This is a genomic window from Paraburkholderia caffeinilytica, from assembly GCF_051027425.1.
GTDB classification, from domain to species: Bacteria; Pseudomonadota; Gammaproteobacteria; order Burkholderiales; family Burkholderiaceae; genus Paraburkholderia; species Paraburkholderia caffeinilytica_A.
Window position 1 is genome coordinate 2,463,299 of record NZ_CP186552.1, and the last position, 115,343, is coordinate 2,578,641.

Below are 115,343 nucleotides of genomic sequence, written 5' to 3' on the forward strand. Positions count from 1 at the left end.
ATCAGTTTGTCGACCGCGCTGGTGAGCAGATCGACCGTCAGCGCGCCTTCGCCTTTGCTGCGAGCCCGCTCTTCGGCTGTCAGTGGGATTCTCGACAGACCCGCCCGGTCGACGAGTTGCGTGTTGCTTTCGATCAGCAGTTCGGCGGCGCGAATTTTCGCAGCGGCCTCGCCGATCTCGCGCTGTGCCACTGACGAATCCCGTTGATGCGTGTATGACGTATAGATAATCGGCTTACCTGTGGCCGTCTTGACGCGTTCAAGAACCGCGTCGGCAATGCCGAGCAGAATGCCGTGACCCGTTGCACGCAGAAAAGGCATGAACGGCCAGAAGTCGGACGGTTCGCCGACATGCTTCTTGTCCGCGCCGTGCTTGCCGACACCCAGCTTTGCGACATGGAAAAAGCGCTCGGTCGGCACAAACACATCTTGCGCCACACAGGTCTCGGAGCCGGTTCCCTTCATGCCGGCAACGAACCACGTGTCTTCGATCGTGAGCTCGCTCATGCGCAAATACATGAAACCGCCCGGCTCGACCGTACCATCCGGCTTGTGCAGGTTGCAGCCGAATTGCCCCCAGTTGGCGTGCCGTGAACCGGATGAGTACGGCCACCGCCCGTTGACAATGTAACCACCGTCCGTTGCGATAGCGGTTCCCGGCGGATTGACCGCGCCGCAAATGCGCGGCGTGTCCGCGTTAGCGCCGAAGATCGCTTCCTGCAACGCATCCGGACCAAGGCTCGCCACCCACGTTGTGCCGTGAAGGATGTTGTAGACCCATGCAGTCGACGAGCAGCCCTTCGCGAGTTCCTTGCCGACACGCGCCATCGTGGTCGCCGAAGTGCCGGTGCCGCCCCAGCGACGCGGCGCGGCCATCGCCCAGAAGCCCGCCGCGCTCATCGCTTCGATCACTTCCGCCGACAGACGTCGCTCACGTTCGTGCAACGGCGCATTGCGCAGCAGCAACGGACGCATCTCGCGGGCGCGCTCGAGCAGTTCGCCCTCAACGGCGTCGTTATATCCCGCGTCGGGATTTACTTTCGTCAACATTGGCTACCTCGTTCGGGAAGAATCGGTTTCGAGCGTCTTCGCAGGCAGTGGAGGAATCCACGCGGCTGACTAAGCCTTGCCTCGAAAAGCACACATTAGTCAAATAGCGGTTAATTTGTTCAATGTGTGCAGTTTAGTCCTGGGCGATCGAATGCGTTGGAGAAAAAAAGACCAGGATTTTCCCGAACGGGTTAACTACCGACGGACCACGTTCGAAGCGTTCAGACAACCGCGTGCGAACGAGTGCCGCTGAGGCCAGTGAGCAGTTCGTGGATCAGACGGCGTAGAAGCACGGATGAGCGATCGCTCGACTTCAGGGTGATGGGAGAGCCGCTGGAAATAGAAAAAACCCCGCTACGCAGCGGGGTTCATTGACAGGAATGTGGCGGCGTCAGCGGCCGGACGAACGCTTTATCTGGCGTTCGACCGTCGCGTTCCAAGCGGCCCGCAAACGGGTGCCGAAGAGATTATCCTGCGGTGGCATCAGGATTAGCGAAAGGCGGACACGCAGCAGGACTTCCGACATCAGAAGCCTGTCGATCTTCATGTCGAACTGGCGCTCGACCTGATCGAAAAAAGGTTCCAGCGTCGCCGCCACGAGTTCCGAATAGTACGGCAACAGGCGCCCGAAAAAATCCAGCACAAAGAGCGGTTCAATCTGCAGCATGCGGTCGCCCGCCGCCTCTTCCTCCTGCTCGATCAAAATACGGAGCACCCCTTCGAGACGCTCGTCGGGCGTGTCGGTGCTCGCCCTCAGATCACGCAAAGCGCTCTCGAAACGCTCTCGCGTGCGAGCGCCGAGACCGTCGAGCAAATCCTCTTTAGTCGGAAAGTACCGGTACAGCGTGCCACGTGCGACGCCCGCGGCGCGGCACACATCGCTTAGCGACAGACGCAGCAGGCCGTGCCGCGAAATTGCATCGAACGTCGCAGCCAGAATGCGCTCGACGCTCTGCTCGGGTCCCGAGGAACGCATGCGCGGACCATTGCGGCGCAACCGGCCGGAGCTTCCGGCGACGACGGCCTCGCTGTTTTCGACGGGAAGGACTTTCTCGCGTGCGGCGACCGGGCGTTTTTGCGCGACAGGTGGCGTTGCAGCTGCTCCTTTTCTGGCCGGCGCCACCTTCTTTGCCGGGACGGCCTTCTTTGCTGGCGAAGTCTTCTTTGTGGTCGTAGACGTCTTCGCAGCGGGCGGCCGCCTTCTCGGGGTCTTCGTCGTGTCGAGGCTCATTCAGTGATGCCCAGCATAGGGTTAAGACAGCAATGGGTTGGCAGCGACGGACCCCCCACGTCCTGCAGCCCGGGTCCGACAATCACCACGCATTGTACCGCCTGAGGCAACGCGGTGGCGGCAGCGCCGCGTTGCTCCGACCTGCCCGGTCACCCCCTGCACCATAACCGTCAGAGAAACACAGCCAGGTTGGACATCCCCAATACCGACATATCGACAATGATTTCGCGCCGGGCGAGTTTGAAACGGCCATCGACCCGGCGCAGTCGATCATGACGCTCGCCGCTGAGCTGCCCCATCGACGTTTCCTCGAAACGGTTACGCAGCAGCAGGAAATAGCTGACAACGTCGTACTCGTCGGGCTGGTCAGTTTCACTGACAGCGACATTAGTGACGAAGCGGCGCGTTCGCGAAACCGGATCCTCGGCCCACGCACTCTTCGTGTTCAGCAGGCGGTACACGCGTCCTTGCAACGATCGATAACTATCGTCGAAATGCTGGACCGAGCGCACAGTAGTCTCGCCCGGGTCCCCCCTCATCCGCGTCACGCGCAACGGTGCGCTGTAACTGATATCTTCGGTCAGGCATTCGAGCCACTCGGCGAGACGGAAGTGGTCGAGTAGCGCAGCTTCGTCTATCAGGAAACCGGCTGCTTCGTTATGGATCGGCGAACCATGCGGCACGCGGCGCGTTTCAACAGGCTGGGTCAGGTCGTTCACAATCGGTCTCCGTTAGAGCATGCACAGTTAGTGGGACGATTAGCTGGACAGTCAAGCGCCAGCGTTCATCAGACGGCGATATGCAAGCCACCACTCCCATTGCGCATCGTCTTTCGAAAACCCGTCATAGACCTTACCCCCGCCCGGCCAGTTTTCCGGTTTTTTCTCGCCAAGCAACGCCTGATACTTCAGCGTGTTGTGCCGTCCCATCGCGCCACGCGCGTTGAGCGAAATCTGCGGCCAGGTATCGGCGTCGTCCTGTTCGATGGTGCCGGAGGTACCGGTCGCGCGAATCGATGTGGCCAGCATCTTGCGCTTGATTTCGGGCGATACATCCTTCTCGGCGAAGATCCAGTTGTAGTTCTCGAAACTGTCCGGTCCCTTCGGTACGAACGTGTGAAGCACCAGTGCGCTCCCCATCGTGCCGTCGTCGAGCGGCATGTACAGAAAGGCGATTGTCACGTTTGGGAACAGGCCACCGACTTGCGGCGGCGCTTTCGCGAGCAACTCGACCTGACTTACGCTGAGATGCGCCTTCACCTGCGGGAGAAGTTCCTGGGTGATACCTGGCGGTGGCAGAATCTTCAGCCGTTCTTCGACGCCCAGTCCTTCGACGGACATGCCCATCACCATCGAGAACGTCACTTCCGCCGGAATACAACGAAGCGAATGGCCATTGGCGCTCACATTGATGCCATACATCGCGGGTGCCTTGTCGTATATCGTGTCGCTGTCGCCGCCGATCTGCCCCATCTCGAGCAGCGAGCGATGCAGCGTCAGCGTATGGAAGCCGTCACATGCGGATTGTTCACCGGCGGTTTTCCAGTTGGCCCGCATTAGCATCCGCTGCGGCGGACCGAGAACTTCGAGCCCCGCGTCGGTCCGGCAGAACAGCATGTCGAGGTACCACTTGATGTCGCCGAGGTGCTCTTCCAGCGAGGGGCCGTCGATATTCCAAGTGGCGAACACCAGGCCGCCGTACACGGTGACGCGCGCCTGCTTGAGGCCAAGCTCCGCCTTACTGCATACGTCGCCGTGCATTTGCTCACGCTCGACCGGTGCGCCGATGAAATCGCCGTTCGGCTTGAATGCCCAGCCGTGGTAGATACAGCGGTGCGTCTGCGTGTTGCCGTACTCGCCGAGCGCGATTCGCATGCCACGGTGCGGGCAGACATTCAGCGACACATGGATCGCGTTTTCCCGGTCACGCGCGACGATGACCGCGTCTTCCCCGATCCATCGGACCATGTAGTCGCCGACGCTGGGAATCTCGCTCTCGTGCCCTAGCAGCACCCAAGTTCTGGCGAACACTCGCTCCATCTCGACGTCGTAGACCTCGCGATCCGACATCACGCGCAGCGCAACTTCCCTGCGCTCCACGTCAATGAGATCTTCGATGCGAACGCCGTCTGCCAGGACATCTTTGGCTTTAGTCAACACAGTCTGTCTCCTTGTTATTACGCAGCATGGGTCGCCATGACATTAGTACATAAAGTACAATATAGTCATATTTTGTTCAATATGCGCCATATTCTCGCCTACCCTAGCCAGGGTTTACGTCGATTCAGGCGACGTTTCAGGGCAGGCAGATCACCTGTCCGCCGTCGCACAGCACGGTTTCGCCCGTAGTGAAGCCGGCGTATTCGGAACAGAGAAACGTACACAGCTTCGCGACCTCAACCGGCCTGCCCACCCGGCGCAGAGGATTGTCCGCGGCGAAGCCGCGAATAACGTCGTCGTACGGAACTCCGCTTTCGTCGGCGCGTTTCTGCATCCAGGCTTTGAACTGCTCAGTCTCTATCGAACCGACGCCGATGGTGTTGAAAGTGATGCCGAAAGGGCCGTAGTCACCCATCAGCGTTTTGATCAGACCCACGGCCGACACGCGATGTGTATTGGCAAGAACGTACGAAAAATACGGCGTGCTACGCAGTGCCATTCTGGCCGTGCCGGAACCTATGGTGACGATCCGGCCCCAGCGCCTTTCCTTCATAGACGGCACGACGGCACGGACCAGGTTCATGTAGCACGTAACCACGAGGTGGTAAGCCCAGCGGAAATCGTCATCGTTGAGTTCTTCGAAGCTGCCTGGCTTCGGCGCCTGCAGATTGAACACTGCAATGTCTGGATCTGAGCCAAAAGCCGCTTTAGCCGCTGCGACGGCGAGGCGATAGTTCTCCACGTCCGTGAAGTCACCGGAGAAGCCTGCCGCGACACCGCCCACTCCCCGAATAACCGCAACCGTTTCGTCGATGGCTTCCTTGCCGCGCGCCGCGACCAGCACCTGGCAACCAGCGCGTGCCAACTCCAGACTGGTTTCGCGGCCTATCCCTTTACTGCCACCTGTGACCAGCGCTATTTTTCCGGCTATGCCAAGTTCCACACCGTCTCCTCGTCCAATTGAGCGGTTCCACTTTCCATGGATTCCGGCGACGAGAAAACTATCCGAAGATAGGCTGGAGAGCAGTCACTCGAACAACATGGCTAGCCGGTGAGTATCGGCCCTCGAAATCGGTAGCCTCTCTGGATCGGCACAGGTCGCGACAAATCAGGGTAGCGGATCGCCTTTCCTGCCTCTCGAGAGTCAGGAGACTATCTCCAATTGACAAGGAGAAGCGTCGCCCCAAGGAGTCAGCCATCGACCAATGATCGGGCTTTCGCCGCCAATAGTGACGTCGTAGTTAAATTGATCCAATGTATGAGGCAAAATATGAAAAAAGGCTCACGCACAGTCAGCACGTGAGCCTTTTGTACTGCCAGGAGTCGAACATCGACAGTAGTCAATGCTGCCAGCGCCTTCGATCTGTTCGAGCGGGAGATTTTCGGCGTGTTACCGTTGGAATGGCACTGTTTGTCCCTGCATTGGAGGTCGAATTTCAATGATGTTTTGTTCCAGCACTCCCTAAGTGCGAAATCTAGGCCTCCCGCCGCGACTGCTTCTTAAGTCAGCGTCGCCCCGAGGTCCGGCACGACTGTGAACAGATCGCCCACCAGACCGTAATCGGCGACGCTGAAGATCGGCGCTTCTTCGTCTTTATTGATCGCGACGATCACCTTCGAGTCTTTCATGCCGGCAAGATGCTGGATCGCACCCGAGATACCGACCGCCACGTACAATTGCGGCGCGACGATTTTGCCGGTCTGGCCCACCTGGTAGTCGTTCGGCACGAAGCCGGCATCGACTGCTGCGCGCGACGCGCCCAGCGCTGCGTTCAGCTTGTCCGCCAGCGGTTCGAGAACCTTGGTGTAGTTCTCGCCGTTGCCCAGACCGCGGCCACCCGAGACGATGATCTTTGCCGAGGTCAGTTCCGGACGGTCCAGCTTCGTCACTTCACGGCTCACGAACTGCGACAGGCCGCTGTCAGCTGCGGCTTCGATCTTCTCGACCGTTGCGCTGCCGCCTTCGGCCGCAACCGGGTCGAAGCCGGTCGTACGGACCGTGATGACCTTGATCGGGTCTTGGGATTGAACCGTTGCGATCGCGTTACCGGCGTAGATCGGACGCTCGAACGTATCGGCGCTGTCCACTGCGGTGATGTCGCTGATCTGCGCGACGTCGAGCTTCGCGGCGATACGCGGCGCGATGTTCTTGCCGTAAGCGGTCGCGGGAGCGAGGATGTGCGAATAGTCTTTCGCGAAATTCAGCACCGTCGCTTCGACGTTTTCTGCCAGACCCGCTGCGAGTTGCGGCGCGTCGGCCAGCAGCACCTTCGAAACACCTGCAATCTTCGCTGCGGCATCCGCTGCGGCCTGCGCGTTGTGGCCCGCCACCAGCACGTGAATATCACCACCAATCTTCTGCGCGGCTGCAATCGTGTTCAGCGTCGCGGCCTTGATCGACGCGTTGTCGTGTTCTGCAATTACCAGATTCGTCATTTCGTCCGTCTCCTTACAGCACCTTGGCTTCGGTCTTCAGCTTCTCGACCAGCGTCTTCACATCCGGCACCTTCACACCGGCGGAGCGCTTCGGCGGCTCGACAACCTTCAGCGTCTTCAGGCGCGGCGTCACATCGACACCCAGGTCTTCCGGCTTGACGACTTCCAGCGGCTTCTTCTTCGCCTTCATGATGTTCGGCAAAGTGACGTAGCGCGGCTCGTTCAGGCGCAGGTCGGTGGTGACCACGGCGGGCAGCGTCAGCGACAGCGTTTCCGCGCCGCCATCCACTTCACGCGACACCGTCGCCTTGCCGTCAGCGACGACAACCTTCGAGGCGAACGTGGCTTGCGGCAGGTTAGCCAGCGCAGCCAGCATCTGGCCGGTCTGGTTTGAATCGTCGTCGATCGCCTGCTTGCCGAGGATCACCAGTTGCGGCTGTTCCTTGTCGACCAGCGCCTTGAGCAGCTTGGCGACCGCCAGCGGCTGCAGGTCTTCACCCGACTCGATCAGGATCGCGCGGTCCGCGCCAATCGCCAGCGCCGTGCGCAGCGTCTCCTGCGCCTGCGTCACACCGGCCGACACAGCGATCACTTCGGTCGCCACGCCCGCTTCACGCAGACGAACAGCTTCTTCAACCGCGATTTCGTCGAACGGATTCATCGACATCTTCACGTTCGCGATGTCGACGCCTGTGCCGTCCGACTTCACCCGGACCTTCACGTTGTAATCGACCACTCTCTTGACTGGCACCAGGATTTTCAATTCAAGCTCCTATTTGCAACTGCCCTACACCGAACCAAGTGCGCGCGCGGGCGATTCATGCCGGCGTCAGTCTCACGAAATGAGGTGCCGGGTCGGGTATTGACCGCTCCGGCCTTCTTCGCATCGACATCGGGACGCACTATCCGGCCACTAACCTCTCGTCGGGCCGCGTACCAGGCTGTCGACGCAGCTCCGCGCGCGAGCGAATCCCTTCACGATCAGCCTTGCAGTCAGGTGGCGTATTTTTCATCTGAATACCCAAGTGCGTCCCGATTGCACCCCGGACAATTTACGCCGTGCCCGGAAACGATCGGGCGTTGATTCTGGACAATCGGATTTGGCCGCAATACAGACCCGGGGCGCGCTCCCGTTGAGGCCCCGTCCTGCCACACAACAACGCCATTGACGAACACCTGGTCGATGCCGGCCGCCGGTCGCTGTGGGTGCTCGAATGTTGCGCGGTCGAGTACCGTTTCCGGATCGAACACGACGATATCCGCAAAATTTCCGGGCATCAGGAGCCCGCGATCGAGGAACCCGAACTCCTGTGCTGGAAGACCAGTCATACGAAACACGGCTTCCTCAAGGCTGAACAGATTCTCATCGCGCGCGTAGTGGCCAAGCACACGAGGGAAAGTTCCCCACAAACGAGGATGTGGATGCTTGTCGTGCGGCAACCCATCAGAGCCGACCATGGTCCTTGGATGAGAAAGAATATGACGGACATCAGCCTCGTCCAGCTGAAAATAGACCGCGCCAGCAGGCAGGAGACGTTCGGCCGCGGCCCGTTCCGTGCACGCCCACTCGCGAGCGATGTCGCTCAATTCCCGGTTGGCCATTTCCGGATGAGGCTCCGACCATGTGATCAAAATGCGTAATCCCGTGTCGCAGCGCTCCAGTCGTAGAACGGTTGAACTGGCAGAGTAGGGATAAACATCGACACCAATATCAAGACTTTCCCGCGCCTCGTCAATACGCTCAAGCGTCGGTTTGCTCTTGCCGAAATTGGCGCGGCCGGTGACCTGGTGATGAGAAATGACGAGCTTCCCACCGGCATGCCCGGCAATATCAATGGCCTCTTCAATGGCCTCTTCCAGCTTCTCGAAATAATTCCGCGTGTGCGTGACATAAGGGCCACCCAACCGTGCCGCCGTATTTGCGAGCGCTTTGACCTCTTCTGTCGACGAAGCGATTGCAGGCGGGTAGTCGAGCCCGGTGCTCATGCCAAACGCGCCCTCGGTCATAGCGCGCTCCAACTCGGCCTGCATCTGCTGCACTTCTTCATCACTGGCGGCCCGGTTGGTCACAGGCATCGTTCGCTGCCGCAACGTCGTATGGCCGACCAGCAGCGCGGCATTGGTAACGGTACCTATTCGACGCAACTCGGCAACATAATCACCGAATCGTCCAAAGCGGAAATTTTCATTTCCCCCCAGCAGGGTGAACGGAGGCGGCGGGGATGCCCGGAATGTGACCGGCGCGAGGCTTATGCCGCAATTGCCAGTGATGACCGTGGTGACTCCCTGGCTGATCTTGGGGACCATGCCGTCTTCAGCAAGAAGCGCCGCGTCATCATGAGTATGGACATCGATAAATCCAGGCGCCACAACTTTGCCTTGAATGTCGATTTCGTGACTTGCCGTGGCCAGCGACAGATCACCGATTGCGGCAATCCTGTTTCCGTCGATCGCAAGGTCACCGGAAAAGCGCGGCGAGCCGTCGCCACGCATAAGGGTCGCGTTGCGAAGCAGGAAATCGTATTTCATAATCGATTCATCGGTTAGTATATCGAAGCAAGCTTTGGCAGCTCTACTATTGTCGCCAGATGACGAAGCCCTGAAAGAGCGACTTCCAGGAGTTCCGGACTGCGGCTCCGCGAGGGATAGACCAGGTAGATGGGGCGGCGGAATACAGGGGCCTCGGGGACTTCGCTCAGCCGTCCGTCGGCAAGAAGCGGCGCAACCAAACCCAAAGGAAGATAGGCGGCTCCCTTTAAAGCAAGCACGTACTGCAGGCCAAGTGCACCCAGTCCCACCGAAAGCGCTGGCGCAGGAGCACCCGGAAATGCCTGACTGTAGCTGGCCCGAAAATCGTGTCCCCAATCTACCGAAACAAACTGTTCATGCCATGACCCCGAAAGCTCCGGGTGCTGTACCGGCACCAGATTTTCTTGCAGCAGTTCTTCTATCACCAACCCCGACCGGCGCCGCGGCAAATACATGATCGCCGCATCTAGAATCCCCGAAGAAAGATTTTCGGTCAGAACGTCCGAGTAGCCCCCCTCTAGCTGAAGCGCGATTCCTGGGGCATGTTCTTTCATCCACAACACCCAGGCAACACTGAGCCGATCCTGGAGTGCAACGGGCCCCCCGAAACGGAAGATGCCCGAATACCCGGGCGGAAGTGCTACCTGCTGACGAGCCTGATCCCACGTCTGCACAATTTTTTCAGCGTAGGCGCGAAATTCCTGACCGGCCGGGGTGAGTTCGGCACCACTTCTGCCGCGATTAAACAGGAGACAGCCAAGTTCATCCTCGAGGGATTGGATACGGCCCGAGACAGTGGACTGCATGACGCTTACGCGCGCCGCCGCCAAGCTGAAACTGCCGGTTTCGGCTACGTCGAGAAAACTGCGAACAGCATCGAGGTTCATATCAATAAATCGCCTTTTTGCATATTAAAACTCGTTTAAATCGGAATGTCAAATGGAGCGATGGCGCGAATCACGGACGCTGCTGTACCTTCACTTCACTGAGCGTCACAGCGTACACGCACGATCCGGCCGAAGACTACGTCCCACCTCCGAGAACAAGAAACACCCCTGCTCGGCAAGCAACGTCCCAAAACCTGTCACGACGCGCCGGCCGAATACAGCAACTTTGCCCCTCGCCCCTAGAAACTTAGAATTTGTGGCGAATTGCTGCGCGCACGACGAGTTGGTTTCCAGTGGACGACACGCCGTCCGCGCCAGGCACGTAGGCGTAATCGAGCACAGCTCCTGTCCGGTCTCCGCCCGCGTGCTGATATGCGCCTTGCAGGTAGACGTCGGTACGCTTGGACAGGTTATAGTCCGCCATCAATCCGACGGACTGGTAGTTTGGACGAAGCTTTCCGCTTGAGGCATTAAAGCTGGTACGCGTATAGACATACTGCCCACCAACAAAGAATGCGGGCGTGAACTGGTACTTTGCGTTGACTTCGAAGTTATCAAACTTGAGCGCCGAGAGGGTCGTGCCTGCGAGTGGAGTGATCGCACCAACATAGCCCGAGCTAAGCGGCTGCGAGACGTTCGTGTTCGTGTATGCGAAGCCGAGTACTGCGCTACCGAACGTATAGTTGATACCCGCCCCGAATACCCGCAGCCGGGTCGACAGGAAATTCTCATCCCCACCGTTATTGATGGCACCGCCAGCATTCGACGACGGATTGTTCGCCTGCAGATAAGCTGCGGCCAGTAGCAGGCCGCCATTCGTATACTGGGCACCAAAGCTGTATTGACGATTGTTCGCGAAGTTGGTGTCGTTACTGAAGCTGTATGTGCCGCCGAACTGCAACCCGGAATAATCTGGACTCGCGTACTTGATCGTGTTGTTCACCCGGAACGTGTTGTCCGTATTGTCGTTGTCGTAAGGATGCGAAAACAGGTATCCTGCCCAGTTTCCGTTGGCCGTTGTCTGCGCGAGATAGTCGACAAGGGAATCATATTGACGGCCTAGAGTAACAGTACCGAATCTGCTGTCTGAAAAGCCAACATACGCTTGCCGACCGAATTCGAGACCGCCCTGCCCAAGCTTGCCGTTGCTGGCGTTAAAGCCATTTTCGAGCCGGAAGACTGCCTTCAGGTCGCCGCCAAGATCTTCCGAACCTCTCAAACCCCATCGGCTACCTTGAGCGTAGCCACTCTTCAACTCGTATACATTGTGGCCACCTACATTTCTTGTGTAGTTGAACCCCTCGTCAATCAGGCCATACAGCGTGACACTATTCTGCGCAAACACGGGACCCGAGATTATTGCGAAAAGTGAGACAGTTTTTGGGATATACTTTTTCATTTAGTTATCCAAATTAATTGAGGTGTGTTTTTTAAAAAAGTTTACTGATATTTACTACCATCGAACACCGAACCAAAAAGCTTATCGAGTCAGATCCCTCGTGAGGCTCGGCTGAAACCTCGGTTATGCGCAGTTGCCGGATCGCGGCAAAATCCATTCAATCCGTCAAACCTGGAGGTACACCCAGGACTCGGCAGGGAACTACACTGGCTGCCGGAAATACCATCTACTCTCCTGCTGAAACGACAGACTTTTGATTCTGTCGATTGAAACTTGCAACTACCATTCTGAAACAACCCCGAATCCTGAAGACACCTCAAACAGATCTCACAAGTCGCAGTAAAACCGGTTCAATGAGGAGAGCGTATAGGGAAACTCTATAGGCCTTGAACAGTGCCAGGAGCGATGAGGCTCGCCTCGTAAGGCTTTGACGGCCTCTTCACTTCGTAGCACGCCCCCCCCATAAAGCCGGTTGGCCATATCCAGAATGCCAGCACGGTGCATGGTCTCCGTGGCGCTACCGCATGCATCTTTTACCAACCAGACGCGGTACCCCTTGTAGATGGCATCGAAAACGGTTGCTCTCACGCAACTGTCTGTCCAGACGCCCAGCGCGACGATTTCCTTAATGCCAAGCGCGTTCAAATGAGCATGCAAGTCAGTGTCCTGAAACGCGCTCGGCCAGCGCTTGCGGACCACAGTCTCATCTCTTTCTGGACTAACCTCGGAGCAGATATCGGCACCGGAACTACCCGCCACCGCAGACCTCAAGTCGTCTGTCAGTGCCTCATTGAGAAGCGAATAGTGACTGCGCTCGCTTTCCTCGACCCAAGCCTGAACATAAATGATCGGTACGGTGCCATGGCGTGCAGCAGCGATGATCGCAGCAGCATGAGCAAGAATATCTTCGTAGCCCGAAACAGGATAAGCACCCTCGCTGCGATATTCGTTCTGAAGATCGATGACGAGAATTGCTGATGTTTTTATATCCATTGTGGTGTTCTCAACGTTCGTCAAAGGACGTGACAAAATTCACGAGCAGGTGGATGGCCTGATCCAGATCCTCGGGTCGCATGCTTTCGTGAGGGTTGTGACTGCCATGCTCGTTACGAACGAAAACCATCGCGCCCGGAACACCCGCAGCCGCAAAAGCGGCGGCGTCGTGGCCTGCACCACTTGGCATGCGATGGAGTTGCATCTGAAGCTGGGCAGCCGAGGCTTCGAGTCGCTGGATCAGTCCGGCATCCATGCGCGCAGGCGACCATATGGACTTCTGCCCCATCTCGAACCGAACGTTACGCTTTGCAGCAATGTCCGCTTGAAGCGTATGTATTCGCTGATGGAGATGATCAAGCACCGCCTGCTCTTCACTACGGACGTCGAGCGTAAAGCCCAACTCCCCCAAGACCCGGCTGCCCCCATGCTGGGTCCGATCCGATTCGACCCGTCCGAAAGTGATGGTCGCCTCCAGGCCGTCCCGCTCAAGCAAGTCCCACTCCGTCTCGAGGCCCTGAACCAGATCAGTGAAGCCCAGCACGCTATCGCGCCGCGAAAATCGGGGTTCGGCACCGGAATGCGCGTAGGCGCCAAAACAACGCGCATCGACGTAACGAAACCCGCCTGCAATCGCCGATACGATAGCGATTGGCGCGTCAAGGGCCAGCAAACGCGGCCCTTGTTCGATATGTACTTCGACGAAAGCGGCGATATCTCTGGCATTGATCAGGGTAGTGCCTCGACGCACCGCTTCAGGATCGAACCCCGCTAGCTCCATGTGTTCAGCCAACGTTTTCCCCGTGTCCGATCTTCGCGCTTGCAGCGCAGTCGGATGCAGCAAACCAAGTGCGGCCTGACTGCCCGGATAGGACAGCGGAAACCATGCGGCTTCCTCGGCTCTGATTGCCATGACGACAACGTCCCGCGAAGGCACTATCCCCTGCTCAACGAGATCGGCTATGACCGCGATGCCCGCGACAACGCCGGCGGCACCGTCGTAGTTTCCACCGTGCGGCACAGTATCCAGATGGGAGCCCATGACGATCCGTGGCAGGGACCGATTGCGGCCAGGCAACGTGAGATAGAGATTGCCCGCGGCATCGACCTGTGCAATCGCGCCCAGCGCCTCAGCTTCCTGGCGCACCAGATCGTGCGCGTAATGTTCGCCGGTGCCATATGAAGCACGCGTCACGCCAGGCGGTGTCAAGGTTCCCTGCCTGAGTTGCGACAAAACCCGCCGTGCGAGGACTCCTCCGCTGGTTGGCCGCGTTGGGTCACTACCTGATGCCGTCATAAGGTCACTCCAGGGGGCCGGCACGTTCGGATATCAGCGCATATTCGCCAGGGCGTCTATAGCGAGCGAAGTCGAAGTTAACGCGCTGACAGGTGGCGATCAGGTCCAGGTCAGCACGATGGGTGATTACCTCATCACCTACTGAGCTCGCCAGTGACGCAATCTCGCCGCTCGGCGCGATGATGCACGAGCCGCCAAGCAATGCCTGCCCTTCCTCGAGGCCCGCTTTGGCAGAGGCTGCAATCCACACGGTATTCTGGTAAGCCCCCGCCTGCATCGGCAAATGATTATGGAACATACGCAGATGAGCGAGCGCCGGCGCTTCGTCAAGCAGCACAGGTGTGTTGTAACCAACAAGGACCACCTGCGCCCCGTTAAGGCAGAGCATTCGCCAGGTTTCCGGCCACCTTCGGTCGTTGCAAAGTGCGAGTCCAACCCGAACCCCGCGATACGCAAAAACCGGAAAACCCAGGTTGCCCGGTTCGAAATAGCGCCTCTCCAGATGAACCGTTGTGCCTTCCTCCGGAGACTCAGAGCCGGGAATGTGCATCTTCCGATAACGGCCAATCAACTCGCCATCCTCGCCGACCAACGCCATCGTGTTGAAGCGCCGCACACGGCCGCCCTCCTCCACGCTCTCCGAGTAACCAAGCGCGAAACCAGTTTTCAGCTTGCGTGCGGCATCGCATAGCAATTGAGTCTGCGGCCCCGGAAATTGCGATTCATAGTAGCCCGCGATTTCCGCGTCATCGTTCAGATTCCAGCGCGGAAAGAACGTCGTCAGCGCCATCTCCGGAAAGACAGCCAGTTCGGCGCCGCGCGCCGCCGCCTGCTCCAGGAGGTGGATAAGTCGATCAACGGCTTCCACCCGGGATGTACTCCGTTGAACGGGGCCGGTCTGGCAGGCCGCCAGCGTCAGATATCGAGCCACGATGCGATCGTCTCCATCAGGTGTTCCGTTTGGCGCCGGTACGGCGCAGTAATGCATGTTGGCATGGCAGGTAAACTCCGCGGCTACAGGCGCGCTTAGTGACTCGGTTGTGGATCGGCAGCGTGTTCAGGCATGTTCAACAAGGCGCGATCGGGTGCGAGCGCCTCGTCGAAGGTGATGACGGGCTCCATCGCGAGCAACTGTTCGCGTGGCAGATGACAGGCAATCTGATGGCCGGATTCAAAAACCTGAATGGGCGGCTCGATCCGATCACAGGTCCCGGCAATCATGTGCGAACAGCGCGTCGAAAACGGACACCCCTGAGGCGGCTCGCTGGGCGACGGCATCTCGCCGTTTAGCGACACCTTGCGTTTTTTTGCGCGAAGGTCGGCGATCGGCACCGAGGCGAGAAGCGCTTCGGTGTACGGGTGATAGGGCGGCGAAAATACGTCATTGGTGCGCCCCTGTTCCATCACCTTCCCGAGATACATCACCACGACCCGATCAGCCAGATATCGCACCACGGAAAGATCGTGACTGATGAAGAGAATCGTGGTGCCCTGTTGCCGCTGGATATCCATTAGAAGTTCGGTCACCGCTGCCTGCACCGATACATCGAGGGCCGAGACTGGTTCGTCTGCGACGACCACGGATGGATTTCCCGCAAACGCACGGGCAATGCCGATACGCTGCTTCTGCCCGCCCGAAAGCTGACGTGGCAGCCGTTCGGCGAATTCCCGAGGCAGTTTGACGATATCCAACAGTTCGAGAACCCGTTGCCGAATCCTCGCTTCGTCCTTCTCGACGCCAAATTTCCGGATCACGCGGGCGATCTGAAATCCCACGGTGTGACTTGGGTTGAGAGTGTCAAACGGATTCTGGAAGATCATCTGCAGCTTTCTGACCGTATCGCTCTTGCGGCGAGTGACAGGCAGGTTGCCGAGTTCCATCTCCCCCAGCTTGACGGAGCCTGACGTTGCGCGTTCAAGTCCCATTGCGATGCGGGCAAAGGTTGATTTTCCGCAGCCCGACTCGCCGACTATGGCAACCGTCTCCCCATGGCGGGCATCGAAGCTCAGGCCCTGGTTTGCGCGAATATTTCCATATCGTTTGTTCAGATCATTGACCTGCAGGACAACCTCGCCGAGCGGCGCCCGGTTTCCCTCAGCATTCGTCTTCGCCGTATCGTTCCAGCCGATTTCGTTCACCCTGATACACCGGGAGGCATGATGATTGGCGATGGGAACCATGGGAACAGGCGCCGCATCGCACTGTCCGGAGACGAAGAAATCGCAGCGCGGTCCAAAATTGCAGCCGGGCGGCCGGTCATGAGGCGCGGGTAATTGCCCGCGTATCGGGACAAGCGGCCGGCTGTTCTTGTCCGCACCGGGAACCGGGATGGAGGAAAACAGGCCCTTTGTATAAGGATGCCGCATGCCGTCGAACACAGTTTGAACCGGACCGACCTCCACAGCCTCACCCGAATACATCACTGTCATACGTTCGCAGGTATCCAGTACCAGTCCCAGATTGTGCGAGATATACAGCATTGACATGCCGAACTGGGCCGAAAGATCCCGGATCAGGTCGACGATACCGGCTTCCACGGTCACATCCAGCGCCGTCGTGGGTTCGTCGAGCAGCAGCAGCTTTGGACTGGAAAGCAATGCCATCGCAATGACAATACGTTGCTGCTGGCCTCCTGAAAGCTGATGCGGGTACGAGCTCATGATGCGCGAGCAGTCCGCAAGACGCACCCGCTCGAGCATCGCATGCGCCCTTGACCACGCTTCGGCACGTCCGACACCGTCGTGAAATACGGGGACTTCTGCAAGCTGCTCCCCCACTACCATCGAAGGATTGAGAGAGGCCATCGGCTCCTGATAGATCATAGCGATCTGGGCGCCGCGAATCCGTCGCAATTCAGCCGCACTCATGGTCAGCAGGTCGCGCCCGTTGAACAGGATCTGACCTCCGACCACACGCCCGTTCTTGCCGAGATAGCGCATGATGGCAAGCGCTATGGTCGACTTGCCGCAACCGGATTCGCCCACGAGCCCATGCGCCTCGCCTGGCATCAAGCGAAGGTTGAAATCAATCACCGCGGGAACTTCGCCCGCCCTGGTCATGTAGGAGATTGATACGTTCCTGCATTCGAGAACGGGTACGGCGCCTGAGGCATATGTCGTGTCCATCGAAGTCTCCTGTCAGTCGCGCAAACTCATTTCGCGCAGGCCGTCGGCCATCAGGTTGAAACCCAGTATCAGACTGCTGACGGAAAGTGCCGGAACAACCAGCATGTAGGAGTATTTCCACAGAAGTGCTGCGGTCGAGGCTTCCTTGATCATCAGTCCCCAGTCAGGGTCCGGTGGCTGGAGGCCAAGGCCAAGGAAGGTAAGCGTGGTGATCGCGACGGTGGTGTAGCCAAGCCGCAGACACGCGTCGACAATGACTGGCCCCCGTACATTGGGAAGCAGTTCAATAATCATGATCCATACCGCGTGTTCGCCACGCGTTTGCGCGGCCTGGATGTAGTCACGTGTCCTCGCATCGAGCGCGAGACCTCTAACAATGCGCATGATCGCCGGCGCGGAGGAACAGGTGACCGCGATGATGATGTTAAAGCCGCTTTGGCCGAGGTAGTTCAATACCAGAATGAAAAGTACGATGACCGGAAAAGATAGCAACACGTTTCCGATGAATGAAACAATTTCATCCCACCAGCCGCCGACGTAACCTGCAACCAGGCCAAACGCAGCACCGACGACGTAAGCGACCGAAGTAGCTGTGATGCCCCAGACGATGACGCGCTGACACCCCCACAACGTCCTCGAGAGAACATCGCGGCCGCGCATGTCGGCACCAAGCAGGAAGGTGACGCCGTGCCTCATCGCTCCCGGTGGGGCATAAGGCGCAACAGGTTTGTTAGGATCGAGGAGTGGCAGATAGGGGACTGCTACTGCGATCAGTATCCAGAACAGAACGAGAGTGACGCCTATGATGGCAATAGTGGATTGCCGCCACGCCCGCACGGCCATGAAATAAAGCAGCAAAACGGCCGGGATCGCGGGCAGCAGGACATAGTTTTCGAGGGTGCCGAGCTGTCTTGGGAACATCACGTAAGCGCATAGCGCCACCCAGATCAGGACGACCAGCAGCGCAACGGTCCAGACGCTCGAAATCCGTAGAGAGCGGCGCACGGTGCGAAATACCGCAAGTTGAGTCACGGCGAGTCTCCTATTGGAACCGTACGCGCGGATTGAGAAGGACGTAGGCGACGTCGGAAAGCAGTTGCGACGTAACTGCAACCGCCACGGCGACCAGGGTTGCGGCCTGCAGCACGGCGATATCACCGAACACCGATGCGTCATAAAGCATCCGTCCGAAGCCGTCATACTGAAAGAAGACCTCCACGACGACGACTTGCGACAGAAGCCAGTTCAACTGGAGAAAAATGAGGGTGAAGGGAACAATCAGTGCGTTGCGCAGTGCGTGCTTGAAAATGACGCGCCGATAAGGCATACCTTTGAGTGTGGCGGTCCGGATATAGTGAGAACCCATGACGTCCGCCATGGAAGCCCGTGTCATGCGGACCACGTAACCGATGTCGTAAAGCAGCAGCGTGAGCAGCGGCAGCAGCAATTCACGAAATGACCAACCGTCAACCATGGCGGACTTTGTTGGAACCCATTTGAGTCCGAGACTGAGCACCACGGTCAGCAGCACGGCCGTGGCGATCTGCGGAATCGACGTGGTGAAGACCGCCAGCGTAGAAACGATGCGGTCAAGCATTCCCCCCTCGTTCATCCCGGCAAGCACGCCAAACGTGAGAGAAATCGGCACCATGAAAAGAAACACGAAGAAAGCAAGTGCAGCCGTATGTGACAACCGGCTGCCAAGCAGGACCGAGACGTCTTCGTTTTTTTCAATCGAGTGCCCAAGGTTTCCTTCGAAGACGTTACCGACCCACTGCGCGTACAGCTTGGGGAACGGCTCGTTCAGACCTTTCTTTTCCAGCCAGGCTTTATAGTCGCCGTCGGAAAGCGTGGCCACCCCGAATCCACCGAGCTCTGACACAGCCACCCTCTTCCTGAACTGATCCGTGCTGAAGATGGCAAACAGCAGTAAGGACACGGTTGCCATGATTAGAAGCATCTGCATCAGCCGGCGAAAAATGAGTTTTTGCATGTAACACCACCCTGTGCTCACAAAGGACCGACGCAACAATAGAAGTCACGGCAACCGGGCAGCTCGTTCTTCCGAGGAGCTGCGTCTTGCACTACGCTGCCGTTAGCCAATCCATACTTTCGTCAGCTGTAACTGGCGCGACGGATGAGGTTTATAGCCGCGCACTTTGGAGGACGCCAGGTTATAGACGGGCCGCCATACTGGCTGAACCATGACAGCTGCGTCCCGCAATATGCGTTCGACCTTTTCCATCTTCGCCTTGCGTTGCCGCACATCGAGCGTTGCTTCGGCATCCGAAAGCGCTTCATCAAAGTGCGGATCGGAGAAATGGGTTTCATTCCACGGCACGCCTGTGCGGTACGCCTGCGTCAATGCCATGGTGCCAAGTGGTCGGTGGGCCCAGGACGTAGCGCCGAAGGGCGTCTTGTTCCAGACGTCCCAGTATTTCGTCTTAGGCATCACATTGACCGAGAGCTTGATGCCAGCCTCGCTCAACTGGTCGCGTAACGCTTCGCAGACCGCCTGCTCCCATGACCCATCGGTGTTGCCTACGTCGATCGTGAGAGACAGACCGTTTGGATAGCCGGCTTCTTTCAGAAGCTGCCTCGCGCCTTTGACGTCTCTCGGCGCGCCAGCCAGCGGGAAGTAATCCGGGTGCACGGGTGCGACGTGATAGTTCTCGGCGACGCGCCCGCCCGCGGGAAACACCAAAGCCTGGGTGGCCGCATTGTCAGCTGCCATCACGATTGCCTTGCGCACGCGGATATCATTGAAAGGTTTGACGTCGACCTGCATCCGGCAGCACAGGGTCTGTGCTGACACTACTGAATTGATCTGCGCACCGTCGATCGAATGAGCCAGGTCGAGCTGATCTGCGGTTAGCTCATAAGTGGCGTCCACCGTTCCCGATGCGAGAGCTGCCGTCTGGTTCTCCTGGTCAAAGTTGTAGAAGTGAATCTCGTCAAGATAAACCTTTCCGCCCCAATATTGGAAATCCTTGCCATTGCTCATTTTCGTGACGCGCTTGAGAATGCACCGTTCGCCCACCTTCAACTCGACCAGGGTATAGGGTCCCGTACCAATCGGTGCGGCGGAGAATGGCGGCTTGAACGACGGGTGCACGATTAGAGTCGGATATTCGGCGCAATCCTCCGCAACCGACAGCACCGGCCTCGACAGGTTAAGCCGCAAAGTATGCGAATCGATGATCTGGACGCCATTTTGTGCAGGAACACGAACTGGCTTTCCCTTGACGTCCTTCTCCCCGGTATCTTGCGCCAGTGCGGCAAAGGTGGACAGTCCGAGATTGGACGAGCCTAACGACGAGTTGGTCCAGCGCCGGATATTCCAGGCGATATGGTCGGCGGTCAACTCTTCGCCGTTGTGCCACATCACACCCTTTCGCACATGCAGTGTCCACGTCTTGAGATCGACCGACGGCTCCCAGGATTCGATCAGCATGGGCCGCACAATGTTGTCTGGGCCGACAAGCATCATGTGCTCGATGATCGGACGCGACTGGTTGGACATTTCGTTCCAGCTATAGGTCGCGGGATCCGTCATGCTCGCAACGGACTGCGCAATGCGAAGCTTGCCGCCCGTCCTGGCCTGCGGATCGTCCGAGGGAAACGGCGTGGTGTCCTTCCCCACGGCAAATGCCGGCAGCCCCGCCATCTTGCAGGCGAGGCCGGCAGTGACACCCAGCAGGGCCGCGAGCCGGATGAACTCTCTGCGGTCCGTCTTCCCGTTTTTCCGTTGCTCCAGTAAATTCGATAACAACGGATGGTCTTTACGCTCAGTCATCTGGAACCTCTGTTTGTGTTGTTGCCTGCATGGTGCTGGTAACGAACTGTGGGCAGCCCAGGCAAATGCGATTTCGTTCTCACGGCCAACACGGTTGACGTGCCGTTCGGGACGCCCGCCGTGCGTCTGAAGCGTCAGACTCAGACCGCCGCGGTCACCATAATCTCCACCCGATAGCTGTCACCAGCCAGGCGGCCCTCGACCGTGGCGCGCACAGGCATGGCCGACAGATCGATCCAGTTGTCCCACACGCTGTTCATAAGTTCGAAGTCGGCGATATCTCGCAGCCAGATCACGGCGCTGAGCAGTTTGGACTTGTCCGATCCTGCCATTTCCAGGTAGTGGTCGATCTTTGCCAAGGTGAGTCGCGTCTGCTCCACGACATCCCCGGACGTATCGCCCGCCGTCATGCCGGACAAATAGACGGTTCCGTTGTGGCTGAGGGCACGGCAATAGCGTTGGCCATTTTCGAAGCGTTGAATAGTCATGGTGTTTCGTCCTGTTTGTTGATGCCAAAAATAACGAGAGGGGCTAACGCAGGCGCGCCGGCAGAAGATCAGCCTCGGTGATTCCAAGCTGCAACAGGTCCTCGGGAAGACCTTCCTGCCTCACGAGCGCAGCACAGATACGAGATAACGCAGGTGATGTCTTGATACCGTAGCCGCCTTGCCCGACCAGCCAGAAGAAGCCTTCAGCCGTAGCATCGGGTCCGACAACGGGCGACGAGTCTGGCGCGAAGGTCCTGAGGCCCGCCCACGAATGCGAAACCCGGTGCACCGTCAGCGTGGTCGCCTGCTCGAGGCGCTCGACTCCTACGGCGACATCCATATCGTCCGGGTAAGCATCCATTGGTACGGAAGGGGTTGCATCCGAAGGAGAGACAAAAAGCTGACCGGCGTCGGGTTTGAAATAAAATTCATCTCCGGCATCGTTGATCAACGGCCAGCCGGACATGTCGATGTCTTTGGGAACCGGGATGTTGAACGCGGTGCGGCGTTTCGGCATCAGACCAAGGGGAGCGACACCCGCCATCGCCGCTATCTCGTCACCCCATGCGCCCGCCGCGTTGACGATGACCGGCGCGCAGAAATCGCCCGCTCCAGTTTTGACCGACCACTGGCCATTCATGCGCTCAATAGAACTCACACGGGCATCGGTGACCACTTGAGCGCCACGTTGGCGCGCAGCCTTCAGGAAACCATGATGAAGGCCGTGCACGTCGACTTCCATGGAGTCGGGTTCAAAAAAAGCGCCTGCAACGTAATCGGCGCGCAAAATTGGCACGCGCGTAATGGCTTCAGACGGCGTCATCGCCCTGATCGCCGGGACCAGCGCACGCGCCCGCTCAAGTTCTCTTTCGAGCATGCCCAACTGGTCACCGCGTGCAACCGTGATCATGCCGCGCGGCATGAGGATCGGATGATCGCAAAACCTGGCGGGCGGATCGGACAGGAACGAACGGCTGCCGATGGCGAGTCGCCGAACGATCGCATTCCCATAGTTCTCGGTAAAACTGGCAGCCGAGCGCCCGGTCGAATGATATCCACACTGGCTCTCGCCCTCCAGGACGATCACCGACGCAAAGGCCGCGATTTCATAGGCGGCGCCTGCACCGGCAATTCCACCGCCGATGATGAGTACGTCGACATGAGTAGACTTTGACTGGTTCATGCTGAAAGCGCCTGGGAAAGATCGGCGATGAGATCCTTTACAGCCTCGGTACCGACCGATAAACGAAGAAGATCGGGTGGCGTTCGGCTTTCAGGCCCCTCCATTCCCCGGCGAATCTCTATGACTGTCTCAAGTCCTCCGAAGGAAATAGCCTGACGAATAACTTTTGTTGATGCTGCCAGTCGACGCGAGACCTCTTCTCCGCCTTTGACACGGAAGGACAACATTCCTCCAAACCCGCCCTGCATCTGTTTGCGGGACAGCACGTGGCCAGGATGCGAAGCGAGCCCGGGATAGACAACTTCGACGACCCTTTCGTGTTCCTGCAGAAAACACGCAATCTCCAATGCATTCCGGCAAATGGCGTTCATTCGCAGTTCGAGTGTGCGCATGCCACGCAGCAGAAGCCACGCTTCGAATGGCCCCAGAACAGCGCCGTAGTCATTGCGGATGTCGGCGAGTCGCTGCAGAAGCTCGGTTCTTCGTGGTCCAACGATCAGCGCTCCCGCCACCACATCGGCGTGGCCATTTAAGTACTTGCTGCCTGAATGAAGCACGACATCAACCCCGTGTTCGAGTGGCCTCGTCAGAATCGGCGTTGAGACGGTGTTGTCGGCGACCACCAACGCGCCGCACTCGTGAGCCAGTTCAGTGATGGCGCGGATATCGGAGACATGCCAAAGCGGATTGGCCGGGGTCTCTATCCAGACAATCTGTGCAGGACGCGCCTCAAGAATCGCCCTCAACCCATGGACGTCTTCATAGTCAGCCTCGGATATGTCGATGCCCCAGCGGCGCCCGTGAGAGAAAAGCCAATTCCGCAGACCCGAGTAAAGCCGCGTCGACACCACCACATGCGCACCTGGCGAAAGCGTCGACATTACTGCCGTTGCCGCTGCCATGCCCGATGAAAACAGAAGACACCCCTCCCCGCCTTCCAGCGTTGCCAACAGCACTTCAGCCTGCAGAAAGGTGGGATTGTCGTCCCGCCTGTAGGTGCGGCTGGCACGGTGAAGATCGGCTGGATCGCGCAGGAATGAAGTCGCGGGGTGGATGGACGGCCCGAGGCTATCAGATTGTTTATCAACCCAACCCAAGGCTTGTGCCAAAAGGGTTTGCCTTGCGACTGATGCGTTCAGCGACATTGTTTCCACTCCAAGTGTGCGTGCCGTTACCAACAAAGGTAAATTTGCAAAATGCATTTGTCAACACTATGCTATCGATTATTCGAATCAAAACGGTGTAATGTGACGGAGGGGGTCGTCGGGCACTTTCGCGTACATCTGACGCGTTGTCAGCAAGACGGCACCCTGAACGCTGAGGCAGAGCAGCGTGACCGTGAGGACGCACGCGGATAACTTTCATCATACAAACCAACATGGACATGCAATGAAGCTAGGCATAGAAGGCAAGACAGCACTTGTTCTCGGCGGCGGCGGTGGACTCGGACGTGCGATTGCAGTCTCACTTGCACGTGAAGGCGTCAATGTTGCGCTTGCAGACATTGACGCAGTGGCGCTGCAAAAATCTGCTGAAGCAGTAAAGGAAACCGGTGGGCGAGCGTTTTCGTTGATATGGGACCTCGCCGATCTGACGTTGGTCGAGCCGCGACTTGCCGCGATCGAAGAACACTTCGGCTCAGTGGACATACTTGTGAACAATACGGGCGGCCCCCCACCCACGCCCGCGTCGGGACAGTCCCCCGAGACGTGGCAGAAGGCATTCCAGTCCATGGTCCTGTCGGTGATCTCGATTACAGACAGGGTGTTGCCAGGAATGCGCTCGAAAGGATGGGGACGAGTGATTACGAGTGCATCGTCGGGCGTGCTCGCGCCTATCCCCAACCTCGGGATTTCGAACGCGTTAAGAATGTCGCTCGTTGGTTGGTCCAAGACGCTATCGCGCGAAGTTGCGCGCGATGGGATCACCGCCAATATCATCGTTCCGGGGCGTATTGCCACGGACCGCATCCGGTTCCTCGACAACGCGAAGGCTCAACGCGAACAGCGGAGCGTCGAGTCAGTGTCGGAGGAAAGCACGTCCTCCATTCCACTGGGACGTTACGGCGAGCCTCAGGAATATGCGGATGTTGTGACATTCCTTGCGAGCGATCGGGCCAGCTATATGACTGGCTCGACGTTCCGTGTGGACGGTGGCTTGATTGCAAGCTGTTGAGGTGCCAGACATCGCCCGCTCGTTCAGCGGCCGTACATTAGCCGTCAAGCGGGTGACTGAAAGTAAAGACAAGAACACCCCCGTGTCGACGGGGGTCATCTGGAAAACACCGGGGGCAAAGACTAACGCGATTGCGTCGTTGAAGAGACAGGGTTATTCGGTTCGCTCACTTTTTATTATTAAGGATACCGAATCGTCAACGATAACGAGAGGGCCGGGACGATCCTTCGGTTGGCCACGAGGTACGGCAGCGTCCGCTGCCAGTTATTGATCCAGATTCGCACGACGCCAAGGTCAGCGGGGGGACCCACCGGATCGAAAACCCTACTTCCTCAACCCTGCGACCCGACCTTCTGCTCTCTTTATAGTCGGGACTATCACTAAATATAACTAATTCCTGGTGACCAGCAGACTCGACCCAAAATTCGGCGGGAGACCGCCGTCCATCCAATTGAAATCAGCCGGTTCACTCGCGGAAGCGAATAACGCAAGCGTCCACTTCCAGCGGGATCCGCTCGCCAACCAGCGCTCGCCGGAATCAGTTCCTGCAAGACTGGATCAAAACTCAGCAGACCAAGGATGCGGCCGCATAGTTCGAAACCACTTGCAGGTGAAAAATCGAGGGAAACTTATACCTCACATCGACTCCCTGGCGGAGTACTCGGTGGTTTCCTGAACACGCGCAACCAGACGCGCCCGAGTACTTGGACCGTATCATGCCAAAAGGTGCGCTTGGCGAGACGTCGACGAGTTGACCGCATGCATGAACCCGGCCCCCATAAAGAATTCTTTACTCTTCCCCTGCGCGCTACCTAGACGACATAGCCATCCCCTAATTGTTCACGAATTTTGGCGTTTCTAGACTGCTCGGCATGAGTACTTTTCAAGGAGACGCCCCGGTGTTCACCATCACGAGTGCCATCCCACCAGAATTCGCTTCCGAATTCAAGCCGCCTCTGCATTGAGGATCCAAGGCCGACCGTTACCTTCGCACTTAGCAGCCCCGAACCCTCCTAATTCACAGGACGCCGCAATGACCCACCCGAAAATCGATGCACAGGACATAGTATTTCGCATACCTAAAAATATTCATGAATCTCCGGCAAGGAAAATCACTAGACTCAAGACTTCCTTGGTCGTAATAGGTATGTTGCTGACTTCCTCCTATTGCGCCGCAGCCACCGACGCAACATCGTTTTCCGGCACGGGTAATCCGAAGGTCGATGCTTTGCTCGGGCAGATGACGCTGGGCGAGAAGATAGCCATGATTCGTGGTATCGCGGAGCCGGCGGCAACGAACCAAGGACAGGCGGGTTATCTGCCGGGCATCCCGCGCCTCGGCATTCCACCGCTGCGTCTCGCTGATGGTCCTCCGGGCATCCTGACCCGCACTCCCTCGCCCGCGCTGACCGCGACCATGGGCCTGGCGGCCACCTTCAGCAAAAACGACGCTCGCAAAAACGGCGAAGTCATTGCGCAGGAAGCGAGGCGCCTCGGCATCGACGTGGTACTCGAACCGTTCATCAATATCGACCGCGACATAACGTTCCGGCGCGGCTACAACACGTTCGGCGAGGATCCCGTTCTCACCGGAGAGATCGGCGCCGCACAAATCAGCGGGACCCAGGACCGGGGCGTGATGGCTCAGGCGAAGCACTTCGTCGGCTTCGATACTAACGCGCACGACGTAACCATCGGCGCACAAGCGCTGCACGAGATCTATCTCGCCCCGTTTGCCGACGCCATCAAGGTTCGCGTCTCGTCGATCATGTGCTCCTACAACAGGATCAATGGTGCGTTCGCATGCGGCAACGACGCGGTGCTTAACAAGGTACTGAAGCAGGAAATGGGTTTCAAGGGCTTCGTCACTTCCGACTGGGGCGCCGTGCACGGCAACGACTACCTGAAAAACGGCCTGGACATGGAGATGCCCGGCATCGTGCCCGCGTCGAGCCCGTTCGCCGGCATGATGAACTCTTACTTCGACATTGCCAGCGGGAAACAGGCCGCAATGGACCCGAAGTTCGGTGTGCTGGCAGCGCTGTTCGAAGGAAGCATCCCTGAAGAACCGAAGCGCCCTCCCGTCAACTGGGCGGCCGAGTTCCCGGCTGATCAAAATCCGCAGAACCTCTGGAACGCAATGAAAGACGGTACGGCCGACGAAGCGATGGTAACTCGGGCGGCGGGGCGCGTGTTGAACCAGATGGATCGGTTCGGCTACCTCGGCGGCGCGCGCGCCAGAGCCCGCGACAACGCGCAGAAAGCCTCGGATCTGCCCATCAACGCAGTCATTCAGAAGACCAGCGAGGATTCTGCGGTACTGCTGCGCAACGAGAACGGCGCATTGCCGCTGAAGGCAAGCGACCTGCAATCGCTGGCGTTGATCGGCCCGGGCGCGGGACAGGTTGTTGCGATCGGCAAGGCGGGCGAGCGTTCGGTTGGCATTTCGGCGGATCAGGTCGGGCCACTCGACGCGATCAGAAAACTGGCGGCGAATGTGCGCGGCGCAAACATCGCATATGCCGTCGACAACGACATGACGGGTTCGCCAGTGCCCGCCTCGCTGCTGTCTCACGACGGTCAGCCGGGCCTTGTTCGCACAGCCACCGACAACGCGGGCACAACGCTCGACCCGTCCATCGATTTCACCACCCGGGGCGGAAATGCGTTGCCTGCAAACGGCAATGTCACCTGGAAGGGTACGCTCACGGTGCCTTCGGCGGGTCCGTACTGGCTCTATCTGCAGATTCTCGGCGCACGGGGCACCCTGTTCATCGACGGCAAGCGCGTCTCCGGCACCGGCTCAATGACAGGCGCGCTTCATGGCGACACCGTGCATGCCAACCTCGATAGCATTCTGCCGACTACCGATGGTCTGGACAACGTACGTGCAGCGGTCGACCTCACCGCCGGCGCACATGAAATCGCTGTGTCGATCTCCGGGGATACGTCCAACCAGCCTCAACAGGTCCGGCTGAACTGGGTGACACCGGAGGTACGCGAGGCCAATCGCGCAGCGGCGATCGCGGCGGCGAAACAGGCGAAGACTGCCGTGGTGTTCTTGTGGAGCCGTGGCGCTCCCGCATTCGGACTGCCGGCCGACCAGGACACGCTCGTCGAGGAAGTGGCGGCGGCGAACCCGAACACGATCGTCGTGCTCAACACCAGCCAGCCGATCGCAATGCCGTGGCTGGACAAGACGCGCGCCGTGGTCGAGATGTGGTGGTCGGGCGACCTCGGTGGCGTGGCGACGGCGAACGTGCTGCTCGGCAAGCGTAACCCTGCGGGCCGTCTGCCATTCACCTGGGCCAGTCGCCTGGAGGACTATGCCGCCACGGACCCGGCCCATCCCGAACGCTCCGGACAGGGCGTAAACGGCAAGACCGTGTTCTCCGAGGGCGTCGATGTGGGCTATCGGTGGTTCGACAGGCAAAAGATCGAGCCCCTCTATGCATTCGGCTACGGGCTTTCCTACACCAGCTTCAAATACTCGTCGCTCACCGTCCGCAATTCGAAGGACGGTGGGATCGATGTCGGCGTCGACATCCGCAATACCGGTCTGGTGGCGGGCGATGAAGTACCGCAGGTCTATCTCGGCGCGCCGCAAGAGACATCTGAGGACGCCCAGTTCCCGGTCCGTGCGCTGGTGGCTTTCGACCGCATCGCCCTGAAGCCTGGCGAACAAAGGCGGGTTGTGATGCACGTTGCTCCGCGACGCCTGCAGTACTGGTCCACCAAGCAGGATGGCTGGGTGACCATGCGTGATGGACGTCAGGTGTTTGTTGGGACTTCCTCCCGCGATCTGCGATTGAACGCCCCGCTACCGCGTGGCTGATTCGGACGATAGTTATTCAACGAAAAGACCATGCATAAAGCAAAATTCCTCGCGGTACAGTGCATCGCTGCCGCGGCCGGCACAATCGCCGGAACCACCGCCCATGCGCAAAGCAGCGTCACGCTCTATGGCCGGATCGATAACGGCATCGAATATATGTCGGGCATCCCGACTGCGAGCGGCGGCACGACATCACGCGTGCGCGCCGAGAGCGGCAACTGGGGCGGAAGCTATTTCGCCATGGAGGGCTCAGAAGACATTGGCGGTGGAACAAAGGCTACCTTCCATCTGGAAAGTGCGTTTCTCGCTACCACCGGACAGGGTTCGCCTGACGGGCTGTTCAACCGATGGGCAAGCGTCGGACTGAAGAACGACCACTACGGAGCGTTCCAGATCGGGCGCCAACTCTTCATCGCCAACAACATCGTCAGCTTCGATCCGTTCCTGCTCGGGTCATGGGCATCGACGTCCCTGACACGTGGCAGAAGCTGGATCAAGGCGAGCAACGCCGTGTCGTACCAGTCGCCGAAGATAGATGGCATCGACGTATACGGACAATATGCGTTGTCGAACGCCACCAACTGGAACGGCAACGGCACCACGTCCCAAGGCCGCATGGCGGGTCTGCAGATTTCATATGCGTCGGCGTGGATGCTGGTGCGGGGCATTTATGACGAAATCCGGGACCCGGCGAATGGCAAGTTCGACAATATCTACTCATACTCGCGGGAATATTTCGTCGGCGCCAATCTGTACCTCGGCCAGCTCAAGGTGCAGGGCGTTTTCCAGACGCTGCACGCCGACTCGGGCAGCACGACAACCCTTCAGCAGGAATGGGCGGCGATCAACTGGAGGGCACAGCCCGACATTGACCTGAAGGCCGCCGTGTTCCATGTGAATGCCAATGGGGGCGGCGGGAACGCGACGATGTACACCGTGGGCACCGTGTACTACCTCTCGAAACGGACGCAACTGCACGCCCAGTTGGCAAGTGTACGAAACAGTGCGAATGCAAAATTCAGCCTCGAAGCGAACTCGACGACAAGCTCCGATAACCCGCTACCTGGACATACACAGTCGGGTGCCTATGTGGGCATCGAACATGTCTTTTAATAACCTGTCTGTAGACTCCTTACTCTGAATCCGCGCGCCGCGCGTGCCGGCGCGAATGCTTATGCACACACATACCGGAGATACAGGATGAACCCGTCGATCACAAATACGCGTGCGGGCAAACGCTATACGTACGAATGGTACGTCGTCGCCATCTGCATGCTGGCTTACGTCTTTTCCTTCATCGATCGTCAGGTGCTTGCGCCTATGATCGAGCCGATCAAGCACGACCTCCATCTTACCGACGCGTAATTCAGCCTTCTGCACCGGTTCGCTTTCTCACTCCTCTATGCGGTGATGGGCATGCCGATCGCGCATCTCACGGACCGCTTCGCGCGGCCGCGCATCATTGCTTGCGGCATAGCGCTATGGAGTCTCGCCACCACGGCTTGCGGAGTCGGCCAAAACTTCACGCAAATGTTCGTCGCTCGCATGAGCGTGGGTGTCGGCGAAGCGGCATTGTCGCCTGGAACCTACTCGATGCTCACGGAACTTTTCCCCAAGTCGAAAACGGGACGCGCAGCGGGTTTCTACTCGCTCGGCTTGTTCATCGGGCTTTGTCAACTTGTCGAGGCTGAGGCGGAGAGACGGCGGGAAAGACCATCCCTCAGAAAGCGTAGGACGGATTTGGGGTGACTTCTGTGATTTCGCACCACGAAACGAATCGCTTTGCGAGTTGCTTGCGATAGAGTGAACGGCGCAGTAGATGCCGCTTGAGCGCGAAATGTTGCCGGATCGGCCCGAAGCACGAGAGGAATTTTTGTGTGCGTTTCGGGTCGCGAAAACCGTGCATACGACGCTCCCGTTCGTGCGTCGTTTGGTGGTTATTCTCTGCCCGGTTGTTCAGTCGCGTTGCCGTTTTGACGAACACGTGCTTTACGCTCACCAACTCCAGGATTTCGGCCTTTGCGGCTGGATAGCTGCGCAGTTAATCGGTGACAATCTCGCGCGGCACGGGGTTCGAGCGCAGCACATGCTTGAAGAGACGTTTGGCCGCGGCTTTATCGCGCCGCTTTTGTAACAAGATGTCGAGTTCGGCGCCGTGCTCGTCGACTGCACGCCACAGCAAGTACGGCTCGCCACGCAGCGTGACGAACATCTCGTCGAGCTGCCATGTGCTACCGGGCTTGCGCCGCGCGGCTTTCACCCGATGAGAAAAGCCCTTGCCGAACTTGTCGCACCAGCACCGGATCGTCCCATATGTCACGATTACCCCGCGCTCGAAGAGCAGTTCCTCGACGTCGCGAAAGCTCAACTGAAAACGGAATACCAGCGCACGGTGCAACTGACCGACACTGCTGGAAAACGATGACCGTGATAGAGCGATTTCGATTTCTTCATTGCGCCATCTTACGCGACCGATCCCGCAACTTGACAACGCCGTCGCGAACTACGCAGTGATTCGAAGGCATGAGGACTGGTGACCTCATAAACGAAATGACGATCAATGTACAACAATGCCGCATCTGCATCGACGTCAGCCACGACGTTACGGTCCCAGAGCTTTTCAAAGAGAGTCTGTGGGCGCATTCAGCTCCTCAACTACGTATGACGCCCTCGCTGCGTTGTTAGCGCATGATAAGGCGTGCGGTTTAGCGGATTCCGCCCGCAGCGCGAGTCTATGGCGACCTGTGGATAAACGGTCGGCGGCGTCACTGACCCGAGATTGCGATGGCCCTCTTTTGCTGCGGCTCGCTCGCAACGTTGGGGATTGACATATCAGGACTGCAGAGGTAGCCAGCCCCGCCAATGCCGACCCCGTTCCGGCCGATCCTTCACCTCCAGGAGACGGCGGCACCTCCGACTCACATTTCAGAAACTGTGATTTATACCGAGATTCGCGGCAACGGTCGTTCCGGGAGGAAAACCTGTGAAGGTTTGAGGGCCGCCTTGCGAGTTAAGACCGGTTCCCATGTTCCCCTTATTGTTGACCACACCGACCTGCGCATACAGCATGGTTCTCTTAGACAATAGGTATTCCCCATTTAAACCGTAAAGCATTGACCGGTTCTCGCTATGATCCTGGTCGCGGGAAGCATAGATTCCGAGGCCTATCTGAATGTCCGGAGAAATCCCATATGCTGCGCCGGCAGCATAGACATTCACGTTTCCGATTGCATTCGCTGGCGCCTTAAAGTTCGTTACGACCGTGCTGACCCGAACCGGCCCAAACTGGTATGACACCCCAGCAAGACGCGCGATTGCCGAAGGTTGACCCAGGCTGTCGTTTTCATGATAGTAAGCGACCTCAGCAAGCAATCCATGGCGAGAGTATTTCCCCGAAAACGCCATGGCAGCCGATGCCTTGAAGTTTCCGGCCATACCGCCAAACCCATACATCGCGGCGCCGCTAAAACCAGCCACGTCCGGACTGGAATAGCTGACCGTGTTGCTATTTACGACGCCAGCGCCGCCGATGGTAGCGAGGTACGGAACAATTCCACTCGCGTGGTTTGGAAAATTCTGAGGATCCGTGTCTATGACAGCGAAAAAGAAAGGCGAGAACTGCGTGCCGGCCCTAACGGTTCCCACCGGTGTTTCAGCTTCGACATAGGCGAATCGCCCGAAAAAGTTATCGTTGCCGTTGGACAGTGTGCCGTTCCCGCTGGAAAAACCGCTTTCTAGTTTGAAGCCGATCTTCACGCCGTTGCCGAGATCCTCCTTACCTGTCAATCCCCAGAAGGAAGGGTAGAGTCCCCCATCCAAAAACTCGTATGCCGATCCGGTGTTCCCAGGAGATCTGCTCTGGTAATAGACGCTCGCATCAACGTTTCCATAAAGAGTGATGCTGCTCTGTGCCATCGCGCTCGTAGCGAGGAAAAATGTTGCTGGCCAGAACCAGTGCTTGGTAAGTTTCATATATCTCCTCCTGTTTATAGCATTGCTGAGGCGATTCTTTTTAACGATTCGCCCGCCTTTCTTTTAATTAGTAAAACTTATTAATGTGATTAGTTCATTTTAATTTTTCCGTCGACGCCGATGTTGCGTCGGCGCCGTGCGTCTTTACACATTAGTTTTTCGAACCTCGACATTTCAGTTCGTAAGTCTTGGTAGCAACTCTCTAGAAGCTACCAGCCCTCGTAAGCTTGAACTGGATCGACGCTTGAACTACCGCAGATTCCGGGGCGTGAAGCCGGAACCACACGGATTAAACCCTACCAATAACCCGGTCCGGCGCTCGTTTTTGTGGGTCTTTTTGATCACATCTGTATGACGAAAATGCTGCATGTCAAAGCAACTAGACGAGCCAGCGCAAAATTAATGTGGGCATCTGGATTCCAGACGCTGGCACCCAAAGAGCAACAATTGACCCATTGGAAAGCCGCCCCTCTTCCCAAAATTCTGCCAGATCGACAGCCAGGTCGGCGACGGCCATGTTCCCGTATTTCTTCAATAGATTCTGGTAAACATGGTCATTTACTCCAGCGTCGACGAGCCCTTTTATCCATTTGCTGGATTCCGCTCCGATATGGTGAGCAATTACCATATCGACATCCGACAACTCGAGCCCCGCCTTGGGCAGGGTTTTACGCAATGAGTCCACCAGCAGCTCTTCTGTGTCAAGCTTCTCGACCATCGAAAAGTCGCCGAGACTGAAATACGCTCCTGCCTTGACCTCTACCCCAGCCTTCTCCGCCAGGTGGGGATTCTCAAGCTCCTTGATGGTCTGAAATCCAGACTGGTAGGCGTTCCCATAAGTTTCGTGGTGGTATGCAAGAAACTCGCATTTCAGATTTTCCCCGGAGACGATTGCAGCCCCAGCGCCGTCCCCGAACACCTTGGCGAGCGGTGTCGTGCGGTCCACACGTTGCCCCTCGTCCGCAAACTGTGACGTGGCGACGACGATAAGAACCCGTTTGTACGCCCCGCTCTTTACTAGGCTCCAGGCAACATTCGATGCGTCGAGAAAGCCTGCGCACGCGTCCATGACATTCAGCACGGGCGTGTCGACATTAAATCCCAAGGCATGGTGAATATGGGTTCCCACCATCGGCATCAACTGCTTGCCTCCACAGTTCGAGGCGATGATGAAGTCAATGTCCGACGGTTGAAGTCCACTCGCTTCAAGTGCTTTTCTGGCGGCTCCGACAGCCATGATTTCTGTGGCGTCTTTGTCCTTGAGCGCTCTGACTTCATCCGGCAGTACTTCCGGCGCGAATAGTTTCCGCGCATGGTCTGGCAATTCGGCGACCAGGTCATCCAGATAAGCGAAGTCGCTTTGTTTGATGATAGTTTCCGGGACGTATTTGACAACGGTCTCGTAACCGATCTTTTGGGCTTCCATACAATCTCCTGTTTAGTTTGGCGGAACGTTTCCGCCTCTTCTGGTATTGACTAGTCCGTCAAATGCTGGAAAGCCCACCGCTTATGCCGGAAAACTGGCGTGCCTCAAGCTATCTACAGAGGCGATTCACGTCATGGCACCGGTCGGCAGGCTTCCACTGTAACTTCTAGAGTCGTTCGGGAGTCCGGTGCTTAATGTAGCAGTTGTGAGCTGATCCACATTTGCATGGCATCCGCAGACAGGGTGACAAGGTCTGGCTGCCCAGCGAGGTAATGGTTGCCACCGCCTACCAATCTTTCCTCAAGCCGTGTACCACCGGCATCCTTCCACGTCCGCGCGGTGCTGGGAAACGTCGAGCCATCCGCGGTGTGCGTCATCAGTAGTATTGGGACAGAGGTCTTCGCAAGATTGGCGGGGCCATCAGCCTGCGATTTTGACGACCACTGGGACAGCCATGATCGCAACGTGTTAGATCGTCCCATTGCGTTCGCGCCATAGTTGACCTGACGCGGGTCACCCCAAATCGACCCCGGCGACCTGTCGTTCGCGTCGAGCGACAGGTCAAGGAAACGCGGGTCGCTGTGCGTCCGATAAACGAGAAAGGTCTGATCCTGGGGACCGCTCGGGTTGGAACGCAGCATCCTTAACCGCGCCTCGACCCATTGTTCGATGCGCTCCCGCCGCGCGACTTGCGCGGCGCGAAACGCGCTCACGAATCCGGCGCTGAAGGGCGCAGTCAGGCCGTCGCCATATAAATCCCATCGCGGATCGGTCGAAAGCGGATCTCCCTCATCGATTATTGACGGGTCGAGCCACTCAGCAATCAGCCTTGAGCGTCCAAGGTGCGCGGCCGAGAGAATGATACCGTCCGCCGGAGGAAGATCCGCTGCGCTCAAATGAGTTGCAAGCCCATCGGCAAAATGCGTCGCGGTGAGGGACTCCGCCTGGGCCTGATAAAAACTCGCAAGCGCTGCCCCCCCGGAGTTGCCGATCAACACAATCTTCTGATAGCCAAGTCCTCTCAAATGCTTCACGCCCGCACCCAAGTCCTGAAGCACCTGCTCCATCAATAGCATCGTGTCGTTGCCGGCGTATCGCGAATTCAATCCCATACACGCGATTCCGCGCTTTGCGAGCGGCTGCAGCAGATAGTGCCCCATGAAGTTAGACGTTGGGTGCATCAGGATCGCCGCAACATATCTGTTTCCGGTCTTTGGTGGCTCGACCAGGGCGCCGAAAATACGGGGCCGCAGATTCTGCAAACCGGACTGGCTTTCCATCGATACGCCGGGCCGAACGTCAACGACGACCAACTGTTCCGGTAAATCGACGGCGCTCATACGGCAGCCTCGTTAGCTGCTCCAGCCCGCCGGACATACTTTTCTGCGTTCCACTCACGCAGTAGGGAATGCGCTTCAGTTGCGTGCGCCTCCATCACGTCCTCACCGACCGTCGGCGTCGTGAGTTCAACGCGCAAGCCGTTCGGGTCGAAGAAATAGATCGAATTGATTATGTGGTGATCAGTCACCCCCAGGACAGCGACTCCGAGCGCCTCAAGCCTGGCTTTTGCGGCAAACAATGCTGACTGCGAATCGACCCTTAGCGCAATGTGGTTCACCCAGGCGGGCGTGTTTGGAGATGGTTCAGCCGCGGCCCCATCGTCCAGATCAAAAAAAGCCAGATACGAACCGTCTGTCATCTGGAAAAAAATGTGAACATAAGGACAGAACTCACCAGTCGAAGGCACGTGGTCGAGCTTGATCAGATGAGCGAGCGGCAAGCCGAGGATGTCCTCGTAGAAATGGCGGGTCTCTTCCGCATCCTTGCAACGCCATGCAAAATGGTGAAGCCCGCGAATCGGGCTTGGGTCCGGCAGCGTACCGGAATCGTGGGTCGACATAAGCGCTCCTGATGGCAAGGTCGATGTTTTAGCGGCGCGTAGCGGTGCCGAAACTCTAATAGTCTGTTAATGAACCGGGCGTCGCCACTTATTGCATCCGTGGGATTAAGCGAATGGTCGCGCGCCGCGCCTAGGGCGTCTGTCCTGATTGATAACGACAGCCGGGAAACCCGGTGGCTTTTGCGAGCAGGCCGTTTCGTCGGGAATCACCCTATTTACTTGGCTCAGCTCCTGACGCATAAGAGGTTCATGAGGAAGGAATATGCGATGGGGATAACATGCTGACGTTTGCGCTCGATCCGTCAGTGAGAGAAGTCAGGCCCGAGGTAGTTGACCCGGCGCGGCTGATACAACTCATTGGAGACCCCGCGTTTGCGGGTGCCGTTCTACACCAATTTGGTGCAACCCTGGAGGCGAGCCATTGCTCGATACTTACTCTTGATGCCGACAGCCAAACGTGCCGGATCGAGGCGGCGAGCTTCGAAGGCGAAGGTGCGCGCAGAGCAGGTGCAGCCTATGTGGGACAGGGATTTTTCACTCATGATAAAGCGTTGGCAGATCCGCGACTGCCGAACGTGTTGGGATTGCTGTACGTGCTGACCCGAGACGACGTATTGTCGGCCGAACATCGCAGGCTCTGCTATGACGAACTGGACATTCGCGAACGTTGCTCGATCGTGGCGCGCCTTCCGGACGGCGCGACGGTTTCCGCAAACTTCTATCGTTGCTCTTCGCGCGGACGATTCTCCGACAGGGATTTTAATTCCGCCAATGCCCAGTCGCCGTTGTTGCTAGCAGCGCTGGCGAAGCATCACCAATTCGTCACCGCGAACTCTCAGCGACCGGCTCCCGTCGCTGAGCCAGTCTCCCTGCTCACAAGCCGGGAGCGGGAAGTAGTGGAGCGGTGTGCACGCGGCAGTTCTGCAAAAGAGATTGCTCGCCACCTGGGTATCGCCGTTACGACTGTCAACACCCTCAAACAGCGCGCATATCAGAGACTCGGCGTACGCCGTCAGTCCGAGCTCATCGCGCTGCTCTCCGGTACGCGTCATTACAGTTAGGGACAGACGTTGACGTACTACTCACCTATCCTTGGTGCATCTCGATCTAATGCACCAAGGAGACAAGATGGGCAGTTTCGATACCGACAAGACGGGGGGCTACAGTCTCCCCGTCTTTCCGTACCGGCGTGCGCCGGAACTTGATACAGGTACGCGCCGCTATGATGTCGTCATCATCGGCGCCGGACTGGCGGGGCTCACCGCAGCGGTAGACCTCTCGTTGAAAGGCGTCCACGTCGTCGTTCTCGACGAAGACGATACGGTCGGTGTGCGCGGCGCATCGAGCCGCGGTATCTGCTATGCACAGCGAACACTCGAAATATTTGAGCGCTTCGGCATCGCTGAACGGATCCATGAAAAAGGGGTCAGCTGGTCAGTTAGCAAAACGCTTTCGGGCAGCGACGTCGTTTGCGTCACTGATCTCTCGACTGACCATGTTTCCTCCCAACCTCCGTTCATCAACATTCAGCAATTTTATGTCGAATGGTTTCTCGTGGACCGTTTCGATGAACTTGGCGTTGGAGAAATTCGCTGGCGCAACAAGGTTGTAGACGTCACGGCATTCGACCAGTTCACCCGACTGTCCGTCAACACCCCAGATGGCGACTACGAACTCGAAGCCACCTGGGTACTTGATGCCGAAGGCGCGAACAGTTTTGTGCGGGAGCGCCTTGGCCTTCCAGTTCAGGGGGAACGCGGATCTGATCGCTGGTGCATCACAGATGTGCGTTTCAAGCGCGACGTGCCACATGAGCGTCTGACCTGGATTGACGCGCCGTTCAATGAAGGCCGCGCAGTCTGGCAACATAAGATGGCCGACGACGTATGGCGGCTCGACTTTCAGATGGACCCCGATTGCGATCCCGCGGAAGTGAGTCGCGAGGAAGTCGCGCAGGACCGCGTGCGGCAAATGCTTGGGTCCGACACGGAATTCGAACTGGTATGGGTCGGCCCCTACTTTTACCGCACACAGTTGATGGACTCTTTCCGCTATAAGCATCTGATCTTCTTAGGGGATGCAGCACACGTGAAGAGCCCGTTTGGCGCTCGCGGAGGCAACAGCGGCATCCAGGATGCTGACAATCTTGGCTGGAAGCTCTCGCTTGTACTACGCGGTGTCGCGGGTGAAGCGCTGCTAGAAAGCTACGACGAGGAACGTCGTGCCGCGGCAGTTACCAATATTCGAATTACGCAACGCTCTGGCCGTTTCGTACGGCCACCGACGCGGGCCGAAAACCTGATGCGGCGAGCAGCGATCTCTCTGGCGAAATGTCATGCCTTCGCGCGCCCACTGCTAAACACCGGGAGACTTTGCACCGCTCACAACTACTCCGGAATGTCACTCATCGGCAATTCCCCACATGACGGACGTAGTGTGCCGAGCGTGTCTCTTTCGATTGACGGACGCCGGACCACGCTCATGAACCTGTGCTCAGAGGCCGGCGATCGGCTTTTAGTCATCCTATACAATGTATCGCCTTCTCCGGATCTCAGTGCACAGCAATGTCAGGCACTGGAGGCGGAGTTGCCAGTGTTGTTCTATCGAATCGGCAAAAGGTTAGGCGAGTTGACTTTCGACACCGCGGACCTATCGGGCTTGTTCGGACTGGCGAAGGGTGGCGCGGCGGTTTTGCGCCCCGATTCTCACCTGGCTGCTGTGCTCGAACGCCCGACGCTTCCGACGATACGCGACGCTGTCCTGCGCGCTCTCGGGCTGCCTGTTGCCGTGCCATCCTTCTCGGAATGAACACATCCATGACCCTCGAACCAAATATCGCCCAGCCCGACGACTTTTACGAAGCCATGCTCGACGCCCATGGCGGTTTGTCCGACCGCGAGAGCGCGCTGTTGAACGCAAAACTCGTGCTGCTGCTCGCGAACCAAGTCTCGGACATCGCAACACTGCGTCAGGCTGTCGCGTTGGCACGCGAGCACGTTAAAGCGGACGCCCTTCAATTTACCGAACAGGACTGACATGACAAACGCAACACCTGGACAAAACAACTCCGCACTCAAGCACGTTTCATTCGCTTCCGCGTCGGACACCCGGGAGCAGAAAGCACGCCTCGTTGAACTGGCGAAGGATGTATACGGTTTCGTCAGCGACTTCGATCCAAATTGCGGCTTTATCGTGGGCGAGGACGGCGTACTACTGATCGACACCCGCGCCACGCCGACACTCGCGCGGGAGTTGCGCGCGGCGGTGGAGAGCGTAACCGATAAGCCCATCAAATGGATTTTCCTAACTCACTATCATGCGGTTCGGGTGCTCGGCGCCAGTGCATTTGAAGGCGCCACGATTATCAGCAGCGCGGAAACGTATCAATGGATCTGCGAACGCGGCGAACAGGACTTCGCATCTGAAGCGGGCCGCTTCCCGCGCCTTTTCGGCGGGATCGATGAAATCCCCGGTCTGACCAGACCCCATCTAACTTTCTCAGGTTCGCTGGATCTTTTGATTAGTGGACGCAAAATTGAATTCCGGCATTTCGGTGCTGGGCATTCATTCGGTGACTCTGTATGCTGGTTGCCAGAAGAAAAAATTCTTTTTTCTGGCGATCTAGTAGAGAACCAGTGCGGTGTGTACGCTGGCGACGGCTATCTGCGCGCGTGGGGCAGGACGCTCGAGCGCCTGCTTGCCCTCGAGGCCGAAGTCCTCGTGCCGGGAAGGGGCGCGCCACTGCGCGGCGCTGAAGATGTCGAAGCTGCTATCGAGGGCACGCGACGGTTCGTCCAGACGATTATCGATACGGTCGGCCGAGGTATTGATGACAAGCTGTCTTTGAAAGAGTGTTATGCCTTAACGCTCGCCACGATGCAGCCCGAGTTTGGTCATTGGCCGGTGTTTCAACATGTGTTGCCGTTCGACGTTACACGCGCCTACGAAGAGTTGACCGGCACCGAACACCCTACGGTTTGGACTGCCGATCGGGATGCGGAGTTGTGGGCGACTCTGCACGGATGACAGCTGCGCCGCAGACACTGTACTGTGCTTTTGACACGGCGTGACGATACGCCCGGGCCGCCATCCTGCCCGGGCGAAATATACGCAAGCGATTTACGCAACGTCTGCCAGTCCCTTTTCCCCGACGTCGCGCACCGGAAGGTTTGATGTCTTTTCCGCGCCGCGGCCTTCTGCTGTCGTCATCAATCAGGACAGACGCCGACGGTCAGCATGCTTATCATACTACCAGGCCCACGACGTCAAACCAAGTTGGCACCAGCGGGCAACAAAACCTTCCCTGTTCGAGACCGGCACGCACTACGCGTGCACTATATTATCCCCGGAGACCGTCGCCATGAGCATCGTCGCGATACCTGAAGCGCTTCAAATCAATACGGAACAACTTCCATACGTCGACAACTGGGGAGCCCCCGGGCTGAAATTCCAGTTGCTAATGGCCGATGTGGAGAACGCCGTGTTCGCTGTTCACATCAAGTTCCCGCCGGGCATCCAGTTACCACCTCACCATCACACCGGGGCTGTCCATGCCTACACCCTCTCGGGTGAATGGGGTTATCTGGAGTATCCCGAGTCCTGGAGCAAAGCAGGCTCCTATCTCTATGAACCGCCCGGATCGGCTCATACGCTGAAGGTAGCGGACCATAACACTGAAGAGACATCGGTATTCTTTGTGATTCATGGCGCGATGCTCATTCTTGATGCGAGCGGCAAAGTCGCTTCCGTCCTGGACGCAGCCAGCCATATCAAGGATTGGGCAAAAGCACTTTCGGAGGAAGGCAAACCGGTTCCGAAGATAATCGTCGGGGGTTCCGCCCAGCACCGGCAGATTTGATCGTCTGTTAGAAGCCCGTTCGTGTGTCTACGCTGCAATCTGACTCGATCGGGCGCCCGCCCGTCTGGCTCCCGTTCCTGTCAGGTGCAGGACTGGGTCAACGGCCACGTATGCCAGGTGTCTATTCGCATCCTGATTCGACCAGCGTTCAGGGCATCGACTGCTGAGTGCCGAACCATCGCGCCACTACCGCGCAATGTCGCCAAACAGGTAGCCGCACCCGACCGGAAAAAACCATCAAGAGACCGTCCTCGTATTTGCAACACGCATTGCGACAGGGCGATAGATTTGCGAGTACAAAAAATAGGAGGAGAAATGAATCGAACATTATTGAAATTTGCAGTACTTTCTATTGCATTCTTGGGAGCAGACGCAACGGTGATAGCACCGGCTATCGAAACGATCAGCCAGCAGTTCCCTGGGCGAGATCCGAGCCTGATTCAGTCGCTGGTGACCTTGCCGTCGTTAACGATGCTCCTGACATCGATTTTTTTCGGAAAGTTATCGCGTCTCGCTAAACGCAAGACGTTGTTTCTCGCTGGATCGATATTTTTTGTGATTGGAGGTGTTGCGCCAACATTCATGAACGATCTCAATCTCATTCTTGCCAGCAGGTTGGTTTTCGGCGTGGGTCTCGGCATCATTAACCCATTGGGCAATCTCCTGATTTTTGATTTCTTCAAGGACAACGAGCGAGCGTCGATGCTCGGACTACAAGGCACGTCTAATAACCTCGGCGCAATGATTCTCCAGACCTTGGGCGGTCTGCTTTGTGTTATCAGCTGGCGCTACACGTTTCTGACCTACCTGATTATGGTTCCGATATACGCGTTTGTGCGGTTTGGCCTCCCGGAGCAGAGCAGCGCGAAACCCGAAGTTAGTTCCACCACCTATCCGGCGAGGTTGCCCTTTAAGGTTATTCTTCTGGAGCTGTCTCTCTTCGTATTTCTGATCTTCCTGACGGCCTTTTTCATCAATATTGCTATGCTGGTCGTTGGAGAAAAATTAGGAACGCCAGCGACGGCCGGGATTGCACTGTCTTCGTTCACCCTCGGCGCGATGATTACAGGGGTTTTCTTCGGCAAGATCATGTCGCGCATGAAGGCAAATACTCTTTCCTTTGGATGGGCCCTCGTCGGAATCGGGTTGCTTATCTTAAGCCAGGCTCACAACGTTAGCCTGATTTTGCTCGGGTGCTTCGTTACCGGCATCGGTTTTTCGTGTGTTATTCCAGTCACGTTTACATTGATATCAGATGGCATAGATCAGTCAGCGTCCGGCCTTGCTTTTGGCATTGCGTACACGCTTATGGGCATCGCTCAATTCTTCGCTCCAGGTTACTGGAGATGGGTGGGGTCATTGTTCGGTGAAAGTACTGGAAGATTTCCCATTCACGCCTCGGCGCTCATGTTAATAGCCGGAAGCCTGGCGCTCTTCTTCCTGACGAACATGAAAACATCCGCGTCATCGAGACACGTCAGCCGTCAGGAAGCAGACCTTTAACATCGACGGCGGGCCGCGATCCTGGTCATTCGAATTGATGAAGCCTGCTAAAAGGCCTTCCGTCCCGCCGTCATTAATTGCTTACCCCTACCGGAGAATTTCATGTTTGACAGTGAAGACCTTCTCAAGACTTGCCCTGCAACCGTGGAGCTCCACGAATGGTCCCTTCGGCTGCAACTGGCGGCCTTTTATCGTGTCTATCACTTCAACGGGTGGACCGACGAGATTTTCAACCATATCACTGTGCGCGTCTCTGACGGCCAATTCCTGATCAATCCGTTCGGGCTTAATTACAATGAAGTCACGGCGCGGAACCTCGTGAAGATCGACGCAGACGGCAATGTGCTCGACGGAAGCAACTGGCCAGTGAACCGCGCTGGATTCGTGATTCACAGTGCTATACATCGCGCACGCCCTGATGCGCACTGCGTCGTTCATACCCATACGACAAGCGGTATTGCCGTTGCATGCAAGGAAAATGGTCTCGCTTTTGACAACTTCTACGCTTCCTTCCTGTACGGTCGCGTCGCGTACCATGACTTTGAGGGGGTAACGGTACGTGACGATGAGCAGAAGAGACTGGTCGAGAATCTCGGCGACAGGTCCTGCCTGATCTTGCGCAATCACGGGTTGCTCGTCGCCCAAACTGATATTGCTAACGCGTATTACATGATGTACGTGCTGCAACGAGCATGCGACGTTCAGGTCGCTGCCGCCAGCATACCGGGGTTCAACATTCCGTTGACGAAAGAGGCTTGCGAGGTATCCATTAACGAGGGGAAATCCACTGATCCAGAGGGCGACCTTTACAACAAGGTATTTGAAGCTGCGGCCCGTAGAGCCGGGGTAACTCTCGCGAGTCTTCTAGGCTAACGGTTATATGAGATTTTGCATACCTCTGGGCAATGTCACCAGCGTGATCGTCGGCGCCCGCACTCCCGAACAACTGCGCGACAACCTGTACGCCGCGCAGCTCTCTCTCGACGCGGCCGAGCTGGGCCGGCTTGACGCGGCCGGTCGCCCGGCGCCGCAGTGCCCGGGCTGGATGGTCGACTACGGCACGGCCCAACGCGTGCCGCAGCCGTTCGTCGCGAAAGCCCGGGTGGGGCTAGGAGGACGATCGGACTCCTATCCTTTGGCAGGTGATTCGCCCCCCGCCTCGGCGCACCATACAGGCTGGACATCAGTCGGAGTAGGAATGCCAATCAGCCTGTACTTCCGCGAGGTGCTCGCGCTGGCCTTCATCGACCACACCGAGGCGACGCCGGGCAGCCAGGTCGAGATCGTCTGGGGCAGTCCCGGCACGCCGCAGACCACGATCCGCGCCACAGGTGCCCGGGGCCCCTACAAGCAGGACAATCACCTAAATCCCTCTGAACCGCAAGATATCCCCAGATGAACACTCCTCCCAATTTCGTGATGCGCCTAGCCTGCGATAACCGGCCCGGCATCGTAGCCGCGATGACCGGCGCGCTGTTCCAGGCCGGCTTTAATATCGAGGACTCGCAGCAGTTCGACGACCAGGGCACCGACCGCTTCTTCGTCCGCGTGGTCTTCAGCCGGGACGCGGCCTGCGACGAGGACGGAGTGCGCCAGCTGATGGCGCCGGTGGTGGCCGAGTTCGGCATGGACATCTCAGTGCACGACCTGCGTCGGCGCCGCCGCGTGCTGCTGCTGGCCTCGAAGCAGGACCACTGCCTTGCCGACCTGCTGTACCGCTGGCGCACCGGCGAGCTGCCGATGGAGATCGTGGGACTGGTGTCCAACCATCCGAGGGACACCTACGCCCACCTCGAGCTTGACGCCATCCCTTTCCACCACCTCCCGGTGGAGAAGGACCGCAAACCCGAGCAGGAGGCCCGGGTGATGAACGTGATACGCGAAACCGGCACGGAGCTGGTGGTGTTGGCGCGCTACATGCAGATCCTCTCCGACGATCTATCGCGCCAGCTGGCTGGTCGTTGCATCAACATCCATCACAGCTTCCTGCCTGGCTTCAAGGGCGCCAAACCTTACCACCAGGCGCACGAACGCGGCGTCAAGTTGATCGGCGCGACCGCCCACTACGTCACCGCCGACCTTGACGAAGGCCAGATCATCGAGCAGGACGTCGAGCGCATCAGCCACCGCGACCAGCCCGACGTGCTGGTGCGCAAGGGCCGCGACATTGAGCGCCGCGTGCTGGCCCGCGCCGTGCGTTACCACCTGGAAGACCGGGTGATCCTGAACGGCAGCAAGACGGTGGTGTTCCCGGAATGAGCGCCTCTCTGATTGACGGCAAGGCCTTCGCGGCCGGGCTGCGCCAACGGGCATCCGACGCGGCTGCGCGCTTCACGGTGCAGACGGGGCGCCCGGTCGGCCTCGCGGTGGTGTTGGTCGGCGACGACCCGGCCAGCGACCTCTACGTGCGCAGTAAGGCCCGCGCCTGCAAAGAGGCCGGCCTGCACGGCGTCGAACACCGGCTGCCGGTACAAACATCGCAGGCCGACCTGTGCGCCCTCGTCGAGCACCTCAACACCGACCCCGCAGTGGACGGTATCCTGGTGCAACTGCCACTGCCCCCCCACATCGACGAAGCGGCAGTGCTCGCCGTGGTCTCGCCTGAGAAGGACGTCGACGGCTTTCACGTCGTCAACGCCGGCCGGCTGGCCACCGGCGCTAGCGGCTTCGTGCCCTGCACGCCGCTGGGCTGCCTAATGCTACTGAAGGACCGGCTCGGTCCGTTGGCCGGGCTAGACGCGGTGGTCGTGGGCCGCTCGAACATCGTCGGTAAGCCGATGGCGCAACTGCTCCTTGCCGAACACTGCACCGTGACGGTGGCGCACTCGCGCACCGGCGACCTCGCCGCCGTGCTACGGCGGGCCGACATCGTGGTCGTGGCGATCGGCCGGCCGCAGGCGATTCCGGGCGACTGGCTCAAGCCGGGCGCCACCGTGATCGATGTAGGCATCAACCGCCTGCAGCCGGACGCGGAAGGCCGCAACCGGCTCGTCGGCGATGTCGACTTCGCGTCGGCAGTAGCGGTCGCCGGTGCGATCACACCCGTGCCCGGCGGCGTCGGGCCGATGACGATCGCCGTGCTGTTGTGCAACACGCTGCAGGCCGCGCACCAGCGCGCCAACCTGCCCCTTCCGAACCTGGCCTGACCTGGCCACAAGAAAAGGATCACCCTCATGTTTCCCCAACTGAACAGCCCCCTGTTCGAAGGCGCCACCCTCCTGTTCCCGATGGGGCCGGGACTGGTACTGCCCTACGAGTTTGACGGCGTGCGTGTCGAGGCGGCCGCCTGCCGGGATGCCGCCTGGATCGGCACACAGCTGATGATCTCGCCGATCTACGACATCAAGGGCCCCGACGCGATCAAGTTTCTTAACTCGGTGTGTATCAACGACTTCACCAAGCTCGGCGAAAACGGCGTGCGCCATGCGGTGATCTGCAACGAGCGCGGCCAGATCATGACCGATGGCGTAGTGATGAAGCTGGGCGAGCAGCACTACCGTACCTACTGGCTGAACCCGCCGATCGAGTTCCTGGTCGAGACCAGCGGCCTGGACGTGCACGGCGAGGACGTCAGCTTCACCGAATATTTCATCCAGGTTGACGGCGAACGTTCGCTGGAAATCCTCGAACGCGCCTGCGGCCACGACCTGCACGACATCGACTTTGCGCGCCATCGCATGACAAAGATCGGCGACAAGGATATGCGGGTGCTCCGTCTAGGCATGTCGGGTGGCCTCGGCTACGAGGTGCACGGCCCGATCGCCGATTTCGACGAGGTCTACAGCAAGATCTGGGAGGCCGGCAAGGCGCTCGGCGCGAAGAAGCTGGGCATGCATGCCTACGCCGGGCCGAACCACACGCCGGGCGGATTTCCCAACATCTTCATCCACTACCCGCTGCCTTGGTTCGAATCCGAACAGGGACGCTTCGCTGGCTTGACCGACTTCCTGATGCAGCGCCCGGCGCAGGCCAGCTTCAGCGTGCACCGCCAGCTGCGAGGCAGTGTCGGGGCCGAGCTCGACGTGCGTTTCGTGACGCCCTACGACGTGGGCTGGGGCAACCTCGTCAACCTCAAGAAGCCCGAAGCCTTCATCGGCCGCGAGGCCCTCGCAGCGCAGGCCGAGCAGCCGCCTCGCACCGTCGTGACACTCGAATGGAACGCCGAGGACGTGGCCGCCGTCTACGCCACCCAGCTGATGGGCCGCGACATCGAACCCTGCGAGGAAATCGACCGACCGATCGACCTGTACTATCAGGACTTCGCGCTCAGCATGGGCCAGCCCGGCAGGGGTTTGATCTACCGCGCCGACCGGGTGATGGCGGCCGACGGCCGCGCGATTGGCATTAGCACTGGGCGCACCGTCGACTATCATTCGCGGCGCATGCTCTCTCTGGCCTTCATCGATTCGGCGCACGCCGTCGAAAGCCGCGAACTGACGCTACTGTGGGGCACACCGGACAAGCCGCAGAAGGAAATCCGCGTCACGGTGGCACGTTGTCCGTATCACGACGCCATCCCGAACGGACTGCGCGACGTGTCGGACATTCCGCGGCTCGCGTGACTTCGTTGACGCCCTGCTAACCGGGACAGGGGGGTAGCCCTTAGGCTACCCCCTCCCACATACGGTTCTGGTGCAAATAGGCTCATTGGACCGGTTAGAGTAGCGATCCAATCAATCTGGTGGGCGGTGATGAACAAGGGGAAGGGTCTGGAGGGGTTGTTCGAAGGTCGGCCTCTTTGATCGGGAGATCATTGTTCTGTGTGTGCGCTGGTACCTTCGCTACAAGCTCAGTCTGCGCGATCTGGTCGAGATGATGGCCGAGTGGGGATTGTCGCTGGCACACACCACGATCATGCGTTGGGTAAAGCGCTTTACGCCGGAGTTCGCCAAGCGCTGAAACCGGTTTGGCATACCCACAGGCCGGTCATGGCGTGTTGACGAGACCTATCTGAAGATTCGCGGCAAGTGGGTCTATCTCTACCGGGCGGTAGATCGGGCCGGCCAGACAGTGGACTTCATGCTCAGGGCGAAGCGCGATGTGAGCGCGGCCAAAGCCTTTTTCAGCAAGGCCATCAAACATCCGGGCCAGCCACCGGAGACGATCACGCTCGATGGGTATGCCGCCTCGCACCGGGCCGTTCGGGAGGTGATCGCTGACGCTCTGCTGCCTGAGGGAATGGAAGTGCGCTCCTCGAAGTATCTGAATAACGTGATCGAACAGGATCATCGAAACATCAAGTCCAGAACGAACGTGATGCGTGGATTCAAACGATTCCGGTGTGCCCGGATCACGATTTCAGGCATCGAGTTGATGCACCACATCCGCAAGGGTCAGTTCAATCTCCGCACTCTCGGACTCAAGGATATTGCTGCACCCGCGGTCTGGAATGCTGTCCTGTTCAATAAATAGCGCATCCTTATGTATTGAGGATGTCTCAGCTTCAGCAGCTGTTTGCACCAGAACCGACGAAACCGTAGAGCACGCTTTCACCGAGCTCCCGGGCGGATCTCAATCCCATGCCTCCGCCGACTCCGTGCAGGCTACCGTGCATTGCAGCCCTTGCATGCGGCCGGCTTCGTCGATGGCTGCTTCGAGCGCGGCAAACGGATATGGCTTCAGCTCGACCGCCTCCAGTGGCAACTGACGCGAGGCCACCAGCGCAACGAGCGCCAGATAGTCGGCCGGCGTGTACATGAAGTGGCCGATCAACTCCCAATTGTTCTGCAGCATCTGGCGATAGGGAATCGGCAGATCCACCAGCATGCTGCCCATCAGCACCAGTCGGCCCGCGCGGCGCAGACTTCTGAGCGTCGCAAGCGTGGCATTCGCATCCTCCGCGTTGCCGACCATGTCGAACGCGAGATCCGCGCCGCCGCCGGCGGCTGTCCGGATCGCCTCCACATCCTGCCCGGCGTCGCCCGACAACACGACCGGCACGACCCGGCCTCGCCCCAGTTCGACGAGCGCCTGCAACGGTTCGAAATGCCGGCCGAGCGCGACCACCCGGCTCGCGCCCATCGCCAGCGCGGCGAGCATCGCGGCCGAACCGAAATAGCCAGTAGCGCCGTTCACGACGACCGTCTCCCCCGCCGCCAGCCGCCCGCGCCGCAGGCCGCCGAACGGCACCGCGAACTTGCCGAGCACCGCGAGACGTTCGGACGTCAAGCTGTCGAGCCCGTCGAGTGCAATCAGCGTCGACGCCGGAAATTCGGCCAGTTCGCGCAGCGTGCCGTGCGGGAATTCGGCGAGCATCGGCGCGCTGTCGGCACTGACGCCGGTCAGGCCTATCAGCACCTGAGCGGGCTCGCGCACCGCTTCGTTCGCGAGCCAGTACGGATTCACCGCAACGCGCTGGCCCACGCGAAACGCCACTACGCCCTCGCCGATCGCCGCAACGCGGCCGATGCCGTTCGTCCCTGGCGTGAACGGCCCCGGAGGATACGAATATGGCAGCTTGCCTTCGATATACGTGCGCATGTAGCTGAGCAGCGGCACCGCTTCCATTCGGACCACCACTGCGCCGCGGCGCGGGTTCGGCGACGTCGCGCAGCGCAAGCGGCTTGCCGGGCTCATAGAGTATCCAGGCTTTCATCTTTCGTCCCTCAGGTTGAGTTGGAGTGGGTTGAACTCTAGCCGCGGGCTACGTATTCTGGAAATCAATTACTGACCAAATACTGATATGCGACCTATCACCATGATTGATCTTCGTGGCATCGACCTGCATCTACTCGTGTCGCTCGACGCGTTGCTCACCGAATCCAATGTCACACGCGCTGCGGAACGCCTGCAGCCGACGCAGATTGCCCGGCTAGCCCAGCGCTACAGCGACCGACTCGACATATTCGAACTGCCGTTCGATGCGCGCAGTTTCACGCTGTTCGCCGCGTGGCATCCACGTAATTGGGCTGCCCCGACTATCGTCTGGTTGCGGGACGCGCTAACAGCCGTCGCGGCCAAAGCGGGCTGTCGGCTTGGGCCTGCCGCGGGGGCGGCATAGCGACGTGACACGGGGAGTCTGCCACGAAACGCTATTTTCATCACTACGCAGTCCACACGAATTTCGCGCTTCAATCCACCCTCCCCTCTCTACTCCGCAAGATTTCGCCCTTTAATGGGGCGCCTTAATGATTCGGACTAAAACGCACGCCAGTTACCCACTAAGCCTCACCGGACAAGGATGCGGTCTAGTCCGTGAAATGGCATCCGATTTCCGTCATGAGCGAACGATACGTCTTTCATTTCATTGACGGTGCGATGCCGCTATCGTACGAAAGTCCATATTGTGATGGTCACCCCAAAATGCTTGGCGAAACACATGGGCCCGCCCCAAGGATTTCGACTTTACCCACGGGACGGCATCTGAAGCTGGCTTTGACACGCCAGATCAAGCGATAGGTTGCAGTCGCTGTGAAGTGCGTACGCAGCCCTGCCAACTACCGGTCAACCGTGTGCGTGGTATAGCAGTCACTGGACAGCACGCATCAAAAACGTGGAAATATAATGTGCGATCTCTAACGGCCGGTCGTTAATCGCGAAATGTCCGGCCTCCAGCAACCGGATCTCCGCATCCGGTTGCTCTTGCAGGACAGCTTTCGCGCCTTCGATCGAGAAGATCGGGTCGTGGATACCCCACACCACCAAGGCCGGCGGGCGGTGGTCGCGCAGGTACGCCTGCCACCTGGGGTATGCCGTAACGTTCGTCTGGTAGTCGTAGACGAGGTCGAGTTGAATGGCATCCATGCCGGGGCGCCTTAGGAAGGCAAGCTCGTCCATCCAGAGGTCGGGATTGAAGCGCTCAGGGTCCGGACGACCTCCCACGTGCCGCCCCACGCCCGACTGTACCGAGTACATGCTTTCGCGGACCTCACGCTCGTATTGAGTACGATCGGCCCAATACGCGCGACGCAGATTCCACACTGGAGTAAGGCCTTCTTCGTGGAGGACGGCGTTTTGGACGATCAGCGCCTGCACGCGCCCGGGCCTGGCAAGCGCCACCCGGAAGCCGATCGGGCCGCCGTAGTCCTGCAGGTACATGCTGTACCGCTCCAGGCCCAGCGCATCCGAAAAATCCAATACCGTTTGTGCGAGGTGGTCGAACGTGTATGGCCAGACCGAACGGTCAGGAGCCTCGGAGAGCCCGAAGCCCGGGTAATCAGGGGCAATGAGCCGATAGTCCTTCGCCAGTAGCGGCAGCAACGGCTCGAACATGCGCGAAGACGACGGATAGCCGTGCAGAAGCAACAATACTGGCGCATCCTGGGAACCCGCTTCCCGGTAAAAGATGTTGATTCCACCCACATCGACGGTCTTGTACCGAACGGTCGCCAGGTCAGCTGTTGAGACGGATGGACCGCTTTGAATTCTTTGCATTCCGATTTACTCCAGTTAACCCGATGCCATCACAGATGGTGTAGCGAGATTAAACGGTCAACGCAGCGTGCGTCGGTTTATCCCATTCCTGGCGCTCATGGAATGCACTCAGGCATTCACCATGATGCAATTCTCGGCCTCTGCATGTTTGGGACATAGTGACCAGCTTGCCAATGTTCGTTAGAGTCTTGCCGAATTGTTTTGGACAGTCAAGATGGACACGCGAAGCATCGCAGTAGTCGCATTCGATGGGATTAGTCCATTCCATCTCTCATTGTCTGCCATTGTTTTCGAGGTGGAAGCCCTCCTTTCATTGCGGAGCCGACTGACGGACTTCGCTTCAAAGCCCGCATTAGTCAACGGTCGCGCGGCGAAAACCGACACGGCACTCAATCAACGGTGTGACGCTCTATGATTGATCACTGACTGCGCATTTCATACAGTCGAATTTCGTAAAATAACCGGATCGGCAGATGAGTGACTACGAGAACGAGAGCGCGGCCGGCGAGCGTACAGCACCTGTTCAAGTGTATCCAGAACGAAGTCCGTGGTCATCGACGAGTTGACGCACCAGCCGACGATGCGTCGGGCGAACACGTCAATCACGAACGCCACGTAGAGCCAGCGCTGCCACGTCGATAGTGGAGTAAGAGACAGGGCGTAATCGAGCTATTTCCCTACCCCTCCTCCCCGGTTGGGTCGAGAACTGGCGCGCGCACCGGTAGGCGCCGGCGGTGATTCCATCGCTTTCGCGATTGCCCGCAATCCGGCAACCATAATCACGTTTCCGGCTCCCGCCACATCGAACGCAGCTTGCCGATTTCCCGCAACAAATGTGGTCGATCACATTTTGCAGAGGATTTTTTGTTTATCGGTCGCGGCTTCGGATGCATGAGTCGAACCGGCGAAGTCATCCCTCGACCGATAAACAAAAAATCGTTTGTGCTGAACCGCTCCGCAGGCGGTCGCCTGTATGGGCATTGAATGGCCACCGAGGTCATCCAGCGCGCGCCACCCGCGTTGGCCGGGCACCGGACGATGATGAAGCTGAGTGGATGAGTGCGTGAGGGTGATGCGAGCGTTGACCCGGTGAGATTAATGATGCAGATTCCGGGGCATTTTCCTACAGCAAGGAGTCGATGCCGCAAGGCTGGGCGCGTTGCCATCCGGAATGCATGGAAACGTGACCGGCCGTGGTGCGAACTCGCATCAGTGAACATGGCTTTGTCAACTTGTCGAGGTTGAGGCGGAAGGACGGCAGCAAAGAGCATCCGTCAGAAAGCCTAGAACGGATTTCGGGTGACTTCGGTGATTTCTGCTTGACTGCGGAAAGCGGTCATCGAATGGCCCGTTGACGTTAAATTTGATAAACTTTTTGGCGGCCATCTGTTTGACGCTGTGGTCTTGCATGGGGCGAAGAATTCACTGCTTCGGCCTTGGCCTCTGGCTAGCTGAGTCAGCGAACCGCCTTCCCGACCTACATGTTCCAGCTACGGCAACTGAAAATCTTCCTCGCGGCAGCCGAGACCTTGAGCTTTACGAGAGCTGCCAAACAGGTACACCTGTCGCAACCAAGCGTTACGGAACAGGTACGGGCACTCAAGCAGAGTGTCGGGCAGCCGCTGTTCATTCGCAAAAACAACCGCCTGATGCTCACTGCGGCCGGCGAAAGGCTGGCAGGTCGTGCACGCGAGTTGCTCGCAATGGCCGACAATACCTTCCGGGTGGTTTGAGACAATCTCGACGAGAAAGGGGGCACGATCCGCGTCGCAGCACCGCAAACCTTGCGCACCTGCTTGCTTATTCCGGTGCTCAACCGCTTTGTCGAGCTGCATCCAAGAACCCGGGTCGAGATTCGGGAAAGAAACTCCTCAGCGACCGCTCAGGCGGTGCTCGGCGGGACAGCCGCCCTCGATCTGGTGCACGGATGGCCGGCGAACGACGCCAACCTTCAGGCCGACCTCGTCGCACGGGACATGCCAGTTGTCGTGATGCCCCCAGGCCATCCACTCAGTAGGGCCGCTGACGTAAAGCCCGATGCGCTGGCGGCATTCCCGTTAATCGTCACCATGGAGGGCTGCCGGTATCGCGAATACCTAGATGCCCTGTTGCAGGAAGCCCCCGTGCGCCCTTGTATCCGCGGCGTGGCCGACAGCGTGCAAGCCTTGGTACAGATGGTGTCCGCGGGCCTCGGTGTATAGATCCTGCCGAGGATGGCCGTGGACACCGCTGAAACGGCGCTGCGTGTCGAGTTGCGCGCGCTGTCAACGATTGGCGATGGTCTACCCATCTGTCTTCTCACCGTCGGTCGAGAGCCAACGCGCCACATGGCAGCATTTATCGAGATGATTCGTCTCGCCGTAGCAAGATCAGACGAGCCGATGTTCACCGTCGACGTGAAGAACCGTGCCGGTCGTGTAGCCGTTACCAAGTAGGAAGACAATGGCATCGGCAATGTCGTCGCCAGTTCCAATCCTGCCCACCGGCAGTCGCTCCGCCATCGAGGCCAATAGCCTTTCACTGTCTGCGCCGGCGACGTTGTTCCAGATCGGTGTGTGTACCCAGCCCGGCGATACTGCGTTGATCCGCAACGGCGCGAGCTCGACGGCCATCGCGCGCACGGCGCCTTCTAGTGCAGCATTGATTGCCGCCACAGCGATACCCTTCGGTCTCGGTCGGTAGGCCGCGATGCCGGAAGTCAGCGTGATCGAGCCGTGAGCCGGCATTCGCTGCGCGCCGTGCTTGGCCAGCAGGATCGGCGCGACGACCTTCGAGCGGATTGCGCGATCCAGCGCATCCAACTCGAGTAGCGGTAGCAACTCGTATGCGCCGCGGACGTCGGCGGCAGTGCAAACCAAGTGGTCCACCGTCCCCGCCTCCTCGAAAAGACGCCGCACCTCCTCTTCGCGCGTCACATCGGCCTGGTGCAGACGTGGCTTGCCGAATTCGCACAGCTGCTCGCGTGCCGCTTCGAGCTTGTCTTTTGATCGGCCGACGATCAGAACCTCACAGCGCATTTTCATCAGCTGCGCGCAGAGTGCTAACCCCATGCCCGAGTTGCTGCCAACGACCACGATCTGTTGTCCTTCGAGACTGTTACCCATGCTCACCTTCCTTCAAACCCATACTTAAAGTGAGCTATGTTGGCGCGACACACTTTCGCGCACCAGCAGGAATTTTTGATCGTTGCATCGGTGTTTCCGATGCAACGCATCGGTTGGTAGAGCATTGCTCAAAGCATTCGTACATTCCGTCTCGGCCGAACTGGGCCTCACACACATGTACGAAACCGATAGGTTCGGTACAGCCCCCGCCACGTATGTACGAAAGTAAGTGTTTCGCAGTATCGAACGGTATTCAATAGTCGTACGTTGGTTTCGTACACATTGGAGAGCCGGATGTCGCGAAATTTCATTTATGCCCGCGTCAGCACCGCAGATCAAAACACCGAAAACCAGGTACGCGAAATAGCGGCCGCAGGCTTTGCGTTAGATAACGCGACGCATCGTCACCGAAAACATTAGCGGCAGCGTCACGGCCAGCGAGCGTCCACAATTCGCTCGCCTGCTGAACCGACTTGAACCCGGCGATGTGCTCATTGTCACAAAGCTTGATCGCCTCGGCCGCAACGCGATGGACGTACGCTCGCCGGTAGAGCGCCTCGCGATTGATGACGTTCGCGTCCATTGCCTCGCGCTTGGAGGCGTGGATCTAACAAGTACCGCCGGGAAGATGACGATGGGCGTTCTCATCGCGGTTGCAGAGTTCAAGCGTGACTTGCTGATCGAACGCACTCACGCCGGGATCGTGCGCGCCCGTGCAGAAGGAACGGTGATGGGACGCCCTCCGGCGTTGACGGCTATGCAGCAGGCCGAAGTCATACAGCGGTTGGCAGCGGGCGAATCCATCTCTCAGTTCGCGCGCAATTACGGCACAACGCGGTAATCCATCATGCGAGTAAGGCAAAAGGCAGAGCCGATCTGACGTTATGAGTCAAATAGCGCTGGAGATTTCCCAGCATTTATCGCGGAAGATCACAGCTACGCCCACGCGCAAGTAGCTTAGCACGCGATTTTTTCCGAATTCTGAGACGACCCCAAGAAGACCGCCGGGTAACTCCTATAGTGCCCTGCAGTACGCTGCTTTTCGTCTGCGCCCGGATGCCAGCGGCACCGTATGATCGCAGGAACAAGTGTCGATATTTCCGTCCGCCGCTGCCCTTACCCGGTTTACCCTGTTGCGTCGCTCAGCAGCCGCATTAGCGGAATTAAAGGACACGTTGAACGCGCTAGAAAAATTGGCGGACACACAGCCGTTCGCCCGTTGCTGAAACGCAACGGGTGGCAAAACCGGCAATCTGGCCTTCTAGGCTTATCGGGAGCGGGCTGCTGCCCTTCTTTCGCTAGCGAAAGCCGTGAACATGGCTAGCAGAATTAACGAACATCAACAGTTGCTTCGAATTCGCGAGCCTTTTGCCCGGCAATGCCAGGCGTTTTTTTGCGTGCATGGACCATACGCAACAGTTCGGGGATACAAGCCCCCCCGCCCAGCCTGATGGCAGAGAATGTGCTGCGCGCACAGCCGCCTACACGGTGTCGGTACGTGGCCAGATGCTCCGCTGGCTGATGAAGCAGCGTTTTCTGCTGGCCAATCCATTCGCTGGCGTCAAGGTGCGCGGAACCCGTCTCGCAACCGTGCTCGACACATCCCACACTTTTGCAGAGGGCGAGTGGACGCCCGTCCACGCCATTGCCGCAGACTTGAATTGTCTTATGGCCAGGAGTCGCCGGCGGCGCAACGCCGGAGTTTCGTGGACATCCCGTATGCGGCCGCCCTGCGCGTGAGCGAACTGGTCCGTGCCTGTCTCGGCGACATCGAGACCGACGTCGGGGCGATCATTGGGCCGAACTCCGCACGACGTCGACAAACCAGAAATTTTCGAAAACCGCTCGATGTTCCTAGCCGATTCAGTTGGACGTGCCAATTGCGCGCCCGGGCAATGCTCACGAAAACAGTGGCAAAGATTCGACGGCGGTTTAGCGCCGACGTTGCGGGGACGTGGACCGACTGGTCCGTGCAGCAGTTTTCTCGCCGGTCGAGCCGAGCCGCCGATTCAGATCCGACAGCGCCCGAAAGACGGACATGCTAGCGGGCGCCCTCGTCAGTGCCAGTTCAGGCCAGTCCAGCAGTTCCGGTAGACTCGCTCCCCCTGCTCGCTTTCATGCGAACTTCCGTTTCTGCATAAAGCTGCTCCCCTGCATCTGTAGAGATACGCCCCGGCGTCGAGGTCACCACCAATCGTCAAGCTCCAGCGACATCTGTTTCTTCGTGTTTGCGCCAGAAGCACCGTCGGATACTGCTGCCTTTGGCATCCATAGCTTCAGCACATCGAGATGGAAAACCAAATCCACGCCGAGCCGGACAAATCCATCATTCTCCCGCTTCGGGCTCTCGGCGATTTTCGGGATAGTGATGCTGCCCACTAGCTCCTCCGCCCCCTCTTCAGGTCGCGTCGGCCAGCATCGACCGACGACAATCCGCAGCCGAGCAGGCACACGCGTATTGGGCCCGAACCTCTTGATCTGAAGGATCGTCGGTAGCCAGCAGATAATCAATGAACAGTTCTTCGCCCACGTGGATCGGTCGGAGCGTGTGAATGAAAATCCGACCATCATCCTCAATGGTTTCACAGTTCGGCGCACAGGCGTGGTTCAGCCAGCGGGCACTGTTGCCGTCCCGGCTGCCATCAATGACGCGTCCGTCCGACAGGCCGAACAGAAAGGTGTGTCCCGCGACGCCTTCACGCCGGTGCCGGCGCAACGCGTCCCGCCAGGTCGTGATTTCACCTTTGTACTCCAGCACGCGCTCGCCCGCTGCAAGCGGGCGCATCGCAAATACACCGTTGCCGTGCACTGGCGATCTCCGGACGATCACGCGACGCATTCTGTTGCCCTGAGTATGGTAGATGTGGAAGTATAAAGCGGCTAATTTCAATCGCGATTGATGGAAGGAACCTACGGTTACCACCACGTTCCGCGGCCTGGCGGCCGCATTTGTATCCGGGGCGTCAGGAAGCTCTAATCCGCGACAGTCAGGGATGCGCGCCGGTCGCCCCTGCGACGCAGGCCCGATCCAGAAAGGCTGATTACCCAACTCCCGCAGGCTGGCCCACTTCACTGTGCTCACGAAGGTCCTGCCTGTGGTGTCGAGCGATTCGTTCGTTGCGCGCTGCCCACGGACTTCCCCGATGACACGCACGATGCGCGTCCGGTAACGCAACAACGCGCCGGTGGTGGGGCACGTGTTTTGCCGCCGCCGTGCTCGATTCATTTCCATACGGTTATCTAAATAGACAGGCAGTGAAACGCAGAGGCCGCAACGCACCGCGACATCTCGCAACCCATGCTACCAGGCCAGCCGACCTCGGTCCAGGCCCCCTGCCTGATCACTACGTTCCACTGCCACCGCCGCGCACCGGTCGCGGCGATTCGACCGGGATGCCGTCAGCAGCAATCTGACCGACCGCCTGCCTCGGTTTCAGGCGCCTTGCACCGCATCCTTGAACGCCTTGCCTGCCGTGAACTTCACCGTCTTCGCGGCCGGAATCTGGATCTCGGCGCCGGTTGCTGGATTCCGGCCGACCCGTGCGGCGCGCGCCCCCGTCGAGAACGAGCCGAATCCAATCAGCTGTACCGTTTTGCCCTTCGTCAGTTCGCCCGTGATGGCCTCGATCACCGCGTCGATCATCTCGCCCGTGGCGACCTTGCTGTCGCCAGTCTTCGCGGCGACAGCATCCACCAGTTCCTGCTTGTTCATTCCGTTTTCCCTGTTGAGGTTGTGAAGATGTCGCCACCCTACCCGATCCGTGCCGCTTTGCGCAATCGGCCCTCCGTCGCACCGGTTCACCCACGCCAGATCGCCCAACCGATGCCGGCCCAGAATTGATGTCGTGTCCAATGCCCGGCCGCTGATACATGTTGGGAGACTTTGCACGTGCAAAGACTGAACCGCTTGCCGAAAGAGGTCAGTGTCCATGGTTCTGTGCCGAAGCCTCAGCGATCCGCCAAAGTCTCCGACCGGCGCAGGCCGTCGACATTCCGACACGCCTTGGTGGGCCTACCGCGTCTTCTGCTGCCTGGACCTCGCGTGTCGCGTGACCTTTTGGTCACATCGCGCCAGTCCGGTCACGCGCCCACAGACTTCTCCGCCTACAACCGGGTCCGGTTGCGCGCCATTGCCTGTGAGTCATCAGGTGAGATACGCCCATCGCAAAGACGTAAGCTATACCCGAACGAAAAAGGTCGAATTGGGGCCAGTGCCCAGAAACGAAGGGTCGGATAGCTGCAACTTTCCGAGCCTTCATTTACACCATTTTTTGCGTTTTTCTCAATTTCTAATACTTCGCAAGGCCTCGCCCTAAGGAATGCGTGGAGTCGGCGCCTGCCCGCGGCGCTGCTGCAAAACCCCGACACGTGTCGGTGCAGTGACTATGATGTATATGTGGTCCGTGCTAACGACATGCGACCGCAAAACGGGGCAAGGCGGGGCTGGCGGGAGACTGGCCGCCCGTCCTTGCTCCGCCAGAACCGGGTCCGCGAAGATGCGGGCCATTTTTTTGCACGCTTATAACCCTGATAACTCGACGTATCAGAGTTGCGTTTAATGGCGTATCTGAACGGTGATAACCCGCATGTCACCGCAACCCATGTGGCCCGCGCGAGTCCCGCGGGGATCTTACGGCTGGCGCCCGTAGCCTCTCAAGGCTCTTAATCGTCTGGATCAGCGCGAAGCCGAAAAGCCAATGTCACATCCGCACAATTGTTTCAGCGTCACGGTTTTCCCGGTGCGCTCATGACCGAGCGAACCGTCACCGATTGGTAGAGACTTTGTTGTGCGTCGATAACGACACTCAGGCAGCCCCCAGCAGCGTTTTCGCAATGCCCATCGTCTTCGCGACTGATACAAACTGCCTTTGTCCGAGCCAACCCGACCGTCTATATTGGATAAAAAGCAACGCAAGGACAGCGTGCACCGAATCACGCCCTTCATCGGCAGTCGTCCGCATATCTCCACAGTCCAACGATCGAGGAGTGAGATAGTGGAAATCCTGAAATGTGCCGTTACCGTAGGCACCTTGATTGGCCTTATGAAATGTATCCAGCTATTCAGCCGCCACTGCCGTCGCCGTTTTGGACATCGCTTTTTCACGCTTCGCGCATTCTGGCTGGCGGCACTCGCGATCAACCTCATGTGGCTGGGATTCTATTTCTATGCAAGCGGCGTACGCGATCATGCTTCCATTATTGATGGACTCGTTCTCGTCGTTTTAAGCGTCGCCCCCATTGTCTGGATGGTCTATGAAAACATCCGTGAAACGGACCTTGTCCACGGACTAGGTGGTTCGGTATTGCAGCTGGCGTTGTTCTTTCCCGTGGCACTCTATAGCCTCCCGCTCCTCCTGATTGCTATGGCAATTGTGCTTTTCGCATCCTTCAAAGCTGGGCCGGCGTGGCTCGTCGATCGCTAAGCGGCGGTTAGCCTTCCGCACCAGCGCGCTTTATCGCGCCGTCCCGCTCTCCACGCACCACGCACCACGCACCACGCATTGGAACAATACCCACGGGTCATCTGCCCCGTTCCAGCCGAAGAGGATGAGTTCCCTATGCGAAGCGGTGCTGTCTGCGCCTCTGACCGTACGCCGGATGTCCTTCATCGTCTCAGCCGATCAGCGTTCCGCATCCGGCCCGACATCCTTCGAGCGACCATCGCTTCCCCGTACCGTGCAATCCGGTCGAACCGGTCCGGTAATTCGCTCTCGTTCCGCTGCAGGCCTGTCCCGCTGTACCGGCATGGCACCAACGAAATCAGCCATATCAACCGCCAGCTCACGATCCTCACGCGCACTGGATCCCGCCATCACAAAGGCCATCTCACGCCATGCGGCAAACACCCCGCGGTGTGCAACCCAACCCACCTCGCGCTGCGCGTCGATCGGGACGGCCCGCCAGAAACTCGGCGTCTCGCCGCGCTCCATCATGTGCACGACCGCAGGTTTGGGATACCTTTGTGTGGCGCCGCGGGTTCGCCGAGAGGTGGCGTTCGCGTCAACACCATGCGCCCGAAGTTGCTCGGCGAAGTACTCACGCCACCGCTGAAGATCCTTGTGACGTGGATTCAACCGACGCCCGTCCGGTCCCCGCACCTGCACACTCAAATGCACATGCGGATGGGCCTCATCATCGTGCGCAGCAAAGACATACGCGCGTCCATCGCCAAACTCTAGCGCCGCAAAATCACGCGCCGCATCGCGTACGGCCTGCCGGTTCGTTCCTGGCGGCATCGATAGAAGGATATTGAATACTTCGCGGCGAGTGCTGGTGTCCGGTATCCCCCATCCGCCGAGCTGCCAAGTTTTCGTGAGGTCGCGCAGCGCATCAACGCCGGAGATTTTGTCGCCGTTTTGATCTTCCAGATCGACCTGGCCGTTACGCGAGATGTAACGAAGATGCCGACGCACAGCGCCGATTCCCTGCGCACTAGACGCCTTGTTGGTGATCTTGACCATCACCTCCGGGGTACGCTTCAGCGTTCGGGCCAGTTGGCCGCGCATGCGCGCTGCCTCGTCCCGAATGCCCACTCGTGAAAGCCGAGATGACCTCGCATGCCTGAACGGCTCGTGAAATAAACGATCACCCCAGTTCAGGAGCATCGCCTCGACGTAAATTTTTGGATACGGCATGCTACGGGCCCCATCGGTCGAGATTCGCGCGAATCACACCCGTGACAGCTCGCAAATGCGTGTCAATTTGTTCCCGGATGCCCCCAAAATCAGCCAACTTTTGGCAGGTGAGCGCCGCTCCACCACCGCGCGCAAGCTGCCCCAACAACCGGCCGATGACAGCGAGTTGCTGGTTCGACACCGACAGCAAAAGCAGTTCCCGCCCTCCCAACTGCGGCTCCCGCGTCAGCTGCGTGCGGACCAGCGCCACGATCCACCGATTGCTGTTCAGGCCCCACGCTGCCGCGCGCAACGCCACGGCGTTCCGCTCTGCGACGGTCAACCGAATTTCGATCCGACTACGCGACTCTCCGACTATCGATTTGGTGAGTGCAGATTCGATCCCAACAGGTCGATCGCGGGGCTCTGCGTTGACTGCGGCAGCAATCAACTGCCGCACGCCCTCGCCAGCCGTCACACCACGGCGCGCACACCAGGCATCCCAGCGTGGTCTCACTGCACCCAGCTCGACACATAACCGCTCACGGGCTCTCACGCCACACCCTAACGTGCTGGCATCGCAGGGTCAGCCGGCGCCCGTTCGACTTCGCGAGCGGGCGCACGCTCAGCCGCCGCGCGCATCCGACGATCGCGGCCCGAAGGCGCCTTTGCATCGAAGACCTTCGGTGGCGGCACTGGGACATCCTCCTTCCCGAAAGCGTCCAGCATGCGTGCGGCGTGCCGCTGCACACGGGAAATGGAACGTTCGCTAAAACCCTGTTCCCGCATCGCAGCTGTCAGGACAGCCAGGTGCAGCACGCGCTCGTCATCCCCCCGCTGCGCGCCACGACTACGCTGCGGCACAGGCCCTGAGGCGGGCTGTAGACGCTGGTCGGCATAAGGTTGAGCCGCATCACCTGATGGCGTTTCGGATCGCGACGTAGCCTGAGAAGCCACTCGTCCACGCTGCACGACATCCACCTGCCACGTGTTCCGGTGCACGTCTTTCTCTTCCTCGCCCACCACGAGACCGTCACCGTCCAGAATCGGCACCTTGACCGTCACGAGGCGCTTGCCGAGGTTTTCTAGCGTCACCTGCTGTCCGATCGCGGCCTGCGATTCAAGAACAGCGCGCTCGAGATCCACGCCCCACACCACATGATCGGCGCCCGCCTCGTCGCGGAACACCACGTAGTAAGAGTCGCTGCGCGCGGGGTTGTGCTGATACGGCGCGCCTCCATGTTCGCGCAGTTCCCCGATGTACCGCCGTGGCGCGTCCGGCTCGTCATTCGTAGTATTCCGGCTTACCGAAACAGGCGGCAGAGCTGGGCTCTCCTTACGCGCAGGCCCAGCAGGAGCGTCATCCGAAGCGGCGCGCGCACGCGCCTGCGACGATGGCGACTCTGCATAACGTTCATCTGCGCTCCCTCTGGAGCCAGCGACAGCTGTTGGCTCTACCTTCAGACCAGCTTCAATGCGATTGTTCAGCCGCGCCTGCCGGGCGTCGGCGAGGCGAGCCAGATCCGCCGCCTTTGGCTCGTAGCCGCTCACCTCGATCCCGAGCAGTGTGGCCTGCAGCCACACCTCGCTACGGAACACCTCGTGTCCTGAAACGCGGATGCGTTGCCACGATTTGGCATGCGCCATATCGACCATCGACTCCACCACGTCCGGCCGGTTGTGCTCGGTAACAAGGTATGGCCCCAGATCCTCGAAAGCGAGCTGATACGGTGCCTCCTTCAGGAAGTACTGGTTGCCCGCGCGCAGATACCGTTTGCGGACACGCTCCGGTGGGTGTTCGATCGGCACCCGGCCCGTACCGGTATGCCGCAGCGGCACATCAGCGACCGCTCTTACTCCGGGTTGCCGCAATGCCCCGGCGTCGACGCGAATCGCCTGATCACGCAGCCTCGTCCGCGCCGCATCGAACTCTCGTCGACGCCGTGCCGACAACGCTTCCATTGCGGCCGAATTCAATGCCTCATCACGGCCATTACCGCTCGACGGAGCTGCGGCGTTACTCACGCCCGGCGCATCCTCCTCGATCACATTGATAACCGGATCAGAATACTGCGCCGAAGATGTCTGTGACATGATGCAACCTCATACTGTTCAGGGCAGGTTTTGCAAATGAACACCGCGACCGCGATAGGCTACCGATCAGGGTCTGCAGCCGGTTCAAGCGACGATGTGTGTTCCTTCGACTTCTCCAGTGCAGCGGCGCGTGCCTCTCTAATCCGTGCCCACGATCTCGCCTGCATCTGATCGAGCATCGTCTCGAGATTCGGACTGAAATTCAGTTCACGTGCAGACTTCTTCAGCGAACCGACCGTCCGTTCCAGCAGATCGCGCGCACGATCCCACGGATAGACCTTCGGTCGATCGCCGTCATACCCGACCTGCACCTCGGAGCCGTTCAACCGTGCGTTCCCGTCCATCCATTTCAGACGCTCGGAGATGAACGCCATCTGGTCCTTCCGGTGGAACACGACGCTGCGCGTCGCGACCTCCTGGATCAGGTAGTGCTCGGTGTTGAACACTTCACCACGGTACGGCCCGCCGTTCTCGCGCGGCGTTCCCATCCTGAGCGGTATGCCGAACCGTTGCGCAGCCAGTGCCTTCATCTCATTGGGAACGTCAGCCAATCCAAACAATGGCTCGCCGACCGGCGCACGCGTCGGCGCAAACCGTGGCGGGGCGGCAGGGGATGGAGTCTTCGCAGAAGAGTCGGTGCCCAGAGATTCCGCGGCCGTGGGGACGACCGGCACAGTCGGCCCATCGGACGCAGACGGCTCAGTAGATTCGGGCACCGCCTGTTTCGGCACGCTGTGCTCCGATGACTGATGACGATGACTGCCTTCGGTGTCGTCCACCGTGTTCTCTTTAGAGCGACCCATTTCTCCCTCCTCAATCCGTTCATCCATCTCACTCACCTGCACGTCGGACACGACACCCGTATCCCGCAATCTGTTCGCTCTCCAAAGGGACTGTAAGGCCACTTCACGCAGATGGTTGCTCACGGCATCGAAGCCCGACAGTATCGCCATGTCGCTGAAATCGTTCGGCAGCTTCCCGTTGATACGCGTGTCTTTGGCAAATACCGGCCAGGCCAGATGCGCCATTGAGCCTTCTGCCGCCCGCCGCGCATCCGCGTCACCCCGCCCCAGTTCGCCAAGCACTATCAGATCGCTATCGGGAAACCGCTCGCGCAAGCAGGCGGCCACCTGGCCCAGGTTCCCACTCGAAAGTGCCGCTGCTGCAAACCAGCCCGTCGCACGGTATGTGGACAGAGCCGTCGCCATACCCTCACCGATCAGGATCGGCGCGGATGCCTCGTCCGGTGTCGGCACCGATCCAGTCGTCCAATACCCACCCTTCTTCATGCCGCCCGCCAACGACGATTTCCGGCCGTCCTCGTCGATCAGCTCCAGCGTGGAGATCGCATTGATCCAGACCGGCACAATCAGCACGCGCCCCACCAGCGGCTCTTCCTCGCTCATCGGCGCGTACCCAAGAAGCGAGCGTAGCTCCTGCGCATCTAGTTCACGTAAGGTCTCGACCGGATCGAGGCGCTTGCGCGTCAGGTAAGGATGTTGCGGCCCCACCGGGCGCGACCACTGCCAGAGTGCGTCCGCCTCGCGGGCCACCGCGACATGACGGGCGCGCCTGCGTTCTTCCTCGCGCGTGCGGCGCTCGAGCACTTCAGTGGAAGGCACAGGCGCAGTTGCCATCCGGTCCGGGTAGTGCGAGCGCTTCAGATCGAAACCGTACTGGCGCGCGAGCCAGAACAACGAAGCAATGGTCTTGCCGCCCGAGGCATCGGCTGAGCGCCACGTGGTGTGGGCCGCGCGTTCGTTATAGTTACCCGCAGTGCGGCTCCACTCATCCCAGATCTCGAAGCCCTCATCGCCGAATCCCTGCTTGAGCGCGAACGCCATGTCCACCCACGTCCCGTAATCGTCCGCAGGAATCAACGCCAGCGCTGCGCGTGCACGCGCAGCCTCATCTACATGTGGTGTATTCATCGACCGCCTCCCTGGATCGGCGCAACGTGCGAGGGCACACCCCGCTCAGACGTCCGGCGGGGTCGCGATGGTTCAACTGGGGAAAGCTCCGCCGCATCGAGATCGGCAACCGACAGGCGGCGGGTCGCCTTCCGGACCCTTTCGGCAGGCACCCCAAGCAGCATGAAATGCCGCTCCACATACGCCACGGCATCGTCTTCACTGATGTCACCGAGGCTCGTCGGGAGATCGCGAGGATCCCATGCCTGCAACACTTCCAGATACTCGGCCGCTGGATTGATGAGCCCGGTGCCTTCCGGATCGATCTCGTCTGTCCGCAGCTCGCGCAGCCGTCGTTCGACCACGACGCTGAAGCGCGCCAGATTCATGGCTGGCACCGAGGGTGCCGCCATCACGCGCGAGACGAACTCGGGATCGCGCCAGTAGCAGATCTTGTCGGCCAGGATCGGCTTGGTGTTTTCGAGCACGATGATTTCCTTTTCGCGCCCCAGTTCCTTTAGTTCCTGCGGCAGCAAGAGTGGCCGGCGCTGCTCGGACACGCTTTCGCTCGATCCACCGCGACCACCGAAGATCGCGTTCGAGCGGCTGACGCTGCGTGACTGGTCGGTAAACGTGCCGAGCATCTCGGAATAGTCGCTCGCATCCTTCTGCTCACGCGGCGCGTAGAGAATCTGCATCGCGTGATTGGTGACGAAGGTGCGTGCATCTGCCCGGCCGTAGACAGATTCGAGTTGCGCGATCGACTGGACGATAGACAGCAAGCGCAGGTTATAGCCCGACATGTAGGCAACCGCCCGCGCGATGATGTGGATTTTCCCGATCGCCGTCATTTCGTCGAGCAGGACCAAGCACTGGAATTTCAGCGTTGGATCAGACTCGGGCAATTGTTTCGTATTGAGATTGACGAGTTGCGAGAACACGAGATTTACGAGCAGCGCGGCCTCCGACAGATGGTCGGGCGTGATGCCGATATAGACCGACATGCGGCGTTTGCGCACATCACGCAGATCGAAGTCGTTGGCGCTCGTCGCAGCGTCGACGATAGGATTGGCCCAGATCGTCAGCGGCGCATTGAAGGTCGCGAGAATGCTGGCCAGCACCTTTTCGTCGTTCGACAGGAAACGGTTCAGCGCATCGACACACGATCCCGTCAGCAGACTACGATGTTGAACGAGTGCCCGCTGAAGGTAAGCTTTCACCGGCATGCCATTGCCCGAAGACTGCCGCAACACCTCCCCCATCGTGACCGGATAGTCCGGAGTCGACGCTCCCTTGCCAGCGCGGCGCGCATCGCGCCACTCGCACAGCAGCAGCACGATGCCAAGGAAGAGGTTCCTCGCCTGATCCTTCCAGAAATCGTCGTGTCCACCCGGCGGATAGAGGGCGTAACCAATCGCGAGAATTTCACCAACGCGGAACAATCCATTCGAGATCGCCGAAAGAGGGTTGTACCGATGCGTGCGACCATCTTCCGCGAACGGGTTGAACAGATACACGTCCTGCCCGTATGCATGTCTGAAACCTGCGGTAATGGCGTAGTTCTCCTGCTTGACGTCGAGCACCACCACCGAATCGGGGAAACTGAGCAGATTCGGGATCACAATGCCAACGCCCTTGCCCGAACGCGCAGGCGCCGCCAGCAAGACGAACTGCTGACCGGTAAATCGCAGATAACGCCCGCGCCAAACACCGACGACAATGGCCGGCGTCGAATCCATGCTTACGAGTATGCTCATAGCAGCCCCGCATCGCGGATTTCCGCGTCGCTGGCAAACCTCGCACTGCCATAGAGGCGTCGCTGGCCGGACCGCTCCCACAGGGCATACAGGCCAAAGGCCGGCCCACCGAACGCCAGCAGAACGCCGAAGAGCGCCGCACCGGCCAATCGCCGCCCGTCATTCGGTATCAAACCGTCGTGCCTCGCGAGTGCCGCGTCGAGCCACCCCCACAGACCGGCATGCAAGGGATTGATCCGCAGGCTCGCGTACAGGAAGAACGACGCCAGCCAAAGAGCGGCGGCCGAACCTCCGAGTAGGATTGCCAGTACGGTCACCGTGACGACGGCTGTTCGCACTTGATGGGAGATGAAAGGAGATAGCTTCACCATGACCGTTCTCTCCTACGCAAACGCCGTGCGGACTCTACGAACCGGATCGAACCAGATTTCGGTCATGCCCCAACGCTTGCCAGTCTGCTCACCTGCCCCGCTGAAAATCGGCTGCGCTTCCATGTGCGCGACAATATCGACGGTGAGAAAAAGCAAACGCTTCAGCGCGGCATCGTCATAGGCCGCAGCCTCGGGGTGTTCCTTCGCCATCAGTGCAAAGCGCTCAATCGCGACCGTCGCATTCGAGGCGTGATAGCTCGTAATCGAACCGGCGTGCCCTGTCGTCAGAAGCTTGAGGAAGTCGTAGGCTTCAGCGCCGCGCAGCTCGGCCAGCAGCACGCGATCCGGGCGCATGCGCATCGTGCTCGCGATCAGATCGGCCGGCGTGACGCGCGCCTGACCTTGACCGCCCTTGCTGTACAGCAGGTGCACGCAGTTTTCGATGTGCCGGATAAAAAGCTCGCGGACATCCTCGATCGTCACGATCCGTTCGGTCCGCGGGATAAACCGGGTAAGGCTCTTTATGAAACTGGTCTTGCCAGAACCGGTGTTACCGACGATCGCTATATTCAGCCGCCCGGTGACGGCCAGTTCAAAGAATGCTCCCCAATCCCGTGCCTCCAGGCACTGCACGAGCCTGCTATCCTTGGGCCGTAGAACGGGCAACGCTGCGTCGAGCCCATTCGGGCGATGCCATACCGTCTCGTCGAACAGTCCCTCGTCACGGTACGTGTCGAGGGTTTTTTCGTCCGCAGACGGACGACGGATTGTGATCGAGACCGTGCGCGGTGGCACAACCGGCGGCACTACGATCTGGATCCGTGCGTCGCCCGGCAGCAGCGCCGAGAGCACGGGATGCAGGGCCGAAACCTCCTGGTTCGTGAGCGTGGCCACCGCCACCGCAAACGACATCAGGCGCTCGAAATCGAGCTCGCGGTAATCGTGTCCATGCCAGCCGCGATGTGTCTCGATCAGCACGCGCTGCGGCCGGTTGATGACGAGTTCGGTCACATCCGCGTCGTCGAGCAGCGGCGCGAATGGCCGCATCAGCTCGCGCACGGACGCATCGTCGGGCAAGCGCGCCAGCACGGTGTCATCTCCCTGATCCAGTCTGTTCATGCGGGCAGTCATGGTGCGTACTCCGGCTGCAACGCATAAACCGAGCCGAAATCCAGATCACGCGCGATCACGATCGTGAACTCTGCGCCCTGGTTCTGCGTCAGCGTCGGCGGGATGTTGATCGTGCTGTCGAGCACCCGCGTGGCCATGTCATTGCTCTGCTGCTGCGTGTTCCCGTAGACGACCGACCCGTTGCTGTTCCCGCCGCGCGTGGCTAGATAGCCGATCGCATCCTGGGTGATGCCAAGCATCAGCGCCGCACCGAAGCGTTGCCCCCAGTGATTATTGATATAGCCATCGATACCCATGCGCCCCAAAGCATCGGCAGCCGGCGAATCTATCTCGACCGTCACGCCATTCGGCGTCTTGATCCGTGCAGACAATACGAAGACACGCTTCTGGCCTGGCGAAAGGTTCGAGCGGTACTCGCTGTTGATCTGCGAGCCTCGTTCGATCAGCACGACCCGGCCATCGTCGGAATACACGCTCTTCGTCACCGTGCAGGTTGACATACCAGCCTCGGTGGAATCGAACGCCGTATCGCCCACACAATTGATCTTGGCGCCCTGCGCGAGCATGAGACTGCGATTCCCCAACGTCCCAGCGCGCACGCGTGGTGTGGCGGTCGGCGACAGCGCCTGCGCCAATGCGCCGCCCGCCTGAGCCAGTCTCTGTCCAGACAGCCCGATTCCACCGGACACAGTGGCCATGACCGACGACGCAACACCCGATACCTCGGCCGCTGCCGCATCCTGACTGCCCGCGCCACCCGCTGCGAGCAACCGCGCATCGTAATAGCTGCGGCGTGCCTCAATGTGCATGCCGCCAGCCGGCTCCGGTGCTGTGCCCGGACCCGGAACCTTTAAGGGATGCACGGCTATGGCGCTTGCGGCAAGTGGGGCGGAGGCGACGACACCCACGGCTGAGGCGGGACCATCCTTGAACACACGCCCCTGGGTCGATGTATCGGCCACGGCATCACGGTGCGCCTTCGCATCTGCGTCATGACGTGCAAGGAAGCCATGAACGGTCCACACCGCACCGGCCCCGACAATGAGAACGAACACAATCGGCGTCAGCCACCAGGCACGCGGGCGAGCGCTACGGTATTGGCCCAGTGCCGGCATGCCACGATCCACGAACATCCCTGGCGAATCGGCATCGCCCCTTTCCCGCCCGGACTGCGCACGATCTGACGGACCATCCGGCTCAATCGTATTGCGAGGCGCATCGTCATTCATCACCGTGACTCCGCAAGACACGCTTCACGCCGCTGGCGGTCGTCCCGCCTTGGGGCGGGATGCCATCCATGTCGAAAGCGTCGTTCCAGATTCCGACGACTTCGTCCGCGAGCCGCAGCACGAAGCGCTTCGCAACCTCGTGCACGACGATCGTGTCGCCCTGCACGTGTTTGTCCACAACGCTCTCCGTGTCATCATCGGCCACTCGGAAAACCGCCGGCATCCGCCGGTTGTTCGGGATACGGAGGTAGGTGAACCGTCCGTCATCCCACGCCGCCGTCGGCGCAATGTCGTCGGAGTGCGACATCACCTCCATCGAGTAGTGGGCGTTGCGCACCAGGGGCGGCTGCGCGAGACGTTGCTCAATCAGCGCAGCATTCGTATTCGCGCGTGCCAGCGCCATCACCTCATCCGGATAGGTGAAGGTCACCCGGTACATCACGTCGTGGTTGCCGAACTTCGCCTTGAGCGGCAATACCACCAGATCGAAGCTGTAGCTGCGACGGTCGGTACGGATCTCCAGATTCGAATCGTGCGCAGCGAGTTGCGGTTTCAGGTACACGTCGTGATCGCCTTTGTTCGCCACAACCTGCCAGCCATCTCGATCACCAGGTGCGACCACCTCGATCCGTTCGCGAGGGTCGAGCGCGATATGCGTGGCAAAACCTCGCTGCGCCTGAATACGCACGACATCGTCCGGCTGGTACGCTACCTGCCGCACGCGCGAGTCGCCGAACCAACCCGGCAAATCGGTAGCGCTCGCGGTGTAGGTGAGCAGCAGGCCCACGAGCACGACACCAGGAGCGAGCGTTTTCATGGGGTGACTCCCGCCGTCGAGGCCGGAGCCAGAGGGGCAGCCGGCGGCGTATATTCGGGATCACGGCTGTAGGCTGTCACCTTGAAACCGAACGGATTGGCAATCGCGACACTGTCGCGCGTGAAAACCGGTGGCCGGTAAGTGTAGGCGAGCGTGATCACGAAGCGTTGCGTCGGTTCCGCGTTCGCCACTCCGTTCCTGAAGGACGTGCGCTCGATATGCACGACGGCGTGTCCAGGTTCGTCGGGCGGCAGCGTGGTCGAGAGAATGCGGATGCGCCGCTCGGTGCCCGGCCCCAGTTGCCGGTCCAGTGCATCCGGACCGCCATAGATGCTGCGATAATCGCGCGCAACCACGTCATCGCTCATGACGAGCACGCCGTCGTAATCCATCTGCAGTAACCCCCAGTCGTACCGCTCGCGCGAACGCACATATGCCTCGACCCAGTGCTTATCCTGGATATCCTTCGTGTGTACGTGGCGGGCATCGAGGACGTCAATCACCTGAGATTCGCCGCTCAGGCGATCGACCTCGATCGGTAGCGGCACGACGCGATAGAACGGCATCATCAGCGTAAGCGCCGTGGCACTCAGTACGGCAACGCCAAGCGCCGCATAGGCGACATGCCACGCGCGCCGCTCGGATCGCTCCTGCAGGTGGGTCAGCGATGCCTCGATATCGAGCACGCGCCCATAGTCGTGCGGCGCGCTCATGATCGGATTCCTGCGCCCGACGACGCGGGCAGATCCCGGGAAGCCGGCGCTGCAGGTGCCGGGAGCGCCGAAGTTGGCATTTCGGGCACCGGCGGAATGCGGTTGACGGGTACGCGGTGCAGACCGTCCGGCAACACGGGTTTCGGCGGCCCGCTGCTGCAGGCGGCCAGACTCCAGACCAGGCACCCCGCGAGGACGATGGAGGCAAGCGCAAACATGGCATCCTCCTCAGTTCCCGAACGAAGCCGGCACCATTTGGTCCTGCAATCGGGCCGTGTTGCCAGCCCGGCTCAGCGCCAGTTCACTCTGTTGCTCGACCACAAGCTTGTCCTCGGAATCGGCCAGCATCCGGAAGAGCTGCAGCTTCGTCATCTCGTTGTCGACCGTCGTAGACTCGGCCTGGATGCGCGCCTGCAACTCGGCCACCCCCTTGGGATCCTGCGTCACGTCGATCTGCTCCATCAGGCTCTGGATCTGGTTCAGCTCATGCAGTTCAGTCTGGTACGCCTGAATGCCGAACGCCTTGTCCTGAAACGGCTTGTTCAGCGTGCGCTGGCACACCTGCTGGTCAATGCCGGTCTGGTCTTGGCAGTTGTAGAGCTGGCTCGCCGAGCGCAACGCCCGGGCGCTGCCCGTCAAGCCCGCGTAGCCACCGTTCTGGATCGCCGTATAGACGCTCTGCCAGTTCGAAGGCAGGGAGCTGGCGACGACCGGATTGCCCAGCAGCGCACCGAAGCCACGCGTGCCGACCGTCGACTGATAGATCTGGATTTCCTGCTGTACCTCCTGCTCAAGCCGGGCAACCGTCGCGATAGCCTGCACCACGTTCTGTGCGTCGAACACCGGGATGCCCTGTGCATAAGCGCCGGAACAGAGCGCCACCCACGCGATCGCGGCCCCCGTCAATCTGGTTTGTCCTGCCATGGTCATCACCTCACATTCATTCGCCCTGCCTACCCAGGTTTGCGCGCGCTGTGCGCTGGTAAGCGGGCATGGAGCCGTTCGCCGAAACCCCTCCGTCTGATCCGCTGCTGCCACCACCACCTGAGCCGGTACGGTTGCGAATCTTTCCGCCAGGCGATGAGCCGCCACTGCTGCGAGAAAATGCCTGCGCGAGTGCGCTGGCCACACGTCGTGCGGCAAAACCCGCCACGAACGCGCCAAACCCGGACAACGTGGCACCACCGGAAAGTCCCGATGCAACCGATGGCAACTGCCAGCCGACCATCGCGAGGAAGACCCCGGTTGCGAACAGGCCGATCGCTGCAGCGCCCGCCGCGGCATCGTTGAGAGCAGCGGTAATGCCCTGCATCACAGCCGATGGGTCTGCGCCGGGAGGCACACTAGTGGCGTTGAGGGGAGTTAGATCGGCAGAAAATGCCGTGAGCGCCATGCCGAGAAAGGCCGCGACGAGCACCTGCAACAAGGCGTAATTGGCGACCTTCGCGGTCCAGGCTTCGAAGAAGCGCGCGGTTGGTGCAAACGCCGCGCAGGCAATGAAGATAGGACCAAGCCCGAGCACGAGGTCGAGCAGCATCCTCGCCATCGCCACTTCGAAGGCGAGGACGATGAGGAAGATCGAACCGCCGAGTGCGGCGATGATCCCGCATAGGAAATCACCGATGGCGGCGGCAAGTCCGCTGACACTGATCCCCTCGTGTGTCGCCTTGTCGAAGTAGGCGTCCATCACGAGGTCGATCTGCTGGTCGTAGCAGTCGAGCGTCTGGTAGATACTCGTCGCGCTCTGCCCTGTCACGCTGCCGCCATTGACCGACCCGCATCCTGAATTGCCACCGCCCGACGTATTAGCTGCGTTTTGGATCGTCTGGGCGAGCCCGGCCGTCGCACCGTTGATCGCCGTTACGACCCGCTGCTGGTAGATGCCGGCGCTCAACGCGAACGCGAGCGTGATGGCGACCTTTAGCCCCCGCCAGGCAAACGCCGGGACAGCTTCGTGGGCCTCGCCCCGCACCACTGCCAGACCGTAGGCAACGACCCAGATCGTAACGGCCGTGGTCACGACGGGCACGAGCGCGCTGGACAAAGCCGATGACACGTTCGTGATGTAGGTGGACATACCGTTTTCGAGAGTGCCACCGACGGCGGTAAAGAGGCCGCTCATCGCACACCTCCAGCCCCTTGGGGAAACGGCAAACGCAGGCCGCCATTCGCCGCGCGTCGCCGGGCAAGCTGCTCGTGGAAAACCGGCAACCAGTCTTCCGGTGCATCGCCCACCTGCGCGCGGATCGTGTCGAGAAGCTCCACGTTGTCGGTCGTACCTGACAGCACGTCGAGTACGTCTCCGAGGCCGGCTAGGTCAAGCCGTCCAATGGCCGAGCGATGGCCCTGCTTGACCAGGAACAGCCGACTGTTCTCGCCGAGATTGCGGACGATGTTGAATTCAGATTCGGTCAGCTTGAATCCACAAACGTAATCGTCGTAATCGGCCCGTGGGTTCGGCAGGAAGAAGAACGTTGCGCTCTGCTCGATCAGCGCACTGGCAATCTCGCTGTGCAGCACATCCGCAGGCGATTGCGTATCGAAAATCCCGAGGCCGTTCTGCTTGCGGATCGTCTTCTGCTTGTTCTTCGCGAAATCGGTGAAGACGGGATCGGAGAGACGCTTCCAGAATTCGGTCATCACGTAGATGAAGCGCCGGCCGTCGATCAGATTTTCGGTCAGGTGCAGCAGGTACATCGTGACCGGTGTCGAGACTTCCGCATCGTCAAGCAACTCGGTATCGTCGAATCCGAACAGTCCCGAGCACGCGAGATCAATACGGTCGGTCGGGTTATCGAATACCCAGCCGAGTCGCCCGCCCGCGCACCATTTGGCGAGGCGAGCATGCAGGCTGTTCTCGCCCACGTTCGGCAGGAGTTGCCGCACCATGGAAAGCCGTCGCAGCGGCTTGTCCATACGGGCAACTTCTCGTACGGCGCGCGCGATATCTAGTTCATCCCTAGCGGGCAGCGGCACGCCGACATCGACGAGCTTGCGCACGAGCCTTTCCCAGAAGTCGAGCACAGCCTCGTTTGGTTCCATCTGGAACGGATTCAAACCGGTCGGCTCCCCGCGGCGGAACACGGTGTACATGCCGCCCATCGCGCGGATCGCAATCTCGGTACCGCGATCCTTGTCATACAACACGGCAGTGATGCCGTACTTCATCGCCATCGCGAGTAGGAACAGCTCAAGCACCGTCTTGCCAGCGCCGGCCTGACCGATAATCTGGGTGTTGGCGAGCGCCTTCTCGTCGAGAGAGTCCTTCTTGTCGGGCGTGACGTGGAAGTTCAGATAAAGCGGCTGGCCGCTAGGCGTCTTGACGATCGTGATCGCCTCGCCCCACGGATTACCGTCACGCTTGCCGGTCGCGAAGTTATGCAGGCATGCCAGTCCGCAGAAGTTCCGCGACGTGAGCTTGGCCTCACGCGGCCTGTAACGCCAATTGCCCGGCAGTTGCGCGAACCAAGCCGCATCCGCAACGAGATCGATGAGTGCCGTCTGGAAACCCGCGTCGGCCAGTTGCGTACGCGCCTTCGCCACGCTTTTGGAAACTTCATCCGACGTGTCGCCGAGCACAGCGAGCGAATAGTGGTATTCGCCCAGGACGAAATCTCCGTTGACCAGGTCGTTGAGCGCCTGCTCCATCGCCTCCACCTGGGACACTGCAACATCCTCGCCGGCAATCAACTGGTTACGCTGCCGCTCCAATGCATCTTTCGCGCTCGGCTTGTCGAGGATGGTGAAACTCTGCGTCTCGATGTACTCAAAATCTCCGTACAGCAAGCCGTTGATCATTCCGGGCTCTGTGTCTTCCGGGTAGTCTTTCAGGTCGAGCATCGCAGCAAAGCGGGTCGCGGCCGGCATGCGGATCTCGATCTTCTCGGCGCTGACGAACAAGCGCGACGTTGGCAGCGCATCACGGATCGGGCCAGCCGGAACTGGCTCGCGCTCCCATGCGGCGTTCACCAGATAACCAAGCAATTCCAGCGCTGACGAATATCGGCGCGGACGTCTGTCATGGTGGCTCTGCCTGGTATAAACGCACAGCGCGACCGGATCGTAAGATTTGAGACTCGATTCGACCTGGGCAGCCAGCTCGACCATGACCTTCAGCGCGTCGTGCTGGCCACGCCGGATATCGTCGCGCGTGCGGCGGGCAGCATGGCTGAAGACGCGGCCGAGCTTCGTCCGGTTGGGGCGGTATACGAGCGTCAAGTACAGCTCATTCGCCATCATGCGATAGCCGGCGAAGCTCGCGTAATAGCGCGTGGCCAGTTCCTGGCAAAAGCGGTTGCCGTAGGGCGTTGCGAAGTGATCCGACACACGCCGACGGATGCGGTGCGACCACAGCGCCACATGGCCACCGGCGAGCCCGCGCACGAGCTGGTTGAATCCGTCGTGACGCGTTAAGATGTTGGCCGGATCCGCTGCTTCGAACGCGATGCCCGCAACCCTCCAGATCTGGAGGTAGTCGCCTTCGCGCGTCTTGATGACGTGATCCGTCACATGCGTCGAGTATGGGATGTAGTCGGCAAGCGGGACTTCCCTGTTCGCCACGGCGACGAGTTGGGGCTCGGCAGGCATGTCACGCCCTCCTTTTCAGGCGGATGGGCACGTAGGCGTGCGCCCCCCAGAACCGGCGGTTGCCCTGACGGAACATCATTCGAAGGCGCAGCACGTACTGAGCGAAGCGCTGGTCGTCATGGCGCGTGATCACACGCATCGCGACGAACACCGGAATCATCAGAAAGAGGATGGTGGCACCCAACGGGGGACTCGCCAACAACGCCCAGATGGCCGGAATCAGCATGCCGCCGCCGCCCATCAGGAATGGCGCGAGTGGCACGCCCCACAGCATCGCAGGACGGGTGCAGCCCTTAAAAACGGGATCCTTGAAAGGATTCATGATCCGACTCTCAGGAATCAGCTTGTCGGGATCAGCATGCCGGCGATCACCGTCGCACAGCCGACGAAGAGTCCGCCGATGAAGACGTTCGCGATGTCGCCGAACCGGGCGTGCTGGAACATCATCCGAAAACCCGCCCAGATAATGGAAATCGAACAGATCACTCCCCCAACACCGAGCAGTGTCGTCTGGATAGTGTTTAGTAGCGTGTTAACTTGCGAGAGTTGTGCCCAAGCCGACGTCGAGAGCAGTAGCGTCGAGGTCGATACGGCAAGCTTCTTCGCCAACTGACAGTCCAAGACGATACGACGCAACCATGAACATTGATCAGATACTTTTATACGCAATCCTAAACACATGACTGACTCCTTTGCGTCTGCTGTCTGCGTGCCACCACCTGAATCGCCGGTTAGAACACTACTGCGCTACTGTCCGGTTCACCTTCCTGTCCATCCGACGATGCATCGTCTCGATCGAGCAGCGGCCGGCGAGCCACCGGATGCGACCGGCCGGGGTTAGCAGACATTCCAGACTCGGCGGGCAACACCGGGATCGGCGCGATAGAAGGAACGGTGATCGGAAACGTCGGAACTGGCTGCTGTGCGTTCTTCACCACGCGTTGTACGTAACCCGTGCGATAGCCCGTCGAAAAATCGCCGCTCGCATAGCAGGACAAACTTGCCCGAAGCGCCGCTTGGGTATCGGCTTGTGCACGATGTGCGGACATGAAGCAACGTTGGAGAATGGTCGCGCCGATGGTCAGGTTGCGGCAGGGCTCGAATGCATTTTGCTCCGTCAACCCGTACGCGTGCCAATTAGCGCGGTTCAACTGCGCGAGCCCTGTGCTGAAATTCCAACCAGCAGCCTCGAGTGCGTGCGCTGTGGCGATTGCTTCGACCACATTCGATGGCTGCCGCAGCAGTCGGCCGTGCACGATGCCAATCGCGTAGGGGTTGAATCCAGACTCAGTGCGTACAAGCGCCGCCATTGTGACCGGGGCGATTTGCGGCGCGCACTGCTGCGCGAGCGCCATGAAGTCGAACGGCATTTTCAGTGCCCTCCGCCGAAGCCGTTCTCCTGCTGCTCCATCTGCTGCAGGAAAAGCGTTGCGGACTGTGTCGGGTCGTAAGGCACCTGCGCACTCCCAGTACCATAGAATTCGGTGATTGTCGGCATCTGACCTCTTACGCCCCACCAGACACGGGTATAGAGTTGGTTGTCGATGTCGACATTGATCGCGCCAGAAGCACCGCACAGCAGTTCACTCTGCTCAACCCCACCCCAGTAAAGCAGGTCCTCACGGCAATAGCCGCTGCTCGCGAAGGTGTTGGCCGCAAACGTTCCTTGCGAACTACCAGCACCGAAATCGCAGGTCGGAAATGGATCGCCGTGGCGCAACGCCCTCCATAGTTTTTCGATCGGTGGCACGCATTCGCTGTACTGCTCCGGGCCACCAGGGTTCGACAGGCACAGAATCACCTGGCAACCCCAGTCGCTGGCATGAGCAATCCCCGGCACAAACGCGCAAGCGGCAGCCAGCACGAGCGCAACGAACGACCAGTGACCTGCAGCATATCGTGTCAAAGCATCACGCATGTCAGGCCTCCACATCGTAGGTGACTTCATCGAGATGCAAGTACCCAGTCAGCGCCTCGAAACAAACCAGCATGGTCTGCCATGCCCTACGCGCAGTAGGTTCCCTTCCGACAAGCTCTCCAACTGGCACACCCTCCGCCTGTGCCCTCTGGATTGCGACGAAACGTGGGATGTGCAGATATCTGCCCGGTCTCCCCGGGTCAGCAATTAGCCAGGGTCCGAACCGGGTCTCGATGGCACGGGCGTTCTCGCGTCCCAGCGATGTTGCTTCCACCATGTTCGGTAGAAGGCCGACGAACTGCAGTGCAGGGTTCAGCTTTGCACGTATCTGCCGCATACCGTGCGGGCCATTGATCAGGTCAGCGACGCTGTCAAGCGATTCCCGATTGAGTTGGATCGGACTCAACATTGCGTCGACCGTCGATTCGATGCAAATGGCGCGCAGATCCGGGAGTGGTGGACTGTCGATCAGGCAGACATCCGCCAACGTCGCCAAAACGAAGAGCAGATGCCGGACATTTGCGTAGTAGCGCGCCCCGTCATCGCCAGGCCCTAGCGTCAACGACGGTACGGTACTCGTCGGCAACACCCAGAATCGCGACGCCTCTATATCCCTCCGCTCGGATTGTGTGATCGACTTTTCTCCACGCAGCACGACGGCCTTACACGCCCGCACCAGCGAGGCGGTGCTGCATGGCGGCTCGGCCGCGTCGATAACGAGCACCCGTAGGTGCCGCACCCAATGCAGGTAATGGGCGAACTGGCACAGCATCGCCGTCTTGCCGGCGCCACCCTGTTCGGTGGCGATCAGAAGCGTTTTCATGGTCAGTCACTCGCCTCAGGTGATGCACCGAACCACCAACCTGTATCTCAGACGACGGACAAGAAGCCCGTGGCGCCGGGAGATAAACCGCGGATCAAAGGGAAACCTCGATCTCCGCTGCGGTAGAACGCAAAAAAGCCTGCGAATGCAGGCTTTCTTCATATTCCGACAGTCACGCCATTGGCAGATAGGTCAGTACTTCGGGGCCGCTAACGCGTACTCGGTCGTGCTATGCACGTTGACCGGGACAGATTGTTGAGATCAACTTTAGGAGGAAATTATCCGTGCTTCAAGGCCTTCTCGCCCGACTAATTTCTCTCTGAATTCCAATTTGTTCTGTACCATTCCGAAGCATTCCAAAATATTTTTATGCTCACTCATCATTTAGCAATCGCGCGAGCTCGGCCTTCGCTTGCGTGACCTCGAGTTCGTATCGACACCACGGCCGTTGAGGGATTTTCAGGCGTCTGCAAATGACACCACGATCAGCGCGCCACACGTACGCCATACGTAACAATTCCTGGTGGTGCGATGAAAGCCGACGCCACGCAGCGTCCACACACGCAGCGTCCGCGGCGTCACTCCAGGCCTTGTCCGCATTGGCCCAGTTGCTCAGACGCTCGTCGAGCCGGATTGCACCGTCAGTGTTGCTCATGGGCCATCTCCCCTCCGCCGCTGTCAGATGCCAGTGGCGAGCGGTAGCCAGCAGGATCACGCAAAAAGTCATCGATGTCCCCTGCACGCCACCCCACGGCGCGCATACCCAGCCGGACAGGTCGCGGAAATGTTCCGTCTTTGATGCGTTGATAGATCGTCGATCGCGATAGCCCCACTTCACGTTCGACCTGCTTGCGCCGAAGAATCGCAAGCGAATGGCGTGTTGTTTCGCTCATGACAAACCCTGTTGTCGTCGCCGGCAAGGTACCGGGCTACAAGGTTCATTCAAGTAATGGGATCAAGCGACGGGCAAACCCGTCTTACCGTCAAGGTGCCCCGTCAGGTTCGCGGCCGCACGTGATGCCGACTGTCGGCTTCCTTGAGCCAGTCTGGCCGAATCGCCGACGCATACGTTTGTCCGCTGCGCGACGCTTCGCCATCGGGTTGAGCTCTGAGGTTTAACCGTTCGTCAATCGCATGTGCGACCACAGACGATTTCGGCGGATTGTTCTCGTCATAACCAGACCAGAAAGTGTGCATCACATCGAACATCCCCGAAAGAATTTCGGTAATAAAGGGCAGATGAACCGTAATCCCGTCGGAATACTCCGACGGCCCGTCGCATACGCACTGGCAGGTTTTCCACGCCGGAACCATCGCACGCAAAGACTCAAGTTCGTCCTCCTGCCGTTCCTCGATTGCATGATGCAAAGCCACCGTGCGCAGGAGCGCCTTCCCCATTTCGGCCAACTGTCGGTCCTTGTCTCTTAACCGCTCTTTTAGCCGACGAACATCCGCTTCGGCCTGATCAAAGCGTCGCTGCAACGCGTTGGTGTCAGACGCTGAGACAGCTCCGTCGCGAGCGACAGGTGGTTGGCATGCATTATGTGCGTGGTCCATGACACGTCCTCATTGCCTGCAGCGTTACGCCGCATCAAACTTTGCCCCCGGCTGCACTCTGTACCATTACGGAATGATCGCGTCGGCTGCCGCCTTCGTTGACGGGTCACCGGCCTATCGCATCGTGCGACAACGCATCCAATGCCTAACTTCTTTCTAATGCTTCGATCCCGTCGGCATAAAACCGGCCTATATTCCAAACAGAATATCCATTGCTCCGACTTCCAACGCCGTACGCTGGACATAGGTGAGCGAAGCCGCAACGGTCATTCCGTCGGTGCAGAAAGTATTGCCAACTCGAAGCGAGAGTTGCGGCTGTTGGCTGCCCAGTAAGCGAAAGTTTAGTCCGGCATTCCTAGGATCGGGGTAACGCCATTTGGCATTGACTTTTCGATCATGCCGTGATAGTCGGAGATCGATATGTACGATTTGAATACTCTGGGAAAATTTGACCTGGTTATCGACGCTCGAAGCCCGCGCGAATTCGCCGAAGATCATTTGCCAGGAGCCATAAACCTTCCGGTCGTCTTCGACGATGAGTATGCGGAAGTCGGTACTATGCACCGCACCGACCCTATGCGTGCGTATCAGATCGGTGTTGCTTACTCCCTGAAAAACATCGCTCGGCACCTCGATCTCCCGTTTTTTCGAACCAGTCGGCGGATGTCAATTCTCGTTTATTGTTTTCGTGGCGGAAAGCGAAGCAAGCTTTGGACAGACACGCTCGAAACAATCGGCTACAAGGTCGAGCGGCTTCCGGCGGGCTGGAAAGGATATCGAAACTGGGTGCGTCAAACCCTTGACGAAGTCCCTAAGCACTTGCAATTCAATGTGCTCTCTGGTCCCACCGGTTGTGGAAAAACTCGCTTGCTACTCGCGTTAAGGGAAGCTGGTGCGCAGGTCATCGATCTGGAGGCTCTTGCCTCACACCGAGGGTCAATCATCGGGGCGATTCCGGGCCGGGCGCAGCCAAGTCAAAAATTGTTCGACAGCCTCCTGCTTGCAGAGATAGGTCGTCTAGACCTGGCAAAGCCGGTATGGATTGAAAATGAAAGCAAGAGAATTGGGCGCGTTCAACTACCGGCGACGTTGTTTCACAGAATGCATGGTGGACGTCTGTTCGCCGTCGAGACCCCAATGCCTGAAAGAATCGCCATGTGGCGCCACGAGTATCCCCACTTCGAGAGAGACCCCGTGGCTTTGGTCGCCCAACTCAGTTATCTGAAAGCACTCCTAAGCAGTATGACACTGGAGAAATGGGTATCAATGGCTGAACGCCGGGACATCGACGCTCTTTTTGAGAGCATCATGCGGGACTACTATGACCCCGCGTACCTTCGTTCGACAAAGAAAAATTATGTGCATACCGAGTATTCCATCAAAATCCAACTCGAAACGCTTGACTCAACGTACCTCGCAGACGTCGCGAGACACCTGATTGCAGAGACCGAAGTTCTGACGTCGAACCCGCCTGAGTAAGACTTTTACTCGCCGGTCCATTATCGAAAACCAAAACGGTGGGAGAAGCGTCAACCAAAGCATCTGAAAGTAGCCTCCGGGTAGCGTGACTCGTTGCGCAGCAAGACCCGGATAGGGTACTTCACCGTCCCGATGATGAGCGTTATGGAATCCGTTGTTCACCAAGAGGCAGTTCGACAACCAGAAGTCAACGTCCCACGAGGTGATCGCAGTACGTGATAAGTCCGGTGCGAATCCGTAGTGCTGCATGTACCCGACGGCCTCAACGACAAACACGCTGACGATGGCGTATCCGATGTAGAAAAAAGCGATCCTCCATTGCAGAAACGCTGCCAGTCCCAGCAACAGTATTGAGAAGAGCGCATTTCGAAAGACACTATGCGGTACCCTGCCGCACGGATAGGAATGCCGCGAAAACGACGCTATCAAAGCTGATGCGTAGGAGCGTCCAACATGGCGCCAGACGGACGTACCCAATGCCGCCGTCGAGCCGAACTGCGGATTTCCAACGTGTTGATGGTGCAATCGGTGCGCAACCCGGTAATGCGGATAGCCGGCGATGACGAATGCCAGGTCGCTAACCTGTTGCCATATTCTAGCTTGTCGGTGCGTTAGCTCATGCAGGTGTGCCATCGCGGTCGCGCTTAACATTCCGCACGCGACGGCAAATCCGATCAGATTCATCCGAGACGCGTTTGATGCACGGTACGCACCGATCGCGACTGCAAAGGCCCAAATGAGAGCGAACCAACAAGGCACCTGATCTTCGTGTGTCTTCTCGGTGGCTTGCCCCAATCGCGGGGTACCTCGCCCTATCGCCGCGTCCAGTGCAGGAAGAATGCACAGGATTACAACCACAAACGCCCAAGGGTATCCGGTAGAGAATGAGACGCCTGCGATCGTCGGTAAAGTGAGTGAGAGCCAAAACGCTCTGCCCGAATTACGCCAGAAGGTCATTCACTTCTGCGAACTTAACCGCTTCTGAGATGTGCGAAACCCCAAACTTATCCTTTATTTTTTTATAGTTTCCGTAGACAGTCTGGACCGAGACATCAAGCTCACGAGCAATGTCCTCTGCGGTAAATCCACTTTTAAGGTAACCCACTACGCGAAGATCCATCTCAGTAATACCATGCGCCTCAAGGACCTCGCCTTTCGCCGTTCGGATGGACCAGTCGAGCAATTCCATGGCAAGCGCCCTGAAATACAATCGCTGCGCGGTGAGCCTCTTTTCCCCTACTACCTGACTATCGTCGGATCCGATGTACAGAACGCCCATACGCTCTGTAGTGCTGGCATGAACAGGCACAACGATACCGCTTCTGAACCCGTTTTCGCTTGCTGCCGCGAGCATTTCGCGCTGGCCTTGCGTTTCAACGACAATCTCCGATCCAGTGATCGGTGCGGTGTTGCTTCGCGCATACTCCAAAAATGGATCGGTCATATACCATTTATTGGCGTTATACATCTGGCACCATTCGGGGCGGCAACCAATGAGAAAACGATGCGTGGCACGGCTAGCCGTTGTAACACCGGGATGGAGTGAAACGAACACATACGACTCCCCGCCAAGCGCAATGACGAGCGATCTTACGTAATCTGCTAATTCAGATTCGTCCTTGGCGACCATGATTTTTTCGAAAAGCCTGCTTACTTCAGGGGACGTCTGCTGGGTAGTCATTTCTTCACCCTCCTCAACCCCTTCACGCGCTCGCCTAGCTATTCGACCACGCGATTTTCTACAAGGTGACGCCGAACTTCGTAATACAACGGAGCCAGTTCTGCCGAATAAGGATCCGCACTTGCGAATCGATGTAAGTCCCGCAAGGCAGTAATCGGAAGGACCTGAACGGACGCCGTTTGATCCCTTTCAATAACCCGTCGCTCGAGAGAAAAACCGCGCGCTGTCTTGAATAAACTGAGCACGATGCGTTCCCCGCCGATATTGAGCCCGCGCTCATAAACAAGACTCTTCATCGTCAGCTCTGCTAGGACGATTGCGATGACCGCATGAAGAGCAGACGATTTCCTCGGGATCGATTGCCGAGACGCTCGTAACAAAGTCTTCGGATCCACAAGCGAGACATTCGACAAGCAAACCGTCGAACTCGGTGCTGCAGCACTGGCAAGTGAGGCGGTGAACCTCTCCCGCAGCGAGGACCTCCCAACCATCCTCCATTGGGACGCCACACTTGGGGCAAAGAAACCCCAGCTCAGATATTACGTTTGTCATGTTCGAAAGCTTTCCGAAGGGAAAGCCCTTTACGACAAGCCACGATTTAGCTTAGCACTGTCCTATTTCGTCTGCGCAAATAACGCGGGCCGCGTCGAATCGAGCGTCCACTGCGCAGAGCTCCGCCCGTACGGCCTGCAGGGGCAAATCGGTAGACTAGGTACGCAGTGCGTTTAAAACTCCCGATAGGAAAGGATATTAGCTAGCGCAGATGAATGGCAAAAACTGCATAGGATAGGCCCGTGTCCGCCTGCCTTGCGCATGAACAAGCAATCACTCGCAGTGCACTTGGGTAGTCGAATAACCGGGGACCCACATCTGGCCGTGGCCAAATCATGGCTGCGATATGTCGGCGGCTGGGTGGCGATCGCCGCGGCGGCACTGCTACAGTCCAGACGAGCCCCCTCTGCGCGAAATATGACGACGAGGCGAAGCAGCCTTTGTGTGTCTATGTTGGTGCAGTCGAACTGGAAATGATCGCTCGATGCCCGGGTGCGATTACACGCTTGCTCCAGCACTCGGAGTATCAACAGTCGACTCGAGACTTGCAGCTGCGGGTTGCAATTCGCCGCTAGTCATGACGCCGTCCGCCGACAATACCCTTTTCCTCGCCGGCGTGGCCGATGGCGAGCTATCGTTTTTGATGGCCTTGTCGACAGCAAGACGATCAAGATAGTCAGCCCAGTCCTGGCTCATCCGTTGCCGCTGCTCGAAGAACTGGGTTCGATCATACGCATCCCCCAGCTCCTCGTCACTGCCGTGCGCAAGATGGCGCTCGACGATTTCTTTGGCATACCCGAGGCGCTCTCGAATAAGGGTACGACCAGTTGCACGAAAGCCGTGACCAGTCATTTCCTGCCCCGAATAACCCAAGGTTCGCAAGGCAGCATTGACAGTGCCGTCCGACATCGGCAGGCCAGCCTTGCGGCTCGGGAAGACGTAGCCCTCCGGTCCGGTCAGTGGATACAACTCCCGGAGTATTTCAACCGCCTGGCGCGACAACGGTACAAGATGCGGCGGCCCGCTTCTCTTACGCTCCAGCTTTCCCTTCATCATCATTGCCGGACATGTCCAGAGCGCCTTGTCCAGATCGAACTGCTCCCATCGAGCGGCTCTCACCTGGCCAGGCCTCTGAAATACCAACGGGGTGAATTGCAAGGCAGCGCGAACGATAGATGTGCCCTTGTAGGATCGTATCGCACGCACCAGCTGACCCAGCGAGTCAGGGTCGATAATTGCCGCATAGTGCTGCACGGGCGGCGTTCTGACGCCTCCCACCTTAGGATCGATTGCCGGATTCTCCGATGACTTGATCAGCCCATTCTCAACTGCATGCCGAAATACGCAATTGCAGGTTTCGCGCACTCGCCTCGCCGTGTCGACCACGCCACGATCGCGAGCCCGATGGATTATTTCGACATACTCTGGCGTAGCGATCTGGGCTATCGGGCGATTGCCGAGCCACGGATAGACGTTCTTAGCAAGCCGCCGCTGGATCTTGTCCAGATAGTCTGCAGACCAGTGCGCTTTCTGCTCCCCGATCCAGACTTTTGCCACTGCTTCAAAAGTCGCGTCGGCGTTAAACCTGGCTTGAGCCTTCGCCTCGCGCCTGCGTTGCATCGGATCAATGCCCTGCCGCAGCAGTTCGCGGCCCGCAGCATGAGCAGCGCGGGCCTCTTTTTCCGACACCTCTGGCCACCCGCCCAGCGCCATCGTTTTGGTCTTGCCGGCGAAATCGTAATTCCATCGCCAAAGCTTCGCCCCGTCCGGTTTGATCAGAATGTAGAGGCGCCCGCCATCCGACAACGTGTAAGGCCTGGCAGCTGCCTTTGCGTTGGTGATCTCGAGCCGTGTAAGTTGGTGGAGCGGGGAGCGAGCCATCGTTGTATACCTGAGCAGTCGCGGACACAGGAGTCAAAATACAACGAAAAATACAACGATAAAAGGCCAGCTTTCGCTGGCCTTCGTCGGACGTCTTTTGATTGGCGACAAGCAATAAAAAACCCGCAGAGCCATTAGCCATGCGGGTTTCAGCGGATTGCTCCGGACATCTATGGACGCTTCTGGACATCCTCGTGAAACGGAAATGGTGGGTGCTGAGAGGCTCGAACTCCCGACCTACGCCTTGTAAGGGCGCCGCTCTACCAACTGAGCTAAGCACCCGTTTCACGATTCAGTGTGCTTCCGCTTTTGCTGCCTGATTTATCAACCCACGCAAAATTCGCCGCACTTCTTTCTAGCGAATCCGCAGTTCCTCAAGCAGCAAGCCCATTAGTTTAGCGCATCCTTCAGAGCTTTGCCAGGCCTAAATTTAGGGACCTTGGCAGCCTTGATTTTGATGGCGGCGCCGGTGCGCGGATTGCGGCCCGTGCGTGCCGTACGCTTGCCGACCGCAAACGTGCCGAAACCCACCAATGTCACCGAACCACCCTTCTTCAACGTCCCTTTGACCCCACCGATCACGGCTTCCAGTGCACGGCCTGCCGCGGCCTTCGAAATATCGGCTTGCTGCGCAATATGATCGATCAATTCCGTTTTATTCATTCCAACCCCCGAGAATGTTCATGGCAATCGTAACGGCGCGCCATAGCATCTGGCATCACGCGGCTGGCGGGCAACGCCGAGCCGACTCATTAGAATTGGCCGAAACCCTTGTGTCAAGCGGGGTTGAGCCTATGCGAGCGATTCCTCGGGACGCGACATATCACCAAATGTTGCCGTAGATGAATGCACGCACAACCAATCGACAACAGAAAACACCCTTTGCTCAGAAAGTGGGATTGCATGCGCCACAGATGTGCCTTTCGGCATTTCACCGGCAATAAAAAACCCGCGACCAGGGCCGCGGGTTTTTAACCAGCCAACAGCTTTCGCCGTTGATGACTTAGTGCTTCACGACATCCGTTGCACCGGCGTCTTTACCGGGTTCAGAGGCTGCGACAGGCGCAGCCGGCTTCGGCTCTTCGTCCGGCAATGCCTGCGGCACACGTTCGAGCGCCAACTCGAGCACCTTGTCGATCCAGCGGACCGGCACGATTTCGATCGCGTTCTTCACGTTGTCCGGAATCTCCGTCAAGTCCTTGACGTTTTCTTCCGGGATCAGCACCAGCTTGATACCGCCGCGATGCGCCGCCAGCAGTTTTTCCTTCAGGCCGCCGATCGGCAGGACTTCGCCACGCAAGGTGATTTCACCCGTCATCGCGACATTGGCGCGCACCGGAATACCGGTCAACACCGACACCAGCGCGGTCGTCATCGCAATACCGGCCGAAGGACCGTCTTTCGGCGTCGCGCCTTCCGGCACGTGGATGTGAATGTCCTGCTTCTCGAACGCTTCGTCCTTGATACCCAGACGGCGCGAACGCGAACGGACCACCGAGCGCGCGGCTTCGACGGATTCCTTCATCACGTCGCCGAGCGAACCCGTACGGATCACATTGCCCTTACCCGGCATCACTGCGGCTTCGATCGTCAGCAGATCACCGCCAACTTCCGTCCACGCAAGACCCGTGACCTGGCCAACCTGATTTTCCTTCGCAGCCAGACCGAAGTCGTACTTGCGCACGCCAAGGAACGTGTCGATATTGCTCGCGTCGACCTTCACCGCGCCTTCCGCCTTTTTCAGCAGAAGCATCTTCACGACCTTGCGGCAGATCTTCGAAATCTCACGTTCGAGCGAACGCACGCCCGATTCACGCGAGTAATAACGAATGATGTCGCGGATCGCGGATTCCGTTACATCGACCTCGCCTTCCTTGAGGCCGTTGTTCTTCTTTTGCTTGGGCAAAAGATAACGTTGCGCGATGCTGACCTTCTCGTCTTCCGTGTAACCCGACAGACGGATCACTTCCATCCGGTCGAGCAACGGCGGCGGAATGTTCAGCGAGTTCGACGTTGCCACGAACATCACGTCCGATAGATCGAAGTCGACTTCCACGTAGTGATCGGCGAACGTATGGTTCTGTTCCGGATCGAGCACTTCCAGCAGAGCCGACGACGGATCGCCGCGGAAATCCTGACCCATCTTGTCGACCTCGTCGAGCAGGAAGAGCGGATTGCGCACGCCGACCTTGGTCAGGCTTTGCAGAATCTTGCCGGGCATCGAACCGATATACGTACGGCGGTGACCGCGAATCTCGGCTTCGTCGCGCACGCCACCGAGCGCCATACGCACGAACTTGCGGTTCGTAGCGCGTGCGATCGACTGGCCCAGCGACGTCTTACCGACACCCGGAGGCCCAACGAGGCACAGGATCGGCGCTTTGACCTTGTCAACACGTTGCTGGACCGCAAGATACTCGAGAATGCGTTCCTTCACTTTCTCGAGACCGAAGTGGTCTTCGTCGAGCACGCGTTCCGCATTCGAGAGGTCGTTGTTGACCTTGCTCTTCTTGCGCCACGGCAAGCCGATCAGCGTATCGATGTAGTTGCGCACGACCGTCGCTTCAGCCGACATCGGCGACATCAGCTTGAGCTTCTTCAGCTCGCTGTCGGCCTTCTTCTTCGCTTCCTTCGGCATACGGGCAGCCGTGATGCGCTTCTCGAGTTCTTCGAGATCCGCACCTTCTTCGCCTTCGCCCAGTTCCTTCTGGATCGCCTTGACCTGCTCGTTCAGGTAGTACTCGCGCTGGCTCTTCTCCATCTGGCGCTTCACACGCCCACGGATGCGCTTTTCGACCTGCAGGATGTCGATCTCGGCTTCGAGCTGCGCGAGCAGATGCTCGAGACGCTCGATGACCGGGAACATTTCGAGGATGTGCTGCTTCTGGTCGAGCTTGAGCGGCAGGTGTGCCGCGATCGTATCGGCCAGACGGCCAGCCTCGTCGATACCCGACAGCGACGTCAGGATCTCCGGCGGGATCTTCTTGTTCAGCTTCACATACTGGTCGAACTGCGACACGATCGCGCGGCGCAGCGCTTCAGTTTCTGCGCTGTCGGCGTGGTCGGGTTCGAGCGGCATGACTTCGCACGAAAACTGCGTTTCCTGTTCTTCGATGGAAAGCGTTTTGGCGCGCTGCAAGCCTTCGACGAGCACCTTAACGGTGCCGTCGGGCAGCTTCAGCATTTGCAGGATGTTGGCGATACACCCTACTTCGTACATGTCCTTTTCGGTCGGCTCATCTTTCGCAGCCGTTTTCTGGGCGACGAGCATGATGTGCTTGCCGCCTTCCATCGCTGCTTCGAGAGCCTTGATCGACTTCGGGCGGCCTACGAAGAGCGGAATCACCATGTGCGGGAAGACGACTACGTCACGCAGCGGGAGCAGCGGGAGCGTAATGCGTTCCGGCGGAAGGAGTTGGGTTCCTGACATTTCATTTCCCCATGAGTGGAATCAGTTCGTTCGATAGGTGAGGCCAGCAGAAAAGATTGCAAGCCTCCGCGTGTGGGAAAAGTTCAGTGACTCCGAAGGTTCAGTGACTCCATAGTGAAAACAACGGTTCTGACCACACGATAAACGAAAAAAGCCGTTCACGTTGCCATGAACGGCTTTTTTTGCGTAACCCGAAAGCCGATCAGTTCGAACCCGCCACTTTTGGCGCGTCTTCGTAGATCAGCAGCGGCTTGCCGTCACCGTCAATCACATTGTCGTCGATGATGACCTTGCTAACGCCTTTCATTTGCGGCAAGTCGTACATCACGTCAAGCAACGCCTGTTCCAGGATGGAACGCAGACCGCGAGCGCCCGTCTTGCGACGAATCGCCTTACGTGCAACGGCCTGCAACGCAGCCGGGCGAATTTCGAGCTCGACGCGTTCCATATTGAACAGCTTGTGGTATTGCTTCACCAAGGCGTTCTTCGGTTCGACGAGGATCTTCATCAACGCCGCTTCGTCGAGCTTGCCGAGCGTAGCCACCACCGGCAGACGGCCGATCAATTCGGGAATCAGACCGAACTTGATCAGGTCTTCCGGTTCCACTTCGCGCAGCACTTCGCCGGCGTCGCGGTCCTGCTTGCTCTTCACGCTTGCGCCGAAGCCAATGCCGGTCTTCTCGGTACGGTCGACGATAACCTTCTCGAGGCCGTCGAACGCGCCACCGCAAATGAACAGGATGTTGGTGGTGTCGACCTGGATGAAGTCCTGATTCGGATGCTTACGGCCACCCTGCGGCGGCACCGACGCCATCGTGCCCTCAACCAGCTTCAGCAAAGCCTGCTGCACGCCCTCGCCCGACACATCGCGGGTGATCGACGGGTTGTCGGACTTGCGGCTGATCTTGTCGATTTCGTCGATGTAGACAATGCCGCGCTGGGCCTTGTCGACTTCGTAGTTGCAGTTTTGCAGCAGCTTCTGAATGATGTTCTCGACGTCTTCGCCAACGTAGCCGGCTTCCGTCAGCGTTGTTGCGTCGGCAATGACGAACGGAACATTCAGAAGGCGCGCAAGCGTCTGCGCGAGCAAGGTCTTGCCGGAACCGGTCGGGCCGATCAGCAGGATATTGCTCTTGGACAGCTCGATTTCGTCTTTCTTGTCGAGGTGCTTGAGGCGCTTGTAGTGGTTGTATACCGCGACCGCGAGAATCTTCTTCGCGCGTTCCTGACCGATCACGTACTGGTCGAGAATTTCACGGATTTCCTGCGGACTCGGCAGATCGGACTTGGACAAGCCCGCCTCGATGCCCGCGCCTGCAGCCTCATCACGGATGATTTCGTTGCATAGGTCGATACATTCATCACAGATGAACACCGACGGGCCGGCAATCAGTTTTTTGACTTCATGCTGGCTCTTGCCGCAGAACGAGCAATACAACAGCTTTTCGCTGTTAGAACTTTTCTTGTCCGCCATAGATGTGTGAGCCTCCGGACACTCAATTACATGATACGCCGTTTGCCCCAGCCCCGCAGTTTGGGCGCGGCCGGGTTTGAGCCAAGGTGACGGCGTTTGCCGCAGGCACTCGGACGAGTCTTGATTATTTCACAACCGATCGGTGAGGCCGCGCCCCATTCTGGGGCGTGGCTTCACCGGCGATTCATGGACACTTTATTGACCACTTCATGGATCACTTCATGGACCACATCAAGGACGCTTATGCGCCACCTGGTCAACCAGGCCGTACGCTTGCGCGTCATCGCCGGACATGAAATTGTCGCGGTCGGTGTCGCGTGCGATACGCTCGACCGGCTGGCCGGTGTGGTGCGCGAGCAGGTGATTCAGCCGTTCCTTCAGGTACAGGATTTCGCGCGCCTGGATTTCGATGTCCGATGCCTGGCCGCGCGCGCCGCCCAGCGGCTGGTGAATCATCACGCGCGAATTCGGCAGCGCAAAGCGTTTACCCTTCGCGCCGGCCGCCAGCAGGAACGCGCCCATGCTGGCTGCGAGGCCCATGCACAGCGTCGACACGTCAGGCTTGATGAACTGCATCGTATCGTAGATCGCCATCCCGGCCGAAACCGAGCCGCCCGGGCTGTTGATATAGAAACTGATGTCCTTGTCCGGGTTTTCACTTTCAAGGAACAACATCTGCGCGACGACGAGGTTAGCCGTCTGGTCGTTCACTTCGCCGACCAGGAACACGATGCGTTCCTTCAGCAGACGCGAATAGATGTCATACGAGCGCTCGCCCCGGCCGCTCGTTTCCACGACGATCGGCACCAGTCCGAGCGCCTGCGCTTCGAGATCCCGGGACGACTGGGAGGTCAACGTGTCCAGCATTTGGGCGCGAAAGGTCATGCAATGGATCCTTGTCTGGAAATATTCTAAATATTAGATGCTAGACAGGTGTGGTCGACGAGCCCGTATTCAAGTGCGCGATCAGTGCGGCCGCGGTGCGCGACGCAGTGTCAACACGCCATGCAAAACGCAACGCACTTTCACAGCACAAAAAAACGGCGTGCGGGCCGTCGCTCCGACAGCCGGCACGCCGTTGCAGCGACGCTTACGCTTGCGCCGTTGCGCTTGCCAGTTCTTCGAAGCTTACTTCCTTGTCCGTCACCTTGGCCTTGCTGAGCACGAAATCGACGACGTTGGCTTCAACGACGTACGCTTCCATTTCGGCAAGACGTTGCTGGTTGGAATAATACCAGCGGACGACTTCCTTCGGGTCCTCGTAGCTTTTCGCGAATTCGTCGACTTCGGCACGAATCTGCTCCGGCTTGGCTTGCAGCTCATTCGCCTTGACCAGCTCGGCCAGCACGAGGCCCAGCTTCACGCGACGCTCAGCCTGTTCCTTGAACATTTCAGCCGGGATCGGTGCGTCAGCGGCATTCGGCACGCCGCGCTGCTCGAGGTCCTGACGGGCCATGCCAACCAGGCGTTCCTGATCTTGCGCGATCAGCGCGCCCGGCACGTCGAGCTCCGAAATCTTCAGGAGCGCGTCCATGACCTGGTTCTTGACGATAGCTTGCGTGCGACGCTTCGCTTCGCGTTCCAGATTGTCTTTGATCTCAGCGCGCATTTTGACCAGATCGCCGTCTTCGATACCGAGCGACTTCGCGAATTCAGCGTCGATTTCCGGCAGATGCGGCCACTCGATCTTCTTCATCGTGATCGTGAATTGCGCGGTCTTGCCTGCGACGTCCTTGCCGTGATAGTCAGCCGGGAAAGCCAGGTCGAATTCCTTCGATGCGCCGACCGCGAGGCCCAGCGCTGCCTTTTCGAATTCCGGCAGCATGCGGCCTTCGCCCAGCACGAATGCGAAGTCTTCGGCGCTGCCGCCCTGGAACACTTCACCGTCGATCTTGCCGACGAAGTCGACCGTCACGCGATCGCCGTCTTTAGCCGCGGTGTCCGCGCCGCCGTCGCCGTGCTCGCCGGCTTCGCCGCGAGCGTGGAAGTGCACGCGCTGCTTGCGCAGGATGTCCAGCGTGCGGTCGATTTCCGCTTCGCTGATGGTGGTCGTGGTGCGTTCGATTTCAGCCGTGGCGACATCACCCAGCTTCACTTCCGGATACACCTCGAACGTCGCGTCGAACGCGTAATCGCCTTCAGCAGCGTCGGCCTTCGGCGCGAAGCTCGGCTGACCGGCAACGCGCAGGTTTTCGGCACGGCTGATGTCGAAAAATTCCTTGCCGACCTTGTCGCTCAGCACTTCAGCTTCAACCTGGCCCGAATACTGTTGCGTCACCATCTTGAGCGGCACCTTGCCCGGGCGGAAACCCGGCATGCGCACGTTCTTTGCCAGTTGGCGGATACGCGAGTCCACTTCCTTCTGCACGGCATCCTTCGGCAGGGAAATCGTTACGCGGCGTTCGAGCTTGCCGAGGTTTTCAACAACGTTAGCCATGGCTTCAATCGTCCTAAAATTATTCGAGCGAATCAGTTATCTTCTCCGTGCCGCGTTTCGATGCCACCGATATCGCATTTGCGTCGTCTGGCATCGATTGCGCGCCTGCGCCGCGGGCTTGCAGGCCGCCGGCAGCACGGTTGGGTCCAAAGAGCCGAATATTTTAGCAAACTATTTGCGCGCCTAGCCGGGGTTTCGATGATTGCACGCGTTTTTATCGGTGTTCGGGCCACTTTCCGGGCGGTTTTTCACCTGTTTGCAGCCTTCCCGGTGGCCGTTTACTGCTTTCCTTGCCGCGGCTTCCCGTCAGTTTCCGGCCTGCTTACGGTTTAACGGTCCCAACGGCCCCTTTACCGGCGCCACCGCCGGAAAACACCGTATGCCCGGCAGCACCGCGTTTGCCGCAAGCGATCCCACCTATGCCCCCACACGCGCGCCTCCAGACAATCCCGGCTATGCCGTTCGACATATTCAGTCGGCGCGCCCATGCTGATAAGCTAATGGACGCGCTCGGGGCTGCGCCTTCATCTGTTCATACCATTCGCCCTCGCAACGATTCCAACCATTCAGAGACACCATGCCGAATTTGCCGTCCTCGCCTGTCGTCGTGATTGCCCCCGATTCCTTTAAAGGTTCGCTTAGCGCGGAACAGGTCGCGCAAGCGATCGCGTCCGGCATCCAGCGCGCCCGGCCGGACGCCGATGTGCGCATCTGCCCGATGGCCGACGGCGGCGAAGGCACGCTCGACGCCATGCTCACGAGCGGCGGCGAACGCCGCAAGCTGAGCGTGCGCGGGGCGGCCGGTCCGGTGCGCGAAGCACTCACCGGCCTGCTTGCGAATGGCAGCGCGATCATCGAAACAGCGGAAATCGTCGGCATTACCGATCCGGTCGGCATGGGCGTGCCGGTCGAGGCGCGCAGCACGCGCGGCATGGGCGAAGCGATTCGCGCACTGCTCGACGCCGGCGTACGGCGCTTTTTCGTCGCGCTCGGCGGTAGCAGCACGAACGACGGCGGCGCTGGCTTGCTGGCCGGCCTCGGCCTGAAACTTTTCGACGCGCAGGACAATGAGCTCGACGCCACGCCCGAACAACTCGCTCGCGTGGCGCGCCTCGACGTGTCGCAACTGGACGCCCGCCTCGCGGACACGCAGTTCGTCGGCATGTCGGATGTGGACAACCCGCTGACCGGCGATCATGGCGCGACTGCCGTGTTCGGTCCGCAAAAGGGCGTGAAGCCCGAACAGATCGCCCCGATCGACGCTGCCCTCGCCCATTTCGCCGATCTGCTCGAAACGGCGCTGGGGCGCACGGCACGCGACCAACCCGGCGCGGGAGCGGCCGGCGGTCTCGGCTTCGCGCTGCATATGCTGGGCGCGCAGTTCGAGCCGGGTGCGGAAACCGTCGCGCGGCAAATCGGTCTGGACGCAGCGCTTGAAGGCGCGAACTGGCTGATCACTGGCGAAGGCCGTTCCGACGTGCAAACGCTGCACGGCAAGGCGCCGTTCATCGCTTGCCGTCATGCGCAGGCCGCGGGCGTGCCGGCCACGCTGCTCTCCGGCGCGGTCGACTCCGCGGCGCTGCCGCGTCTCGCCGAACACTTCAGTGGCTGCTTCTCGCCGGCCCCTGGACCGATCACGCTCGAGGTTGCCATTCGCGAGGCAGCGCGCCTGCTTGCCAACGAGGCCGAACAGCTGACGCGCCTGAAATACGGCGCGCGTTGACCGGCAGGACGGTTGCGGCAACAATCACAGCGCCACGATCGCGCCACTCATCACGGGAAGACCATGAAGGCCTCCGCCAAAACCGGACTCGAGCAGTTCCTGACGTATCGTCTGCATGTCCTGAACAAACTCGCCGAGCGTGGCATCGGCGTGCGCTATCAGGACAAATTGGGCGTGACATTGCCTGAAGCGCGGGTGATTGCGTCGGTGGGCTCGTTCGGACCGTTTTCGATCATGGAACTGGCGCGGCACGCCAACCTCGACAAGAGTCAGGCTAGCCGCGCGGCCGAGGCGTTGATCAAGCAAGGGCTCGTGAAGCGCGAGACGAGCACTGAAGACGGCCGCGTCGTGCTGGTGTCGCTGACGCCGGAGGGGCGCGCGCTTTATCGCAAGGTGATGCCGATCGCGCGCAAGTGGAACGGCGATATGTTCGACTGCCTCGACGAAGATGAAAAGCGCGCGTTCAGCCACGCGCTCGACAAGATCATCGAAACGATGACGGAACGAGAGGGGTAAACAAGGACGTGCTGGCGCGGCAAGGACGTGCCGGCGCGGGCATTTCTCCCGCGCAACACAATCTCCTCAGTGCCACGCACGTCTTCAGCATGGCAATCCCCTCAGGGCTGCACAATCCCTCGGCGCGCCAATCTCTCGATTCTGTTCGACCTTCGCGCCGAAGTACTCCCGTCCCGAAGTCAATTCTTTTCTGCGCTTTGACCGTCAGCGCCAGCAGTGCCGGCATCTTTCACGGCGGCGTTCGGTGCGCCCGATTCGCCAGGCACACTACCGGCCAACCCGCTAGCGCCACCTGCTGCGTCAGCCCCACCGCCGGCCTGAGCCCCTGCCGCACCCTGAGTCCCACGCGCAAGCCGCCATGCGATCGCACCGAGCGAACCAACTGCGAGCAACAAAGCCGCCCACAACATATAGCGCCGCCTCGCATCGGAGTCCTTATCCGCCGACTGCGAATCGGCATCGCTCCCAACGGGCAGCGCTTCGCCCAGCCGCGCCGCCACGACAACCGACGACGCCCCCATCAGCAGATCCGCCCGGCTCACCGCCGACGACACCGCGCCGGCACTCCCCACCCCGAGCGTGAAAGGCCCGTCTCCGCGCGCGACAAACGTGAGTGTCGCCGGACGCCAGCCCGCAGCGACAGTCAATGCGCCGCTTCCCAAGCCGCCGTTACGCGTGTCGACCACCACGCGCCACTGACGATCCGTGTCGGCCGCCAGTTCAAGCGAGGGGTTGCTTTGCTCCACCGTGCCGTTGTGCAACCGGAACAGCGTCGCGCTCGAGACTTCTCTCCACGCCGCCTCCAGCCCTGCACGCGAGTAGACGACAGCAGGCGCCACGGTATTCGGCTGCGGCAGGTTCAGGCGCAAACGATCGACGGGATAAGGACCGCCGGTTTCGAAGAAATACTCGCCGGTTTTCGGTCCCGCGTGGGCGACGATGCCTTCGCGCCATTCCCGCTGGCTATCCGCGCGTTGCACAGAGCCAGCGCCGGCCGCCTGCACCTGAGCGTCGATCGTGTCGATGTAGGGCGAGCCATCAAGCCAGCGCAATCGCAGGTAACGCGCGCGCATGTCGTTGAACTCGATGCGGTCCTGGCTCAGCGTGCTGCCGTTGTAGCTGACCTTGAGCAATTGCGCCTCGCCGGCGGGTTGCCAATTGCGCAGATCGTCGCTCGATTCGACGCTGACACGTCCCTGGTAATTGTCGTCGCGCACATGCACGACCAATGCATCCACTCGGGCGCCCCTGCGCGTCTCGCGCCCGATATCGATCAGATCGGTGTCATGTTGCTCGCGGGCCGGCGGCGCTGCCGTGGCACGCAGCGAGCCGTCGGCGGCAATCGTTACGCCGAGCGGTGCACCGGTGCGGCCGGCGGCCGCGGGCGGCAGGGGGAACCAGGGCACCGAATGCAGCGTGGCCGGTGCGCGGGCAGGCTCGTGCGGCGCCTCCAGCGAATACGGCACCGGTTCGCCGGCGCCATTGAACACGCGCACGTCGCCGAGATCGCTGCGCTGGCTGGCGGCATAGACGGCAGCCGGAAGCGTCACGCTGTAATAGGCGGCGCCGCTCTCGAGTTCAAGCGCAAAGCGCTGCGTAAACCGATCGGCCGCGACGGCCGTCGTCGACACCCACACGGACGAGATCGCAAGACACCACCCCGTCACCATCAAGACACGCTTCATTGCCTGGTTTCCAGAACTGCCGCCTTGGGCGGCAACGGCGAAAAATAACCGATCAGCAGCAACATCAGACCAATACCGATAAACGACACGATCCGCTCGATACCGGTCACATGCGACAGATCGAACAGGAAGAGCTTGACGACGGTCGCCGCCAGCAGACCACCGCCGATGAACCAGAATAGCCGGTTGGCCCGGCGGGTCGCCCAGATCATGATCGCCAGCGCGCACACCGTCCAGAATACCGATACCGAAGCCTGGACGAGCATGGAGTGCGACATCTCGTCGAGCTGATACGGCACGCCGATCCAATGATGCAGCGTACGCAGCAGCATCGCGTTGAGCCAGATGAATCCGGTTACGCCGACGGCCACCTGCAACGGCACACGATATTCGCCAACCGGCACGCCCAGGCGGCTGATACGCACGAGCCACAACGCCGCCAGCGCAAAAATCACCGCCTGCACCAGGTCGAGCGGATTGAGCAACGGCAGACGCGCCCACGCGCCGCCGTCCTGCGTCAGGTTCGCATAGAACGTCCATACCCACATCACCAGCACGAGCGGCGTCGACGCGATCGCGCACACGCGTACGATGCTGTCGCGCCGCGCGATCCACAGCCCGGCAAATGCAAACGCGCTCCAGCCGACCAGGAACACCTGCTGGAAATTGAACGACGCCAACACCGCGTCGACATCGTACGCGGCATGGAAATGATGATGCAGCGTGCGCAGCAGCGACGCATTGAACCAGAGGAAGAGCGTCGCCAGCACCGCGTAATCGAACGCCCGCGGATGCCAGTGCACGCCCAATGCGCGCAGGCGTCGCAGCCACACGGCGCAGGCGAGGAACGCGAGGATCTGGGCCACATCCAGCGGATTGAGGATCGGCAGCCAGAAGAGCGGCGCGGCGCTGCCGTCGCTCGTCACGCTTGCGATACTCCACAGCCACAGCAAGGCGGCGAGCGGCGCCGCGGCCCAGACCTGATAAGCCTGCACGAACCGCGCGACCGGCCAGCGCAAACGGTGCCCGGCACCGGCCACCAATAGCAGCAGAATGCCGAAGCCATAAGCCCACGCGCTCCAGCTCCATGCGCCTTCCGGCACGTAGGCGCGCAAGCCCCAATAACCTTCGAGCGCGACGAGCGCACCGGCCGTCCAGAACATCAGCGTATGCAGCGTGGCGAGCACGCGATCGCCGACGTCACGCTCCTGACGCCACAGCAGCAAGTAGGCAGACGCCGCGGTCACCGCGCAAACCAGCCAACCGTAGCCGCTCACCGGCGCGCCGCTCAACATGAACAGGCTCAATGTCAGCAGCGCGAGGACCGGCACGAGCGCCAGCGCCGGCAATTCCGCGAGCGGCCAACGCAGCTTGCGCCGCGCGCCGTGCGCGAGCCACGTAGTCAGCACGGCGAACAGTGCGATGGCGGCAGTCTCGAAACGATCGACATCGGAGGCAAAATGGACCGGTGCGTACGTATGGATTTCGTTGAGCCCCCCAACTATCCACCACAACAGTCCCCAAACACTGGCGACGAGGCCGATCTGCGGCATCCATCCGTGCCACGCAGCCGCTTCGCTGCGCCCATGCAACCGCCATCCCGTGAAGATGCCCGCGACCGCGATCAGCACGGTCGCGATGTACGCGCCGTTCAGGATCGGCCACGCATGCACGCCGCCGATCGCGAATGTGCCGACACCGTACGCGCCCGCGGCGGCCAGTTGCATCAGCAGGCCGAAGCCAAATGCGGTTAAGCGTCGCTGACGGACAGCGAGCCAGGTGATCGCGGCGCCTTCGATTGCCCAGGTCGCGCTCGTGGTCGGTCCGGTGAAAGCGAGCGGCACCGCGAGCGTGGCGAAGATCACGGCCAGCGCGAGCATGGCTTCGAACATCATGCCGAGGCGCTCGCGGCGTCGCGCCAGCCAGCCCGCAATCGCCAGATAGAACGCGGCCAGCGCCACCGCGCTCCACGCCAGACCGAATTCGGTGCCCTTCATCAGTGCCGCTTGCAAACCGATCGCGACGAGCGGCGTGCCGAACACCAGCGTGCCGTCGACGTAATGCTTGAGCGCGACCTCGCGGCGCACGGCGTAGAGCAAGGCGATGCCGACATACATCAGGAAGAACAGGATCAGGAACGGCTCGGTGCTGGCAAGCAGTTCGGGCCGGTACGCCGTCACACCCCACACGGCGCCGATCGAAAACGTGAACACGAAGCCGAGCAGATTCAGAGGCCGCCACGCCTTGAACCACGCGATCGCGAAGATGCCCGCGTTGAGCAACGCGTAGTAGCTGAACAGCATCACGTGACTGCCGCCGCCTGTCGACAGAAGCACCGGCGCGAGAAAGCCGCCCGCACTGCCCATGAAGGCCAGCGACGACGCGTTCTGCCGCACCGCCAGAAACGCGCTCAGGCCGCAGATCGCGATCATCAACGGCAAAGCCGCGCCCGCCGGCAGCAGATGGTAGAGCTTCGTGGCGGCGAACACCGTCAGATAGAGCGCGCCGACGCCGCCGCCCTGCAGGATCAGCCCGTACGCGCCGCGGCGCTCGCCGATGCGCCAGCCGAGTCCGATCAGCACGGTTGCGGCAAGCGCGACGCCGGCGAGGCGGAATTCGATCGGCAACAAGCTGTTGTCGGCCGCGTATTTGAGCAGGAACGCAATGCCGAAGAACAGCACGATGATGCCGACCCGCACGACGGTGTTGCCGCCGAATAGCCAGTCGCGGCCGCTTTTGAAGAGGCGCTCCGCGAGACCGGGACCGCGCGGTGGCGCAGGTGGCGCGGATGGCGCAGGCGGAGCGGATGGCGTTTGCGTTGCGAGAAGCTCATTGGCAAGCGACGACGGGCCGCCTGACGGCTCCAACGCCATCGGGCTGCGTGACTCAGCCTTCAGCATGTCCGATGCGGTCGTATCGCTCGACACAGGCGCGCCGGCCGAGGCGACCGGCGTAACCGCACTGGCGCTCACCGTCGAGCGTACGGCGGCCGGTTGCGCCGGCGCTGCCTCCGGCTCGTTGCGCGGCGTCTGCTCCGTCACAGGCGGCATCGCGTACGAACTCTGCACGACATCGCCCGGCTGGAGCCTGAACGCTTCTGGCTCGCCATCCGCCGTACCGGTCGCCGATGCACCGGCAACGCCGGCTCGCAACGCGCGGACCTCATCGCGTAGACCGGCGATTTCGCGCTCGAGCCGTTCGACGCGCGCGGCCAGTTCGTCGGCTGAGCTGCCAGGTATGCTCCAGTTATCGGTTGCCGCCGGTTTTGGCGCGGATTGGTTCGCTGCGCCCGGCGACTTCTTTTGCAACAGCCGTGCGAGGGCAAAGCCGGCCACTCCACCCATCAGTCCACCGTAGCCGACTGGAAAGTCGTTCGACAACGCGGCCAGCATCCCGACCACCGCCCCGATCACGGCAAATATCACGCTCATCGCATCCCTCTTTTATTGTCTTCTGCAGCGAGATCCGTTTGTCGCCCGGATTAATCCACGCGTATTGCGTTAGCAATACAGCGAAAATCGGCGCGCAGAATACCACGTAAATCGCGCTTTTCAAGCATCGAGCCGATCAGGTCGAATGCCGACACTTATACGTCGATGCATCGCGATTCTTTTTACAGAATTTACGCTATTTATTTCTGCAGGATTAATCCGTGGGTGGGCGCAAACGAACGCAAGCGCGCGCATGTGAACATGCCGGCGGCCGTGATCCGGACACGGGCACGTCGCACATCAGCTGAAGCGGACCGAAGCGGTCATCGCTAACGCCATTCGCCCAATGCACGTCGAATGCAGATTAACTAACTGCACAATATGTATTGACAGCGGCTACCGGCCGATCCCGCGCGCGGCTCGACCGGTAGCCGATTGTCCGGGACAAGCCGGAAAGCGGCACATCCAACCGCCTATCGCTTAATCGAATTAACTACGCTGAAAATCATCGCCACTTTTCGAGTACGGTCGACCCGGCCGCGCAGCCGCGTTCGCCGCAACCTGCCAACCATGTCAAAATTCGGCATCGGCCAGCAGGCCTTCGATCACCCACATTTCATTCAGGGAAGTTTCCGTGGACATCAACAAACAGGTAGCGGCCCTCACCGCCTCAGAACTTCAAACCGCCGGCGCGAGCCAGGCGACGGCGATCGCCGTCAGCGTGCTGCTGCGCCATCTGCGCTCGCCTGAGCTGGCAAAACTGTTGTCGTCGGCGTTTGAAAACCACCAGGCAGTCATGCTGCAAACGCCTTGGCCCGATCAAATGCTGCAGGCGTTCGAATCGACTCGCCGCTTTCTCGAAGGCGCCACGCAAGCCGAACTGCCGGGCACGCAAGCAGGCCAGCAAGCGTCGTCGCCGGACGCCTGAGCGTTGCCGGGCCGCACGGCCCGGCACCAATCACACGGGCCAACGAAGGGCCGCGCAAGGACAATGAACAGACAATAAACGGGCGACAAGCGGGCGATAAACGAGCGATAAGCGGACAACAAACGCAGAACAAGCGGACAACAAAAAACCCCGTCAGCCGGAAGACTTAACGGGGTTCTCTGCTACATATGGATGGTGCGAGGGAGGGGACTCGAACCCCTACACCCTTGCGGGCGTCAGGACCTAAACCTGGTGCGTCTACCAATTTCGCCACCCTCGCAGCCGGGCAAAACGCTGTGCGCCCTGCCCGATGTCCTGCATGCTCGCGGCCGCGTAAAAAACCTGCGTCCAAAAGCGTAAGCGCGAGATTCTAACCGATTGATTCGCGCTTGTCTGCATTTGGCATGCATCTGCTTGAGGGGGCGTCGATGCTACAATTTTTGGTTAAACGCACGCCCACCGTGCCCCTCTTCGCCCGCCTTCCCCACATTCCAATCCCGTGAATTTCGACGAATACTGCCAGCAGAAAGCGGTGCCGCCCGGATCGAGCACCTACTATGCGCTTCGCCAGGCGTCCGCGGCAAGCCAACCGCTCCTGACCGCGCTGTTCGCACTGCGCCGCGAGTTCGAGGAAACCGTTAAGGAAACCAGCGATCCGGCCATCGGCCGCACCAAACTCGCATGGTGGCAAAACGAGCTCGCCGCACTGGCTTCAGGCTCGCCGTCGCATCCGGTTTCGAAAGCGCTGGCGGCTTATTTGCCCGACGTAGAGGCCGAATATCCGGCGTTGCAAGCGCTGCTCGCCGGCTTCGAGATGGACCTCGACCAGGCGCGCTACCTCGACTATCCGAATCTGCGGCGCTATGTGCAAGGCGTCGGCGGCACCTTCGCGTCGCTGATCGCGCGTGCTGCGGCGAAAAACCCAGCGCAGACGTCGAACTGGTCGGGCGCGCTCGGTGAGGCGCTGCTGCTTGCGCAGTTAGTTGTCGAAACCGGCAATGACGCGCGCCACGGCCGCATCTATATTCCGATCGACGAAATGCAGCGCTTTAACGTCACCGCCGCGGATCTGATCAACCGGAAATACTCCGACGCGTTTACCGAGTTGATGCGCTTCGAAACCAGACGGGCCCGCGATGCCTTGCATGCGGCGCTCGCCGCCATGCCCGCCAATGAGCGGCGCTCGCAGCGAACGCTAGTGGCACAGGCGGCACTCGCCTTGGCGCTGCTGGATGAAATCGAACGGGACGGCTATCACGTGCTGCATCAGCGCATCGCATTGACGCCGATCCGCAAACTCTGGATCGCGTGGCGCGCGAGATAAGCGGGCTAAGCTGATTGAGTGGGCAACCAAGCGGGCAATTAAGCGGGCAACACAGCGGCTGCCGCCTCATGCCGATAAGGCAAAGCTCCGTGCATTATCAGACACGTAGCAACGGCAACGGCTCGAATCGCTGCTGCAGGATGGCGGACGCATCGAGTCCCCACCAGGGCCCGAGCACGGTCGCGTAGAGCTGCTGAAAATCGACGCCGACCGGCAAGTTGCCGTTGCCATCCAGCCGCGCGAGCACCGGCGGCACGCCGTACAACCCGCCGCGCACTCGCCCGCCCATCACGAAATGCGGCGCCACGGTGCCGTGGTCCGTGCCGTTGCTCTGATTCTCACGTGGCCGCCGGCCGAACTCCGCATAGGTCATCACCAGTGTCTGGTCCCAGCGGCCGAGTTCCACCAGCGCCGACTTCATCGCCGCGAACCCTTCGGCCAGTTGCTTGAGCAGCGCCGCCTGCTGACCGGGCTGGTTCTGGTGCGTATCGAAACCGTTCAGCGTCAAGCGGATCACCGCGACACCCTGCCCGCTGCGCGGCTGTTCTTTCGGCATGCCCCCACCGGGAACCGCCCTCGGAGCGTCGCCGGCGGCGAGCACTTGCATGGCCGTCCCGATCGAACTGCCAAATGCACCGCCAGGAAACACCGTCTTCAATTGCATCTGACTCTGTGTGGGACGCAAACGGTCTGCCGCTTTCACGATGTCGTTCTCGACGTCGAGAATGTGCGCCAGTTCCGGATTACGCTCGTGCAGCGACACCGGCGTGGCGAGGCGCGAAGCCTTGACGAACTGCGCCGGATTGACCAATGCGATCGCGCGTGCGCCGTTGGCAAGCGGTCCCATTTCGGCGCTGCCGATCACCACGCCGTCCGCAGCAAAGCCGGGAGGCACCGGCGTCTGCGCGAATGCCCGTGTGAGCCAGCCCTCGCGCAGATACTGATCCGAACGCGACGCGGTGTCCCAGATCTCGATCGAGCGGAAATGCGACAGGTTCGGTTGCGCGTAGCTGACACCCTGCACGATCGCCAGTTGCTGGCTTTGCCAAAGCGGCATGAGCGCCTGTAACGACGGATGCAGCCCGGTGCGCTCGTCGAGCTGGATCGTCTGCTCGCGTTTGATGCCGATGCTTTTGCGCAGCTGATAGTAAGTGGGATCGGCAAACGGAATCACGGTATTCAAACCATCGTTACCGCCCTTCAGTTCGACGAGGATCAGCAGATTGCCGTAGCCACGATTCATTGGAGCGCCGAGGGCCGCCGCTTGCGCACCGAACGCGCGCGGCAGCCAGAGCGCCGCGCCGGCGGCTGTGCCCATCGAGAGAAAGCTGCGTCGTTTCATCCTGCACCTCGTTCGATTGTCATGGCGCGTGTCCTGCCGCCTTTGACGGACCGTCTATTTGCGCTGCCGATCTGCGTTAAACGGCTCAAGTTGCCCGATTCCGTCGGCTGTCGCAGTCGCTCACCGTCAGTCGCTCACTTCAATTGATAAGCCGGGTCCATCAGCAATGCTTCCAGATAAGCGCTGGCGGTCGAATCGGTTGCGATCGCGTCGACCGGCGTGAGCGGCAGGACCGCGTGCTGCAACTGAAGCTCGGCCGACAATCCCGGCTTCGCCGTCGGTGCGGTGTTGTAATGCGCAAGCCAGGTGTCGATGTCAAAGCGTACGCCGCCCTGGCCAGCCTGCCCGACCCGTGCCACCGCGCGCTGCATCGGCGGATTCGCCTGCATATTGCCTCCCGCGCCGCTCGCCGCGATCTTTGCACTCGCCGGCGTGTTCATGCGTCGCGGACCGGCGGTTTCCGTCGCCCGAAACAGTTGCTCGACGAATTGCTTGCGCGCGAGCAATGTCGAACTATTGATCCATATCGTGCCGCCCGGCCACCCTTTGACGTTCGGCGGGTAGAACAGGTTCTCGCCGAGCGTGCGGATTTGCGCCGCGAACGGTGCGGTGTTGTCATAGCCGATGTCGAACGCGCGCAGTGTCCCGACGACGAACTCAGCCGGCGATTTCACGAGGACGCCGCGATCGTCGTCGTTCCAGAAGGCGTCGCTCATGAAGAGGCCGTGCAGCGCGACCTTGATATCGTAGTGACTCGCGCGGAACTGCGCGGCGATGGGCGCGATGCGAGCGGGGTCCGGCGTATCGGAGACAAACTCGCGCCACAGCTTGGTCGTGACGAAGGTCGCGGTTTCCGGTCGTGCAAGCAGGACGTCGAGCACCTGATCGCCGTCGAACGGACCGGTTTGACCCAGCACGGTCTTGTCGCCGTCGTCGTGCAGATTGGCGCGCCACACGTATGCCTGCGTGTCGGGATCGAGGCTCCAGCCCGTATAGGCACGCGCGGCTTCCGATACGTCGCGCTGCGTGTAGTGCCCTTCTCCGAGCGTGAACAGCTCCATCACTTCCCGCGCGAAGTTCTCATTAGGCTTGCCCTTGCGATTGCTCGCGCCATCCAGGTATTGCAGCATCGCCGGATCTTTCGCGACGTCGTGCAACAGCTCGCCGAAATTGCCGAACGCGTCGCGGCGCAACAGCATGTTCTGCTGCGCCATCTGCTGCGGATATTGGACCTTGTCCTGACCCGACGTGAAGTGGTTGTGCCAGAAGAGCGTCATCCGCTCGGTCAGCGGCGACGGCGTGCTCAGCATCTCGCGCACCCACCATGCGCGTAATAATTCGTAACGCTGACCGCGCAATCGCTGCTCGTCGCGGCGTTGCTCGTCTGTCCACGTCTTGCGTGCTTCGCGTGTCGGGATCGGTTCGAGCACCCAGTCCGGCAGCGGTGTGACGGCTTCGGTTCGGGCTGTCGCCAGCACCTTGTCGACGGCCTGCTCGCGCGTGAGTCCGACGTATTGCGCGACCTCGTTGCTATCCGGCGCAAAGCCGACGCGCGTCAGGAAGAAGCGCGCGTCGTCGGCGTCGAGGATGTCCTGGTCGGCAGGAGAAGCAGCGGACGCTGCAGATGGTGCGCGATGCCTGTTGTGCAGGTGTGGCGCCGGCGGCGTGTCCTGTTGCTCAGCCAATGCCGATGCCGACGCGCACCATGTCACCGCCGCGAGCGCAGTGACAGCGACTGCAAGCCACCGGCCACCCTGACCGCCTGTCAGCAAGTTCATCATCGATCATCCGGTTGCGGGACATCACGAAAAGACGTTCACGCACGCAAAATACACTGTGAATGCGCTGTGTTCTGGTGACTCAACGGCAGATGGAACGGGAAAGTTGACGGGGGAAGTGCAACGAAATTTTTCAGGCGCGGGGAAAACGCGACCTTCGCGCGAGCGGCGCGCCCAGAGCGGGCACGGAAATAGCTAACGTTTATAGAGCTCGCGGACGGCGTCTTCGATATGCTGCCGTAACAGACGCCGTTCGTCGGGCGTCATATGGCCATCACGACGGCGTTGATCGAGATCGGGGGGAACTGCAGTGCGCAACATTGCGTCTGACGCAGGGCGGTCGGTGTTGGGGTTCCGACGGTTCACCCTGGAATTAGCCGACCTTGGCGCGCGTTCGCTCACCGCTCTGTCGGCCGAAGGCTGGGCGTGGGCGAGCGTTGGTCCTAGTGTGCCTGCAAGCGTACCGGCTACCGCCAGTGCAATTACGCTCAGGCGCACATTCGGCCAAACCCCTCCCTTCATGTTGTTCCCTTCGTGGCGCGGCAACCGGCTACCTCAAATGCGTATACAGACCCCGGTAGCGAGCCGGGTGCGAGAGTTTTAGTCGAGTGAAGTATCCACCGAACAGCCGCATTCAGTAAAGGAGTCTACCTGCCCATGCTTTACGTCGTGCCACAGTGCGGGTAAATTTTGTAACTGACTGTAACCCGATAAATGATGCAACCGCGCACCCCTTTCTAATCGCGCTAAGATGCCGACCATGGAAACCAAAAACCCTTCGAAAATCCTCGTCGTCGACGACGATCCGCGCTTGCGCGATCTGCTGCGCCGCTACCTCGGTGAACAGGGCTTCAATGTCTACGTTGCCGAGAACGCGCCGTCCATGAACAAGCTCTGGGTGCGTGAGCGCTTCGACTTGCTGGTGCTCGATCTGATGCTGCCCGGCGAGGACGGCCTGTCGATCTGCCGCCGTTTGCGCGGCAGCAACGACCGCACGCCGATCATCATGCTGACGGCCAAGGGTGAAGACGTCGATCGCATTGTCGGGCTCGAAATGGGCGCCGACGACTATCTGCCCAAGCCGTTCAATCCGCGCGAACTGGTTGCGCGGATTCATGCGGTGCTGCGCCGCCAGTCGCCGTCCGAGTTGCCGGGCGCGCCGTCCGAAACCACCGAAGTGTTCGAGTTCGGCGAGTTCGCGCTGAATCTTGCCACCCGCACGCTCACCAAGGCCGGCCAGGAAATTCCGCTGACCACGGGTGAGTTTTCGGTACTGAAGGTGTTTGCGCGTCACCCGCGTCAACCGCTGTCGCGTGAAAAGCTGATGGAACTGGCGCGCGGCCGTGAATACGAAGTGTTCGACCGCAGCCTCGACGTGCAGATTTCGCGTCTGCGCAAGCTGATCGAACCTGATCCGGGCAGCCCACGTTTCATTCAGACCGTTTGGGGTCTAGGCTACGTGTTCATTCCTGACGGTGCAGCCTGAGTTTGTTCTCACCTCCCGTGTCGACCAGAGTTCGCGCTTGAGCGCGATTACTCTGGTCCCGTGTAAGTTAGTTCCAAATAAGAAGGGCCCATGCGGATCGACCGGCGCCTCCTGACGCTCGCGTTCGGCGGCCTTTTCTGGCGGACCTTTCTGTTGATCGCTCTATTGATCGCAGTCAGTCTCGCCGCGTGGTTCCAGAGCTTTCGGGTGATCGAACGCGAGCCGCGCGCACAGCGCGTGGCATTGCAACTGGTCGCTATCGTCAAGCTCACGCGCACCGCACTCCTCTATTCCGATCCCGACCTGCGGCGCGCCTTGCTGCAGGATCTGGAGAGCAATGAAGGGGTGCGCGTGTACCCGCGCGAAACCACCGACAAGTACAAGCTCCAGCCCGACGAGTCGCTGAACCGGTTGATCGAACACGACATTCGCGGCCGCCTTGGCGACGACACCGTCATCGCGCAAAGCGTCAACGACATCCCCGGCGTCTGGATCAGCTTCAAGATCGACGACGACGATTACTGGGTCGCGCTCGACCGCGATCAACTGGACAACGCGACCGGCTTGCAATGGGCCGGCTGGGGCGTGTTCGCGCTGGCCTTGTCGCTGTTCGGCGCGGCGTTCATCACCAGTCTCGTGAACCGTCCGTTCGCCCGGCTCGCCATGGCCGCGCGCAAGGTCGGCTCCGGTCAGTCGCCGGAACCGTTGCCCGAGCGCGGCATGGGTGTCGCCGCCGAGACCAATCGCAGTTTCAACCAGATGGTGCAGGACCTCGAACAACTCGAGGCCGACCGCGCGCTGATGCTCGCGGGGATTTCGCACGATCTGCGCACCCCGCTCGCGCGGCTGCGGCTCGAAACCGAAATGAGCCCCTCAGACCAGGCCACGAAAGACGCGATGGTCGACGACATCGAGCAGATGGACATGATCATCGGGCGGTTCCTCGATTACGCGCGTCCGGTGCAGCGGGTGCCGGAGCCCGTCGACCTGTCGGTAATCGCAGGTGAGCTTGCCGCGCGGATGCAAAGCGAGGACAGCATGCGGCTGATTACGCGCCTCGCGCCCTCGGCGGTGATCGAGGCGGATGAGACCGACATGCGGCGTGTGGTCGGCAATCTGCTGGAGAACGCGCGCAAGTACGGTTTGAGCGACGGCGACGGCATACCGCACGTGATTCTGGAAACGCGGGTGTCGCACTCGCGGGTCGAGTTGTCCGTGGTCGACGAAGGGCCCGGCATTCCTGAAGACCAACTGGCACTTGTCACACGACCGTTCTATCGTGTGAATTCGGCGCGCACCCAGGCGAACGGCACGGGCCTTGGCATGGCAATTGTGCAGCGGCTGGTAGGCCGTTACCGCGGCGCGCTACGCCTGCGCAATCGCACGCCAGGCCCGGGTCTCGAAGTCACGATCGAGTTCCCGCTGGCAAAAGGTGCCTGACCGGAAAGGACATCCTCCAGCCGGGTTGACCGTCGATCTCGTTGAATAATAACTATCCAGGGTGTTAGTCAAAAACTATTGGATGGATAGTTCAATAGAGCTATATTCAAGAACGTGTAACGTGCTCGTTACGACGAGCAGATAGCCTCAACATGCTGTTTTTCCATCACATGAAGGAGCACTCGCATGAAAACCGTTGGCGATAAAGTCGAAGCGTTTACCGTTACAGCTGCCAAGCCGGGCTTCAACAATCACGAAGAAAACGGCGTGTCGGCTTTCGAAGAGATCACGGAACAGTCGTTCCCGGGCAAGTGGAAGATCATCTATTTCTACCCGAAGGATTTCACGTTCGTGTGTCCGACGGAAATCGTCGAGTTCGCCAAGCTGGCCAAGGATTTCGAAGAGCGCGACGCCGTGCTGCTCGGCGGCAGCGTCGACAACGAATTCGTCAAGCTGGCCTGGCGCCGTGAGCACAAGGACCTGAGCAAGCTGAACCACTATGCGTTCGGCGATGTGAAGGGCGAGTTGATCGACCAGCTCGGCGTACGCGACAAGGAAGCCGGCGTGGCGTTGCGCGCAACGTTCATCGTCGATCCGGACAATACGATTCAACACGTTTCGGTGAACAACCTGAACGTCGGCCGTAATCCTGAAGAAGTGCTGCGTATTCTCGACGGCCTGCAAACGGACGAACTGTGTCCTTGCAACCGCGCAGTCGGCGGCGCAACGCTGTAAGCAGTGCTGTCAGAAGCCCGCTAAGCTTGAAAGCCAGCGGGCTTTTTTATCGACAACCTGATAGGAGATGTCAATGGAATTCTTGTCTTCGATTAAGGCATGCGTGCCTGACTATGCCAAGGACATTCGGCTGAATCTGGACGGGACGATTGCACGCTCGTCGCTGGAAGGGAATGACGCGGTCGGCGTGGCGTTGGCCGCGGCGTTTGCGGCGAAGAGTACGGTGATTATCGAAGCGATTCGCAATGCCGGGGTTTTGTCGCCGGAAGAGACGAATGGCGCGCTCACTGCAGCCGCGCTAATGGGGATGAATAACGTGTGGTATCCGTATGTCGAGATGACGGATAACGCGGATCTGAAATCGCAGCCGGCGCAGTTACGGATGAATGCTTATGCGTCGCATGGCGGTGTGGATAAGCGACGATTCGAGATGTATGCGTTGGCGGCTTCGATTATTGGCAAATGTCATTTTTGCGTGAAATCGCATTTTGATACGCTGGTCACGGAGGGGATGAGTTCCGTTCAATTACGGGATGTGGGCCGCATCGCGGCTGTGATTAATGCTGCTGCGCAGTGTATTGCTGCTGAGGGTAAATAAGAGTTTTTTGTGCGCAGCGGATTTGAGGTTTTTTTTCGCTGCGCGGTTGTGGTTTTTCTGTTTTTTCTGTTTTTGTTTATTTGGTTTTTTCTTGATCTGGTTGCCTGCTCGGTGGTTATTGTTGTTTGCCTACGGCGTTGGGATTTGCTTTGTTTGGTTTGGTCTGGTTTTGTTGTCTGCGCGACGCTTATTTTTTGTGTGCCTGTGGCGTTGGCCTTTCCTTGTTTTCTTCGTGGTTTATTAGCGTTCGCCCCTGTGCGGGGCAGGCACTTACTTTCTTTGCCGCCGCAAAGAAAGTAAGCAAAGAAAGCGGCTCACACCGCTAATTCTTAAGCGGGTCCCCCGCGCTGTTACGGTAGTGGTGCATCTGGAATCTGTGTTCCCGCACACTCCGCGTTCGTGACACAGCAGTCATGCTTCCCGCCTCGCACTACGTGCTCGCCGGAAGGGTCCATCGGGCAAACCCACGGCCTCTTTGAGCACGGTGGGCGCCATCGGCTTCGCCTCGGCGAAATGCCAATGAATCCGGGTCGAGGACCAACGGCATACGAAGTGCACCAAGGCACTCATAACAGCAGGCCACCCTTCGAAATGTCACGGACATCAAGCATGACCAGTGGCTCGGCAAAGTGCCGCAGGCATCAAGCACGACAAACGACCTGATGGAGTGCTGCTGGCATCAACTACGGCAAGTGGCCTTATGGAGTGCCGCTGGCATCAACTACGGCAGGTGGCCTGATGGAGCGCCACTGGCATCAAGTACGGCAAGCGACCTGATGGAGTGCCACGGGCATCAACTACGGCAAGCGGCCTTATGGAGTGCCGCTGGCATCAACTACGGCAAGTGGCCTTATGGAGTGCCGCTGGCATCAACTACGGCAAGTGGCCTTATGGAGTGCCTCTGGCATCAACTACGGCAGGTGGCCTGACGGGGTGCCGCTGGCATCAACTACGGCAAGTGGCCTGACGGGGTGCCACTGGCATCAAGTACGGCAAACGGCCTGATGGAGTGCTGCTGGCATCGAGTACGGTAAGCTGCTGGTGAGGTGCAGCTAAGCATGAAACGGCGGGCGGGGATTTACTGAAGTACCGCATCGGCGCGCGCAGCGCCGCCGGAAGAATGACGGCCTTGTCACCAGGGCCGAATGTGCGAGAACACAGATTCCAGATGCACCACTACCGTGACTGTGCGGGGGACCCGCTTAAGAATTAGCGGTGTGAGCCGCTTTCTTTGCTTATCTTTCTTTGCGGCGGCAAAGAAAGTAAGTGCCGCCCCGCACAGGGGCAAACGCTAATAAACCAATAAGAATTCAAGGAAAGGCCAAAGACCAAAGAGCAACACCCAAAGAATCCAGATCAAGGAACCGCAAAAAACCCCAGATCAAGCAAAGCCCCCGCCGCAGGCAAAAAAACCACCTTACTCCTTGATCAACAAAACCACAGCCTGCGCCTCAATCCCTTCCCCGCGCCCGAGATACCCCAACTTCTCATTAGTCTTAGCCTTAACATTAACCCGCTCAACCGGCAGGTCCAGATCCGCAGCAATATTCGCCCGCATCCCGTCAATATGCGGCGCCAACTTAGGAGCCTGTGCAACCACACTACTATCCACATTAGCAATAGAAAACCCGGCAGCCTTCACGCGAGCAAAACACTCCCGCAATAAAACCCGGCTATCCGCGCCAGCGAACTTCGCATCCGTATCGGAGAAATGCCGCCCAATATCCCCCATCGCGGCAGCGCCAAAAATAGCATCGGTAATGGCATGCAGCAGCACATCCGCATCCGAATGCCCGAGCAACCCGCGCTCATAGGGAATCGTCACGCCGCCGATTATCAACGGACGCCCCGGCACCAGCGCATGCACGTCATACCCCTGCCCAATTCTGAAATCCATATGCGTCAAGCCCGTTAATTAAAATTGAAATCGTCGAATCAGGAAGCGGAAGCGGGCCGGCACAGAATCGCCTCGGCCAGATCGAAGTCTTCCGGATAAGTGACCTTGAAGTTACGCAAGCTGCCCTGAACCAGTTTGGGCGCGTGTCCCAGCCACTCGATCGCACTCGCTTCGTCAGTCAGGTCATGGCCGTCCGCCTGCGCGCGCAGAATCGCCTCGCGCAGCATGCCGATGCGGAACATCTGCGGCGTCTGCGCCTGCCACAGACCATCGCGCGCTTCGGTACGGGCAATCCGCCCGTCGGACGAAGCCGGGTCGATCCGCTTCAAGGTATCCGCCACCGGCAAGGCCATGATGCCGCCCACCGCGTCGTCCTTCAGCGAGCCGATCAGCGTGCGGATCAAGCCCGGCGTAATGCCCGGCCGCGCGGCGTCGTGCACCAACACCCAGTCATCGTCGCGCGCGCCGAACTCGGCCAGCGCGTGCAGTCCGTTCAGCACCGACGCCTGGCGCGACGCCCCGCCGGCGCGGCGCACGGCGAAACGCAAGCCGCCAAAGCGCCGGGCGTCGAAGTGCTGGTCGTCGGGGGCAATCACGACGAGGGTTTGCGCAAACTCGCTGCAGGCGTCGAAAGCCGCCAGCGAGTAATGCAACATGTCGCGGCCGGCGACAGTGCGATATTGTTTGGGCATCGCGGCGCCGGAACGGCTGCCGGTGCCTGCGCACGGAATCAGGGCAAATAGACGGGAAGTCACGAGTGCGGACGCCGCGAAGTAAAAGTAAAGGACGGATTTTATAATAGGTCCTTCGCATCTACGCCCCGACACGCGTAAACTTGCCGATCACGTGTGAGCCTGAGGCCGCCTTTTCTCTTCTATGCCAGACATCGCCGCATCATCGCAGTACTCCCCGCCCGTCGCGCTCGTCAAGGCCGGCCAGCGTTTTACCTTCGACGGCACGCACGGCTCGTCCGATGCGCTGCTGATCGCCCGCTACCATCTCGCCTATCGCGAGAAAGTGCCGCTGCTGGCGGTCGTCTGCGAAAGCGCTGTCGACGCGCAGCGCCTCGCGCAGGAAATCGGCTTTTTCGCGCCCGAAGCACGCGTGCGCCTGCTGCCGGACTGGGAAACGCTGCCTTACGACACCTTTTCGCCGCACCAGGATCTGGTCTCCGAGCGCCTCGCCACGCTGCACGATCTCGGCGAAGGCCGCTGCGACATCCTGCTGGTGCCCGCCACCACCGCTTTGTACCGGATGCCGCCTGCCTCGTTCATGGCGGGCTACACGTTCTCCTTCTCGCAAGGCGAGCGCCTCGACGAAGCCAAGCTTAAAGCGCAGTTAACGCTTGCCGGCTACGAGCACGTGAGCCAGGTGGTGCGTCCCGGCGAATACTGCGTGCGCGGTTCGCTGCTCGATCTCTACCCGATGGGCTCGCCCCTGCCGTACCGGATCGACCTGTTCGACGACCAGGTCGACTCGATCCGTGCGTTCGATCCGGACACCCAGCGCAGCCTCTATCCGGTGAAGGACGTACGTCTCTTGCCCGGCCGCGAATTCCCCTTCGACGAAGCCGCGCGCACGGCCTTCCGCAGCCGCTGGCGCGAGACCTTCGAGGGCGATCCGAGCCGCGCGTCGATTTACAAGGATATCGGCAACGGCGTGCCGTCGGCGGGCATCGAATACTATTTGCCGCTTTTCTTTGAAGAAACGGCGACGCTGTTCCACTACCTGCCCGAAGACGCACAACTGGCGTTCGTCGGCGATCTGGACGCGGCGATCCGGCGCTTCACCAACGACACCAGACAGCGCTACAACTTCCTCTCGCACGATCGCGACCGGCCGATTCTGGAGCCGCAGCGTCTGTTCCTCTCGGACGAGGACTTCTTTGCGTTCGCCAAGCCGTTTGCGCGGCTCGCCTTACCCGCCAACGCGGGCGGCGGCTGGTCTGTGCCGCTGCCGGATCTCGCACTCGACCGCCACGCAGACGATCCGGCCGCCGCCCTGCGCGCCTATCTCGACACCACGCCGAACCGCGTGCTGTTTGCCGCCGAATCGGCCGGCCGTCGCGAAACGCTGTTGCAACTGCTGGCCGACAATCATCTGAGGCCCGTCTCGAGCGACAGCTTCCAGGACTGGCTGACGGGCAACGAACGTTTTTCGCTGGGCGTCGCGCCTTTGGCGAACGGTTTTGCGGTGCCCGTCGACGGCATCGCGATCATCACCGAAACCGAGCTTTACGGCCCGCTCGCACGTCGCGCGGGACGGCGCCGCCAGGAACAGGCCAGCAACGTCGATTCGATGGTGCGGGACCTGTCCGAGCTGAAGATTGGCGATCCGGTCGTGCATTCGCAGCATGGCATCGGCCGCTATATGGGTCTCGTGACAATGGACCTCGGCGAAGGCGAAACCGAGTTCCTGCACCTCGAATACGCGAGCGACAGCAAGCTCTACGTGCCGGTCGCGCAACTGCATGTGATTTCGCGCTACAGCGGCGCCGATCCGGAAAGCGCGCCGCTGCATTCGCTCGGCTCCGGCCAGTGGGAAAAGGCCAAACGCAAAGCCGCGCAGCAGATCCGCGACACCGCAGCGGAACTGCTGAACCTGTACGCCCGCCGCGCGCTGCGCGAGGGCCATGCATTCGCGCTCGAACCGAAAGACTATGTGAAGTTCGCCGACACCTTCGGTTTCGAGGAGACACCGGACCAGGCCGCCGCCATTGCCGCCGTGATCGGCGACATGACAAGCGGCAAGCCGATGGACCGCCTCGTGTGCGGCGACGTCGGTTTCGGCAAGACCGAAGTGGCATTGCGCGCGGCGTTCATCGCGGTGATGGGCGGCAAACAGGTTGCGCTGCTTTCGCCCACCACGCTGCTCGCCGAACAGCACACGCAAACGTTCACGGACCGTTTTTCGGATTGGCCGGTACGCATTGCCGAATTGTCGCGCTTCAAGTCGGCCAAGGAAGTCAACGCGGCGATCCAGCAGATCAACGAAGGCACGGTCGATATCGTGATCGGCACGCACAAGCTGCTGTCGTCGGATGTGCAGTTCAAGCGGCTGGGGCTCGTGATCATCGACGAGGAACACCGTTTCGGCGTGCGTCAGAAAGAAGCGCTGAAAGCCCTCCGAGCCGAAGTCGACGTGCTCACGCTCACCGCCACGCCGATCCCGCGTACGCTCGGCATGGCGCTTGAAGGTCTGCGCGATTTCTCTGTGATCGCCACGGCGCCGCAAAAGCGCCTCGCGATCAAAACCTTCGTGCGTCGCGAAGAAGACAGCGTGATTCGCGAAGCGATGTTGCGCGAGTTGAAACGCGGCGGCCAGGTCTACTTCCTGCACAACGAAGTCGAGACGATCGAGAATCGCCGGCAGATGCTCGAAGCACTCGTGCCCGAAGCACGTATCGCGGTCGCGCATGGACAGATGCATGAGCGCGAACTCGAACGCGTGATGCGTGATTTCGTTGCGCAACGCGCGAACGTTCTGCTGTGCACGACGATTATCGAAACCGGTATCGACGTGCCGAGCGCCAACACGATCCTGATTCACCGCGCCGACAAATTCGGTCTCGCGCAATTGCATCAGTTGCGTGGCCGCGTGGGCCGCTCGCATCACCAGGCGTACTCGTATCTGCTGGTGCATGACCCGCAAGGACTGACCAAGCAGGCGCAGCGCCGTCTCGAAGCGATCCAGCAGATGGAGGAACTCGGTTCGGGCTTCTACCTCGCGATGCACGACCTCGAGATTCGCGGTACGGGTGAAGTGCTCGGCGACAAGCAATCGGGCGAGATTCAGGAGATCGGTTTCCAGCTCTATACCGACATGCTGAACGACGCTGTGAAGGCGCTCAAGGAAGGCAAGGAGCCGGACCTCACCGCGCCGCTCGCCGCGACCACCGAGATCAATCTGCACGCGCCCGCGATTCTGCCGGCGGATTATTGCGGCGACGTGCAGGAGCGTCTGTCGCTTTACAAGCGCCTCGCCAATTGCGAACACAACGATTCGATCGACGGCATCCAGGAGGAATTGATCGATCGCTTCGGCAAGTTGCCGCCGCAAGCGCATGCGCTCGTCGAGACGCATCGTCTGCGATTGGCGGCCAAGCCTTTGGGCATTTCGAAGATCGACGCGGGCGAAACCGTGATCGGCCTGCAGTTCATCCCCAATCCGCCGATCGACGCGATGCGGATCATCGAAATGGTGCAGAAGCACAAGCACATCAAGCTCGCGGGCCAGGACAAGCTGCGTATCGAAACGCGCAGCCCGGATCTGGCCGTGCGTGTGGC

At 59.6% G+C, this 115,343-nt stretch carries 95 protein-coding genes, 2 tRNA genes and 5 pseudogenes (2 of these 102 running past the window's edge); 32 read left to right on the top strand and 70 right to left on the bottom strand.

The genetic code is table 11. The annotated features are described in order from the left end of the window. The 20 genes from ACOSV0_RS10755 to ACOSV0_RS10850 form a co-directional block, all read right to left on the bottom strand. Window positions 1–1,049: the 5' portion of an acyl-CoA dehydrogenase family protein gene (locus ACOSV0_RS10755; RefSeq protein WP_115782965.1), read on the bottom strand. 172 nt of this gene lie to the left of the window's left edge; the window shows 1,049 of its 1,221 coding nt (coding positions 1–1,049); it begins with the start codon at window positions 1,047–1,049; the stop codon falls past the left edge of the window. A 391-nt stretch (window positions 1,050–1,440) separates the two neighbouring features. After that, window positions 1,441–2,280 (bottom strand): TetR/AcrR family transcriptional regulator, encoded by an 840-nt coding sequence (locus tag ACOSV0_RS10760; RefSeq protein ID WP_115782964.1) that lies wholly within the window; start codon window positions 2,278–2,280, stop codon window positions 1,441–1,443. Window positions 2,281–2,450: 170 nt separating this feature from the next. Then, a complete protein-coding gene (locus ACOSV0_RS10765) occupies window positions 2,451–2,999 on the bottom strand; it encodes a 3-phenylpropionate/cinnamic acid dioxygenase subunit beta (RefSeq protein ID WP_229758095.1) in 549 nt (182 codons plus the stop codon). A gap of 51 nt (window positions 3,000–3,050) precedes the next feature. Continuing rightward, window positions 3,051–4,439, bottom strand: a complete 1,389-nt coding sequence (locus ACOSV0_RS10770) for a Rieske 2Fe-2S domain-containing protein (RefSeq protein WP_434106160.1) — start codon at window positions 4,437–4,439, stop codon at window positions 3,051–3,053. A 136-nt stretch (window positions 4,440–4,575) separates the two neighbouring features. Then, on the bottom strand, window positions 4,576–5,382 hold the full coding sequence (locus ACOSV0_RS10775; RefSeq protein ID WP_162831501.1) for an SDR family oxidoreductase: 807 nt from the start codon (window positions 5,380–5,382) through the stop codon (window positions 4,576–4,578). Between the two features lie 557 nt (window positions 5,383–5,939). Beyond that, window positions 5,940–6,875, bottom strand: a complete 936-nt coding sequence (locus tag ACOSV0_RS10780; protein WP_434106161.1) for an electron transfer flavoprotein subunit alpha/FixB family protein — start codon at window positions 6,873–6,875, stop codon at window positions 5,940–5,942. Between the two features lie 13 nt (window positions 6,876–6,888). Beyond that, window positions 6,889–7,638, bottom strand: a complete 750-nt coding sequence (locus ACOSV0_RS10785) for an electron transfer flavoprotein subunit beta/FixA family protein (RefSeq protein ID WP_434106162.1) — start codon at window positions 7,636–7,638, stop codon at window positions 6,889–6,891. Between the two features lie 230 nt (window positions 7,639–7,868). After that, on the bottom strand, window positions 7,869–9,404 hold the full coding sequence (locus ACOSV0_RS10790) for an N-acyl-D-amino-acid deacylase family protein (RefSeq protein ID WP_434106164.1): 1,536 nt from the start codon (window positions 9,402–9,404) through the stop codon (window positions 7,869–7,871). Window positions 9,405–9,418: 14 nt separating this feature from the next. Next, window positions 9,419–10,291 carry a LysR family transcriptional regulator gene (locus ACOSV0_RS10795; protein WP_434106166.1) on the bottom strand — a complete coding sequence of 291 codons (873 nt, stop codon included), beginning with the start codon at window positions 10,289–10,291 and terminating at the stop codon, window positions 9,419–9,421. A gap of 247 nt (window positions 10,292–10,538) precedes the next feature. After that, window positions 10,539–11,690, bottom strand: a complete 1,152-nt coding sequence (locus ACOSV0_RS10800) for a porin (RefSeq protein WP_434106167.1) — start codon at window positions 11,688–11,690, stop codon at window positions 10,539–10,541. 327 nt (window positions 11,691–12,017) lie between these two features. Then, window positions 12,018–12,683, bottom strand: coding sequence for a cysteine hydrolase family protein (locus ACOSV0_RS10805; RefSeq protein WP_434106169.1), 666 nt, complete (start codon window positions 12,681–12,683; stop codon window positions 12,018–12,020). A gap of 10 nt (window positions 12,684–12,693) precedes the next feature. Continuing rightward, entirely contained in the window at window positions 12,694–13,878 is a 1,185-nt protein-coding gene (locus tag ACOSV0_RS10810; protein WP_434106170.1) for a hydantoinase/carbamoylase family amidase, read from the bottom strand. Window positions 13,879–13,984: 106 nt separating this feature from the next. Continuing rightward, window positions 13,985–14,911, bottom strand: coding sequence for a nitrilase-related carbon-nitrogen hydrolase (locus tag ACOSV0_RS10815; protein ID WP_434106172.1), 927 nt, complete (start codon window positions 14,909–14,911; stop codon window positions 13,985–13,987). Between the two features lie 95 nt (window positions 14,912–15,006). Beyond that, window positions 15,007–17,106: an ABC transporter ATP-binding protein gene (locus ACOSV0_RS10820; protein WP_434106173.1), complete on the bottom strand. Its 2,100-nt coding sequence runs from the start codon at window positions 17,104–17,106 to the stop codon at window positions 15,007–15,009. Window positions 17,107–17,118: 12 nt separating this feature from the next. Beyond that, window positions 17,119–18,138, bottom strand: coding sequence for an ABC transporter permease (locus tag ACOSV0_RS10825; protein WP_434106175.1), 1,020 nt, complete (start codon window positions 18,136–18,138; stop codon window positions 17,119–17,121). 10 nt (window positions 18,139–18,148) lie between these two features. After that, entirely contained in the window at window positions 18,149–19,099 is a 951-nt protein-coding gene (locus ACOSV0_RS10830) for an ABC transporter permease (RefSeq protein ID WP_434106177.1), read from the bottom strand. Between the two features lie 102 nt (window positions 19,100–19,201). Next, window positions 19,202–20,902, bottom strand: a complete 1,701-nt coding sequence (locus ACOSV0_RS10835) for an ABC transporter substrate-binding protein (protein WP_434106178.1) — start codon at window positions 20,900–20,902, stop codon at window positions 19,202–19,204. 140 nt (window positions 20,903–21,042) lie between these two features. After that, window positions 21,043–21,390 carry a RidA family protein gene (locus ACOSV0_RS10840; RefSeq protein WP_115782951.1) on the bottom strand — a complete coding sequence of 116 codons (348 nt, stop codon included), beginning with the start codon at window positions 21,388–21,390 and terminating at the stop codon, window positions 21,043–21,045. Window positions 21,391–21,433: 43 nt separating this feature from the next. Next, complete coding sequence (locus ACOSV0_RS10845) at window positions 21,434–22,573, bottom strand: NAD(P)/FAD-dependent oxidoreductase (protein ID WP_434106180.1); 1,140 nt, start codon at window positions 22,571–22,573, stop codon at window positions 21,434–21,436. Beyond that, the gene (locus tag ACOSV0_RS10850) at window positions 22,570–23,718 is read right to left on the bottom strand and encodes a trans-sulfuration enzyme family protein (protein ID WP_434106181.1); all 1,149 of its coding nucleotides are present in this window, start codon (window positions 23,716–23,718) and stop codon (window positions 22,570–22,572) included. Before ACOSV0_RS10850 ends, ACOSV0_RS10845 begins: the two co-directional genes overlap by 4 nt. A 244-nt stretch (window positions 23,719–23,962) precedes the next feature. Here ACOSV0_RS10850 and ACOSV0_RS10855 point away from each other — a divergent pair, with 244 nt between their 5' ends. From ACOSV0_RS10855 to ACOSV0_RS10875, 5 genes and pseudogenes are all read left to right on the top strand, one after another. After that, window positions 23,963–24,748 carry an SDR family oxidoreductase gene (locus ACOSV0_RS10855; protein ID WP_434106182.1) on the top strand — a complete coding sequence of 262 codons (786 nt, stop codon included), beginning with the start codon at window positions 23,963–23,965 and terminating at the stop codon, window positions 24,746–24,748. A 52-nt stretch (window positions 24,749–24,800) separates the two neighbouring features. Then, complete coding sequence (locus ACOSV0_RS10860) at window positions 24,801–25,019, top strand: hypothetical protein (protein WP_434110245.1); 219 nt, start codon at window positions 24,801–24,803, stop codon at window positions 25,017–25,019. A gap of 762 nt (window positions 25,020–25,781) precedes the next feature. Further along, window positions 25,782–28,583, top strand: coding sequence for a glycoside hydrolase family 3 protein (locus tag ACOSV0_RS10865; protein ID WP_434106184.1), 2,802 nt, complete (start codon window positions 25,782–25,784; stop codon window positions 28,581–28,583). A 30-nt stretch (window positions 28,584–28,613) separates the two neighbouring features. After that, window positions 28,614–29,696 carry a porin gene (locus ACOSV0_RS10870; RefSeq protein ID WP_434106185.1) on the top strand — a complete coding sequence of 361 codons (1,083 nt, stop codon included), beginning with the start codon at window positions 28,614–28,616 and terminating at the stop codon, window positions 29,694–29,696. Between the two features lie 87 nt (window positions 29,697–29,783). After that, window positions 29,784–30,251: pseudogene (locus ACOSV0_RS10875) on the top strand (MFS transporter); the annotation flags it as partial. Window positions 30,252–30,303: 52 nt separating this feature from the next. Here ACOSV0_RS10875 and ACOSV0_RS10880 read toward each other — a convergent pair. The 5 genes and pseudogenes from ACOSV0_RS10880 to ACOSV0_RS10900 all read right to left on the bottom strand — a co-directional run bounded on the left by ACOSV0_RS10880 (window position 30,304) and on the right by ACOSV0_RS10900 (window position 35,881). After that, window positions 30,304–31,037: pseudogene (locus tag ACOSV0_RS10880) on the bottom strand (IS6 family transposase). Window positions 31,038–31,508: 471 nt separating this feature from the next. After that, window positions 31,509–32,555 (bottom strand): porin, encoded by a 1,047-nt coding sequence (locus ACOSV0_RS10885; RefSeq protein ID WP_434106187.1) that lies wholly within the window; start codon window positions 32,553–32,555, stop codon window positions 31,509–31,511. Between the two features lie 379 nt (window positions 32,556–32,934). Next, window positions 32,935–33,981, bottom strand: a complete 1,047-nt coding sequence (locus ACOSV0_RS10890; RefSeq protein ID WP_434106189.1) for a 3-oxoacyl-ACP synthase III family protein — start codon at window positions 33,979–33,981, stop codon at window positions 32,935–32,937. 191 nt (window positions 33,982–34,172) lie between these two features. Continuing rightward, window positions 34,173–35,321 carry an alpha/beta hydrolase gene (locus ACOSV0_RS10895; RefSeq protein WP_434106190.1) on the bottom strand — a complete coding sequence of 383 codons (1,149 nt, stop codon included), beginning with the start codon at window positions 35,319–35,321 and terminating at the stop codon, window positions 34,173–34,175. Next, entirely contained in the window at window positions 35,318–35,881 is a 564-nt protein-coding gene (locus tag ACOSV0_RS10900) for a VOC family protein (RefSeq protein ID WP_434106192.1), read from the bottom strand. Before ACOSV0_RS10900 ends, ACOSV0_RS10895 begins: the two co-directional genes overlap by 4 nt. 278 nt (window positions 35,882–36,159) lie before the next feature. Between ACOSV0_RS10900 and ACOSV0_RS10905 the strand changes: the two genes are divergently transcribed. The 12 genes and pseudogenes from ACOSV0_RS10905 to ACOSV0_RS10960 all read left to right on the top strand — a co-directional run bounded on the left by ACOSV0_RS10905 (window position 36,160) and on the right by ACOSV0_RS10960 (window position 47,654). Continuing rightward, entirely contained in the window at window positions 36,160–36,942 is a 783-nt protein-coding gene (locus ACOSV0_RS10905; protein WP_434106194.1) for a response regulator transcription factor, read from the top strand. Window positions 36,943–37,009: 67 nt separating this feature from the next. Then, window positions 37,010–38,689 carry an FAD-dependent oxidoreductase gene (locus ACOSV0_RS10910; RefSeq protein ID WP_434106195.1) on the top strand — a complete coding sequence of 560 codons (1,680 nt, stop codon included), beginning with the start codon at window positions 37,010–37,012 and terminating at the stop codon, window positions 38,687–38,689. Between the two features lie 8 nt (window positions 38,690–38,697). Then, the gene (locus ACOSV0_RS10915; protein WP_434106197.1) at window positions 38,698–38,916 is read left to right on the top strand and encodes a DUF2783 domain-containing protein; all 219 of its coding nucleotides are present in this window, start codon (window positions 38,698–38,700) and stop codon (window positions 38,914–38,916) included. A gap of 1 nt (window position 38,917) precedes the next feature. Beyond that, entirely contained in the window at window positions 38,918–39,907 is a 990-nt protein-coding gene (locus tag ACOSV0_RS10920) for an MBL fold metallo-hydrolase (RefSeq protein ID WP_434106198.1), read from the top strand. Between the two features lie 334 nt (window positions 39,908–40,241). Beyond that, a complete protein-coding gene (locus tag ACOSV0_RS10925) occupies window positions 40,242–40,739 on the top strand; it encodes a 2,4'-dihydroxyacetophenone dioxygenase family protein (protein ID WP_434106199.1) in 498 nt (165 codons plus the stop codon). 315 nt (window positions 40,740–41,054) lie between these two features. After that, window positions 41,055–42,242, top strand: a complete 1,188-nt coding sequence (locus tag ACOSV0_RS10930) for an MFS transporter (protein ID WP_434106200.1) — start codon at window positions 41,055–41,057, stop codon at window positions 42,240–42,242. Window positions 42,243–42,344: 102 nt separating this feature from the next. Beyond that, complete coding sequence (locus tag ACOSV0_RS10935) at window positions 42,345–43,115, top strand: class II aldolase/adducin family protein (RefSeq protein WP_434106201.1); 771 nt, start codon at window positions 42,345–42,347, stop codon at window positions 43,113–43,115. A 7-nt stretch (window positions 43,116–43,122) separates the two neighbouring features. Then, window positions 43,123–43,641 (top strand): hypothetical protein, encoded by a 519-nt coding sequence (locus ACOSV0_RS10940; RefSeq protein WP_434106202.1) that lies wholly within the window; start codon window positions 43,123–43,125, stop codon window positions 43,639–43,641. After that, window positions 43,638–44,501, top strand: coding sequence for a formyltetrahydrofolate deformylase (gene purU / locus ACOSV0_RS10945; RefSeq protein WP_434106204.1), 864 nt, complete (start codon window positions 43,638–43,640; stop codon window positions 44,499–44,501). The genes ACOSV0_RS10940 and purU overlap by 4 nt, the downstream gene beginning before the upstream one ends. Beyond that, window positions 44,498–45,388: a bifunctional methylenetetrahydrofolate dehydrogenase/methenyltetrahydrofolate cyclohydrolase FolD gene (folD, locus tag ACOSV0_RS10950; protein WP_434106205.1), complete on the top strand. Its 891-nt coding sequence runs from the start codon at window positions 44,498–44,500 to the stop codon at window positions 45,386–45,388. Before purU ends, folD begins: the two co-directional genes overlap by 4 nt. A gap of 27 nt (window positions 45,389–45,415) precedes the next feature. Further along, window positions 45,416–46,804, top strand: a complete 1,389-nt coding sequence (locus tag ACOSV0_RS10955) for a hypothetical protein (RefSeq protein ID WP_434106206.1) — start codon at window positions 45,416–45,418, stop codon at window positions 46,802–46,804. Between the two features lie 129 nt (window positions 46,805–46,933). Then, window positions 46,934–47,654: pseudogene (locus ACOSV0_RS10960) on the top strand (IS6 family transposase). Window positions 47,655–47,753: 99 nt separating this feature from the next. Here the strand turns inward: ACOSV0_RS10960 and ACOSV0_RS10965 are convergent. Then, window positions 47,754–48,818: a zinc-binding dehydrogenase gene (locus tag ACOSV0_RS10965; RefSeq protein WP_434106207.1), complete on the bottom strand. Its 1,065-nt coding sequence runs from the start codon at window positions 48,816–48,818 to the stop codon at window positions 47,754–47,756. A 121-nt stretch (window positions 48,819–48,939) separates the two neighbouring features. Here ACOSV0_RS10965 and ACOSV0_RS10970 point away from each other — a divergent pair, with 121 nt between their 5' ends. Next, the gene (locus ACOSV0_RS10970) at window positions 48,940–49,242 is read left to right on the top strand and encodes a hypothetical protein (protein WP_434106208.1); all 303 of its coding nucleotides are present in this window, start codon (window positions 48,940–48,942) and stop codon (window positions 49,240–49,242) included. A 467-nt stretch (window positions 49,243–49,709) separates the two neighbouring features. Here ACOSV0_RS10970 and ACOSV0_RS10975 read toward each other — a convergent pair whose 3' ends face one another. Both ACOSV0_RS10975 and ACOSV0_RS10980 read right to left on the bottom strand, forming a co-directional pair. Next, window positions 49,710–50,615, bottom strand: coding sequence for an alpha/beta fold hydrolase (locus tag ACOSV0_RS10975; RefSeq protein WP_434106209.1), 906 nt, complete (start codon window positions 50,613–50,615; stop codon window positions 49,710–49,712). A 498-nt stretch (window positions 50,616–51,113) separates the two neighbouring features. Then, window positions 51,114–51,263, bottom strand: a pseudogene (locus tag ACOSV0_RS10980) (DDE-type integrase/transposase/recombinase); the annotation flags it as partial. An 833-nt stretch (window positions 51,264–52,096) separates the two neighbouring features. Between ACOSV0_RS10980 and ACOSV0_RS10985 the strand changes: the two are divergent. Both ACOSV0_RS10985 and ACOSV0_RS10990 read left to right on the top strand, forming a co-directional pair. After that, window positions 52,097–52,348 carry a LysR family transcriptional regulator gene (locus ACOSV0_RS10985; protein ID WP_434106210.1) on the top strand — a complete coding sequence of 84 codons (252 nt, stop codon included), beginning with the start codon at window positions 52,097–52,099 and terminating at the stop codon, window positions 52,346–52,348. Between the two features lie 63 nt (window positions 52,349–52,411). After that, window positions 52,412–52,816, top strand: coding sequence for a LysR family transcriptional regulator substrate-binding protein (locus tag ACOSV0_RS10990; protein ID WP_434106211.1), 405 nt, complete (start codon window positions 52,412–52,414; stop codon window positions 52,814–52,816). Window positions 52,817–52,984: 168 nt separating this feature from the next. Here ACOSV0_RS10990 and ACOSV0_RS10995 read toward each other — a convergent pair whose 3' ends face one another. Next, on the bottom strand, window positions 52,985–53,719 hold the full coding sequence (locus tag ACOSV0_RS10995) for an SDR family oxidoreductase (RefSeq protein ID WP_434106212.1): 735 nt from the start codon (window positions 53,717–53,719) through the stop codon (window positions 52,985–52,987). A gap of 294 nt (window positions 53,720–54,013) precedes the next feature. On the opposite strand from ACOSV0_RS10995, the pseudogene ACOSV0_RS11000 reads away from it, so the two are divergent. After that, window positions 54,014–54,560: pseudogene (locus tag ACOSV0_RS11000) on the top strand (recombinase family protein). A 1,343-nt stretch (window positions 54,561–55,903) separates the two neighbouring features. Here the strand turns inward: ACOSV0_RS11000 and ACOSV0_RS11005 are convergent. The 3 genes from ACOSV0_RS11005 to ACOSV0_RS11015 form a co-directional block, all read right to left on the bottom strand. Continuing rightward, window positions 55,904–56,098: a hypothetical protein gene (locus ACOSV0_RS11005; RefSeq protein ID WP_434106213.1), complete on the bottom strand. Its 195-nt coding sequence runs from the start codon at window positions 56,096–56,098 to the stop codon at window positions 55,904–55,906. A gap of 19 nt (window positions 56,099–56,117) precedes the next feature. Beyond that, on the bottom strand, window positions 56,118–56,558 hold the full coding sequence (locus tag ACOSV0_RS11010; RefSeq protein WP_434110246.1) for an SET domain-containing protein: 441 nt from the start codon (window positions 56,556–56,558) through the stop codon (window positions 56,118–56,120). Window positions 56,559–57,152: 594 nt separating this feature from the next. Next, window positions 57,153–57,431, bottom strand: coding sequence for an HU family DNA-binding protein (locus tag ACOSV0_RS11015; RefSeq protein WP_434106214.1), 279 nt, complete (start codon window positions 57,429–57,431; stop codon window positions 57,153–57,155). Between the two features lie 1,282 nt (window positions 57,432–58,713). On the opposite strand from ACOSV0_RS11015, the gene ACOSV0_RS11020 reads away from it, so the two are divergent. Further along, window positions 58,714–59,142, top strand: coding sequence for a hypothetical protein (locus ACOSV0_RS11020; protein WP_434106215.1), 429 nt, complete (start codon window positions 58,714–58,716; stop codon window positions 59,140–59,142). Window positions 59,143–59,340: 198 nt separating this feature from the next. On the opposite strand, the gene ACOSV0_RS11025 is transcribed toward ACOSV0_RS11020, so the two are convergent. From ACOSV0_RS11025 to ACOSV0_RS11120, 20 genes are all read right to left on the bottom strand, one after another. Next, window positions 59,341–60,354 (bottom strand): relaxase/mobilization nuclease domain-containing protein, encoded by a 1,014-nt coding sequence (locus ACOSV0_RS11025; protein WP_434106216.1) that lies wholly within the window; start codon window positions 60,352–60,354, stop codon window positions 59,341–59,343. 1 nt (window position 60,355) lies between these two features. Further along, window positions 60,356–60,793, bottom strand: a complete 438-nt coding sequence (locus ACOSV0_RS11030; protein WP_434106217.1) for a plasmid stabilization protein — start codon at window positions 60,791–60,793, stop codon at window positions 60,356–60,358. A 104-nt stretch (window positions 60,794–60,897) separates the two neighbouring features. Further along, window positions 60,898–62,427, bottom strand: a complete 1,530-nt coding sequence (locus ACOSV0_RS11035; protein ID WP_434106218.1) for an LPD7 domain-containing protein — start codon at window positions 62,425–62,427, stop codon at window positions 60,898–60,900. A 59-nt stretch (window positions 62,428–62,486) separates the two neighbouring features. Next, window positions 62,487–64,358 carry a PriCT-2 domain-containing protein gene (locus ACOSV0_RS11040; protein ID WP_434106219.1) on the bottom strand — a complete coding sequence of 624 codons (1,872 nt, stop codon included), beginning with the start codon at window positions 64,356–64,358 and terminating at the stop codon, window positions 62,487–62,489. Continuing rightward, the gene (locus tag ACOSV0_RS11045) at window positions 64,355–66,094 is read right to left on the bottom strand and encodes a type IV secretory system conjugative DNA transfer family protein (RefSeq protein WP_434106220.1); all 1,740 of its coding nucleotides are present in this window, start codon (window positions 66,092–66,094) and stop codon (window positions 64,355–64,357) included. Before ACOSV0_RS11045 ends, ACOSV0_RS11040 begins: the two co-directional genes overlap by 4 nt. Beyond that, the gene (locus tag ACOSV0_RS11050; protein WP_434106222.1) at window positions 66,091–66,465 is read right to left on the bottom strand and encodes a hypothetical protein; all 375 of its coding nucleotides are present in this window, start codon (window positions 66,463–66,465) and stop codon (window positions 66,091–66,093) included. Before ACOSV0_RS11050 ends, ACOSV0_RS11045 begins: the two co-directional genes overlap by 4 nt. A gap of 12 nt (window positions 66,466–66,477) precedes the next feature. Then, window positions 66,478–67,596 carry a P-type DNA transfer ATPase VirB11 gene (gene virB11 / locus ACOSV0_RS11055; RefSeq protein ID WP_434106223.1) on the bottom strand — a complete coding sequence of 373 codons (1,119 nt, stop codon included), beginning with the start codon at window positions 67,594–67,596 and terminating at the stop codon, window positions 66,478–66,480. Continuing rightward, window positions 67,593–68,825 (bottom strand): type IV secretion system protein VirB10, encoded by a 1,233-nt coding sequence (virB10, locus tag ACOSV0_RS11060; protein ID WP_434106224.1) that lies wholly within the window; start codon window positions 68,823–68,825, stop codon window positions 67,593–67,595. The genes virB11 and virB10 overlap by 4 nt, the downstream gene beginning before the upstream one ends. Next, a complete protein-coding gene (locus ACOSV0_RS11065; RefSeq protein ID WP_434106225.1) occupies window positions 68,818–69,642 on the bottom strand; it encodes a TrbG/VirB9 family P-type conjugative transfer protein in 825 nt (274 codons plus the stop codon). The genes virB10 and ACOSV0_RS11065 overlap by 8 nt, the downstream gene beginning before the upstream one ends. After that, window positions 69,639–70,355 carry a virB8 family protein gene (locus ACOSV0_RS11070; protein WP_434106226.1) on the bottom strand — a complete coding sequence of 239 codons (717 nt, stop codon included), beginning with the start codon at window positions 70,353–70,355 and terminating at the stop codon, window positions 69,639–69,641. Before ACOSV0_RS11070 ends, ACOSV0_RS11065 begins: the two co-directional genes overlap by 4 nt. Window positions 70,356–70,583: 228 nt before the next feature. Continuing rightward, on the bottom strand, window positions 70,584–71,279 hold the full coding sequence (gene virB5 / locus ACOSV0_RS11075; RefSeq protein ID WP_434106228.1) for a P-type DNA transfer protein VirB5: 696 nt from the start codon (window positions 71,277–71,279) through the stop codon (window positions 70,584–70,586). Between the two features lie 16 nt (window positions 71,280–71,295). Next, window positions 71,296–72,477 (bottom strand): type IV secretion system protein, encoded by a 1,182-nt coding sequence (locus tag ACOSV0_RS11080; protein WP_434106229.1) that lies wholly within the window; start codon window positions 72,475–72,477, stop codon window positions 71,296–71,298. Continuing rightward, complete coding sequence (locus tag ACOSV0_RS11085; RefSeq protein WP_434106230.1) at window positions 72,474–74,942, bottom strand: VirB4 family type IV secretion/conjugal transfer ATPase; 2,469 nt, start codon at window positions 74,940–74,942, stop codon at window positions 72,474–72,476. Before ACOSV0_RS11085 ends, ACOSV0_RS11080 begins: the two co-directional genes overlap by 4 nt. Before the next feature lies 1 nt (window position 74,943). Then, window positions 74,944–75,264, bottom strand: a complete 321-nt coding sequence (locus ACOSV0_RS11090; RefSeq protein WP_434106231.1) for a type IV secretion system protein VirB3 — start codon at window positions 75,262–75,264, stop codon at window positions 74,944–74,946. Between the two features lie 17 nt (window positions 75,265–75,281). Then, window positions 75,282–75,623 carry a TrbC/VirB2 family protein gene (locus tag ACOSV0_RS11095; protein ID WP_434106232.1) on the bottom strand — a complete coding sequence of 114 codons (342 nt, stop codon included), beginning with the start codon at window positions 75,621–75,623 and terminating at the stop codon, window positions 75,282–75,284. Window positions 75,624–75,673: 50 nt separating this feature from the next. Then, window positions 75,674–76,312: a lytic transglycosylase domain-containing protein gene (locus ACOSV0_RS11100; RefSeq protein ID WP_434106233.1), complete on the bottom strand. Its 639-nt coding sequence runs from the start codon at window positions 76,310–76,312 to the stop codon at window positions 75,674–75,676. 2 nt (window positions 76,313–76,314) lie between these two features. Further along, window positions 76,315–76,860 carry a hypothetical protein gene (locus ACOSV0_RS11105; RefSeq protein ID WP_434106235.1) on the bottom strand — a complete coding sequence of 182 codons (546 nt, stop codon included), beginning with the start codon at window positions 76,858–76,860 and terminating at the stop codon, window positions 76,315–76,317. A gap of 1 nt (window position 76,861) precedes the next feature. After that, window positions 76,862–77,683: a ParA family protein gene (locus ACOSV0_RS11110; protein ID WP_434106236.1), complete on the bottom strand. Its 822-nt coding sequence runs from the start codon at window positions 77,681–77,683 to the stop codon at window positions 76,862–76,864. Between the two features lie 641 nt (window positions 77,684–78,324). After that, window positions 78,325–78,576 (bottom strand): helix-turn-helix transcriptional regulator, encoded by a 252-nt coding sequence (locus tag ACOSV0_RS11115; protein WP_115782920.1) that lies wholly within the window; start codon window positions 78,574–78,576, stop codon window positions 78,325–78,327. A 103-nt stretch (window positions 78,577–78,679) separates the two neighbouring features. Then, the gene (locus tag ACOSV0_RS11120; protein ID WP_434106237.1) at window positions 78,680–79,240 is read right to left on the bottom strand and encodes a hypothetical protein; all 561 of its coding nucleotides are present in this window, start codon (window positions 79,238–79,240) and stop codon (window positions 78,680–78,682) included. A 420-nt stretch (window positions 79,241–79,660) separates the two neighbouring features. Between ACOSV0_RS11120 and mnmH the strand changes: the two genes are divergently transcribed. Next, a complete protein-coding gene (mnmH, locus tag ACOSV0_RS11125) occupies window positions 79,661–80,719 on the top strand; it encodes a tRNA 2-selenouridine(34) synthase MnmH (protein ID WP_434106238.1) in 1,059 nt (352 codons plus the stop codon). On the opposite strand, the gene ACOSV0_RS11130 is transcribed toward mnmH, so the two are convergent. The 10 genes from ACOSV0_RS11130 to tig all read right to left on the bottom strand — a co-directional run bounded on the left by ACOSV0_RS11130 (window position 80,645) and on the right by tig (window position 92,174). Further along, a complete protein-coding gene (locus ACOSV0_RS11130; protein WP_434106239.1) occupies window positions 80,645–81,676 on the bottom strand; it encodes a fatty acid desaturase in 1,032 nt (343 codons plus the stop codon). The two genes, mnmH and ACOSV0_RS11130, sit on opposite strands and share 75 nt — an antisense overlap. Further along, window positions 81,660–82,400: an autoinducer binding domain-containing protein gene (locus ACOSV0_RS11135; RefSeq protein ID WP_434106240.1), complete on the bottom strand. Its 741-nt coding sequence runs from the start codon at window positions 82,398–82,400 to the stop codon at window positions 81,660–81,662. The genes ACOSV0_RS11130 and ACOSV0_RS11135 overlap by 17 nt, the downstream gene beginning before the upstream one ends. Before the next feature lie 38 nt (window positions 82,401–82,438). After that, entirely contained in the window at window positions 82,439–82,696 is a 258-nt protein-coding gene (locus ACOSV0_RS11140) for a hypothetical protein (protein WP_434106241.1), read from the bottom strand. Window positions 82,697–83,450: 754 nt separating this feature from the next. Further along, window positions 83,451–84,833: a tyrosine-type recombinase/integrase gene (locus ACOSV0_RS11145; RefSeq protein WP_434106242.1), complete on the bottom strand. Its 1,383-nt coding sequence runs from the start codon at window positions 84,831–84,833 to the stop codon at window positions 83,451–83,453. 206 nt (window positions 84,834–85,039) lie between these two features. After that, window positions 85,040–85,115, bottom strand: a tRNA-Val gene (locus ACOSV0_RS11150). 108 nt (window positions 85,116–85,223) lie between these two features. Further along, on the bottom strand, window positions 85,224–85,496 hold the full coding sequence (locus ACOSV0_RS11155; RefSeq protein ID WP_245254352.1) for an HU family DNA-binding protein: 273 nt from the start codon (window positions 85,494–85,496) through the stop codon (window positions 85,224–85,226). Between the two features lie 340 nt (window positions 85,497–85,836). Then, complete coding sequence (gene lon, locus ACOSV0_RS11160) at window positions 85,837–88,263, bottom strand: endopeptidase La (protein WP_434106243.1); 2,427 nt, start codon at window positions 88,261–88,263, stop codon at window positions 85,837–85,839. A gap of 202 nt (window positions 88,264–88,465) precedes the next feature. Next, complete coding sequence (gene clpX, locus ACOSV0_RS11165) at window positions 88,466–89,737, bottom strand: ATP-dependent Clp protease ATP-binding subunit ClpX (protein ID WP_120348644.1); 1,272 nt, start codon at window positions 89,735–89,737, stop codon at window positions 88,466–88,468. Window positions 89,738–89,968: 231 nt separating this feature from the next. After that, window positions 89,969–90,622 carry an ATP-dependent Clp endopeptidase proteolytic subunit ClpP gene (clpP, locus tag ACOSV0_RS11170; RefSeq protein WP_007182010.1) on the bottom strand — a complete coding sequence of 218 codons (654 nt, stop codon included), beginning with the start codon at window positions 90,620–90,622 and terminating at the stop codon, window positions 89,969–89,971. 205 nt (window positions 90,623–90,827) lie between these two features. Next, entirely contained in the window at window positions 90,828–92,174 is a 1,347-nt protein-coding gene (gene tig, locus ACOSV0_RS11175; protein ID WP_434106245.1) for a trigger factor, read from the bottom strand. Between the two features lie 577 nt (window positions 92,175–92,751). On the opposite strand from tig, the gene ACOSV0_RS11180 reads away from it, so the two are divergent. Both ACOSV0_RS11180 and ACOSV0_RS11185 read left to right on the top strand, forming a co-directional pair. After that, a complete protein-coding gene (locus ACOSV0_RS11180) occupies window positions 92,752–93,897 on the top strand; it encodes a glycerate kinase (RefSeq protein WP_434106246.1) in 1,146 nt (381 codons plus the stop codon). A 63-nt stretch (window positions 93,898–93,960) separates the two neighbouring features. Continuing rightward, window positions 93,961–94,413, top strand: a complete 453-nt coding sequence (locus tag ACOSV0_RS11185; RefSeq protein WP_434106248.1) for a MarR family winged helix-turn-helix transcriptional regulator — start codon at window positions 93,961–93,963, stop codon at window positions 94,411–94,413. A gap of 179 nt (window positions 94,414–94,592) precedes the next feature. Here ACOSV0_RS11185 and ACOSV0_RS11190 read toward each other — a convergent pair whose 3' ends face one another. Continuing rightward, a complete protein-coding gene (locus ACOSV0_RS11190; RefSeq protein ID WP_434106249.1) occupies window positions 94,593–96,098 on the bottom strand; it encodes a DUF3999 domain-containing protein in 1,506 nt (501 codons plus the stop codon). Continuing rightward, window positions 96,095–99,529 (bottom strand): DUF2339 domain-containing protein, encoded by a 3,435-nt coding sequence (locus ACOSV0_RS11195; protein WP_434106250.1) that lies wholly within the window; start codon window positions 99,527–99,529, stop codon window positions 96,095–96,097. Before ACOSV0_RS11195 ends, ACOSV0_RS11190 begins: the two co-directional genes overlap by 4 nt. A gap of 634 nt (window positions 99,530–100,163) precedes the next feature. Between ACOSV0_RS11195 and ACOSV0_RS11200 the strand changes: the two genes are divergently transcribed. Continuing rightward, window positions 100,164–100,457: a hypothetical protein gene (locus tag ACOSV0_RS11200; RefSeq protein ID WP_434106252.1), complete on the top strand. Its 294-nt coding sequence runs from the start codon at window positions 100,164–100,166 to the stop codon at window positions 100,455–100,457. A gap of 193 nt (window positions 100,458–100,650) precedes the next feature. Here the strand turns inward: ACOSV0_RS11200 and ACOSV0_RS11205 are convergent. Beyond that, a tRNA-Leu gene (locus tag ACOSV0_RS11205) sits at window positions 100,651–100,737 on the bottom strand. A gap of 219 nt (window positions 100,738–100,956) precedes the next feature. On the opposite strand from ACOSV0_RS11205, the gene ACOSV0_RS11210 reads away from it, so the two are divergent. After that, window positions 100,957–101,781, top strand: coding sequence for a squalene/phytoene synthase family protein (locus ACOSV0_RS11210; RefSeq protein ID WP_434106253.1), 825 nt, complete (start codon window positions 100,957–100,959; stop codon window positions 101,779–101,781). Window positions 101,782–101,878: 97 nt separating this feature from the next. Here ACOSV0_RS11210 and ACOSV0_RS11215 read toward each other — a convergent pair whose 3' ends face one another. From ACOSV0_RS11215 to ACOSV0_RS11225, 3 genes are all read right to left on the bottom strand, one after another. Beyond that, entirely contained in the window at window positions 101,879–103,123 is a 1,245-nt protein-coding gene (locus ACOSV0_RS11215) for a DUF1501 domain-containing protein (protein WP_434106254.1), read from the bottom strand. A 134-nt stretch (window positions 103,124–103,257) separates the two neighbouring features. After that, complete coding sequence (locus ACOSV0_RS11220; RefSeq protein ID WP_434106255.1) at window positions 103,258–104,904, bottom strand: DUF1800 domain-containing protein; 1,647 nt, start codon at window positions 104,902–104,904, stop codon at window positions 103,258–103,260. Between the two features lie 192 nt (window positions 104,905–105,096). Continuing rightward, on the bottom strand, window positions 105,097–105,423 hold the full coding sequence (locus ACOSV0_RS11225; protein ID WP_434106256.1) for a hypothetical protein: 327 nt from the start codon (window positions 105,421–105,423) through the stop codon (window positions 105,097–105,099). A 229-nt stretch (window positions 105,424–105,652) separates the two neighbouring features. Here ACOSV0_RS11225 and ompR point away from each other — a divergent pair, with 229 nt between their 5' ends. From ompR to ACOSV0_RS11245, 4 genes are all read left to right on the top strand, one after another. Next, window positions 105,653–106,387, top strand: coding sequence for an osmolarity response regulator transcription factor OmpR (ompR, locus tag ACOSV0_RS11230; RefSeq protein ID WP_006048917.1), 735 nt, complete (start codon window positions 105,653–105,655; stop codon window positions 106,385–106,387). Between the two features lie 90 nt (window positions 106,388–106,477). Then, window positions 106,478–107,827, top strand: coding sequence for an ATP-binding protein (locus ACOSV0_RS11235; RefSeq protein WP_054039512.1), 1,350 nt, complete (start codon window positions 106,478–106,480; stop codon window positions 107,825–107,827). A 186-nt stretch (window positions 107,828–108,013) separates the two neighbouring features. Next, window positions 108,014–108,562: a peroxiredoxin gene (locus ACOSV0_RS11240; protein WP_434106258.1), complete on the top strand. Its 549-nt coding sequence runs from the start codon at window positions 108,014–108,016 to the stop codon at window positions 108,560–108,562. A 73-nt stretch (window positions 108,563–108,635) separates the two neighbouring features. Continuing rightward, a complete protein-coding gene (locus tag ACOSV0_RS11245; protein ID WP_434106259.1) occupies window positions 108,636–109,160 on the top strand; it encodes a carboxymuconolactone decarboxylase family protein in 525 nt (174 codons plus the stop codon). A gap of 1,417 nt (window positions 109,161–110,577) precedes the next feature. Here the strand turns inward: ACOSV0_RS11245 and ispF are convergent. Both ispF and ispD read right to left on the bottom strand, forming a co-directional pair. After that, window positions 110,578–111,057, bottom strand: a complete 480-nt coding sequence (gene ispF / locus ACOSV0_RS11250) for a 2-C-methyl-D-erythritol 2,4-cyclodiphosphate synthase (protein ID WP_434106260.1) — start codon at window positions 111,055–111,057, stop codon at window positions 110,578–110,580. Window positions 111,058–111,095: 38 nt separating this feature from the next. Beyond that, on the bottom strand, window positions 111,096–111,812 hold the full coding sequence (gene ispD, locus ACOSV0_RS11255; RefSeq protein ID WP_434106261.1) for a 2-C-methyl-D-erythritol 4-phosphate cytidylyltransferase: 717 nt from the start codon (window positions 111,810–111,812) through the stop codon (window positions 111,096–111,098). 121 nt (window positions 111,813–111,933) lie between these two features. Between ispD and mfd the strand changes: the two genes are divergently transcribed. Further along, window positions 111,934–115,343, top strand: the 5' portion of a protein-coding gene (gene mfd, locus ACOSV0_RS11260; protein WP_434106262.1) for a transcription-repair coupling factor. It continues 73 nt past the right edge of the window; 3,410 of the gene's 3,483 nt are visible here — the first part of the coding sequence; the start codon lies at window positions 111,934–111,936; its stop codon lies beyond the right edge, outside the window.

Bases quoted from the DNA above. Each gene is read 5' to 3' on its own strand.
- ACOSV0_RS10760 (WP_115782964.1), bottom strand. From the start codon at position 2,280: ATGAGCCTCGACACGACGAAGACCCCGAGAAGGCGGCCGCCCGCTGCG.
- ACOSV0_RS10780 (WP_434106161.1), bottom strand. From the start codon at position 6,875: ATGACGAATCTGGTAATTGCAGAACACGACAACGCGTCGATCAAGGCC.
- ACOSV0_RS10790 (WP_434106164.1), bottom strand. From the start codon at position 9,404: ATGAAATACGATTTCCTGCTTCGCAACGCGACCCTTATGCGTGGCGAC.
- ACOSV0_RS10795 (WP_434106166.1), bottom strand. From the start codon at position 10,291: ATGAACCTCGATGCTGTTCGCAGTTTTCTCGACGTAGCCGAAACCGGC.
- ACOSV0_RS10800 (WP_434106167.1), bottom strand. From the start codon at position 11,690: ATGAAAAAGTATATCCCAAAAACTGTCTCACTTTTCGCAATAATCTCG.
- ACOSV0_RS10805 (WP_434106169.1), bottom strand. From the start codon at position 12,683: ATGGATATAAAAACATCAGCAATTCTCGTCATCGATCTTCAGAACGAA.
- ACOSV0_RS10820 (WP_434106173.1), bottom strand. From the start codon at position 17,106: ATGGACACGACATATGCCTCAGGCGCCGTACCCGTTCTCGAATGCAGG.
- ACOSV0_RS10830 (WP_434106177.1), bottom strand. From the start codon at position 19,099: ATGCAAAAACTCATTTTTCGCCGGCTGATGCAGATGCTTCTAATCATG.
- ACOSV0_RS10835 (WP_434106178.1), bottom strand. From the start codon at position 20,902: ATGACTGAGCGTAAAGACCATCCGTTGTTATCGAATTTACTGGAGCAA.
- ACOSV0_RS10840 (WP_115782951.1), bottom strand. From the start codon at position 21,390: ATGACTATTCAACGCTTCGAAAATGGCCAACGCTATTGCCGTGCCCTC.
- ACOSV0_RS10845 (WP_434106180.1), bottom strand. From the start codon at position 22,573: ATGAACCAGTCAAAGTCTACTCATGTCGACGTACTCATCATCGGCGGT.
- ACOSV0_RS10850 (WP_434106181.1), bottom strand. From the start codon at position 23,718: ATGTCGCTGAACGCATCAGTCGCAAGGCAAACCCTTTTGGCACAAGCC.
- ACOSV0_RS10855 (WP_434106182.1), top strand. From the start codon at position 23,963: ATGAAGCTAGGCATAGAAGGCAAGACAGCACTTGTTCTCGGCGGCGGC.
- ACOSV0_RS10865 (WP_434106184.1), top strand. From the start codon at position 25,782: ATGACCCACCCGAAAATCGATGCACAGGACATAGTATTTCGCATACCT.
- ACOSV0_RS10870 (WP_434106185.1), top strand. From the start codon at position 28,614: ATGCATAAAGCAAAATTCCTCGCGGTACAGTGCATCGCTGCCGCGGCC.
- ACOSV0_RS10885 (WP_434106187.1), bottom strand. From the start codon at position 32,555: ATGAAACTTACCAAGCACTGGTTCTGGCCAGCAACATTTTTCCTCGCT.
- ACOSV0_RS10890 (WP_434106189.1), bottom strand. From the start codon at position 33,981: ATGGAAGCCCAAAAGATCGGTTACGAGACCGTTGTCAAATACGTCCCG.
- ACOSV0_RS10895 (WP_434106190.1), bottom strand. From the start codon at position 35,321: ATGAGCGCCGTCGATTTACCGGAACAGTTGGTCGTCGTTGACGTTCGG.
- ACOSV0_RS10900 (WP_434106192.1), bottom strand. From the start codon at position 35,881: ATGTCGACCCACGATTCCGGTACGCTGCCGGACCCAAGCCCGATTCGC.
- ACOSV0_RS10905 (WP_434106194.1), top strand. From the start codon at position 36,160: ATGCTGACGTTTGCGCTCGATCCGTCAGTGAGAGAAGTCAGGCCCGAG.
- ACOSV0_RS10910 (WP_434106195.1), top strand. From the start codon at position 37,010: ATGGGCAGTTTCGATACCGACAAGACGGGGGGCTACAGTCTCCCCGTC.
- ACOSV0_RS10915 (WP_434106197.1), top strand. From the start codon at position 38,698: ATGACCCTCGAACCAAATATCGCCCAGCCCGACGACTTTTACGAAGCC.
- ACOSV0_RS10920 (WP_434106198.1), top strand. From the start codon at position 38,918: ATGACAAACGCAACACCTGGACAAAACAACTCCGCACTCAAGCACGTT.
- ACOSV0_RS10925 (WP_434106199.1), top strand. From the start codon at position 40,242: ATGAGCATCGTCGCGATACCTGAAGCGCTTCAAATCAATACGGAACAA.
- ACOSV0_RS10930 (WP_434106200.1), top strand. From the start codon at position 41,055: ATGAATCGAACATTATTGAAATTTGCAGTACTTTCTATTGCATTCTTG.
- ACOSV0_RS10935 (WP_434106201.1), top strand. From the start codon at position 42,345: ATGTTTGACAGTGAAGACCTTCTCAAGACTTGCCCTGCAACCGTGGAG.
- ACOSV0_RS10940 (WP_434106202.1), top strand. From the start codon at position 43,123: ATGAGATTTTGCATACCTCTGGGCAATGTCACCAGCGTGATCGTCGGC.
- purU (WP_434106204.1), top strand. From the start codon at position 43,638: ATGAACACTCCTCCCAATTTCGTGATGCGCCTAGCCTGCGATAACCGG.
- folD (WP_434106205.1), top strand. From the start codon at position 44,498: ATGAGCGCCTCTCTGATTGACGGCAAGGCCTTCGCGGCCGGGCTGCGC.
- ACOSV0_RS10955 (WP_434106206.1), top strand. From the start codon at position 45,416: ATGTTTCCCCAACTGAACAGCCCCCTGTTCGAAGGCGCCACCCTCCTG.
- ACOSV0_RS10965 (WP_434106207.1), bottom strand. From the start codon at position 48,818: ATGAGCCCGGCAAGCCGCTTGCGCTGCGCGACGTCGCCGAACCCGCGC.
- ACOSV0_RS10970 (WP_434106208.1), top strand. From the start codon at position 48,940: ATGATTGATCTTCGTGGCATCGACCTGCATCTACTCGTGTCGCTCGAC.
- ACOSV0_RS10975 (WP_434106209.1), bottom strand. From the start codon at position 50,615: ATGCAAAGAATTCAAAGCGGTCCATCCGTCTCAACAGCTGACCTGGCG.
- ACOSV0_RS10985 (WP_434106210.1), top strand. From the start codon at position 52,097: ATGTTCCAGCTACGGCAACTGAAAATCTTCCTCGCGGCAGCCGAGACC.
- ACOSV0_RS10995 (WP_434106212.1), bottom strand. From the start codon at position 53,719: ATGGGTAACAGTCTCGAAGGACAACAGATCGTGGTCGTTGGCAGCAAC.
- ACOSV0_RS11010 (WP_434110246.1), bottom strand. From the start codon at position 56,558: ATGCGTCGCGTGATCGTCCGGAGATCGCCAGTGCACGGCAACGGTGTA.
- ACOSV0_RS11015 (WP_434106214.1), bottom strand. From the start codon at position 57,431: ATGAACAAGCAGGAACTGGTGGATGCTGTCGCCGCGAAGACTGGCGAC.
- ACOSV0_RS11025 (WP_434106216.1), bottom strand. From the start codon at position 60,354: ATGCCGTATCCAAAAATTTACGTCGAGGCGATGCTCCTGAACTGGGGT.
- ACOSV0_RS11035 (WP_434106218.1), bottom strand. From the start codon at position 62,427: ATGTCACAGACATCTTCGGCGCAGTATTCTGATCCGGTTATCAATGTG.
- ACOSV0_RS11040 (WP_434106219.1), bottom strand. From the start codon at position 64,358: ATGAATACACCACATGTAGATGAGGCTGCGCGTGCACGCGCAGCGCTG.
- ACOSV0_RS11045 (WP_434106220.1), bottom strand. From the start codon at position 66,094: ATGAGCATACTCGTAAGCATGGATTCGACGCCGGCCATTGTCGTCGGT.
- ACOSV0_RS11050 (WP_434106222.1), bottom strand. From the start codon at position 66,465: ATGGTGAAGCTATCTCCTTTCATCTCCCATCAAGTGCGAACAGCCGTC.
- virB11 (WP_434106223.1), bottom strand. From the start codon at position 67,596: ATGACTGCCCGCATGAACAGACTGGATCAGGGAGATGACACCGTGCTG.
- virB10 (WP_434106224.1), bottom strand. From the start codon at position 68,825: ATGAATGACGATGCGCCTCGCAATACGATTGAGCCGGATGGTCCGTCA.
- ACOSV0_RS11065 (WP_434106225.1), bottom strand. From the start codon at position 69,642: ATGAAAACGCTCGCTCCTGGTGTCGTGCTCGTGGGCCTGCTGCTCACC.
- ACOSV0_RS11070 (WP_434106226.1), bottom strand. From the start codon at position 70,355: ATGAGCGCGCCGCACGACTATGGGCGCGTGCTCGATATCGAGGCATCG.
- virB5 (WP_434106228.1), bottom strand. From the start codon at position 71,279: ATGGCAGGACAAACCAGATTGACGGGGGCCGCGATCGCGTGGGTGGCG.
- ACOSV0_RS11080 (WP_434106229.1), bottom strand. From the start codon at position 72,477: ATGAGCGGCCTCTTTACCGCCGTCGGTGGCACTCTCGAAAACGGTATG.
- ACOSV0_RS11085 (WP_434106230.1), bottom strand. From the start codon at position 74,942: ATGCCTGCCGAGCCCCAACTCGTCGCCGTGGCGAACAGGGAAGTCCCG.
- ACOSV0_RS11090 (WP_434106231.1), bottom strand. From the start codon at position 75,264: ATGAATCCTTTCAAGGATCCCGTTTTTAAGGGCTGCACCCGTCCTGCG.
- ACOSV0_RS11095 (WP_434106232.1), bottom strand. From the start codon at position 75,623: ATGTGTTTAGGATTGCGTATAAAAGTATCTGATCAATGTTCATGGTTG.
- ACOSV0_RS11100 (WP_434106233.1), bottom strand. From the start codon at position 76,312: ATGCCGTTCGACTTCATGGCGCTCGCGCAGCAGTGCGCGCCGCAAATC.
- ACOSV0_RS11105 (WP_434106235.1), bottom strand. From the start codon at position 76,860: ATGCGTGATGCTTTGACACGATATGCTGCAGGTCACTGGTCGTTCGTT.
- ACOSV0_RS11110 (WP_434106236.1), bottom strand. From the start codon at position 77,683: ATGAAAACGCTTCTGATCGCCACCGAACAGGGTGGCGCCGGCAAGACG.
- ACOSV0_RS11115 (WP_115782920.1), bottom strand. From the start codon at position 78,576: ATGAGCGAAACAACACGCCATTCGCTTGCGATTCTTCGGCGCAAGCAG.
- ACOSV0_RS11120 (WP_434106237.1), bottom strand. From the start codon at position 79,240: ATGGACCACGCACATAATGCATGCCAACCACCTGTCGCTCGCGACGGA.
- mnmH (WP_434106238.1), top strand. From the start codon at position 79,661: ATGTACGATTTGAATACTCTGGGAAAATTTGACCTGGTTATCGACGCT.
- ACOSV0_RS11130 (WP_434106239.1), bottom strand. From the start codon at position 81,676: ATGACCTTCTGGCGTAATTCGGGCAGAGCGTTTTGGCTCTCACTCACT.
- ACOSV0_RS11135 (WP_434106240.1), bottom strand. From the start codon at position 82,400: ATGACTACCCAGCAGACGTCCCCTGAAGTAAGCAGGCTTTTCGAAAAA.
- ACOSV0_RS11140 (WP_434106241.1), bottom strand. From the start codon at position 82,696: ATGAAGAGTCTTGTTTATGAGCGCGGGCTCAATATCGGCGGGGAACGC.
- ACOSV0_RS11145 (WP_434106242.1), bottom strand. From the start codon at position 84,833: ATGGCTCGCTCCCCGCTCCACCAACTTACACGGCTCGAGATCACCAAC.
- ACOSV0_RS11155 (WP_245254352.1), bottom strand. From the start codon at position 85,496: ATGAATAAAACGGAATTGATCGATCATATTGCGCAGCAAGCCGATATT.
- lon (WP_434106243.1), bottom strand. From the start codon at position 88,263: ATGTCAGGAACCCAACTCCTTCCGCCGGAACGCATTACGCTCCCGCTG.
- clpX (WP_120348644.1), bottom strand. From the start codon at position 89,737: ATGGCGGACAAGAAAAGTTCTAACAGCGAAAAGCTGTTGTATTGCTCG.
- clpP (WP_007182010.1), bottom strand. From the start codon at position 90,622: ATGACCTTTCGCGCCCAAATGCTGGACACGTTGACCTCCCAGTCGTCC.
- tig (WP_434106245.1), bottom strand. From the start codon at position 92,174: ATGGCTAACGTTGTTGAAAACCTCGGCAAGCTCGAACGCCGCGTAACG.
- ACOSV0_RS11180 (WP_434106246.1), top strand. From the start codon at position 92,752: ATGCCGAATTTGCCGTCCTCGCCTGTCGTCGTGATTGCCCCCGATTCC.
- ACOSV0_RS11185 (WP_434106248.1), top strand. From the start codon at position 93,961: ATGAAGGCCTCCGCCAAAACCGGACTCGAGCAGTTCCTGACGTATCGT.
- ACOSV0_RS11190 (WP_434106249.1), bottom strand. From the start codon at position 96,098: ATGAAGCGTGTCTTGATGGTGACGGGGTGGTGTCTTGCGATCTCGTCC.
- ACOSV0_RS11195 (WP_434106250.1), bottom strand. From the start codon at position 99,529: ATGAGCGTGATATTTGCCGTGATCGGGGCGGTGGTCGGGATGCTGGCC.
- ACOSV0_RS11215 (WP_434106254.1), bottom strand. From the start codon at position 103,123: ATGAAACGACGCAGCTTTCTCTCGATGGGCACAGCCGCCGGCGCGGCG.
- ACOSV0_RS11220 (WP_434106255.1), bottom strand. From the start codon at position 104,904: ATGATGAACTTGCTGACAGGCGGTCAGGGTGGCCGGTGGCTTGCAGTC.
- ACOSV0_RS11225 (WP_434106256.1), bottom strand. From the start codon at position 105,423: ATGAAGGGAGGGGTTTGGCCGAATGTGCGCCTGAGCGTAATTGCACTG.
- ompR (WP_006048917.1), top strand. From the start codon at position 105,653: ATGCCGACCATGGAAACCAAAAACCCTTCGAAAATCCTCGTCGTCGAC.
- ACOSV0_RS11235 (WP_054039512.1), top strand. From the start codon at position 106,478: ATGCGGATCGACCGGCGCCTCCTGACGCTCGCGTTCGGCGGCCTTTTC.
- ACOSV0_RS11240 (WP_434106258.1), top strand. From the start codon at position 108,014: ATGAAAACCGTTGGCGATAAAGTCGAAGCGTTTACCGTTACAGCTGCC.
- ACOSV0_RS11245 (WP_434106259.1), top strand. From the start codon at position 108,636: ATGGAATTCTTGTCTTCGATTAAGGCATGCGTGCCTGACTATGCCAAG.
- ispF (WP_434106260.1), bottom strand. From the start codon at position 111,057: ATGGATTTCAGAATTGGGCAGGGGTATGACGTGCATGCGCTGGTGCCG.